Source organism: Pseudomonas tremae, from assembly GCF_023278125.1.
Lineage (GTDB): Bacteria > Pseudomonadota > Gammaproteobacteria > Pseudomonadales > Pseudomonadaceae > Aquipseudomonas > Aquipseudomonas tremae.
In genome coordinates, this window is sequence record NZ_CP066270.1 from 3,942,163 (window position 1) to 4,057,505 (window position 115,343).

A 115,343-nucleotide genomic window follows, 5' to 3' on the forward strand; every position below is an offset into this window, starting at 1 on the left:
CGACCAGCCTGGCCCGGCACTGCTGCGCGCCACCGAGCTGCTGAAGTCGCAACTGGCAACCCTGACGGCTGTCGACAAGGTCACTACAGGCATTATCTGGGGCCAGGGCGAGGAAGCAGCTCAGGAAATAGCCCGCGCCACCGACAAACAGGCTGCGGCAGACCTTTACAAGGCGTCGACCCTCAAGGTGTTCGATTACCTGCACGCGCAAATCGGTGACTTCACGGTGTACATGGCCGAGACCGGTCACTATCAGACCGAGGCCGCCAAGGCGCGGGGTTACACCGGAGAAAAGATCAGTGCCATCGTTGAAGGCGCCGGTTATGTCCGCGCCGTACAGGAGGCAATCGCCAACGAGCGCAACGACGTCAAGCTGGCAGTCGACTACACCGACCTGCCCTTGCGTTACGAGGTCAACCCGCTTGTTTATCCGGACGACGTCTGGCACCTGCACGAGGAGTCAGCAGAAATAGTCGGCCAGCGACTGGCCGACTTCATCGCCAATGACCTGGGTTACTGTGGCGATTCCAGCGACAACAACGACCCGGCAAGAATCTTCGATGCCGGGCAGAACGAAGGCGGTCATATCTTCGGCACCAGTGACGACGACACCCTGGTCGGCAGTGCCGGCAACGACATACTGGACGGCGACCAAGGCGCCGACGACATGACGGGTGGCGACGGCAACGACATCTACGTGGTCGATAACGCGCTTGATACTGTCACCGAGAGCAATGACTCGCCATCGCAGGTCGATACCGTGGTGTCTTCAGTCAGCTGGACACTCGGCGCCAACGTGGAGAATCTGCTGCTTACCGGTGTGTCCGCCATCAACGGCACCGGCAATGCGTTGAGAAACGTCATGACAGGTAATGCGAACAACAACGTTCTGGACGGCGGAGCGGGCGCTGACCTGTTGACCGGCGGCGACGGATCAGACAGCTACTACGTTGACGATGCAGCCGACCGCGTGGTCGAGACCAATGCAGATAAGCAGATCGGCGGCACCGACACTGTGTACAGCGCGCTGAGCAGCTACACGCTGGGTGCGAACCTGGAAAACATCGTGATCACCGCTTCGGGCGCTGCCAATGCAACCGGCAATACGCTGGACAACGTGCTGTATGCAGGCACTGGCGACAATGTCCTCGACGGTCGCGACGGCAATGACACGGTGTCTTATCTGTTCGCCACCGCAGGTGTCACAGTGGCGCTGAATACCAGCGCCGTGCAGACGACCGGCGGCTCCGGACTGGACACGATAAAGGGCACGGAAAACCTGTCGGGCAGCCAGTTTGCCGACTCGCTGACCGGCAACAAGAACGCCAACGTTCTGAACGGCGGCAATGGCAACGACACATTGTCCGGTGGTGCGGGTGACGACGTCCTGATCGGCGGTTCGGGGGCGGACACCCTGATCGGAGGCACCGGCGCTGACCGCTATGTGTTCAACAGCCTCGACGAGGTGGGCCGTGACGACTTGCGTGACATCATCAATGGTTTCAAGGCGGGCGAAGGTGACAAGCTGGATTTCACAGGCTTCGATGCACAAACGCTTACCGATACCCGCGATGCGTTCACGTTCATCGGCAACGCGGCGTTCAGCACCAGCAACACCGGCGAGCTTCGCTTTGCCGATGGCGTGCTGTACGGCAACGTGGATGACAACATCGAGGCAGACTTTGAAATCCAGCTGACTGGCGTACAGAGCCTGCAAGCAGCCGACATCCTCGTCTGATTGAGATGATTATCGTGCCGACGCTCAGCGTCCGATCCTGGGCGTGCGGCGCGGCGCAGATCTTGTGACGCAGAGCGTCACCCAAGGCATTCCCACGCTGGAGCGTGAGGAACGATAGCTATGGAGCTATGACAACCGGGCCGACGCTCTACTCTCCGGCTGGCTGACAGGCGAGTCTGATGCGCAACTTGATAATGCTGCGATTGAATCTGGACGACACGTCAACACTCTTGCCTGCACCGATCTGCACATGTCGGGTGCGCGGTGCTTCCGGCCCATTGGTGAACATCACTGAACATTTGGCGTCTACGTCACCGTAGTTAGTGACGGTGATCGACCCTGTGTCGTGATAAACATCGTGGGTCACGTAGTCGACCCTCACACCCTGATACTGTTTCTCCACGTCGATGGGGTATGCATAGGCCGTTACAGGCAGTATGGCCAGCAGTAAACAGCACAGTCGATTCATTCGGTGTTCTCCGGGACGGGATTGTCAGAGTAGAACAATAGTCAGCAGATCAAAGAGGAAATACAGCATGAAAGCGCCCCGCGTGACGCTCGACCAGTGGCGCACGTTGCAAGCCGTAGTCGATCACGGTGGTTTTGCTCAGGCCGCCGAGGCATTGCACCGCTCGCAATCATCGGTGAGTTACACCGTGGCGCGCATGCAGGAACAACTCGGCGTGCCGTTGTTGCGCATCGACGGTCGCAAGGCTGTACTGACCGAAGCCGGGGGCGTCCTGCTCAGACGCTCGCGACAGCTGGTCAAACAGGCGAGCCAGCTGGAAGACCTCGCTCACCATATGGAACAGGGCTGGGAGGCAGAGGTACGTTTGGTCATCGATGCCGCCTATCCTTCGGCGCGCCTGGTCAGGGCGTTGACTGCATTCATGCCGCAGAGCCGCGGCTGCCGCGTGCGCCTGCGCGAAGAGGTGCTGTCGGGTGTCGAGGAAGTGCTGCTTGAAGGCGTGGCAGACCTGGCCATCAGCGGCTACAGCATCGCAGGCCATCTGGGCACGGAAATGAGTTCCGTCGAATTCGTCGCCGTCGCGCACCCGGGGCACGCCTTGCACCTGGCCAATCGCGAGCTGACCTTTCAGGATCTCGAAAGTCAGTTGCAGGTTGTCATTCGCGATTCCGGTCGGCAGCAACCCCGGGATTTCGGCTGGCTGGGAGCGGAGCAACGCTGGACGGTCGGCAGCCTCGGCACTGCGGCGACCTTTGTCAGCAATGGCCTGGGCTTCGCCTGGCTGCCGCGCCACATGATCGAACGCGAACTTCGCGAAGGACTGCTCAAGCCCCTGCCACTGGACAAGGGCGGTAACCGCAACCCGACGTTCTATCTGTACTCCAGCAAAGACAAGCCGCTTGGCCCGGCCACGCAGATATTGATCGACCTGATTCGTACCTTCGACACCGCCCCCCTGACGGCGCCTGGCGCGCCGCAACAAGCCTGACAGGAGTCGGCACATGGCGTTTTTCGAGCATGACGATTGTTCGCTGCACTATGAAGAGTATGGTCAGGGCGAACCTGTTCTGCTCCTGCACGGGCTGGGGTCCAGTGGCGAGGACTGGGAATTCCAGGTTCCGGCGCTGGCCAGGCACTACCGCGTCATCGTCATGGACATGCGCGGTCACGGGCGCTCGGACAAACCGCACGGGCGCTACAGCATCCAGGCCATGAGCAACGATGTCGAGGCGCTAATCGAGCATCTGCGTCTGCAGCCTGTGCACCTGGTCGGCCTGTCGATGGGCGGGATGATCGGGTTTCAACTGGCGGTAGATAAGCCGCACCTGCTCAAGAGTCTGAGCATCGTCAACAGTGCTCCGCAGGTGAAGATACGCAGCCTTGCCGACCTGTGCCAATGGGCCAGACGCTGGACGCTGTCTCGTCTGGTCAGCATGAAAACGCTCGGCAAGGCGCTGGGCAAGCTGCTGTTCCCCAGGCCCGAGCAGGCTGAACTGCGGCACAAGATGGCCGAGCGCTGGAGCAGAAATGACAAACGCGCCTACCTGGCCAGCTTCGATGCCATCGTCGGCTGGGGTGTGGAGGACCGGCTGCAACGCATTACCTGCCCGACGCTGATCGTCGCTGCCGGCCATGACTACACTCCGGTAGCGCTGAAGGAGGCCTACGCCAAACGGATCGCCTCTGCACGGCTGGTGGTCATCAACGACTCCCGACATGCCACGCCACTGGACCAGCCGGAACAGTTCAATAGCACGCTATTGGAATTCATCGGAAGCACCGGGGTCTGAAAATCGTGCGCAGTTTGTTGCGCAGGCTGCTCGCGTGAAGCATTGCAGACCGTCAAACGCCGCACTGGGCAAAAAAACCCAAACGTGGTTACCTTGCCGGCCACAGTCGATATCTCTTACTGAAGGACTCGTTGCCACATGCTGAAAAAAATCGCCCTCACCGCCTGCTCCGTACTGTTTGCTGCCAACCTGATGGCTGCTCAAGACAAAGCCACGCATGTGTTACTCGACACCAGCTTCGGCCAGATCGAAATCGAGCTTGCAGACACCAAGGCTCCCATCAGCACCAAGAACTTCCTGGGTTATGTGGACAGCGGCTTCTACAGCAACACCATTTTTCACCGTGTGATTCCGGGATTCATGGTTCAGGGCGGCGGGTTCACTCAGCAGCTGGTTCAGAAGCCAACCAAGGATCCGATCAAGAACGAAGCCCAGAACGGTCTGCATAACGTACGTGGCACTATCGCCATGGCCCGCACATCTGATGTGAACTCGGCCACCAGTCAATTCTTCATCAACACCAACGACAATGCGATGCTCGACAACGGCACCCGTGACTTCGGTTATGCGGTGTTCGGCAAGGTCGTCAAAGGTATGGACGTGGTCGACAACATCGTCAACGCCCGGACCGGCAACAAGAAAGGCATGCAAAACGTGCCTTTAGACCCGATCCTGATCAAGTCCGCCAAACGCGTCGACTGAGCAGGAAACCTGCACCGCATGGGGCCTTCGGGTTTCATGCGGTCCGGACGGGAGAGCCTCCACTTATCAAGGAGAGCCCACGTCGCGTGGGTCTGATAGCCAATGCTTTATCGTCGTTTCGAACAACTGATCGATATCTTCAAAGACGCGCCTACCCCTGCTCCGCCCAACACTGTCTTCGCGTTCTACCTCTACTATCTTCGTCAGGTCTGGCCGACGTTCACCGCGCTTCTGGTGGTAGGCCTCATCGGCGCGTTGATCGAGGTGTCGCTGTTCAGCTACCTGAGCCGCATCATCGATCTGGCACAAAACACGCCGCCCAAGGATTTTTTCAGTATTCACGGCTCCGAGCTGATCTGGATGATGGTCGTGGCCCTGCTGCTGCGCCCGATCTTCGTTGGCCTGCACGACCTGCTCGTTCACCAGACCATCAGCCCCGGCATGACCAACCTGATTCGCTGGCAGAACCACAGCTACGTGCTCAAACAGAGCGTCAACTTCTTCCAGAACGATTTCGCCGGACGTATCGCACAGCGCATCATGCAGACCGGCAACTCGCTGCGTGACTCAGCCGTGCAGTCGGTGGACGCGCTCTGGCACGTGCTGATCTACGCCATCAGCGCGATGGTGCTGTTCGCCGAGGCGGACTGGCGCCTGATGATCCCGCTGGGCACCTGGATTGTCGCGTTCATACTCGCACTGATGTATTTCGTGCCGAGGGTCAAGCAACGCTCGGTGGACTCGTCCGATGCGCGCTCCAGGCTCATGGGCCGGATCGTCGACGGCTATACCAACATCACCACCCTGAAACTGTTCGCCCATACCAACCACGAGCAGCAGTACGCCCGCGAAGCGATGCGCGATCACACCGAGAAAAGTCAACTGGCCGGCCGTGTCGTAACTTCGATGGACACGACCATAACCACGATGAACGGTATATTGATTGTCACCACCACCGGCCTGGCGCTGTGGCTGTGGACCCAGTCGCTGATCTCGGTGGGCGCAATTGCGCTGGCCACCGGGCTGGTGATCCGCATCGTCAACATGTCCGGATGGATCATGTGGGTGGTGAACGGCATCTTCGAAAACATCGGCACCGTGCAGGACGGGCTGCAGAGTATTTCGCAGCCAGTCACGGTCAACGATAAGCCTGGCGCCCTGCCGCTGAAGATAGACAAAGGCGGTGTCAGATTCGATGGCGTCGATTTTCATTACGGCAATGGCAACGGGATCATCCACAACCTCAACCTGGACATAAAACCGGGCGAGAAGATCGGCCTGATCGGGCCGTCAGGCGCAGGCAAATCGACGCTGGTGAACCTGCTGTTACGCATGTATGACGTGCAAGGCGGCAGGATTCTGATCGATGGCCAGGACATTGCCGGGATTACTCAGGAAAGCCTGCGTGCGCAGATCGGCATGATCACTCAGGACACCTCGCTGCTGCACCGTTCGATTCGCGAAAACCTGTTGTACGGTAATCCTGATGCGACCGACGAACAGCTCTGGGAAGCAATTCACAAGGCTCGCGCCGATGAGTTCATCCCCCTGCTGTCGGACTCGGAAGGCCGCACCGGCTTCGATGCCCATGTCGGTGAGCGCGGCGTGAAATTGTCCGGTGGTCAGCGCCAGCGCATAGCGATCACCCGCGTGCTGCTCAAGGACGCGCCAATCCTGATCATGGACGAAGCCACCTCGGCGCTCGACTCCGAGGTCGAAGCGGCTATTCAGGAAAGCCTGGAAACGTTGATGCAGGGCAAGACCGTTATCGCCATCGCCCACCGCCTGTCGACCATCGCGCGCATGGATCGTCTGGTGGTTCTGGAAAAAGGCCAGATCGCCGAGACCGGCACCCACGCCGAATTGCTGGCACGTGGCGGGCTGTATGCACGACTGTGGCAGCACCAGACCGGCGGGTTTGTGGGGATGGATTGAGCGGACTGCAACTGATTATCGTGCCAATGCGCGTTGGCATGCAGTTCGTGACGCTCTGCGTCACAAGTCTGTACCGCTCTGCACACTCAACAGCGGACGCAGAGCGTCCAGAAATGCATTCCCACGCAAAGCGTGAGGAACGAGATCTAACTCTGCTTCGCACGCGCGAGGAACGAGAGGCAGTGATTGATCCGCTACTGCTACTCCACCTGCCGATACGGCAATGCGCTACGTGCTTCCTCGGCGTAGGCCATTACGCCGACTCGCTCCTGCTCAAGAAACTCGCTGACGGCGTCTTTCAGTCCTGGGTGCATCAGGTAGTGCCATGATCGGGTGATCTGCGGCTCGAACCCGCGGATCAGCTTGTGCTCACCCTGGGCCCCTGCGTCGAATCGTTGCAGGCCGTGAGCAATCGCGCAATCCATGCCCTGATAGAAACAGGTTTCGAAATGCAAGCGGTCAAACTCGGCCAGGCAGCCCCAGTAGCGTCCGTAGAAACTGTCGTCGCCGATCAGGCTGAAAGCCATCGCTACAGGGCGTGAGCCCTGCAAGGCAATCACCACACGGATCGACTCGGGCATGCGTTCAGCCAGCAGACTGAAAAATTCGCGGGTCAGGTAAGGCGCCTGCCCACGTACTTCGTAAGTGTTGGAATAGCACGCATAGACGAAGTCCCACAGCACCTCGCTCATCTGCGCCCCTTCGAGCCACTCAAACGCGATGCCCTGCCCTGCGACCTGTTCACGCTCCTTGCGCATCTGTTTGCGCTTGCGCGAACTCAATGCATCAAGAAAGTCCTGAAAATCCCGGTAGCCCCGGTTATGCCAGTGGAACTGACAACCGATCCGCTGCAGCCAGCCCGCCTGTGTCTCAAGCAGGGCATCAGCAGCCGGGTCGGTGAAGTTCACGTGAGCACTCGACAGCCCTTCGCTCTGCAGGTAAGCCGGCAGCTCGCCGAGCAACTCCATGCCACCTTGCGGCGTGGCCGACAAAATACGCGAACCACCGACCGGGCTGAACGGCACGGCCACCAACAGCTTGGGGTAATACGCGATTCCGGCGCGTCGGCAAGCATCTGCCCAGGCGTGATCGAATACGTATTCCCCATACGAGTGCCACTTTCGATAGGCCGGCAAGGCAGCAACCAGCTGATCGTTTTCGTAATGCAGCACATGCTCGGGACGCCAGCCTGAACGCGGTCCAAGACTGCCGCTGTCTTCCAGCGAGCTAAGAAACGCATGGCGCAGAAACGGCTGATTGCCTGGCACCAGCGCATCCCATTGGGCAGGTGCAAGGGTGCCAAGGCTGTCGATAACGTGGACGGGCATGCAGGTTCCCCGGTGAGCGGACTTGATAAAGAGTATCGCTTATTGAGGCCTTGTGTTCATCGACGCCGAAATCTGCCTTGAAAGACTGATCGCCAGTTCGTTGATCGCCTGCTCGCGCTCACCGGATATTTGCGCGATATGATCGAGGTATTCCTGATCGGACTGCCCGCTCTGCGCCTGCTCATCCAAGGCCGCCAGGCGCTGCAGGAACGGCATCTTTACCGGTTCGAAATAAGGGCCGTAGCGAACTTCCAGATAACTCATCCAGAATTCCCTGGCAATCATCGACTCGAAAAACGCCGAGGTGCTTTCGCGCTCGATGACTTCCTTGTACGCAGCCTGCAAATCAGCGTCGCTCACCCGCGCGATAGTAGCGAACAGCATGCTTCTGGGCTGACCGGGCAGCTCAAGCCGCGCTTGCAGGCCGATGCGGTAGGCCAGCCGCACTTCAGCCTCATCGACCGCCTCGCCATTCTGCCGGCGAAGAGCAATGTCGCGCAGCGCAATTTTTTCGACCTGATCCAGACGGTCCAGGCGCTGGCTCATTTTGAAGAGTTCCAGTGGCTGCGCGGATTCCGGCGTGGATGACAGAATCGAAAACACTCGGACCCGCACTTCCATGTCGCCAAAGACCAGCGCAAGGCCATCTCCACAGGTCTGAGGGTGAGCGGCAATATCAAATAACTGCTGACGCAGCTCAGTGTTTGCAGAGGCCGCGTCTATCATCGCCCAGACTCGTTCGATGAGCTCTTCACGGTTAGTTGAAAAATCAGCCGAATGGGTCAGATCGCTAAGCGTCTGGAAGAAATCCATAGAACCGGTGCACGCTCGCAGATCCTGCCAAAGCCTGATGCGGACATCTGCCTGTTCGCGGCTCAAACCGGCCAGCCAGGGTCTGCTGTCAGGCCCGACTTCCAAGGGCAGATGGTGCTGGCTGACACCCCATCGCGGTCGCAACCTGCCTTCGCGAAACAGCCTGATGCGTTCCAGGGTCGGCGCGTCCAGCGGGTTCCCGTTCAAATGCAGGTGCAAGCGCGAAGAGCCGAGAGAGCGGACGACATCCTCAAGCTCTGCGGAGGTTATTTCCGAGATACGGTTATCGCGAACATCCAGACGAATCAAGTCAGACCTGAGCCAGTTCCACGCGGGCAACGTTTCGATACCCGTCGCGCGCAAAAACAGCAGACGCAAAGAGTCGAGCGCCGCGAGAGGCGCTGCCGACCCAAGAAAGCAAAAGTTCAGGTCCAGGATCTCCAGACGGTTCAGGTTCTGCAACGTGACGTTGCAGGCCTCCGTCCAGATCAACGGGTTGTGACTGAGTGACAGTTCGGCAAGTTGCGGCATTCTCCCTATCGAAGCCGGCAGGGAATACAACTCATTGAAGTCGAGGCTCAGCGAATTCAGGTTGCTGAAGTTTTTCAGCAAGGCATCTGCTTGTGGGTCGGTAAGCTGCATATTGCGCGCCTTCAACACCACCACATGGGCAAAGTTTGCGGCGATATCAGGCAGCAGTCCCACGCTCAGATTATCCAGATCCAGCGCGTATCCTAAAAAGTCACCCTGATAGTTTCTGCAGTGAGCGCTCAACCTTCTCCAGCAATCGTGAATGCGCATCGCTGCGACTTCTCTAGGCCTGCGCTGCAAAGAAAACTGCGTTTCCGCGACCCAGGCGTCCAGCGTGGCCTGGAGGTTGCGCAACTCATCCGCGAGGCCTCGCAGCCTTTGCCGGACGAAGTTCGGCAATTGTCTGGCTGATCCGGTGTGTTCGGCCCTCAAGCGGTCCAGAAAGGCAGACACCTCAACCTCGGAAAAATCCGGGTACAGACTTCTCACCGCAAGCTCCGGCGAATGGCTGGCAGCACCGATGCCCAAGCGGCGAAAGAAACCTCGCAGACGTCCGCTCATGGGGTAGCCGATACGACCGTCGGGCAGTCTCTGCGGCCATTTGATCCCCGGTTTGACCGGCTGCATTCGCAATATTTCAGCCACACGTTCACGCTGACCAAGGGCGATATTCCCCAGCAGACTGCGCAATGGGTGCTCATCAGCGTTGGCAGGCAGCTCGATGTCGGCGCGCACATCTTCAGGCAGCGCCTTTAACAAAGAAGTGAAAAACTCCTGATCGACTTCCGCCAGAGAGTCACCTGACGAATTGAAAGGCTGAAACCCTTCTTCCGTTTTGACCAAAAGCCGGTGTAGCACAGCCTGATCGCTGTCGAGCCTCGCGATTTCGGCACCTTCCAGCGAGTCTTCCAGCAGATCGATTGACATGTTTCCACGCCAGCCGGGTACATATTGCAGCACGCCAAGCGCAGTTGCATGGGTGTCAGGGTTAAGGGTCGAGGCCCGGTAAAACCCTTCGTTGACCCTGTTTATCCGCAGTTGCTGCTGGTACTCGCGGGCGTGTTCGGCAAGCGCCAGAGGAATGCGCTTTTCCGAAGTCATCCGCGCCTTGTCTGTGTCGCTCGCCATGCCGATGAGTTCGGCAACGACGCTGTCCGGCAAGCCGCTGAAATCGCGCTGTATCAGTTGAACCAGCGGGTCCTCGCTTCGGCTTTTGAGTGCCTGAATGTCATCAAGCAACTGCTCGACACGAGCGTGGGCGCAAGCGGCCAGATGACGCTTCAAGCCGCTGACCCGGACGACCTTGTCTGCGCTGTCACTGCCCGTCAGAGACGCGATCTCATCAGGCGTCAGGCTATCCGGCAGTTGGCCCAGAACCTCGCTGAGGCTGGTTGTCGGCCCCACCACATGGGACGAAAGCGTCATGTCCGCCCCTGCGTTCCACGCCTCCAGCAGGGTGCCTTGCACATCGATCAATAACAGCCCTCGAGCCTTGTTCCAGCCAGGCGACGAGACCAGCAGCTTCATCCATGGCCCGATAGAAGAAACAGAGATTTGCGACGGTCCATCTGTCTTGAGGCTTTTAATACAGGCCAGCAGCTCCCGCTCTGTTTCAACACGCTGAATGGCATCGATCAACAATGCCGGAGGCTGAAAGTGCTCGACGTGTATCTGGCGCAACACCGCTTCATTGATGCCAGTAATGCGCAGCACCTTCCGGATTTCCGTCTCGGTGAGCGCATGGCAGGTCGCGTTCAGACGCCTGAACGCCGTGACCTCATCCCAGCCCATGGGGTTCTCCCACTCATGACGCCAGGCGCCGGCACCGTTGTGCTTCAGCCTGGGCGAGTAGGAGCGATCATTCTCCGGGTGCCTGATCCGCCAGCTGGCGTGTGATGCATCGGGTTCGACACGATACAGCTTGCCGTCCAGTGGCAACCACGTCCTGCCACCGTGCTCGTAAAGCCCCAGCGCATCGAGACTCAGCCCCTCAGGCAAGCGGACCGTTTCAGCGTAAGGTTCAACCGTCGGTTTTCCGAGACGAACAGAACCATCAACGCTTTTCTGCACCAGGCTTTCGATGAACATCGACGGCTCAAAGCCTTTTACCGCCCCTATGACACTTCCCAGCACCAGCATCTGGGCGACGTTTTCGCCAATGTCGTAAACATGCTGCATAGCCTCGTCCACTTCACCGTGCTTCCAGTCTTGGTAAGCAACGAAGGCTTCACTGGCAAGCTGATAGAGCGCGACCACAGACATGACTTCGCCCAATACCGGCACGAACAGCCCGGCCACATTGAGCATGTTCATGCCGCTGTGCTCGAGGCTTTCAAGCAGTGCATCGCGAGCCTGCTGGTCCACCTGCGCCGAGGCCACTGCGATTGCCCGTGAATCGCCGTAAGTCTTGGCCAGCAAGTGGTCATGAAGCAATTCGAACGGCGGTTTCGAAAATGGCTGTGGCTGCAGCACCAGATCAGCGTTGACGTCCAGCGCAGGCTCCTGGCCTGGATAGAGCCGGGATTGCAGTCTGGCGAAAAATTCCGGACTGCGACTCAAACTGACAAAGCGGCTGAAATAGCGCTTGTAACTTTCGCTGTCGAGCGCTTTCACGAGGCTGGTATTGAAGGCCCTGAGTGACACATATTGTTTGATCGGATGCAGAGGCTCCGAGGGCATGTAGACAAGGCAAGGCCCATTGTCGGGATCGGGAATATCTTGCTGGACAAGCAGCGCGCCATGCAAAAGACAGCCCGAAAAAGCGTAGGTATCGAGCATGTGCAACTGACAATAGCGCAGCGCCTTGCCGTCCCATTGCGGCAGGTCATCGGCCCGCACGACACTCAGCAACAACTGATAGGCAGTATCGGTGATATCCCCCTTCATCCTGGCAATGTGCGCGAGCACCTCGAAGGCATCTCGCTCGTTGTCGATGAAGGCAGCGGCAACCGCCGTCGCTGCCGCTGGGGAAGGCTTGAATACGCTGTCCAGGTGGGCTTGGTACTGAGTTCCCACATCCAGCTCATGGCAAAAATCAGCGAACTGTTCAAGGCTGATATCGACGCGGTCCTGATACTCGACCTTGTACCTGCGCTGGGCGCTATCGATCAGCCAGTAACGCAGGCCACCTGTACGCAGAATTGCCGAATGAGGATCGAAGCGGCTGCGGTTGCTGGGAGCGAAGTTCTGCAACGCTGCCTGCAACAGGGTCTGTTCGAGGGGCGCTGGTGCCCAGGCGCTGTCGTAGCGCCAAGTCATCAACTGAAAGGCTTCGACGTCCAGCGCTAGCTTGAAACGCTTGTGAAAGGCTTGCGACAGCACCGGGGCAGCAAACTGCTGTGCCGATAACAGACGATCGCGAATGGGCTCCAGCGCCTGACGGGAATGTCGGGTTTTCTGCTGACTGGCCTGAAGTGCCTGACGCAATGCTGGCGGGGCGTTCAGATACCAGGCCGGCAGCCTGCTGCGGATAAAGGCAGCATTGGGGTGGTCGGCTTCGAAGGGGGCAGCGTCCGACGGGGGAGCTGCTTGCGTTTCGGGTGGTGTGTTGGCAGTGAACATGGTCGATACTCGTGTTGGCTTGTTCAAAAGCCAACACGATAAAGACCCGCAGGGCTGCAGGTGACATAACGGGATATGACAGTAGCGCCTGTCGCACAAACGCTACCTCGTCAATGCACTCAGCGTTTGCGCAGAATCACGCTGCCGATCGAGTAGCCTGCGCCGAATGAGCTGAGCACTGCCAGCGCGCCTTTGGGCAGGTCGTCTTGATAGGTGTGAAAGGCGATGATCGAACCTGCCGAACTGGTGTTGCCGTAGGTGTCGAGAATAACCGGCGCTTCTTCGACAGTGGCGTCGCGGCCAAGCAGTTTTTTGACGATCAGATGGTTCATGCTCAGGTTGGCCTGATGCAGCCAGAAGCGCCTGACGTCACTGATGTTGATGCCGTTGTCATGCAGATGCGCGCTGACCAGTTCGGCCACCATCGGGCAGACCTCACGGAACACCTTGCGCCCTTCCTGCACGAACAGTTTGTCCGGTGCATTCTGGCCTTCGTCCGAGGTGCGGTTGAGGAAGCCGAAGTTGTTGCGGATGTTATTGGAAAACTTGGTCAGCAGACGCGTGCTGACGATGTCGAACTGATAAGGCGAAGTGGCCAGGTCTGCCCGCTCGACCACTACCGCAGTCGCGCCATCACCGAAAATGAAATGGCTGTCGCGATCACGGAAATTCAAATGTGCGGTGCAGATCTCCGGGCTGATCACCAGCAAGGCGCGGGCCTGACCCAACTGCACGCTGTTGCAGGCGGCCTGAATACCAAACGTTGCCGACGAACAGGCGACGTTCATGTCGAAACCGTAGCCCGCAACGCCAAGCGCTTCCTGGATTTCGATGGAGATCGCCGGGTAGGCCCGTTGCAGGTTCGAGCACGCGACGATCACACCATCGATGTCTGCCGCAGTCCTGCCCGCGCGCTGCAAGGCCTGTTCGGCGGCTGCAACGCCCATCTGGCAGAGGATCGACCTTTCGTCGTTGCCGCGCTCCGGCAGGTTGGGCTTCATGCGCTGCGGGTCGAGAATGCCCTGTTTGTCCATCACGAAGCGGCTTTTGATGCCCGAGGCCTTTTCGATGAATGCGGCGCTGGACTCGCTGAGCGCTTCTACTTCGCCACGCTCGATGGCAGCAGCGTTGTCGCTGTTGAACTGTGCAACATAGGCATTGAAAGACTGCACCAGCTCTTCGTTGGAAATGCTGTTGGCCGGGGTAAACAGGCCTGTGCCGCTGATGACGACGTTGTGCACGGTCGTTCCTCTTTTATTGGGTTGCAGGTAATGACCTGCTCAGGCACGGCATCTGAAGCCCGCGCTTTATCGGGACAACGTGCCAGTGCAGATGTAAAAGCTGCCTGCAACAACGAGCAGCATTTCATGACACTGTGAAGACAGGCGCGGAGTGTGCCATAGAGCCCGGTTTTGGCGCTATCGGCCAATGAATATCGGCTCGATAGACACATTTCAATAAGCGCCTGCAGAGCTTGGAATCAGCCCTCCACCTGACTCCACTGCTTGCTCAACCGTTTGTCCGACACCGGCATTTTAGTGCCCAGTTGTTGAGCGAACAGCGAGACGCGATATTCCTCCATCCACCAGCGATACAGCGCCAGCTCCGGATCACGCTTGCCTTCCTGGGCATGTTTGTCGGCACGCGCCTGATACTGCGCCCAGAGCCCCGCCAGTTCGATGCTCCACACACGATCCTTCTGCACCTGACCGGGCAGTTTCTCCAGACGCATCTCGATGGCTTTCAGGTAGCGCGGCAGCTCCTTGAGCCAGACCGCCGGGGTTTCCCGCACGAATCCGGGGTACACCAACTTGCCCAGTTGCGCCTTGATATCGTTGAGCGCAACTGCCTGAGACAGGTCGATCTTGCCCTTGAAGCGTTTTTGCAGACCGTGCCACAGCTTGAGGATTTCCAGGGTCAGCTTTGCCAACCGCTCGGCGTGTTCGGTCCAGTCGGCGCGCTTGCGCTCCGCCAGTGACAGCAAGCCGGCCCCATCACGCGGCAACTCGGCTTCGCCTTCCAGTACGCAGCTGTCGAGACTGGCCAGCAGGATGTCCTCGATCAGCGCATCGATGCGCCCCAGCTCGCGGTGCAGCAACGCCAGCTCGGTCTGCCCCGGCAATTTATTGCGCAGGAACTTGGCAGGCTCGGCCAGCTGTTGCAGCAGCAAACGCTGCAAGGCGCGTCGATGCTGGTATTCGGCTTCGGCCTGAGTTGAGAACCTGCCTTCCTTGACCGCGCCGCCCTCTTCGACCAGCGCCGGATACACCGTCATCGAAAGCCCGGCGATGTTCTGCTGCGTCTTCTGCGCCACCGCCGCGAACGCCTTGGCCTGTACAGGCTGCTGGCTTGCGGCGGTTTGTGGCACGGCCAGCGCTGCCTGGCTCGCCTCGGCGAAGCGTGCCGTCAGTTCTGCAAGATCGCGCCCCTCGCCGAGAAACTTGCCGCTGCCATCGACAATTTCCAGGTTCATCTTCAAGTGACCTTCAAGCTGCTGCGCAGCTTCAGCCCAGGCTTCGTCACTGACCCGCACGCCGGTCATGCGCAACAGCTCACGCCCTAGCGCATGAGGGAGGGAACCCTCACCAAAGGTAATGCGCTGCAGGGCCGCCTTGATGAAGTCCGGGACCGGTACGAAATTCTTGCGCACCGCCTTGGGCAGGTTGCGCACCAGCGCTATGCACTTGGTCTCCAGCAACCCCGGCACCAGCCACTCCAGACGCTCGGCAGGCAGCGACAACAGCAACGGTGCGGGGACACGCAGGGTTACCCCATCGCGCGGGTGATTGGGTTCGAAGTGGTAACTCAACGACAGGCTCAGATCGCCCAGGCGCAGGGTGTCCGGGTACTGCGCCGCAGTGACTTCGCTGGCCTCGCGGGCCAGCACGTCTTCTTCGCGCATGATCAGCAACTGCGGGTTCTTCTGGCTCTCGGTCTTGTACCAGCTGTCGAAGGTCGCCGTCTGGTGAATCTCGGCCGGAATACGCGCCTCGTAAAAGCCGTACAGGGTGTCTTCGTCAGCCAGAATATCGCGACGGCGGGCTTTGGCCTCCAGTTCATCGAGTTGTTCCAGCAAGCGGGTATTGGCACTCAGGCACTTGGCCCGGGACAGAATATCGCCACGCACCAGACCTTCGCGAATAAACAACTCACGCGATACCACCGGGTCGATGGGGCCGTAATGCACCGGACGACGACCGACCACAATCAGACCAAACAGGGTGATTTGCTCGAACGCGACGACTTGCCCGCGTTTCTTCTCCCAGTGCGGCTCGAAATGGTTCTTTTTGATCAGATGCCCGGCCAGCGGCTCGATCCAGTCCGAATCGATCTTGGCGACCATGCGCGCATACAGCTTGGTGGTTTCGACCAGCTCGGCGGTCATCAGCCATTGCGGGCGCTTTTTGCCCAGCCCTGAGGACGGGTGAATCCAGAAGCGTCGCTGGCGGGCGCCGAGGTAGTCGCCCTCGTCGGCCTTTTGCCCGACCTGGCTCAGCAGGCCAGACAGAATGGCCTTGTGGAATTTCGGGTAATCGGCCGGTTCCTTGTTGACCGTCAGTTGCAGGTCACGACAGATCAGGCTCAGTTGCCGATGCGAATCACGCCATTCGCGCAGGCGCAGATAATTGAGAAAGTTACGCCGACACCAATTGCGCAACGGACTGGCCGTCAGGGTCTGGCGCTGTTCTTCGAAACCGCGCCACAGATTCACCAGCCCGGCGAAGTCGGAGTCGGCATCCTTCCACTGAGCATGCGCCTGATCTGCCGCCTGCTGACGCTCGGGTGGGCGCTCGCGCACGTCCTGCACGGACATGGCGCTGGCAACGATCAGCACTTCTTGCAGGCTACCCTGCCTGGCGGCTTCCAGCAGCATGCGGCCCATGCGCGGGTCCACCGGCAAACGTGCCAGCTGGCGACCCAAGGGCGTGAGCTGATTCTCGCGGTTGACCGCAGACAGCTCCTGCAACAGATTGAAACCGTCACTGATCGCCTTGCCATCCGGCGGCTCGATGAACGGGAAGTCGGTAATCTCGCCAAGGCGCAGGTGCAACATCTGCAAAATGACTGCCGCCAGATTGGTGCGCAGGATCTCGGGGTCGGTGAATTCGGGGCGGCCGTTGAAATCCTCTTCGCTGTAAAGACGCACGCACAGACCGGGTTCGACCCGCCCACAACGGCCCTTGCGCTGGTTGGCACTGGCCTGGGAAACGGCCTCGATCGGCAGTCGCTGGACCTTGGCGCGATAGCTGTAACGGCTGATCCGCGCGGTGCCGGTATCGATCACGTAACGAATGCCCGGCACCGTCAAAGAGGTTTCTGCGACGTTGGTGGCCAGCACCACACGACGGCCGGGATGCGACTGGAAGATACGCTGCTGTTCGGCGGGCGACAGGCGTGCGTACAGCGGCAGAATCTCGGTATGCCTGAGCTGAGCCTTGCGCAGCATCTCGGCCGCATCGCGAATCTCCCGCTCGCCGGGCAAAAACACCAGCACGTCGCCAGGGCTCTTGCGCTCGCTGCGTTCGAAGGCAGCAAGCTCATCCAGCGTGGCCAGGATGGCCTGATCGACGGTGAGGTCTTCTTCGACGCTGTTGCCCTCCTCGTCCTGCTCGCTGGTCAGCGGGCGGTACCAGACATCCACCGGGAACGTGCGACCGGACACTTCGATCACGGGCGCATCGTTGAAGTGCTCGGAAAAACGCTGCAGGTCGATGGTTGCTGAGGTAATGATGACCTTGAGGTCCGGGCGACGTGGCAACAGGGTTTTCAGGTAACCGAGCAGAAAGTCGATGTTCAGGCTGCGCTCGTGGGCCTCGTCGACGATGATCGTGTCGTAGCGCTCGAGGAAGCGGTCATGCTGGGTTTCGGCCAGCAGAATGCCGTCGGTCATCAGTTTGATCAGTGTGTTGCTGTCGCTCTGATCCTCGAAACGCACCTGGTAACCGACCAGCGCCCCCAGTGGCGTGCCGATTTCTTCGGCAACCCGGCTGGCCACGCTGCGCGCTGCAATCCGGCGCGGCTGTGTATGCCCGATCAGGCCATGCTGACCACGACCGATTTCCAGGCAGATCTTCGGCAACTGAGTGGTCTTGCCCGAGCCGGTTTCACCCGCAATGATCAGCACCTGATGCTTGAGCAACGCCTCTTTGATTTCGTCACGCTTGGCGGCAATCGGCAGGTTGTCGTCATAACGAATCGCCGGCACGCTCTCCCGCCGCGCCGTGGCCTGCGCGCACGACGCCTGAACCCGGGCAACCCATTGCGCGAGCTTCGCCTCGTCAGGCTTCTTGCGCAGCTCGTGCAACTGACGACGCAGGCGATGGCGTTCGCTGATCATCGCTTGGTCGAGGTTTTTCAGGAGTTGGTCGATAGAGGGCGATTCGTCGGTCATCAGGCGCGCAGGGTCTTTTTTCAAATGGCAGATGCGGATTGTCGCAGATTGCGGTGGGTCGTGACGAGACGCGGAGCATCGGCACAAGAATCGGCGGGGCTTGTGCATTGACGATCGCTCCCACGCTCAGCGTGGTAACGCCTTGGGTGACGCTCCGCGTCGAGGCACACTCAAGATCGGACGCGGAGCGTCCGGAAATGCATGCCCACGCTGGAGCATGGGCACGATAATCAGTTGGATGACGTGATGAATAAAGCGCGTGACGGCGAAGGCGGTTTCAGACCCACGACCTTACTTCTTCACACCCAGCTTTTTCAGTTCTTCATCACGCAACTCGCGACGCAGGATCTTGCCGACATTGGTGGTGGGCAGGATGTCGCGGAATTCGACACTGCGTGGCACTTTATAGCCGGTCAGGTTGGCGCGCATGTGCTCCATGACCTTGTCCTTGGTCAGCGTGACGCCCGGTTTGGCGACGACAAAGACCTTGATGCTTTCACCCGACTTCTCGTCCGGCACGCCAATGGCCGCGCACTGCAGCACGCCGGGAAGTGTGGCGAGTACGTCTTCCAGTTCGTTGGGGTACACGTTGAAGCCGGAGATCAGGATCATGTCCTTCTTGCGGTCGACAATCCGGATATAGCCATCAGGCTGAATGATCGCGATGTCGCCGGTCTTGAGCCAGCCATCGCTGCCGATCATTTCATCGGTAGCATCCTGACGCTGCCAGTAGCCTTTCATGACCTGCGGGCCTTTGATGCACAGTTCGCCCGTCTCGCCAAACGCCAGCTCGTTGCCGGCATCATCGATGACCTTGCACAGCGTCGACGGCACAGGAATGCCGATAGTGCCCATCTGGATGTATTGAGAAGGATTGACCGTCGCCACCGGGCTGGTCTCGGTCATGCCATAGCCTTCACAGATGGGACAGTCGGTAACCTGCTTCCAGCGCTCGGCGGCAGCCTGCTGCAAGGCCATGCCACCCGACAGAGTGACTTTCAGCGCCGAGAAGTCGAGGTTGCGAAAGTTCTCGTTATTGCACAACGCCACAAACAAGGTGTTGAGGCCGACAAAACCGCTGAACTTCCATTTCGACAACTCCTTGACCATCGCCGGCAGATCGCGCGGGTTGCTGATCAGGATGTTGTGATTGCCCAGCAGCATCATCGCCATGCAGTGAAAGGTGAACGCGTAGATGTGATACAGCGGCAGCGGCGTGATGAGGATTTCACAGCCCTCATCCAGGTTGGAAGCCATCAATGCCCGACATTGCAGCATGTTGGCGATGAGGTTGCGGTGGGTCAGCATGGCGCCCTTTGCTATACCGGTGGTGCCGCCGGTGTATTGCAGCACGGCAACATCGCTGCTGCCTGGCGCTACTTCGGTAACCGGCTGACCTCGGCCCTTGCCAAGCACTTCGTTGAACCTGATGGCGTGCGGCAGGTGATAGGCCGGGACCATTTTCTTCACGTACTTGATAACGCTGTTGATCACCAGCCTTTTGAGCGGCGACAACATATCGGCCACTTCAGTGACGATGACCTGCTGTATATGGGTCTTGGGCACGACCTTTTCGGCCAGATGCGCCATGTTTGCCAGGCACACCAGCGCCTTGGCCCCGGAATCATTGAACTGGTGTTCCATTTCCCGCGCGGTGTACAGCGGGTTGGTATTGACCACGATCAGGCCGGCGCGAATGGCACCGAAGACGGCGATCGGGTATTGCAGCACGTTGGGCAACTGCACGGCGATACGGTCGCCCGGCTGCAGATCGGTGTGCTGCTGGATCCAGGCGGCAAACGCACCGGACAGCTCGTACAGCTCGCCGTACGTGATCGTCTTGCCCAGATTGCTGAATGCCGGTTTGTCAGCGAAACGCTGGCAGGACTGTTTCAGAACCGCCTGGACGTTGGGGTACTCGTCGGGGTTGATATCGGCAGGAATGCCGGACGGGTACTTATCCTTCCAGAAGTTTTCAATCATTCAGCCAGCTCCGTAGCGATCGCGAATTCTACACACCGCTTCGAGCGATGATTTTCTTGTGTCTGGGCTAATCCAGTAGACGCTTTTGCGCTTTATGACTGATCAAAAAGCGCGCCGAGAGTAGCAGCTTTGTAAAAGGCCGCCTAGATGCAATAAAGGGCCTGACAGTCACTAAAAAGACCAGAAAATAAAATCCAGTCATTTTAGAGGCGTTAAGCCTGCGATGACTGATTGAGTGGAAACCCCCGGAGCAGAGGGTTTAGCGCCTTGCTCATGCCATTTGCGAGGCGCTGCCCCGTGCCTGTCGACACTCTGACGTCGCGTCGGAGGGTATAAACACCTTCAGAATAAGGACGATTCCTACGATCAAGCGAGATCTCTGAGCGCCCTTCGCAGTATCTTGCCTACCGGCGTCATGGGCAAAGAGTCACGCAGGACGATTTGCCTGGGGACCTTGTACGCCGTGAAGTTCTCTTTGCAGAAGGTCTTGAGTTCTTCGACACTCACTCCCCCGTCCAGCGGCACTACAAACAGCTTCACCGCCTCTCCGGAGCGCTCGTCCGGCACACCGATGCACGCACAACTGGCGACTTTCGGGTGAGTCATGACCACGTCTTCGATTTCGTTGGGATAGACGTTGAAACCTGACACGATGATCATGTCCTTCTTGCGATCGACGATGCTGACAAACCCGTCGGCTGCGATAACTGCAATGTCACCGGTCTTGAACCAGCCATCGGCGTCCAGGCATTCGGCAGTGGCGTCCGGTCGGTTCCAGTAGCCTTTCATCACCTGCGGCCCCTTGATGCACAACTCGCCGCGTTCGCCGAATGGCAGCTCGGCGCCCTCATCGTCAATGATCTTCATGGCGGTGCCCGGCACCGGAATACCGACCGTGCCCAGGCGCGCGAGTGAGCCATACGGGTTAGCGCTGGCGACCGGAGACGTCTCGGTCAGGCCGTAACCCTCGACAATCGTGCAGCCGGTAATCTGTGCCCAGCGCTCGGCAGTCGTTTTGACCAGTGCCGTGCCACCGGAATTGGTGCTTTTCAGCGTCGAGAAATCCAGCTTGCTGAATGCCGGGTGGTTCATGAGCGCCACGAACAGGGTATTGAGGCCCACCATCGCGGTGAATTTCCACTTCCCCAGTTCTTTGATGAAGGCGCTGATATCACGAGGGTTGGTGATCAGGATGTTGTGGTTGCCGCTGAGCGTCATGCACATGCAGTGCGCTGTAAATGCGTAGATGTGATAAAGCGGCAACGGCGCGATCATCACTTCGCAGCCCTCTTCAAACGCCGGACCGCCCTCGGGAAGTTGCTGGCGCATGCAGGCATACACCTGCTGCATGTTGGCGACCAGATTGCCGTGGGTGAGCATCGCGCCCTTGGCCAGCCCCGTAGTGCCACCGGTGTATTGCAGCACGGCAACATCGTCCAGCCCCTGCGGGACGACATTGATCGCGCTATTGCGTCCGAGGCGCAAGGCGCGTTTGAAGCCGACCGCCTGGGACAACTGATAGTCGGGCACGAGCTTCTTGACCTTGTCGACGATGGTGTTGACCAACCACCCTTTGGCCGCCGACTGCATGTCACCCATTTTGACTTCGATCAGGTATTCGATAGCCGTGTCAGGAAGCACTTCCTGCACCAGCTTGCCGAACAGGTTGAGGTACACCAGCGCCCTGGCGCCCGAATCCTGGAACTGATGGCGCATCTCGCGCGCGGTGTACAGGGGGTTGGTGTTGACCACTATCAGGCCGGCACGCATGGCCCCGAAGACTGCGATCGGGTATTGCAGAAGGTTGGGCATCTGCACCGCAATGCGGTCGCCAGGCAGCAACTGCGTATGCTGTTGAAGATACCCGGCAAATGCTGCGGAATGCCGATCCAGCTCAGCGTACGTCAGGGTTACGCCCATGTTGCTGAACGCGGGGCGATCCGCAAACTTGCGGCAGCTGCGCTCAAAAACATCGATGACCGATTGATAGGCTCGAAGATCCACATCGGCATCGACGCCAGCGGGCCGTTTGTCGGTCCAGAAATCAGCATTCATTATTTTTATCCTCTTCCCTGCATAGGCCTGGCCCGACGTTAGCAGTTAAAACGCATCAGGCAAATCGCCATCCGCGTGGTATCAGCAGCATGAATCTCGTCGCTGTTCAGGCTGCAATCAGCCGCTCGCTATACACTGGCGGGCGGACGCCCGGCAGTCACCATCGCCCCGTAACACTTCAACGCTTCGAGCGCCCTGTTTATCAGCCCGTGGCTTATTATTCACGGCGGATGTGATCCGATGAGTGTCGGCAAACGTCTGACTGATCTTGCCGGTGTATTGGCAGTAGTGAGTCATCAAGTGTTACAAAACACGGTCTATCAAAGACGCGACCCAAGGGCGCGGCTACGCAGGTCGAATCAACCGGCCAGTTTCAATTCTTTTTCATTGTCAGGACAGCCACATGACTCAAGTCACCAACACGCCATACGAAGCCCTTGAAGTCGGTCAGACCGCCAGCTACAGCAAGAAGGTGGAAGAGCGTGACATCCAGTTGTTCGCCGCCATGTCCGGTGACCACAACCCGGTTCATCTGGACGCCGAATACGCATCCAAGACCATGTTCAAGGAGCGTATCGCCCACGGCATGTTCAGTGGTGCGCTGATCAGCGCAGCGGTTGCGTGCGAGCTGCCTGGCCCCGGCACTATTTATATCGGTCAGCAGATGACCTTCCAGAAACCAGTGAAGCTGGGCGACACCCTGACTGTGCGCCTGGAAATTCTGGAAAAACTGCCTAAATTCCGCGTTCGTATCGCCACCCGTGTTTTCAATCAGAACGACGAGTTGGTAGTAGACGGCGAAGCTGAAATCCTCGCCCCTCGCAAACAGCAGACTGTCGACCTGACCGTGCTGCCAGAGATCACGTTCGGCTGATACTGAACGCGTGCGCGTGTCCGGATGACACGCGCCCAAGGCTAGCTTTTCGCCTGAATACCAAAACTCATGATCCAGCCGGAACTCTTTTCCTGTGTCTTCCACTCAGGCAACGAGTACTACTTTGTTAGCCGGGATCACGAATTTTTTATTCCCACAGGCGGGAAACCAGTCATGAATATGATCAACAGAAACTATTATCCCGTCTCCGGACTGTCGAACCAAAGCATCACTCCAGAGACCGGCGCTCACCCGCCAGCCGATCTGAAGCCCGGCCATACTGGCAATCAAGTCGATTTCAGCCCGCCGCAACGTGCAACGGCGTTGCAGTCACCACTTGATACAGCCAGCTCTCGCGCTAGACCGGCCTCTTCAAACACGCCAGAAAGCGCCACTGGCCTGTTACTGAACAAGCTCGTCGAAGCCATTCGCAACATTCTCAAAGACCTGTTTCCAAAATCGTCGGCACATCCACAAGACGGCTCGACGCATTCGCCTGCGCAGTCACGAGGCGAACAGGCACCAAACGCTTCCCAACCATCATCGTCGCCTTCGACAACGGCCCCCGCATCCCCCTCAGCTGCCCAGGGCAAAACAGAAAAGCCTTTCGTGGTGCAGAACGACCCAACAGCGGACAAAACTGCGACGCTGCCTGAAAAAACCGCAGGGGCGCCTTCTGATACGTCGAATAGGCAACTCAAGGCTGCTGATAAAACGCAGGACACGCCTGACGCGTCGGAGACGTCAGCCACGGCACCCGCACAGCTGAAAACGTCAATGTCTGCCGTCGACAGACCTGACGCGGCAGAAAAGGTGGCAAGGCCCGCAACCTCTGCCGCTCATGGCCCTGGAGCGGATATGTCGGGCATGCTCGGTTTCGCCAAGGAAGCAAACACCACCGGCGGCAACAATGGCGAGGTCGTCACCGTCAATACCGTGGCGGACCTCAAGAAGAATATGGAAGACGACACCGCTCGCACTATTCGCCTCGGCGCCAACCTGACCGCCGACAGCAAAGTAACCATCAACTTCGGTGCCAATAAAACCCTGCTGGGCACCGACAAGGGCAACGGCCTGCATAACATCTATCTGGCCAGTGACAAGAACGCGGGCAATGACATTTTTCAGAACCTGAACTTCACCCATGACAGCCGTTACCGTGAAAACGGCGACATGCAGATGTTCATCAGCAGTGGCCAGAAATACTGGATCGACCACAACACCTACACCGGCACCAAGGATCAGAACCCCAAAGGGTTGGACAAACTTCTGTACGTTGGCGGCAAGGCAGATAACGTCACCCTGACCAATTCGAAATTCCAGAACAACGAGTATGGCGCGATTTTCGGCCAGCCAGACGACTCGGCAGCTGCCAAGGCCGAGTACAAGGGTTACCCGCGAATGACCATCGCCGACAACGTTTTCAGCAACCTTGATGTTCGCGGACCCGGTCTGTTTCGTCAGGGGGAATTTGACGTATTCAACAACTCGATCGACAAATTCCACCTCGGTTTCACTGCAACCGGGAACGCGACCATCCTGTCGCAGGCCAACTATTTCAGCAACGGCGTCGATGTTTCTCACAAGGCAAGTAATCGCGGCGTGCTGGATGACTATGGCGATGCGCACTTTAAGGACATCGGCAGCAATGTCAGCTTCACTCAGAAATCATCTACGACCGAATGGACGCCGAGCTACAACCGCGACATCAAGACGGCGCAAGAAGCGAGAGCCTATGACCAGGCCAATGCAGGCGCCAAAGTTCTGAGCTGACGGTATCCGGAAATCAACGAGGCTTCCGGCACACAGACGAAAAAAAGGGCGACCGAAGTCGCCCCAAGTGCCTTGCGTGCCCATTGATTGCCGACGCCTGCGTGGTCGCCGACGTTGTTTTCGATGGACTGATAATGAACCGGAATGTGCAGAGGCGAGTTGACCCAGATCAGTTGTTCGCCTGTCAGGCGAGACCAGAGCACGGATCAGATAAAAAAGGACACAGACGGGGTCAGCGCTTTTTGGGCTTTTTCTTGGGTTTCTTGCTGCTCAACGGCATCGCCTGCTCGAAGGCGTTGCGCACTTCGTTGAGGCGCTTGTCGTTGAGATCGTGAACGCGCTTGGCGCGCTCGGCACCCAGGTCGATCAGTTTTTCATCGTCGTTCATGGTTTGCCGCTCTCGAACACGGGAATCAGCACCAATAATGCTTAATCGCATCGGGCATGACCAGCGCAGATCCGGCGATTATCGCGATCAGACCTGAATATCGACCCATATGCCCTGGCGTGGCTCGTCATCGATGAGCGGTACGACAGGCACGGTGTTGTCGGCATTCAGCGAATCGCCAGGAACCACAAGCCCTTCATAAGCCTCAGGTTCTTCATGACTGCGACCGTGCTGCTGTTGCTGACGCTGCTGCTCTTCACGCAACAGCAATGCACTGCGTTCAGTATCTTCATTGTGCAGGTCGATGGAGGTCTCGTTGGAACTCTCCTGTACCGGCGCGACAGGCGGGATGTCCGGCATGCGCTTGGCCGGGTCCAGCTGTGATGTCACGGGCACCACACTTAACGGAAGCATAGGTTGCAGCATGGTTTATATCCTCTTATCGGGGTTTCGGCCGTGCGCAGGGCAACTTGAACCGACATGAAACAGGTTGCATTAATTTATGGCCTTTTTGGACTGCCATAAGTGAAATAAGTGTCATGGAACTTAAAATCAGGTAGCGGCCGGCCGACAACCCGAGGTTTTTTCACGCCACCTTTGGTCTTCGGGGCGCGTTCCGTTAACATAGTCAGCTTTTTCAAGCGGGAGACAGGCAGCATGGCGCAGCAGTATCAACCGGGGCAACGCTGGATTAGCGACAGCGAAGCCGAGCTGGGTTTGGGCACCGTTCTGGCACAGGACGGCCGCTTGTTGACCGTGCTCTATCCGGCCACTGGCGAGACTCGCCAGTACGCACTGCGTAATGCACCGTTGACCCGTGTGCGTTTCTCACCGGGCGATGTGATCACGCACTTCGAAAACTGGAAAATGACCGTTCGCGAAGTCGACGACGTCGATGGCCTGTTGGTCTATCACGGCCTGAACGCGCAAAACGAAGTGGTCACGCTGCCAGAAACCCAGTTGTCGAACTTCATCCAGTTCCGCCTGGCGACCGACCGTCTGTTCGCGGGCCAGATCGACCAGCTGTCCTGGTTTTCGCTGCGTTACAACACACTCGAGCACACCAGCCGCCAGTTGCAGTCCTCGCTTTGGGGCCTGGGTGGCGTGCGTGCGCAACCTATCGCGCACCAGTTGCACATCGCCCGGGAAGTCGCCGACCGCATTGCGCCACGCGTATTGCTGGCCGACGAAGTGGGCCTTGGCAAGACCATCGAAGCCGGTCTGGTCATTCATCGCCAATTGCTGTCGGGGCGCGCCAACCGTGTGCTGATTCTGGTTCCGGAAAACCTTCAGCATCAATGGCTGGTGGAGATGCGCCGCCGCTTCAACCTGCAAGTTGCATTGTTCGACGCCGAGCGCTTTATGGAAAGCGATGCCGGCAATCCGTTCGAAGACACCCAACTGGCGCTGGTTGCGCTGGAGTGGCTTGTCGAGGACGAAAAGGCTCAGGACGCGCTGTTCGCGGCTGGCTGGGACCTGATGGTGGTCGACGAAGCGCATCACCTGGTCTGGCACGAAGACAAGGCCAGTCGCGAATATTCGCTGGTCGAGCAACTGGCCGAAGTCATTGCCGGCGTGCTGCTGCTGACCGCAACCCCTGAACAACTGGGTCAGGACAGCCACTTCGCACGCCTGCGCCTGCTCGACCCCAACCGTTTCCACGACCTGAAAGCCTTCCGTGCCGAGAGCGAAAACTATCGCCCGGTGGCCCAGGCCGTCCAGGAACTGCTCGACAAGGGCAAATTGTCTCCGCAAGCCCAGACCACCATTCATGGCTTCCTCGGTGCTGAAGGCGATGCCTTGCTGGCCGCAGTCAATGCCGGCGACGACGAAGCCAAGTCGCGCCTGATTCGCGAGCTGCTTGATCGTCACGGCACCGGCCGCGTGCTGTTCCGCAACACGCGTGCCGCCGTGCAGGGCTTTCCGGAGCGCAAGCTGCACGAATACCCACTGCCCTGCCCGGTCGAATACCTGGAGTTGCCGGTGGGCGAACACGCCGACCTTTACCCTGAGGTAAGCTTCCAGGCGCATTCGGAGGTCAGCGAAGAAGAACGCTGGTGGCGTTTTGACCCGCGCGTCGACTGGCTGATCGATACCCTGAAGATGCTCAAGCGCGTCAAGGTACTGGTCATCTGCGCCCACGCCGAAACCGCGATGGATCTGGAAGACGCGCTGCGTGTGCGCTCCGGTATTCCGGCCACGGTGTTCCACGAAGGCATGAACATCCTCGAACGCGACCGTGCCGCTGCCTACTTCGCAGACGAAGAATTCGGCGCTCAGGTACTGATCTGCTCGGAAATAGGCAGTGAAGGCCGCAACTTCCAGTTCTCCCATCACCTGGTTCTGTTCGACCTGCCGTCCCACCCGGATTTGCTGGAGCAGCGCATCGGTCGTCTGGACCGGATCGGCCAGAAGCACACCATTGAACTGCACGTGCCGTTCCTCGAAACCAGCCCACAAGCGCGCCTGTTCCAGTGGTATCACGAAGCGCTCAACGCTTTCCTCAACACATGCCCGACCGGCAACGCCTTGCAGCACCAGTTCGGCTCGCGCCTGCTGCCTCTGCTGGAAAGCGGTGACGATGACGAATGGCAAAAGCTGATCAATGAAGCACGTGCCGAGCGCGAGCGTCTCGAGAGCGAGCTGCACACCGGCCGCGACCGCCTGCTGGAACTCAACTCGGGCGGCGCCGGTGAGGGCGAAGCGCTGGTCGAAGCGATTCTCGACCAGGACGATCAGTTCAGCCTGCCTATCTACATGGAAACCCTGTTCGACGCGTTCGGCATCGACAGCGAGGACCATTCGGAAAACGCCCTGATCCTCAAGCCGAGCGAAAAAATGCTCGACGCCAGCTTCCCGCTGGGCGACGACGAAGGCGTGACCATCACCTACGATCGCAACCAGGCGCTGTCCCGCGAGGACATGCAGTTCATCACCTGGGAGCACCCGATGGTTCAGGGTGGCATGGACCTCGTGCTGTCCGGTTCGATGGGCAACACGGCCGTCGCACTGATCAAGAACAAGGCGCTCAAGCCGGGCACCGTACTGCTGGAGCTCATCTACGTCAGCGAAGTGGTCGCGCCGCGCTCATTGCAGTTGGGCCGTTACCTGCCTCCTGCTGCCCTTCGCTGCCTGCTTGATCCAAACGGCAATGATCTGTCGAGCCGCGTGTCGTTCAACACCCTGAACGACCAGCTCGAAAGCGTGCCTCGCGCCAGCGCGAACAAGTTCATTCAGGCACAACGCGACCTGCTGACCCCGAGAATCAACGCGGGCGAAGAGAAAATCACACCGAAACACGCTGAGCGTGTGGCCGAAGCGCAGCGCCGTCTGGCAGCCGATACTGAAGAGGAACTGGCCCGTCTGACAGCCTTGCAAGCGGTCAACCCGACCGTGCGCGACAGCGAACTGGTTGCCTTGCGCGCCCAACGTGAACAGGGCCTGGCCATGCTTGAAAAAGCTGCACTGCGTTTGGAGGCGATTCGGGTACTGGTCGCAGGTTGAGGCCTAATAACCCATCGCCAGGCCGACACAAAGGCCGAGCTTTCAGGACAGGGCTCGTTCACGAGCCCGTTTGTCCCTTTCTCGTTACTTACGTAAGCAGGACGCCGAAATGCTATCTGCCTGTAAACGTTGGTAAAAACAGCGAACAAGTGATGGCCTTTTATAACTATTCGTTATTGAAGACATATCAAAATGACAGCTCATTTGGCTGGCAGGTTGCAAACAGGCTCTATACTCACCCGGAATCGCCAGGCCTTCAGCCTTGGCGCCCTGGTAGTGAACAATAGGGCACGCTATGGAGTGGCTGGGTTTGAACATGTTCGCCGGCCTGCCGGCTGACGGACAAGTACTGATTGATTGCAGTCATAATATGTTCCTCGTGGCACTGGCCTATGGCGTGGCCTGTGCTGCCTGTTTTGCGACGCTCGACATCGCCGACCGCGTTATCCAGGTCGAGGCCGTAAGAAGCCGTCGCCTCTGGAAGGCGCTCGGTGCGCTGTGCCTTGCGGGCGGTGTGTGGGCCATGCACTTCATCAGCATGCTTGCATTTCAGGCGCCGCTGACCATTGCCTATGACCTGACCGTCACCCTGATGTCACTGCTGGTAGTGCTGGTCACTGCCCTGGTCGCGATCAAAGCCCTGACGGTCCCTACGCTCACCACCCAACGCTGCCTGCTCAGCGCGGTGGTCATGGGCATCGGCATTGCCATCATGCATTACCTGGGCATGTCAGCCATGCGGTCCGCCGCTACCCAGCACTACGAACCGAAGATGTTCGCGCTGTCCATTCTGGTAGCCATTCTGTCCAGCGTGGCGTTGCTGACCTTGTCCCGTCACCTGCGCCAGCACAGCGGCATGTTCCACCAGATGTTCCGTTACGGGGTCAGCCTTCTGCTGGGCGCGGGCCTGCTGACCATGCACCTGATGGGCATGCGGGCGTTGCGGCTGGTCATGCCTGAAGGGGCGCCGCTGCACATTCCAAGCACTGAAAACAGCCAGCAACTGGGGCTTACCATCGCGGTCATCACGCTGTTGATCATCGCAGGGAGCATCAGCGCGGCGATGGCCGACAAGAAGCTGCAAGGCAAGGACCACGACCTGAAGCGGGTCAATGCGCTGCTCAGCCAACTGGATCAGGCGCGCGTCTCGCTGCAGCAGGTGGCGCACTACGATCCTTTGACCAACCTGATCAACCGACGCGGTTTCAACCAGATATTTGCCGAAAAACTGCTGGAGCATGCCCATACCAGCGGCCTGCTGGCGGTGATGTTTCTGGACATCGACCACTTCAAGCGCATCAACGACAGCCTGGGCCACGACGCCGGGGACGAACTGCTCAAGGTGATTGCGGAGCGCATCCGCAGCGCAACCCGGGTTCAAGACGTGGTCGCGCGTTTCGGTGGTGACGAGTTCTGCATCCTGTTGAGCGTTCCGGACTACGAAGAGGCTCGGCATCTGGCTCATCGGGTCATGCACCGGATGAAAGACCCTATCGGCCTGGCGGGACGGCGCATGGTGATGACCACCAGCATCGGCATCGCCGTGTTCCCGCGTGACGGGTCATCCTGTGACGAATTGCTCAAGCATGCCGACCTGGCGCTCTATCAATCCAAGGGCAACGGGCGCAACAGGGTCAATTTCTTCAGTCCGGCACTCAAGACCAAAGCCAGCCTGGAGCTGCACCTTGAGGAAGAGCTGCGCAACGCCTTGCGCGAAGAGGCGGGTCTGCAGGTCTACTACCAACCGATCATCGACCTGCAAACCGGCCACGTCGCCAAGCTGGAAGCCCTGGTGCGCTGGAATCACCCGCAACACGGTCTGCTGACGCCTGATCGCTTCATCAGCATTGCCGAGGCCAACGGCCTGATTGCCGAACTCGACAACTGGGTGCTTCGCCGTGCCTGCCATGACCTCGGCACATTGCGTAGCGAGGGGCTGGACCCGGTGATCATTACCGTCAACTGCTCGGCGCTCAACCTGAGTCGTGACGAACTGGTAGACGAAGTCCGGAAGGCGCTGGCCGACGCGAATGCAGCACCGGGACGGCTCGAACTGGAGGTCACCGAAAACGCCCTGATGGGCAACATCAGCAACACCATCCTGTTGCTCAAGCAGATTCGCAGCCTGGGGGTATCGTTGTCGATTGACGATTTTGGCACGGGCTATTCATCACTGGCTTACCTCAAGCGTCTGCCGCTGGACACGCTGAAGATCGACCGGTCCTTCATTGTCGATATCCCCGAGTCTCCTCAGGACATGGAGATTGTGCAGGCCATTATCGTCATGGCGCATACACTGCGCCTCAAAGTCGTCACAGAAGGCGTTGAATCCCAGGCGCAATTGGATTTTCTCAGCCAGTTCGGCAGCGATTACGTGCAGGGCTATCTGTTCAGCAGGCCGCAGCCACTGGAACGAATCATCCCTTTCGTCAAACAGATGAATGAGCGCGAACCCGCCAGCCGATGGCCGACGCTGCCCATGCCGCAACAGGATGGCGAGCATCCGAAAGGCCTGGGCGCAGTTACCGACCTTTCCGATTCAGATGACTTTTCAAACCGCGGACAGATTCGTCACTGAATGTTCGCAACAGGTGGCCTGAGCACCCTGATCGAGATCACCGCACCTGCGTCAGATGATGTGGCTTTATGCTACGCAGGTATACCTGCAGTTACCTTCCCACCCACTCAGCAAGAGGCATGCGCACTTTATTGGTGCAACGGTCAATCCGTCGCCCTGTCCTGGATCAAAATCCAAGGGGCCACTACTACCGCCCAGAGCAACGGATCGGTCTCTACCAGCTCAAGCGCCTTGGTTTCAGACACCTTGCCAACCCGCCCGTCAGTCAGCCACGCAGACACCCTGGCTGCATCATTTTCGGCCACGGCTTCTGCGACTTCGATCAGATCCAGAGGCCGCTCGACCCACAACAAAGTGCCCTTGGCAAAGAATGGTTGCAATTCAGTCCAGGTGATTGAGGCGGTTTCGCCAAGCAGTTTGGCATAGAGGGTGCTAGGTTCTTGCGTCATGGGTTTCACCAGAAAGAAAATCGGTGCAATGATACCGCCGACTTTCCCACCGGCAAGCCCAGATGAAGGTGACGGGTTGCAACGAAATGCAGCTAACCCGATGGTTCTGAAATGATTTCAGGCACTCGATGGGTTGGATTGTGTAACTTTCTTTCGATTACGCGACACGCATCGGTTTGTCCCCAAATGCCTGACTATCCAAGCCAACGAGCGGCGCTCTAAACTGTTCCGGTACAGTTGGCGGCGTGGGAAAACCGGTGATCGAATCCGGTCCTGGAGCCTTGGCCATCAGGATTATAAAAACTACAACGCAAGAGTGGAGCATCATGACTAAGGGTACCAATAAGCTTTCCAGGCTGTTTGCCGCACTGGTTATGGCGGGGGTTGCCAGCCATTCGTTCGCAGCTGACACCATCAAGATCGGCATCGCCGGCCCCAAGACCGGCCCTGTTGCCGAATACGGCAAAATGCAGTTCAATGGCGCCAAGATGGCCATCGAACAGATCAACGCCAAGGGTGGCGTGGATGGCAAGCAGCTTGAGGCAGTCGAGTACGACGACGCCTGCGACCCGAAACAGGCCGTTGCAGTTGCCAACAAAGTCGTCAACGACGGCGTGAAGTTCGTTGTCGGCCACCTCTGCTCCAGCTCCGCCCAGCCAGCGTCCGATGTTTACGAAGACGAAGGCATCATCATGGTCACCCCGGCCGCTACCAGCCCGGACCTCACCGCCCGTGGCTACACGCTGGTGTTCCGCACCATCGGCCTGGACAGCGCCCAGGGCCCTGCCGCCGGCAACTACATTGCCAAGGTCGCCAAGCCGAAAATCGTTGCCGTCATTCACGACAAGCAGCAATACGGTGAGGGCATTGCCACCGCCGTCAAACAGACGCTCGAAAAAGACGGCGTAAAAGTCGCACTCTTCGAAGGCATCAATGCTGGCGACAAAGACTTCTCGTCGCTGATCGCCAAGCTCAAGCAGGCCAACGTCGACTTCGTCTACTACGGCGGCTACCACCCTGAGCTGGGCCAGATCCTGCGCCAGGCCAAGGAAAAAGGTCTGAACGCCAAGTTCATGGGCCCTGAAGGCGTGGGCAACGATTCCATCTCGCAGATCGCTGGCGATGCATCCGAAGGCCTGCTGGTCACCCTGCCGAAATCCTTTGATCAGGACCCGGTCAACCAGGCGCTGACCGAAGCATTCAAGGCCAAGACACAGGACCCGAGCGGCCCGTTCGTGTACCCGTCCTACTCCGCAGTCCAGGTGATTGCCGACGGTATCACCGCTGCCAAGTCCGAAGACACCACCAAAGTGGCAGCGGCCATTCATGCCGGCACGTTCAAGACGCCGATGGGCGAACTGAGCTACGACGAGAAAGGCGATCTGAAGAACTTCCAGTTCGTGGTCTACGAGTGGCACTTCGGCAAGCCGAAGACCGAAGCCGCTCAGTAAGCTGCCTGTATCAACCCTCAAAGCCCACTGCCAGCGCAGTGGGCTTTGTTTTACGAATCCAGGCCAGTTCGCACCTTCTGTGAAGAGAGTTGCGCACGAAGCCACCTGAACATCTTAAAACCGTCACCAGCGGTTCTCTGCCAGCGTCATGAACAACGCATCGACAGAATGCGACACAGTTCACCCCAGAGAAATGCAGATCAGGTTTTTAGGAGCGCGGTAAATGCCCGAGTTATTCCACTACATGCAGCAACTGCTCAATGGCCTGACCATTGGCAGTACGTATGCATTGATCGCCATCGGCTACACGATGGTGTACGGCATCATCGGAATGATCAACTTCGCCCACGGCGAGGTGTACATGATCGGTTCCTATGTTGCTTTCATGGCGCTTGCCGGCCTGGCGATGCTGGGTATCCACAGCCTGCCGTTGCTGATGATTGCCGGCTTTGCCGCGTCCATCATCGTGACCAGTGCCTACGGCTACACCATCGAGCGTGTGGCTTACCGCCCGTTGCGCAACAGCAACCGTCTGATTCCACTGATTTCTGCGATCGGCATGTCGATCTTCCTGCAGAACTCGGTTCAGCTTTCCCAGGGCTCTGGCAACTTCGCCATACCCAACCTGCTCCCCGGCAGCCTTTCGTTCGGTCCGGGTGGCGCGCAGGAAGTGTTGATTTCCTACATGCAGATCGTGGTATTCGTCGTCATCCTGCTAGCCATGACCGGCATGACCCTGTTCATTTCCCGCTCGCGAATGGGCCGCGCCTGCCGCGCCTGCGCCGAGGACATGAAAATGGCCAACCTGTTGGGCATCAACACCAACAACATAATCGCCCTGACCTTCGTCGTCGGCGCAGCACTGGCTGCCGTAGCGGCCATGTTGCTGAGCATGCAGTACGGCGTGATCAACCCCAGCGCCGGCTTCCTGGTCGGCCTGAAAGCATTCACTGCCGCAGTGCTGGGCGGGATCGGCTCCATTCCCGGCGCAGTGCTGGGTGGCTTGGTGCTGGGTGTCGCCGAGGCCTTCGGTGCCGACATTTTTGGTGATCAGTACAAGGACGTTGTGGCTTTCGGCCTGCTGGTCCTGGTGCTGCTGTTCCGACCGACCGGCATTCTGGGTCGTCCGGAGGTTGAGAAAGTATGAGCAAGTCTTTCAAACAGGCGCTGTTCAGTGCCGCTCTGGTCTGGGCCGTGGCATACCCGGTATTCGGTCTGAAACTGGCCTTCTCCGGCGTTACTCTGCAAGTGCAGAATGCCAGCCCGCTGACCCTGACCATCATTGCCGTGTGTTCGGTCCTGCTGTTTTTGCGGGTGCTGTTTGCCGAGCAGATCAGCGGCATGCGTCGCGGCTCCGACAAACCGCTGATCCCACAGAAGACCAGCGACTTTCTTACACAGCCAGGCACCCAGCGCTGGGGCCTGGCTGCATTGATCGTGCTGGCGTTCATCTGGCCTTTCTTCGGTTCGCGTGGCGCGGTAGACATCGCCACGCTGATCCTGATCTACGTCATGCTCGGCCTTGGCCTGAACATCGTGGTCGGGCTGGCGGGTCTGCTTGACCTGGGCTATGTCGGTTTCTATGCAGTCGGCGCCTACAGCTATGCCCTGCTCTCGCACTACTACGGGCTTGGCTTCTGGATCTGCCTGCCGATTGCGGGCTTGATGGCGGCGCTATTCGGGTTCCTGCTCGGGTTCCCGGTATTGCGCCTGCGCGGTGACTATCTGGCCATCGTGACGCTGGGGTTCGGTGAGATCATCCGCATATTCCTGCGCAACCTCACCGACATCACTGGCGGTCCGAACGGCATCAGCAACATCGAAAAACCGACCCTCTTCGGCCTGACCTTCGAGCGCAAGGCGGCTGAGGGCATGCAGACGTTCCACGAGTTCTTCGGCCTGCCGTACAACTCGATCAACAAGGTCATTTTTCTCTACCTGATAGCCCTGCTGCTTGCACTGGCGGCCCTGTTCGTCATCAACCGTCTGCTACGCATGCCGATTGGCCGCGCCTGGGAAGCGCTGCGCGAAGACGAAATCGCCTGTCGCGCACTGGGGTTGAACCCGACCGTGATCAAGCTCTCGGCGTTTACGCTCGGCGCAGCGTTTGCCGGTTTCGCTGGCAGCTTCTTCGCCGCGCGGCAGGGTCTGATTACCCCGGAATCCTTCACCTTCATCGAGTCGGCAATCATTCTGGCCATCGTCGTGCTGGGCGGCATGGGCTCGCAACTGGGCGTGATTCTTGCGGCCATCGTGATGATTCTGCTGCCTGAACTGATGCGAGAGTTCAGTGACTACCGCATGCTGATGTTCGGCGCACTGATGGTGCTGATGATGATCTGGCGTCCTCAAGGCTTCCTGCCGATGCAACGCCCTGAAATGAAATTGAAAGCGGAGCTGCCGAAATGAGCCGCCCATTGCTGCAAGCCACAGATCTGAGCATGCGTTTCGGCGGCCTGCTGGCGGTCAACGGCGTGGCCCTGACCGTCAACAAAGGTCAGGTCGTGTCGATGATTGGCCCTAACGGCGCCGGCAAGACCACGGTGTTCAACTGCCTGACCGGCTTCTACAAACCCAGCGCTGGCACCATCCTGCTGGATGGTGAGCCGATTCAAGGCCTTGCCGGTCACCAGATTGCCCGCAAAGGCGTGGTGCGGACCTTCCAGAACGTTCGTCTGTTCAAGGAAATGACCGCTGTGGAAAACCTGCTGGTTGCCCAGCATCGGCATTTGAATACCAATTTCCTGGCAGGTCTGTTCAAGACCCCGGCCTTCCGCCGCAGCGAGCGCGAAGCGATGGAGTACGCCGAGCACTGGCTCGAGGCAGTCAACCTCAGGGAGTTCGCAAACCGACCTGCCGGCACGCTGGCCTACGGTCAGCAACGTCGTCTGGAAATCGCCCGCTGCATGATGACCCGTCCGCGCATCCTGATGCTCGACGAGCCGGCAGCCGGGCTGAACCCTCGTGAAACCGACGACCTCAAAGCGCTGATCGGCGTGCTGCGTAGCGAGCATGACGCGACCGTCCTGCTGATCGAACACGACATGAAACTGGTTATGAGCATTTCCGACCACATCGTGGTGATCAATCAGGGCACGCCTCTGGCAGACGGCACACCGGAACAGATTCGCGACAATCCTGACGTGATCAAAGCCTACCTGGGGGAAGCGTAAATGTTGCAGTTTGAAAACGTCTCCACCTTCTACGGCAAGATCCAGGCACTGCACAGCGTCAACGTGGAGGTACGTCAGGGCGAGATCGTCACCCTGATCGGCGCCAACGGCGCTGGCAAATCCACCCTGCTGATGACCCTGTGCGGATCGCCTCGCGCTCACAGCGGCAGCATTCGTTATATGGGCGAAGAGCTGGTCGGTCAGGAATCGTCAGTCATCATGCGCAAGAGCATCGCCGTGGTGCCGGAAGGCCGCCGTGTGTTTGCGCGCCTGACAGTCGAAGAAAACCTGGCAATGGGTGGCTTTTTCACGGAAAAGGCTGACTATCAGGAACAGATGGACAAGGTCCTGCAGCTCTTCCCGCGCCTCAAGGAGCGCTTCAATCAACGTGGCGGCACCATGTCCGGTGGCGAACAGCAGATGCTCGCCATCGGCCGTGCGTTGATGAGCAAACCCAAGTTGCTGTTGCTCGACGAGCCATCGCTGGGTCTGGCACCGATCATCATCCAGCAGATTTTCGAGATCGTCGAACAACTGCGTCGCGATGGCGTGACTGTGTTTCTGGTCGAGCAGAACGCCAACCAGGCCCTGAAAGTCGCCGATCGCGCCTATGTACTGGAAAACGGCCGAGTGGTCATGCAAGGCACCGGTGAAGAACTGCTGGTCGATCCTAAAGTGCGGGATGCGTATCTGGGCGGGTAAGCGCATTAACGCTCAGAAACAGGATGGGCCACGATAATTATCGTTACCACGCTGCGCGTGGTAACGCCTTTCCTGACGCTGCGCGTCGTACTGCGGCCCTGCGATGTCATTGATGTCTGCTTCCGCTCAGGTCAGCGCTTCGTAGTGACCCGAGCAGGTATGCCCCCCTTGTGATGCACCTCCAGTCTGAGTAACGTGGCGGCACTTGTCTGGAGATCACACCATGTTTGCTGCCCGTTCCGTCCTCGTATTTGCCCTTCTACCGCTATTCGCCGGGTGCCAGTTGCTCGGCAGACAGGCCGATGAGCCGAAGGTCTCCACGGCAGGCATGCTCCGTATGCAGGGCGATCTGACGGGCGATGGTGGCCAGTTACTGTTCAAACCATGCAACGAGCAGCGCCGTTACGTGGTCAAGGATCGAGGCAATACCGGCGTGTTGCAGGAAGCCGCTTCACTGGCCGACACTCAGGGCAAGGCGTTTGCCGACCTGCGCGGCAACTTTACCGCGAGCAAGGCAGGCAACAGCGACGGGCTGCTGGACCTGCACCAACTGTATCGTGTCGAGCGCCCCGGCCAAGGCTGTGAAGACCCTAATTTCAAACGCCTGACACTGCACGCCAGTGGCAATAAACCAGCGTGGAACGTCAACGTCAGCGGCAAGGGCATGGTGCTGGAACGTGAAGGTGCAGAGGCACTGGCGGTGCCGTATGTCGAAGAGAAGCTACCCGATGGCAGCTTCAGCATCAGCAGCGAAGCCAACCATCAGCGTATCGAGCTCTGGGTTGCGCCGCAGCGTTGCGTAGACAGCGTGAACGGCTCGGTGCAACACCTGACCGCCGAGCTGCGCATCAACGGCCAGGCCCAGCGTGGCTGCGGTTATTACGGCGGTTCGCGCGACGACTGACCAGCAGACTCGCCGCCAAAGGGGTTCAGCGCTTATAATCGTCGGTCTTGTAGTGCTGTCGGGCTGAACCTGCGGCCCGAAAACTGGACCCCTTAATGTTACGAATCACCGAACTCAAGCTGCCGATCGATCACCCGGAAGAAGACCTGCGCGTTGCGCTCCTTCAGCACCTGGGCATCGACAGCAGCGAACTGCTGGACTTCACCCTCTTCAAGCGCAGTTACGATGCGCGCAAAAAGTCCTCCGAGCTGTGCTTTATCTACACCATCGACTTTCAGGTCAGGGATGAAGAGGCACTGCTGCGCAAGCTGTCCAATGACCGCCACGTGGGCCCTGCGCCCGACGTCAGCTACAAGGTGGTCGGTCATGCTCCCGAAGGCCTGACCGAACGTCCGATCGTGGTCGGTTTTGGCCCGTGCGGTATCTTCGCCGGGCTTTTGCTGGCGCAGATGGGCTTCAAGCCGATCATCCTCGAGCGCGGCACCGAAGTACGTCAGCGCACCAAGGACACTTGGGGCCTGTGGCGCAAAAACGTCCTCAAACCCGAGTCCAATGTGCAGTTTGGCGAAGGTGGTGCCGGGACATTTTCGGACGGCAAGCTCTACAGCCAGATCAAGGACCCGAAATTCATCGGTCGCAAAGTGCTGCACGAGTTCGTGAAAGCCGGTGCGCCGGAAGAAATCCTTTACGTCAGCAAACCGCACATCGGCACGTTTCGCCTTACAGGCGTTGTCGAAAACATGCGTCACCAGATCGTGGCAATGGGCGGTGAAGTGCGCTTTCAGCAGCGCGTGACCGACCTGATGATTGAAGATGGCCAACTATTGGGCGTTCAGCTGGACAGCGGTGAGCAGATTGAGTCCCGGCACGTAATTTTGGCGCTGGGCCACAGCGCTCGCGACACATTCCGCATGCTGCACAGTCGTGGCGTGTACATGGAAGCCAAGCCCTTCTCGGTGGGCTTTCGTATCGAGCACCCGCAATCATTGATCGACCGGGCTCGCCTGGGCAAGTACGCCGGCCACCCGAAACTGGGCGCAGCCGACTACAAGCTGGTACACCACGCCAGCAACGGCCGCTCGGTCTACAGCTTCTGCATGTGCCCTGGCGGGACCGTGGTTGCCGCAACTTCGGAGCCAGGCCGAGTGGTGACCAACGGCATGAGTCAGTACTCGCGCAACGAGCGCAATGCCAATTCGGGCATCGTGGTCGGTATCTCTCCAGAGCAGGACTACCCTGGCAGCCCGCTGGCCGGTATCGAGTTGCAGGAACGCCTGGAATCCCACGCTTACCTGCTCGGCGGCAGCAGTTATGAAGCCCCGGCGCAACTGGTCGGCGACTTTATCGCAGGCCGCGCGTCGACCGCATTGGGCAGCGTCGAGCCTTCATACAAGCCAGGCGTGAAGCTGGTGGACCTGGCTGACGCCCTGCCCGCCTTCGCCATCGAAGCCATTCGTGAGGCACTGCCCGCGTTCGACAAGCAGATCAAAGGCTTCTCGCTGCATGACGCAGTGCTGACCGGAATCGAAACCCGTACCTCGGCGCCGTTGCGCATCACCCGAGGCCCGACCCTGCAAAGCCTGAACACCAAAGGCCTGTACCCAGCCGGTGAAGGCGCAGGCTATGCGGGCGGCATCCTGTCGGCAGGCGTGGACGGCATACGGATTGCGGAAGCACTGGTGCGAGACATGCTGGGAATCGAAGGCTGACTCAAGCCTGTTATCGCACTGCAGCTCACAGGCGCGACAGTCGAGATTATCGTTCCTCACGCTCCAGCGTGGGGAATGCCTTGCGTTATACAAAAAGCCACAAAGCGGACGCAGAGCGTCCAGAGCTGCATGCCGACGCTGAGCATCGGCACGATAGTCATAGTTGAGATCATCGTGCCCCACGCTCCAGAGTAGGAACGCTTTGCATGGCAACCCATCCCAGACATAAAACAAAAAACCCCGAGCATTTCGGCTCGGGGTTCTGATGTACATCGCTACAGATCAGTGAGTGACGCGGCTCGTGCCGTTGACGCTCATGATGCGAACGCGTTCGCCGACCCGGAAAATCTCGTTTTCCTGAACCTGCTGCACATAGGCACGCATGCTGCCGTCGTCCTCGCGCACGGTGATTTCAACACCCTGTGTGCGGGTCAGACCTTCTTCGGTCGCTGAACCCAGCAGACCACCGGCCACAGCGCCTATGACTGCTGCCACAATGCTGCCGCGACCGCCGCCGATCGCACTGCCGCCTACGCCGCCGACAACAGCGCCCGCAGCGCCGCCGATAGGCGTCTTGGTGCCTTCGATCTTGACCGGGCGCAAGGACTCGATGGTCCCCATGCGAACAGTCTGTACGGTCCTGGCCTCGTCACGGGAATAGGAATCACCGGTCAGGTTCGAAGTACAGCCGCCCAGCATCAGCGCCATCGCAGTGAATGAAGCAACCAGAAAAGCAGACTTGCGCATAAAGGGTATCTCCAGGGGAACCAGTGGCCATTAGACTACCCGACAAAGGCGCTGTCACGATCACCGATCCGCAAATTAAGTTCATTCAGGCGTCATACAGCGAGCGACTGTACAAAGCTCAGACGATTCGGCAAGCGAATAATTCAATCACGGAGCCAGACGTTCACGTGACCACTTGCCGTTGATCAAACGATAGTTCAAACGGTCGTGAAGGCGACTGGATCTTCCCTGCCAGAACTCGATCCGCTCGGGCAGCAGACGGTAGCCGCCCCAGTGCTCCGGGCAGTGTGGCTGGGCGTCTGCGAAACGTTGTTCGGTTTGTCTGATCAAGCCTTCCAGTTCGTCACGATCGGCAATTACCTGACTTTGCGGAGACGCCCAAGCGCCCAGACGGCTGCCCAACGGCCGAACCTGGTAATACGCATCGGATTCCTGCGCGCTGACTTTTTCGACCCGACCTTCGATGCGCACCTGACGCTCCAGCGTCGGCCAGAAAAAGGTCATGGCCGCGAATGGACGTGCAGCCAGTTGCTGGCCCTTGGCGCTGTCATAGTTGGTAAAGAAGGTAAAGCCCTGGGCATCAAGGCCCTTGAGCAGTAATACACGGCAATGCGGACGCCCGTCTTCATCGACGGTAGCCAGGGTCATGGCATTGGCCTCGACCGGTGGCTGTTCGGTTTTTACGGCTTCCTCGAACCACTGGTGGTACAGCGCAAAGGGCTCGTCCGGCGCCTGCGCTTCGGTCAATCCGTCACGCGTGTAGTCACGGCGCATGTCAGCCAGCGTCTGGGTCATGGTTTCATTCCTGCGCAGATATCATGAACGTTAGCTAACCCTCGTTACCAGGCCCGGCGCTCGCCGTTATCACATATTCTTTTTTGATTCTGGCCGAAGCCAGTGGGAGCGAACCGGACGACGCTTCGCTCCCACGGCCTTCAGGCAGGAGCCTGAACAGCCTCAATTCTCAGGCTGTTCAGGATTTGTGTATAACGCAACGCGCGGAGCGTGGAGACGAGAGTCGTTGAGGTAACCGGGCCTCAGTTGTTGGCCTGGCCGTCATCTTTCTTGGCTGGCGTTGCTGTCTTGGCCGGGGCTTTTGCAGCAGCTTTGGCCGCTGCCGGCTTCTTCGCCGCTGCGGTTTTGGCTGGCGCGGCTTTTTTGGCAGTACTGGCCTTGGCCGGAGCAGCTTTCTTGGCAGTGTCTTTCTTCGCAACGACGGCTTTTTTTGCTGGCGCGGCGGTTGGTGCAGGAGCGGCCGGCTTGACGTCCTGCGCTGCAATCATGGTCGGTGCAACAGGCGGCAGTGCGTAGCGGGCCATCAACACGCGCATGGTGTCCTGCGGCGTCATGAGGATCTCGACACGGCGGTTGAGCGCGCGGCCTTGCAGGCTGTCGTTGGCAGCACGCGGCATTACCGCGCCCATGCCACGCAGGCTCAGTCGGTTACGTTCCAGACCGCTCAGGCGGAAGATCGCTGCAACAGACTGCGCGCGCTCCTGGCTGATTTTCTGGTTGGCTTCGGTCGGGCCGGAGGTGTCACCGTGGCCGAGAACCAGCACGGCAGTTTTCTGGTCGCCTTCGACCACTTTAGCCAGACGGGTGATCGGGCCAAGTGTATTGGGCAGCAGCATGGCCGGGCGATCAGGGTTGAACGAGCTGTCTACCGGCGCGGTGATCGCCAGCAGGTCTTCGCGACGCTCCAGCTGGAACGGGCTGTCCTTGATAGCAGCGCGCAGACGCGGCTCGTACTCGTCCAGCCAGGCCTGGGTCACTTTCGGATCAGGCGTCGGTAGCGCTTTGGGTTGGTCCGTCTTGTCTGCACTGCCGAACGGCCACCACCACTTACTGTCGGTTTCCGACTTGGCAATCAGCGGCGCGGCCGGTTTGTCGGCAGGCTTGGCAACCGCGTCAGGCTTTGCCTGGGCGTTGTCGTTCGAGCCAAACGGCCAGTACCAAGGCGCGCTGCTTTCAGCAGCCGCCGCAGGTGCCGGTGCCGCAGCAGCCTTGGCCACAGGTGCCGGAGCCGGGCTCGGCGCAGGAGCGTTTGCAGCAGCGCCTGTATCGGAAGACTCGCTGCCAGAACCGAACTGCCACCAATGGCCTCCGGATGCAGCAGAGTCGGACTGAGGGGTTTGAGCACAGCCGGTAACGGCGATACACAGGGCAAGAACGAGGCTTTTATTGGACGACATGGTTGACCCGCAACGGTTTTGATCAGACAGAAGGACGTGACTACGCCGGTATAACATGCATAAAGATGCAGTTGGAAAAAGAAACCGTCGTACGGTTCCTGTTACAGCGATTTAACTGACAGTCGGTATGAAACAAGCACTTATGACCGATACTTACTGCAAACACTCACGCAATACTCCAACCAGTTTCTGAGCGCGCGGGTCCATCAGGATGTAGGGCCCCAGCGTGTTGGTGACAAAGCCGAATGCCACTTCGTAGTCCGGGTCGGCAAAACCGACGGAACCGCCAGCACCCGGATGACCGAAAGCCTTGGGGCCCAGGCCGAACGTGGCGTTGGGCACTGTCGGCTGATCGAGCATGCAGCCCAGCCCGAGGCGGGTCGGTGTCAGCAGGGTCTTGTCCTGGCCGATACTGTGTTCACGGGTCAGCTCGTTGAGCAGGTCGGCCTCGAGCAGGCTACCGTCGAGCAAGCCGTTATAGAAGCCTGCCAGGCTGCGTGCATTGCCGTGACCATTGGCTGCCGGTTGCTGCATGCGACGCCACTCAGGCTTGTTGGTGCTGGTCATGATCGAGGGTGGGTTGGTGAAGGCTTTGGCGGTGATGGACGCAGGCTCGCGCATGGTCGCTTGCAGCACGCGCTGAGCGGCAGCATCGCCCGCATTGCCTTTACCGCGAGCGATATGTGCTACCCGGTAAAACTGGTCATCGGCCAGCCCTACATGGAAATCCAGCCCCAGCGGACGTGAGATTCGCGCAGCAATGGACTCGCCCGGGCCACGACCGTCGGCGCGACGCAGCATCTCGCCCACCAGCCAGCCATAGGTGATCGCGGCATAACCGTGGCCCTGCCCTGGCGTCCACCAGGGTTGTTCGGCGGCCAGCGCCGCCGTCATGGTGGTCCACTCATACAGCGCTTCGGCAGGCAGTTGCTCGCGCAACGCAGGTAGCCCCGCCTGATGGCAGAGCAATTGACGCAAAGTGATCGACGCCTTGCCGGCCGCGGCAAATTCAGGCCAGAGCCTGGCGACGGGTTCGTCCAGCTTCAGCTTGCCTTCTTCGACCAGTTGCAGCACTGCCACGCTGGTGAACGTCTTGGTGCAGGAAAACAGGTTAGCGAGGGTATCCGTGTGCCAGGCTTCGGCACCGTCCTTGTCGGCCGTACCGGCCCACAGGTCAACGACCGTCTGGCCGCCGATCTGCACGCACAGGGCGGCGCCGCGCTCTTGAGGATCCTCAAAAAGCGCCGCAAAGGCTTCACGCACTGCTTCGAATTGAAGTTCGTAATGACCCTGAATCTGCAACGGCTGACTCCTGCTGGCGTTACCGAGCCTTATGACAGGCGTAATGGGCGCGTATTGTTCCAGCGATCAAGCGCTTTGGGAACAGACGTGAAACCCTCTTCATCTTTGACTCAGGAAATCTCGCGGCGAAACGGCGGTAGTGCATTGAGAATCGCCTTGCCGTAACGCTGAGTGACGACGCGGCGGTCCAGCAGGGTAATGGTGCCGCGATCCTCTTCGGTACGCAGCAACCGGCCACAGGCCTGAACCAGACGCAACGATGCATCGGGCACGGCGATCTCCATGAACGGATTGCCACCGCGCGCCTCGATCCACTCGGCCAGCGCGGCCTCGACCGGATCGTCCGGCACGGCGAAGGGAATCTTGGCAATCACCACGTGCTCGCAGTACGCACCGGGCAAGTCGACGCCCTCGGCAAAGCTGGCCAGCCCGAACAACACGCTGGACTCGCCGCTGTCGACGCGTGCTTTGTGCTTGTTGAGGGTTTCCTGTTTGGACAGGTTGCCCTGAATGAACACCTGCTTGCGCCAGTCACGGTCCAGGCCATCGAACACGTCCTGCATCTGCTTGCGCGACGAGTACAGCACCAGCGTGCCCCGCGAGCCTTCCACCAGACCGGGCAGGTCACGAATGATCGCCGCTGTGTGGGCCACCGAGTCACGCGGATCGGCCTTGAGGTCCGGTACGCGCAATACGCCCGCATCGGCGTGATGGAACGGGCTGGGCACCACCGCAGTAACAGCACATTTCGGCAGACCGGCGCGCATGCGATAGCGATCGAACTTGCCCAGCGCGGTCAGGGTGGCAGAGGTCACCAGCGCGCCATAGGCGATGTTCCACAAATTGCGGCGCAACATTTCAGCCGCCAGAATCGGGCTGGCATTGACCTCGATATCGAACAGCGCACCGCTGTCGGCCAGGGTCAGCCAGCGGGCCATTGGCGGACTGTCTTCCGGGTCTTCGGCGGTAAACGCCGTCCACAATTCCCAGTTGCCGTGAGCGCGGGCCAGCAGACTGCCGAACAGCGGATACCACTCTTCGGCCTGATGGCTGGCGATGCCGATGTTGACCTCGCCGTCCATGCCTTCTTTAAGTAGTTCAGTCAGGCGCGTGAACAGATCGTCCAGACGCGCAAAACCTTTTTTCAGTTCGATGCCCATCTCGCGGATGTGCTCGGGGATAACACCGCCGACAAACCGGTGACGTGGACGCTCGCGGCCCTGCATGTCCTCACCGGGACGGAAATCTGCCAGTTGCTCGCAGGCGCCGAACATGAACTGCTGATGGCCCTTGATCTCGCGGGCCAGCTCAGGAACCTGTTCTATCAGCTTGCCCAGATCGCCGGGCAACGGATGCTGGGCCAGTAGCTTGGCGAGGTTCTTGGCGGTCTGCTCCAGCCAGTCAGCGGTAGATTTCAATCGGGTGTAGTGGGCAAAGTGGCCGATGGCTTTGTCTGGCAGGTGATGGCCTTCGTCAAACACGTACAGCGTGTCACGCGGATCGGGCAACACCGCCCCGCCACCCAGCGCCAGATCGGCCAGTACCATGTCATGGTTGGTGACGATTACGTCGACCTTGCCCATCCCTTCGCGCGCTTTATAGAAGGCGCACTGCTGGAAATTGGGACAGTGACGATTGGTGCACTGGCTGTGATCGGTGGTCAGCCGCGCCCAGTCCTGATCGGCCAGTTCTTGCGGCCAGCTGTCTCGGTCGCCGTCCCACTTATTGCCGGCCAGCTTTTGCAGCATGCTGGTGAACAGCTTCTGACTGGCCTCATCGACCTCGATCTTGAAGCCTTCTTCCTCGAACAACTGCGCAGTAGCGTTAGTTGCGTCACTTTCCTGGAGCAGCATGTCGAGTTTGGACAGACACATGTAACGACCGCGTCCCTTGGCCAGAGCGAAGGTGAAGTTAAGACCGCTGTTGCGCATCAGGTCCGGGAGGTCCTTGTAGACGATCTGTTCCTGCAGCGCGACGGTTGCCGTGGCAATTACCAGGCGCTTGCCCGCCGCCTTGGCGGTCGGAATCGCGGCGATGGCGTAGGCCACGGTCTTGCCGGTGCCAGTACCCGCCTCGACCGCCACCACCGCAGGATCGCCCGAACGACGGCCCTCTTCATCGGTGTCGATGTCCCCCAGCACTTTGGCGACTTCAGCGATCATCAATCGCTGGCCATAGCGCGGCTTGAGGCTCTTGGCTTCGAGGAAACGCGAGTAGGCGCCCTGAATCTGGGTTTTGAGTTCGGTACTGATCATTGGCTTCGGTTCGGGGGCACGACTATAAAGGCTGGATAAATTCTCAGTGGTTCTGAGTCGGCGCTATGATAGCGCGCTAAATCCATCCGCGCAGAACGGAGTGTCCGATGACCGCTTTTTCTACTATTTATACGCTGCATGTGCTGGCTGCCCTGATCTGGGTTGGCGGCATGTTTTTCGCCTGGATGGTATTGCGCCCAGCAGTCATTGCAGCACTTGAAGGCCCGGCCCGCTTGAAACTGTGGGTCCAGGTGTTTCCGCGCTTCTTCATGTGGGTCTGGGCAACCATCGTAGTATTGCCGATCACCGGTATCGGCATGATCCAGCTCAACTTCACCGGCTTTGAAACCGCGCCGCGCTATGTGCAACTCATGATGGGGTTGTACGTCGTGATGGTCGCGCTGTTTCTTCGGATCCACTCATTGCAGTTGCCGGAACTGCGTCGGGCCGTGGAAGCGGAGCAATGGCCAGAAGGTGCAGCGGCACTGGGCAATATCCGCAGGCTGGTCGCTATCAACCTGACCATAGGCCTGGCGGTTGTCGCGCTTGCTGCTGCTCGTCCGGGCTTCTGAGACGAAACGGAACATCACGGGGCACTGGAGGTGACATCGCGCACAGCTTGCGAGCAGTTTCCTGGCCGTTCGGTCATCTTCTCGGGCTGATAATCAGCACATTCAACATCTTGAAACACTTTGGCATGAGCTGTGCAAACGTTTGCGATCAGCAGTACGCGGCCAGCAGTACGTGATCATAAAAAGGAGCTTCAATGCCAAAGCAGTTTTTCATCCAGCCCGCAGCACCCTGCAACATCCTGACGCCCCTGCTGCTCGCGGCAGCCGCCACATTGCTGTGTTCCGCTGCACAGGCTCAGCCTGCGGCGCCGGAAGACTCCGCTCAGGGCGAGGCGCTCAGCCCGCCAGCCTCGCCCAAGGAAGGCAAAGGCGCGTACTTTTCAGACTGGTTCAATCAGGACTTGACGCTGATCGGCAGCAAGGACATCAGCTTCGGCCCCAAGCCCAACGATGACATCTATCTGGAATACGAGTACTTCGGCCGCAAGGGGCCGTTTGAACTGTACGGCTATGTGGACGTGCCGAAGATCCTCGGCATTGGCAATGATAATGACAAAGGCGTCTGGGATCATGGCTCGCCGCTGTTCATGGAACACGAACCGCGCATCTCCATCGACTACCTGGCAGGACGCAGCCTGGCCGTAGGGCCGTTCAAGGAATGGTACGTTGCGTTCGACTGGATCTACGACCACGGCAGCAACTCGGCCAACCGTGCGAACACGCTGTACAGCGGTTTCGGCACTGACATCGACACGCACTCGCGGGTCAATCTGTCGGCCAACCTGTACGGTCGCTACCAGTGGGAAAACTATGGCGCCAGCAATGAATATTCGTGGGACGGCTATCGTGCCCAGCTCAAATACATCGTGCCGATCAGCAAGTTCGACAACGGCGCTTCGCTGACCTACATAGGCTTTACCAATTTCGACTTCGGCTCGGACCTCAAGAACGATCCGGCTCGTACAGGCAATTCAACGGTGGCCACCAACGTGCTGCTCTACGCTTTCACTCACCTTCGCTTCACGCTGGTAGGGCGTTATTTCCATAACGGCGGCAATTGGGAAGACGGTAGCGAACTTAACTTCGGCGAAGGCAACTTCCGCGCCCGCTCGGACGGCTGGGGTTACTACGCTGGCGTGGGCTATCAGTTCTGATCATGACTTTGACGACAGGAGTTTTCATGAAACACATCACCCGTAATGCACTCTGCGCCACGCTGGCCCTGCTCAGCCCTGGCATCTGGGCGGCCGCCGCCCCCGTTAAGCCCAAGGTCATGCTGGTAGCCATGTTCGCCCCCGAGGCGCAGAACTGGATTGATCGCCTGCACCTGACCAAGGAAATCCAGGTGCCGGGCCTTGCCGCCGAATACCCGGCCATCCGCTGCAACGATCAGGATGTCTGCCTGCTGGTCACCGGCATGGGCCAGACCAACGCCGCCGCGTCGACTCTGGCGCTGGCGCTGTCACCGCAGTTCGACCTGCGCAAAACCTACTTCATCGTCGCCGGTATCGCCGGGATCAACCCGCATCACGGCTCTCTGGGCACCACCGCCTGGGCGCATTACCTGGTGGAGTTCGGCACCCAATGGGAAATCGATTCGCGCGACGTGCCCAAGGACTGGCCGACCGGCTACCTGGGCATCAACACCAAAGGCCCGAACGAGAAACCACCGCTGGATTACAAGACCGAAGTCTTCGAACTGAACCCAAAGCTTCAGGCCAAGGCGTTCGCGCTGTCGCAAAAGGTTGCACTCAGCGAGAGCAAGGAATCGGCGGCGTGGCGCGTCAAATACCCCTACGCACCGGCCAATCAGCCGCCACAGGTTACCCAATGTGACACCGTGGCCGGCAATACCTGGTTTTCAGGGACGCGCTTGAGCGAGCGGGCAGAGGTCTGGACCAAACTGCTGACAGACGGCAAAGGTGAGTACTGCACCACCCAGCAGGAGGACAACTCCACGTACGAAGCGCTATTGCGAGCCAGCAAGGCTGGCAAGGTCGACGTCAGCCGCCTGGCGGTGGTGCGCGCCGGCTCCGACTTCGATCGTCCGTATCCGGGTTACAGCGAAGTGGACAACCTGCTCAAGTACGCCGATCAGGGTGCATTCGTGCCAGCACTGGAAAACCTGTACCGCACCGGCAACCCGCTGGTGCAGGCAATTGTCGGCGACTGGAAGAATTGGGAAAAAGGCGTACCGCAGTAAAACCGTTATGCAATGACGACTGTCCGGAGCACAGCCTTGCGCCAGCTCCGGACGGTGTATAGAGGTTTACAGGCGCTGCAGAAGCAACGAGCCCGCAGGACCGGCAACGCCCGGCTGGCCAGGCTCGCCTTCTTTACCCGCCTTGCCGCCATCTGCGCGGTAAACGAAGCAGCCCTTGGACGCACCGCCTTTGCCGGCCTTGCCACCCTCGCCGCCTTTGCCCGGCGCGCCGCCCGCCACATTCACCTTGATGCGATCAGCCGGAAAGCTCTGCGGCAACTCCAGTCGGACCTGAGCGCCAGCGGCCCCGTCACGGCCAGTGCTACCGTTTTGACCGTCATGACCACGCCCGGCCTGACCCCAGGTGCAACCCGGTGCTTCGCCGGTGCCGCCATCAAGACCGACATACCCCGGGCTGCCCGCTCCGCCGCGCGCGTCGATCGATAATTCTTCCGCATCCAGGTTTTGCAGCCGCAGCGTCAGGTTGCGTCCAGGCAGCGCCGGTTTTTCAAACGTGCCCGGTGCGCCGCGCGCCGTGATCTGGCTGCCGGTGCCGAAGTTGCCGCGTGCCACCACCAGATTAAAGGCCTGCACACCTGGAACGATGGCAATGCGCGCTTCGTGCCCCAATACCAGCTCGCCGATCTTCACATCGTCGATATTGGCCGGGATCAGCAAGGTGCCGTAATCGGACACCTCAAGACGATCCAGCTGCAGAACACTGCTGTTGCCGGGCAAACGCATGAGCGAGTGCGGCGCAACAATGATTGCCTGGGCCATCGCCAGAGGGCTGAACAGTGCCGCGAGCAGAACGAGATTACGCATGAGAGTGCCCCGAAGCCGAACGGCTGATGGATTGCAGATGGAAGATGCCGAACAGAATGATTTTGCCTCGGTCCCGCCACGGGTGCCTGCGACCGCGCAGGCTGCCGTTGAACAGAATCAGTTCCAGCAGATGAGTCAGCAGCAGGACCGCGCCCGCCATGTCGATCATCACGCCGAACGGGCTGGGCGCTTCAAACAGCGCATTGGCCAGTACCACCAGCCAGAAGCCCAGCATCAACAGCTTTCCCAGCCCCCAAAACACCTTCATCGCCTGCCCCTTGTCATGATCCGTTCCGAAAGCAAAGTCTGCGCACGCTTTTCGTCGCCGCACAGTAGACGTGCTGTTCAGCGAATATGCCAGCAGTGTATTGAAAAAGATCGAGCATGGAGCATTCTCATTGTTCAGGGAGCGTCAGGCCTTATGCCGGCGGCTGTTCAGAGGCGGTCCGGCAGGCTAGTCTTGTCAACCAACCAGAGGACTTTCGATGACCGTCGGCTATTCCACTCGCACCCCACAGCAAGCGCTGGCCGCCCTGCTCGACCGGTACGCGCCAGAGCGTCTGCTGCTGATCGGAACGCAGGCATTTCCTGCACTGCAGGCCTTTCAGGAGGCGCATCCGCAGACCGAAGTGTCGCTGGCCGAACCTGGCACGCTGCCTGCTCACCTTGCCGCGCAGCGTTTTGACCTGGCACTGGTGGTCGATTGTCTTGAGCATATTCCCAAGCAGACCGGGCTGGAACTGCTGGGCGGCATCCGCAACCTGAACGCCAGCCGCATCGCGGTCCTGGCCGACCTGAAGGCCTGCGGCTGGCGGGAGACCGACTTCTATGCGCTGGCCCTGCAGTCAAGCGAGCGCTTCGCCCGCGATGATCAGGTGCTGAACCTGTTCACCTACGACCTGCGCGAATACAAACAGGTGCCCGACTGGCTGAACGCAAAATTCTGGGCCAACCCGGAAAATTTTGGAAAATACTGGTGGTGAATCATGAGTAGTGCTATTTGCCCATGCGGCAGCGGCGATCTGTTGCTGGCCTGTTGTGGCCACCATCACGCGGGTCAGCCTGCGCCAAGCGCGGAAAAACTGATGCGCTCACGCTACAGTGCCTATGTGCTGGGGCTTACCGATTATCTGGTGCAGACCACCCTGCCAGTACAACAAGCCGCGCTGGACCGCGAAGCCATCGCTCAATGGAGTGCACAAAGCACCTGGCTGGGGCTTGAGGTGGAAAGTGCAGAGGTATTTGGCGGCAAGCCGGAACACGCATTCGTGACCTTCACAGCCCGCTGGCACGATGGCAATGGCGAGCACAGCCATAAGGAGCGCTCGTCATTTGTACAGAATCAGGGCCGTTGGTACTTCATCGACTCAACAGTCCCGCTCAACGCCAGCCGCAACGACGCCTGCCCGTGCGGCAGTGAACAGAAATTCAAGAAATGCTGCTCGGCCTACGTGGCGTGAGCTGCACAGCGGGCCGGGTTCATTGGTTGGTGCAAGGGACAGAGGTCATTCCGGGATAATGCGCAGGTGCGAGGTGTCAGGGGCGGCGTCAGGCTCGGGCGTGTCGGCCTGCCCCATGTCGCTGCCCACCGGGGCCAGACTCAACCGGGAAAGGTCCAGCGAGGGTCCAGCCGGCTGCAGCTTTGCAGGCAGCAAATCGACACCTGCCTCAGCCACCGAATAGTCAGGGGCATCGACGTCTGCAAACGCCGCCATGTAAACATCCCGCGGCTTGATCTGCAGGCGCGCCTGAGTGACCGTAGACTTGCGCAGCCAGGTAGGCGCATCAGGCGGCGGCGCCAGCTCGACCTCTTCCATCGGCGGCAGAGCATTCATTTCCAGAACGTAAACCCGCGCACCGGCACGTTCCAGGGTGGCGCGGTATTTTTCGGCGGTCGCCGCATCGAGGTTGTTTTTCAACACCAGTCGACGTCCCGAAAACAGCAATTCCAGGCGTTCAGCGTCCGCCTGGAACAGCTTGGCGAGGTTGGCCCTGACCTTCTCGGGCTGGGCTCCAGCGACCAGTTCAGCGCTGAAGACTATTTCGTAGGCATTCATGGAGACACCGATAAGCACGTCAATAAAAGTATGGCGTAGCGTCAGAGCACGCAACAAGCGCGTTACCCGTGAGCGTCGAGTTGTTAGACTCGGGCTTCAAACGGAGCACATCCATGTTTTTTCAGGCGCACATTACAAGAATCCTGAGCCTTGCGCTGGTCATGTTCAGCTTGAGCGGATGCTCGTTACTGAGCTTTGACAGTCTCAAGGACCCGGAAGTGCATCTGGTGAAAGTCGAGGTCATAAAGGCCAGGCTGACGCATCAGGATTTCAGGCTGTACTTTGAGGTCGACAACCCGAATGACTCGCGTCTGCTGGTGCGAGGGCTCAATTATAAGATCATGCTGAACGAGGCGATGCTGGCCGAGGGCAAATCCAGCGACTGGTTTTTCGTGGGAGGTGACAGCCGCAAAACTCTGTTGATCTCGGTGCGGACCAACCTGTGGCAGCACGCCAGGTACATCGCAAAGTTGCTGAAAAAGCCTGATCAGCCCATCCATTATCAGCTTGAGGGCAAACTCAAGACCGGTATTCTGTTTCACAACAATGTGCGTATCTTGCGCTCGGGCGACGTCATTCCCGGCGACCTGATCAAGGATCGCCGCTGACTGGCTCATCACCCGCCCAGTCGGCCCTTGATCAGCTCCATCAGGAACTTCCAGAAATCCGCCGCCCACAACGCCCGGTTGATTGCGCTGATCAATGCCCCACCGAACGAGCCCAGCAGAAAACCCACGCCGGTGATATTGCGCGGCTCTGCGACGCCGAGGTAGTCGCTGGCAATGCCGGTCAGGAACACCGCACAGGCAACGCCCGTTAGCAGGAAAACCATCCAGGCACGCCAGTCGAGCAAGCCTGCCTTGTGCCACCAGCCAGAGATGATCGCGCCCACCAGGCCGGCCACCAGCCATTCGCCACGGTCTACAAAACCATTCAAGAGATCCATCAGCCTGCCTCCGCAAGAGATAACAGCCGTTCAAGAACACAGAAACCCGGGTATATGGGCCTGACGAGCAGCCGACAGGACCGTGGGGAATGGAGATCGTCCGGTCTGAAACGTGGGCCGCCCTGACCCGGGTCGCTTCCTTGCGAGAGGTGTGATCGATAATGGGCAGGGTAACGCAGGAATGAGCATATTTAAGCATACTTAAACTATTGATCAATTGCAGCCCGCTGAACGGTCACTGCGCCCTCGGACTCAATGACGCAAGCAAGGGTCACGTCAGGGCGCCTGCCTCAATTGTCGAGGTAGCGATGCCAGCCAATCCTCACGGAACCGTCCGCCTGACGGTCTACCTGAATACCGGCGGTTTCGTCGATTTCCTGAAGTACGCGTTCCCAGCTCTCCTGTGGTTCGTCATCGCGACGAGTCACGATGACCCACTGGATCTTCTGTACATCAGGCGCCGAAACCAGCCGCTGTATCCGCCTGCCGATCATTTCATAGGCGCGCGACGTGCCTGGCACTGGATTATTGCTGTCCACCATGACATGAAACTCCCGCATAACTGTATATAAATACAGTATTCCGACTACGGGCTATGGGCAAGCGCAATACAGGACGAGTTTAGGGAGCGGCTTCTTCAGAGACACGCTGAAGGCCTTGTTCCGCAAAGCTCACAGCCTGCCGGTCATCCTGACAGCGACACCGATAATGCGACAGTCGGCACCGCACTCGATCATTTTGTACGCCGGGTTGAGCGGTTTCAGGTAGCGAGTGCCACCGTCTTCCACCAGCTTCTTGAACGTCGCCTCGTTGCTGGCGGGCAGCTTGGCGATCACCAGCTTGCCGGGCTGAACATCGGCTTCCGTGTCCACCAGGATCATCATTCCTTCTGGCACGCTGACACCGGTGGGCGCAGTCATGGAATCGCCTTTGACCTCAAGCCAGAATGCTGGCCCCTTGGAGTCGTAGTCGGAAATTTCATAGCGGTCGGAGAACCCGTCAGGGTAAGGCTGCACCGCCTCTTCCCAGGACCCGGCGGACACCCAGCTGATGACCGGATAACGAAACGACATTTTCGGCTGATCGATCATCGCCACGTTGGCGTCGAACTCCTCTTTTTCAGGGCCTTCACCGATTGCCAGCCATTCGGCCCTGAAGCCGGTCGCCCTGGACAGTGCATAGAGGTTTTCGGGACGCAGGCTTTTGCTCTCGCCGCTGATCCACTGCGTGACGGCAGAATTGGCAACCCCGCAGTACGCGGCAATCTCCCCCTTTCTCATGCCACTGGCGGCAATGGCCTTGCCGATGCGTTCCTGTCTGGTCATGCGATGGGGCTCCAGCGCTGGAAAAATACATGGACGCTGAAATCGTCCGCCTGAAACTAAGCATACTTAAAAAAAACCGTTCAGCGCGAAAAAGATCGCCCCCTTACTGCTTCGCTTCGATTTGCGGGATAATGCGCGCCAGATTGACTGCAGATTTAACAGTGGAGTACCCCGATGAACCAGCAAGCCCATGTTCATGGCCCAGATTGCAACCACGATCACGACCATGATCATCACGACCATGATCATCATGACCACCAGCACGGCCACGTTCATGGTCCGAACTGCGGTCACGCTCACCAGGACCCAGTGCGCAACGCCCTGAAGGATGTGGGTCGCAACGATCCATGCCCATGCGGCAGCGACAAGAAATTCAAGAAATGCCACGGCGCATGATGCGCTGAGCGCTTCGACAACGGCCTGCCCATGCAGGCCGTTTTCATTTGTGACGCGCGCCAGCCCGACCGACTTTCGAAGCTGTGGCCCATGGCGGCGTGAGAAACGCAAGGTGACGGGATATGCACACTGCGTCTACTCCTGCAAAATCCTGAAATAAACTAAGCCTTGCCGCTTGCGTGCTGCCTGACTGCTCTCTAACGTAGCGGCTTTTGTACGTGACCCCTTCAGGAGTTTGCTCATGGCCTCGCCAGCCCTTCGTCATTTTCTACCCCGATTCGGCGCTGCCGCCGCTGCGGCGAGTTTCCTGAGCCTTGCCGGCTGCCAGTTGGGCAGCGGTGATCCTGATACCGTACTGCCTGTTTCCGGCACGTTTCCCGTCAAAGGGCTCGCGCAGAACGTTTCAGTGCGCCGCAACAACATGGGCATGCCGCTGATTGAAAGCAGCACTTACCATGACGCACTGTTTACTCTGGGTTACGTACATGCGGGTGATCGCATCAGCCAGATGCTCGGCATGCGCCTGCTGGCGCAGGGCCGTCTGTCGGAAATGGCCGGCCCGGATGCGCTGGACGTCGACCGCCTGATGCGCTCGGTCAACCTCAAGCAGAATGCCAGCGATCTGTACAACGCGGCCTCGCCTCGCCTCAAACGCTTCTTCGATGTCTACGCGCGCGGCGTCAACGCGTACCTGTTCCGTTATCGCGACAAACTACCAGCCGACATCGCCAGCTCGGGCTACAAGCCCGAGTACTGGAAACCCGAGGACTCGGCGCTGATCTTCAGCCTGCTCAACTTCAGCCTATCGGTAAACCTTCAGGAAGAGCTGTCATCGCTGGTGTTGGCGCAGAAAGTCGGGGCCGACAAACTCGCCTGGCTGCTGCCGACCTACCCTGACGAAGAGCTGCCGTTTGCCGAGGCCGACAAGCTCAAGGGCCTCAACCTGAATAATCAGATCTCCGGCCTGAACGATCTGAACCGGATTGCCTTGCAGCTTTCCGACCTGAACATGCTTGGCGTCGCGGCTTCGAGCAACTGGGCCATCGCGCCGCAGCGCAGCCGTAACGGCAAGAGCCTGCTGGCCAGCGACATGCAATTGCCTGCAGGGCTCAACTCTGCGTGGAGCTTCGTGCAGATCCGTGCGCCTAAATATCAGGTGTCCGGCGTCTCCATTGCGGGCCTGCCTTTGGTCCTCAGTGGCTTCAACGGCAAGCTGGCGTGGAGCATGAGCAACGTCAAAGGCGACAATCAGGACCTGTTTCTGGAGAAGATCAAGCGCGAAGGCAATCGTGTCTCCTACATGGCTGATGGCAAATGGGTGCCTGCCACCGCGCATCAAGAGACCTTTATGGTCAAAGGCGGCAGCCCGCTTCGCGAAACCGTGTACGAAACCCGTCACGGCGCACTGCTCAATGCCAGCGCAACGCAACCCGGCAATGGCCTGAGCCTGGCGCTGCAGGTGCCGAGTTTCAAGGACGACAAGAGCCTGGATGCCTTCTTTGATCTGTCACGCGCACCCAATGTGGAAAAAGCGTTCGACACCAGTCGCGAAATTCGCGCCATCACCCTGAACATGATCTTCGCCGATGCCTCGAACATTGGCTGGCAAGTGACGGGCCGCTTCCCGAATCGTCGTGAAGGCCAGGGCCTGCTGCCTTCGCCAGGCTGGGATGGCAAATACGACTGGGACGGTTTCGCCGATTCAATGCTGCATCCGTATGATCAGGACCCGCGTCAGGGCTGGCTCGCGGCGGCCAACCAGCGCACGATTCCCAAAGGCTATGGCATGCAGCTGTCCAACTCGTGGGGCTACCCGGAACGCGCCGAGCGGATTGCCGAGCTAGCCAACGGCGGCAAACAGGACCTGCGTAGCACCATCGCCATGCAATACGACCAGACCACGACCTTTGCGGCAAAACTCAAGACCATGTTCCAGGCGCCTGGCATGAGCAAGCCACTCAAGCAGGCCATCGACGCCCTGCCGGAAGCCGACCGCAACAAGGCTCGCGAAGCATTCACGCGCCTGATGGCGTTCGACGGCAAGCTCAGCGCCACCTCCGCCGACGCAGCGCTTTACGAGCTGTTTCTGCAGGAAAGCACCAAACAGATCTTTCTTGATGAACTGGGTCCGGAAACCAGCCCTGCCTGGCAGGCATTGGTGGCCAACGCCAGCTCATCGTACTCGCCGCAGGCCGACCACTTGTTGGGACGCGACGACAGCCCATACTGGGACGACGTCAAAACTCCGCAGAAAGAAGACAAGCCAGCCATCCTGGCACGCAGTCTGGCGGCCGCCATCACCACCGGCGACAGCTTGTTGGGCAGCGATCACAAAGCCTGGCAGTGGGGCAAACTGCATCGCGACAACTGGGCGTCCAGTAACCCGCTGGCCAGGCAACTGGGTGGCGGCGAGTTCAACCGTGGCGCCACGCCAGCGGGCGGTGATCACACCACCTTGAACGTTTCCGGCTTCGAGTGGGGCAAAGGCTTCGACACACGCGTAGCACCCGGCCTGCGCATGATCGTCGACTTCAGTCTGGTCGAACCCATGACCGGCATGATCAACACCGGCCAGTCCGGCAACCCGGCCAGCCCGTATTACGCCAACAGCATCGAGCCATGGCAGAAAGCGCAATACATGTCGATCCCGGTGCAGCAACAGAACTACGAAAAAGGCTATGGCAAACAACGCCTGACACTGACGCCGGGCAAGTAAAGCTCTGCGCCAACGAGCGGACGCAGAGCGCCCAGAAATGCGTCCCCACGCTGGAGCGTGGGGACGATAGCGTTTACTCGAGCGCCTATAGCGTTCATTCGGACACCTATCGTTGCGCACGCTCCAGCGTGGGAATGCCTTGCGTGATGCTTGGCGTCACAGATCTGTGGCTCGCTGCGTACTCGGGCCTGAGCGCGCAAACTCCCCGAACTTTCCCGCCCCGCACCGGCTCATAGCTAACAAGCCCATCCATACGGTTGCCCCATGGATCTTGTCGTTGCTCGTCCTGAAGGTTTGTATTGCCCACCCGGCGATTTCTATATCGATCCGTGGCGTGCGGTGGAGCGAGCAGTCATTACCCATGCTCATGGTGATCACGCCCGCACCGGCAATCAGCATTACCTGTCAGCCGCCAGCGGCGAAGGGATTCTGCGTTCGCGCCTGGGTCAGGATATCAACCTGCAAACCCTTGAGTACGGCGAAACCATCACCCACCACGGCGTAAAACTGAGCCTGCATCCGGCAGGTCATGTACTGGGTTCAGCGCAAGTGCGTCTGGAATACCAAGGTGAAGTCTGGGTTGCTTCAGGGGATTACAAAGTCGAACCGGATGGCACCTGCGCGGCGTTCGAACCGGTGCGCTGCCACACCTTTATCACTGAATCGACCTTCGGCCTGCCGATCTATCGCTGGGCACCACAGGCGCAGATTTTCGACGGCATCAACGAGTGGTGGCGAGGCAATGCGGCTCAAGGCAAAGCCAGCGTGCTGTTTGCCTACTCCTTCGGCAAGGCTCAGCGCATCCTGCACGGCATCGACTCACAGATCGGGCCGATTCTGGTCCATGGTGCCGTCGAGCCCCTGAACCGTGTGTATCGCGAAGGCGGTATCCGTATCCCGGAAACACAATACGCCGGCGACTTCAAGAAGACCGACCCGGCTCTGCGCCAGGCACTGATCCTCGCTCCGCCCTCCGCCGGAGGCAGCAGCTGGATGAAGCGCTTCGGCGAGTACAGCGATGCGTTTGCCAGCGGCTGGATGATGCTGCGCGGCACTCGACGTCGGCGCGGCGTGGACCGTGGTTTTGTGCTGTCCGATCACGCTGACTGGCCAGGCCTGTTGTGGGCCATCGAGCAGACCGGGGCCGAACGGGTCATGGTCACGCATGGTTCGGTCGGAATACTGGTGCGCTATCTGCGTGAACTGGGGCTGGATGCTCAGGGCTTCAGCACTGAATACGGCGATGAGGAAGACAGCAATCCGGCCACCGCCGAGCCTGAAGTGCCAGGCACTGGCGAGGCGCAGTCATGAGAGCCTTTGCCGAACTGTATTCCCGGCTGGACGCCACTACCTCAAGCAACGCCAAGCTGGCGGCGATGCATGACTATTTTGCAAGCGCCGCCCCTGAGGATGCTGCGTGGGCGGTGTACTTTCTGTCAGGCGGACGTCCGCGCCAGCTGGTGCCGACCCGCGTGCTGCGTGAACAGGCAATGACGCTGGCGAGCCTGCCGGAATGGCTGTTCGAAGAAAGCTATCAGGCCGTTGGCGACTTGGCGGAAACCCTGTCATTGCTGCTGCCGCAGGCCGACCACAGCAACGACGAAGGCCTGGCCACGTGGATGGAGGACAAGCTGTTGCCATTGCGCGGCCTGCCGCCCGAAGAGCTGGCCGCGCGCCTGCCCATGTTCTGGTCGCAACTGGACCGCATCAGTCTGATGGTCTGCATCAAGTTGATCACCGGCAGCTTCCGGGTCGGCGTGTCCAAACTGCTGGTCACCCGTGCGCTGGCTGCGTTGGCCAATATCGACAGCAAGCGTGTGGCACAGCGACTGGTCGGCTATACCGACCTGTCGCATAGACCCAGCGCCGAACGCTATTTGAAACTGATTGCGCCCGAATCGGAGGATGAGCACGCTCAGCGCGGCGGCCAGCCTTATCCGTTTTTTCTCGCACACTCACTGCAACAGCCTGCCGATCAGTTCGAAACGCTGTTGGGTGCTGCCGAAAACTGGCAGGTGGAATGGAAGTGGGACGGGATCAGAGCCCAATTGGTCAAACGTGACGGCAGACTGTGGATATGGTCGCGCGGTGAGGAACTGGTCACTGATCGCTTTCCCGAACTGCACACGCTGGTGCAGTGTCTGCCGGACGGCACAGTGATCGACGGCGAAATCGTAGTCTGGAAGGCACCTGATACCAACCCTGAATCCACTCCTGACAGTGGCACCGCGTTCGCTCTGGACAGTGGAGCCCTGCAGGCGGCGCCCTCGGTTCAACCTTTTGCTTTGCTGCAGCAGCGCATTGGCCGCAAGACCCTGGGCAAGAAGATTCTCGCGGATGTGCCGGTCGTTGTGCTCGCTTATGACCTGCTGGAATGGCAAGGCGACGACTGGCGCAGCAGGCCCCAGCACGAACGTCGCACCCAACTGGAAACCCTGATCGAAAGCTGCCAAAGCGAGGTACTGATGCCCTCCCCGGTGCTCACCGGCAAAGACTGGCTCGATCTGGCCACCCAGCGCGAGGCCTCTCGCAGCCTGGGCGTCGAAGGCATGATGCTCAAGGCCCGCGACTCGTTGTATGGCGTCGGCCGTACCAAGGACATGGGCGTCTGGTGGAAGTGGAAGATCGACCCGTTCAGTGTCGATGCTGTATTGATTTATGCGCAACGGGGTCATGGGAGGCGCGCCAGCCTTTACAGCGATTACACCTTCGCGGTCTGGGACGGCCCGCCTGATGCCAGCGAGCGTACGCTGGTTCCGTTCGCCAAGGCTTACTCGGGGCTGACTGATGAAGAAATGCGCAAAGTGGACGCCATTGTCCGCAAGACCACCGTCGAGAAATTCGGGCCGGTCAGCAGCGTGACACCCACGCTGGTGTTCGAACTCGGTTTCGAGGGTATAGCGTTGTCAAAACGGCACAAGAGCGGTATCGCAGTGCGCTTCCCGCGCATGTTGCGTTGGCGACAGGACAAACCGGTTGCCGAAGCTGACAGCCTGGCGACGCTTCAGGACCTGCTGAACTGACGCACTAGAAAAGTGCGCGCCATATTGCGCGCACCTTTTTGAAACACTCATTACCGCTCTTGTTTGCCCACCCGCTGAAAACCTTCTCCATTCGTTACTAATCTGCCTCCCCGCCTCAGCGGCTGCAGCACTTACCTCCACAGCAGGCGCCTGTTAACTGCTCTGGAAACGTGCAAAGGCGGCAGATTGCCAGCCGTTTATATGAAATAGCGACAACGCCTTACATTTCAAACGCATGTTCGTCTCTGTGGTTCGGAAATTGCTATCTTCTGTGTGTCTGGCACTTGCCGGTAGCAAGCTTCGCGTGTTCCCAACGCCCCATTTAAGGTTTTAAGGACTGAACAATGAAAAAAGCATGGCTCACTCTTTCTGCACTGGCTCTGTGCCTCGCCGCCGGTAACTCGATGGCCAAGGAGTACAAGGAACTGCGCTTCGGCGTCGACCCTTCCTACGCGCCGTTCGAATCCAAAGCCGCTGACGGCAGCCTGGTCGGCTTCGATATCGACCTGGGCAACGCCATCTGTAAAGAGCTGAAAGTCACCTGCAAATGGGTTGAAAGCGACTTCGACGGCATGATCCCAGGCCTCAAGGCCCGTAAATTCGATGGCGTTATTTCTTCGATGACCGTGACCCCGGCCCGCGAGAAAGTCATCGACTTCTCCAATGAACTGTTCTCCGGCCCGACCTCGCTGGTGTTCAAGAAAGGTGCAGGCCTGACCGCTGACCCGGCCAGCCTCAAAGGCAAGACCGTGGGCTATGAGCAGGGCACCATTCAGGAAGCCTATGCCAAGGCCGTACTGGACAAGGCAGGCGTATCCACAAAGGCCTACGCCAACCAGGATCAGGTCTACGCCGACCTGACTTCGGGTCGTCTGGACGCCTCGATCCAAGACATGCTGCAAGCCGAACTGGGCTTCCTGAAGTCGCCAGCCGGCGCTGACTACGAAGTCAGCAAGCCTGTCGACAACGAACTGCTGCCAGCCAAGACCGCCATCGGCATCGCCAAGGGCAACAAAGAGCTGAAAGCGCTGCTGGATAAAGGCATCAAGGCCATGCACGATGACGGCACCTACGCCGAAATCCAGAAAAAACACTTCGGCGACCTGAACCTGTACAGCGGAAAATAACACACCGACGCCCATCGATTTCGGCGATGATTCGCCGCCCTGTCGGTGGGCGTTTTTGTCAGCAATGCAAGGCCTATCCATGTTCGATGCACTCATGCAAAACCTGGGACTCTCGGCGCTCAGCCTGAAGGGCTTTGGCCCGCTGTTGCTGGAAGGCACCTGGATGACCATCAAACTGGCTGTTCTGTCGCTCGCGCTGAGTATCGTGCTTGGGCTGATTGGAGCCACGGCCAAACTGTCGAGTTCTGCGCTGTTGCGCATACCGGCGCAAATTTACACAACACTGATCCGCGGTGTACCGGACCTGGTGTTGATGCTGCTGATTTTCTACAGCCTGCAAACCTGGCTGACCATGCTGACCGACGCCATGGAATGGGAATACATCGAGATCAACCCGTTCGGCGCAGGCGTCATCACCTTGGGTTTCATTTATGGGGCTTATTTTACCGAGACGTTTCGCGGCGCGATTCTGTCCGTGCCGCGCGGCCAGGTTGAAGCGGCAACTGCTTACGGGTTGAAACGTGGCCAGCGGTTTCGCTATGTCGTGTTCCCGCAAATGATGCGTTACGCGTTGCCGGGCATCGGCAATAACTGGCAAGTGCTGCTCAAGGCCACTGCGCTGGTGTCGATCATCGGCCTGGCCGATCTGGTCAAAGCTTCGCAGGATGCCGGTAAAAGTACCTATCAGCTGTTTTACTTTCTGATACTCGCAGCGTTGATTTACCTGATGATCACCAGCGCCTCGAACCTTGCCCTGCGTTGGGCTGAACGGCATTACGCCGCAGGCAGTCGGGAGGCACAGCGATGATCGAATTGCTTCAGGAATACTGGAAACCCTTCCTTTATACAGACGGCGTGAATGTCACCGGTCTGGCCATGACAATGTGGTTGCTCAGTGCGTCCATCGCTATCGGTTTCTGTGTGTCCATTCCACTGTCCATCGCCCGCGTGTCGACAAAGCGCTGGGTGCGTTGGCCGGTGCAGTTCTACACCTACCTGTTTCGCGGCACTCCGCTCTATATACAGCTGCTGATCTGCTACACCGGTATTTACAGCCTTGCCGCGGTACGCGAGCAACCGGTTCTGGATGCTTTTTTTCGTGATGCAATGAACTGCACCATTCTGGCGTTTGCGCTGAACACGTGCGCGTACACCACGGAAATCTTCGCCGGTGCGATCCGCAGCATGGCCCATGGCGAAGTAGAGGCTGCCAAGGCCTACGGTCTGACCGGGTGGAAACTCTACACCTACGTGATCATGCCTTCGGCACTGCGGCGCTCGCTGCCGTATTACAGCAACGAAGTGATCTTGATGCTGCACTCGACTACTGTGGCCTTCACCGCCACGGTGCCGGACATATTGAAGGTCGCGCGGGATGCCAACTCCGCAACATTCATGACCTTCCAGTCGTTCGGCATCGCCGCGGCCATGTACCTGACCGTGACGTTCATTCTGGTCGGGCTGTTCCGCCTTGCCGAGCGCCGCTGGCTGGCCTTTCTCGGCCCGGCCCATTAATCAGGACTGAACATGCGTCATCACACTCATGAGCTGCTGTCGCCGGTACCTGGTACGGGTCGGCAGATCCACAGCTTTCATTACGGGCCGCGCCAGGGTTCGGGCAAGGTCTATATCCAGGCCTCGCTGCACGCCGACGAGCTGCCGGGAATGCTGGTTGCCTGGTACCTGAAACAGCGTCTGGCCGAGCTGGAAAATGCCGGGCGCCTGCTGGGGGAGATCGTCGTGGTGCCCGTCGCCAACCCGATCGGCCTGGAACAGGTGCTGATGGACGCGCCGCTGGGCCGTTACGAGCTGGAGAGCGGGCAGAATTTCAATCGCGGCTTCAGCGACCTTGGCGCGCAGGTCGGTGATGATATCGAAGCCCGACTGACCGCCGACGCAGGGCAGAACCTTACTCTTGTACGTGAAAGCCTGCTGACGGCCTTGAATGCTCTGACCCCGGCAACTCAGCTGGAATCGCTACGCCTGACACTGCAAAGGCTGGCTTGCGACGCTGACGTGGTGCTCGACCTGCACTGTGATTTCGAATCGGTGGAGCACCTGTACACCACGCCGGAGGCCTGGCCGAAAGTCGAGGCGCTGTCGCGTTATCTGGGCGCGCAGGCCAGTCTGCTGGCCACCGACTCGGGTGGTCAGTCGTTCGACGAATGCTTCACACTGGTCTGGTGGCAACTGCAGCAACGTTTTGGCGAACGGTTTCCAATACCAATGGGCAGTTTTTCGGTGACGCTGGAGCTACGCGGCCAGGGCGATGTCAGCCATGCCCTCGCCAGCCGCGACTGTCAGGCGATCATTCATTACCTGATCGACGCGGGTGTCATCGACGGCGAACCCTCGCCACTTCCTGAATTGCTTTACCCTGCGACGCCCCTGGCAGCGGTCGAACCGGTCGCCACGCCGGTGGGCGGCCTGCTGGTGTTCTGCGCGTTACCCGGCGAATACGTCGAGGCCGACCAGTTGATTGCCGAGGTCATCGACCCGATCAGCGACGCCGTGACCAGCATTCGGGCCCTGAACGCTGGCCTGCTGTATGCACGCTCGCTACGTCGCATGGCGACGGCGGGCATGGTCATTGCCCATATCGCTGGCACCCGGGCCTATCGCAGCGGCTACCTACTTTCTCCTTGAGGACCTGTCATGTACAAACTGACCATCGATGGCCTGCACAAAAGCTATGGCGACAACAAAGTGCTCAAAGGCGTATCGCTCAAGGCCAGCAGCGGTGACGTAATCTGTCTGATCGGGGCCAGCGGCTCGGGCAAGAGCACGTTTTTGCGCTGTATCAACTTTCTTGAACAGCCCAACGACGGGGCCATGAGCCTGGATGGCAAGCAAGTGCGCATGGTCAGCGACAAGGACGGCATGCGCGTGGCCGACGCGGATGAATTGCAACGTATCCGTACGCGTCTGGCGATGGTGTTTCAGCACTTCAACCTGTGGGCGCACATGACCGTGCTGGAAAACATCACCATGGCGCCGCGCCGGGTGCTGGGCGTACCCAAGGCCGAAGCCGAAGCCCGCGCGCGTAAATACCTGGAAAAAGTCGGCCTGCCAGAGCGTGTTGCCGATCAATACCCGGCGTTCCTTTCCGGCGGTCAGCAACAGCGCGTGGCCATTGCCCGTGCACTGGCGATGGAACCGGAAATAATGCTGTTCGACGAGCCGACTTCGGCGCTTGATCCGGAATTGGTCGGTGAAGTGCTGAAAGTCATTCAAGGCCTGGCCGAAGAAGGCCGGACCATGATTCTGGTCACCCACGAGATGGGCTTTGCGCGCAAGGTCGCCAGTCAGGTGGTGTTCCTGCATCAGGGTCAGATCGAAGAATCCGGCCACCCGGACGAGGTGCTCAACAGCCCGAAAAGCGAGCGTCTGCAGCAGTTTTTGAGTGGCAATCTGAAATAACGCGGGTTGTTGTGTAAAGCACCAAGAGCAAGAAACACGAGCTTCTGCCCGCAGGGCGTAGGAGCGGACTTGTCCGCGATGGGCTGCGAAACCGCCCTGAAACCTGCTACCTCGGCCGTGTCTGGTACACCAAGGCGGCTGGTTTTACTGCCGGTTCCCGGCAGTTCGCGGACAAGTCCGCTCCCACATTAAAATATCGCGGACAGGCGAAGCGTCGCCTGGTCCGCGCCTGCATCCTGGGAGAGCCCCATAACCATTTAAAACTATTACCCTTTCTTAGCTGTCTCTGACTTAACGCCACTCAGAGCACACGCAAACGGATGAGCAGACCCACCGATTTCGCCAAACGATGGTTTCTCGGCCGAGGCTGGAAGCCGTTCGCGTTTCAGAAGGAAGTCTGGGCGGCGGTGAAGAAGGGAGAGTCCGGCCTGTTGCATGCCAGCACAGGCTCGGGCAAGACCTACGCTGTGTGGTTTGCTGCCCTCAATCGATTTGCCAAAGCCAATACCCTTACCGCCGATAAAACACCCCGCAAACGCAAACCGCCCGCCGCCCCTCTGAGCGTCATGTGGATAACACCCATGCGTGCGCTGGCAGCCGATACCGCCCGCGCCCTTGAGGCGCCCTTGGCCGAGCTGGATATTCCGTGGTCGGTGGGGCTGCGAACCGGCGACACCAGTGGCAGCGAGCGTGCTCGTCAAAGCCGACGACTGCCCTCGGCACTGATCACCACACCGGAAAGCCTGACCCTGCTGCTCACCCGCGCCGATGCGCAGGCCGCCCTGTCGACGCTGAAAATGGTGGTGGTGGACGAATGGCACGAACTGATCGGTAACAAGCGCGGCGTCCAGTTACAACTGGCGCTGGCGCGCTTGCGCCACTGGAACCCGCAACTGATTGTCTGGGGTATTTCCGCCACGCTGGGCAACCAGGAGCATGCGCAACAGGTGCTGATCGGCGAAGGCGGCATGACCGTGCAAGGCAAGATCGTCAAGGACTTGCAGGTCGATACGCTGTTGCCGCCCTCCATCGAACGCTTCCCGTGGGCCGGGCACATGGGCCTGCGCATGTTGCCGCAAGTCGTCGCGGAGGTGGACAGCAGCGCCAGTTGCCTGGTCTTCACCAATACCCGCGCGCAATCGGAAATCTGGTATCAGGCGCTGCTCGAAGCACGTCCCGACTGGGCTGGGCTGATAGCTCTGCATCATGGGTCGCTGGCCCGGGAAGTGCGTGACTGGGTCGAGCGCGCATTGAAAGAAGGTGCGCTCAAGGCCGTGGTGTGTACCTCCAGCCTGGACCTTGGCGTGGATTTTCTGCCGGTCGAGCGTGTGCTGCAGATCGGCTCACCCAAAGGTGTCGCGCGCCTGATGCAGCGTGCCGGACGCTCGGGCCATGCGCCAGGTCGCCCTTCTCGCGTGACGCTGGTGCCGACGCACAGCCTGGAACTGGTCGAAGCCGCTGCCGCCCATGATGCGGTCGCCGCCAGAATGATCGAGCCGCGCGAGTCGCCACACCAACCGCTGGACGTGTTGGTCCAGCACCTGGTCAGCATCGCGCTGGGCGGTGGCTTCCTTCCCGATGATTTACTGGCCGAGGTGCGCAGCGCCTGGGCTTACCGCGACCTGAGCGACGAGCAATGGCAGTGGGCGCTGGCATTCGTGCGCAACGGCGGTCACTCCCTCACCGCCTACCCCGACTACCGCCGCGCCGAACCGGACGAGCTCGGTATCTGGCGAGTGCCGGATGCACGCCTGGCGCGCCGCCATCGCATGAGCGTCGGGACAATTGTCAGCGAAGCCACTGTAAACCTGAAGTACTGGAAAAAAGGCGGCGGTGGCGGCTCGCTGGGCAGCGTGGAGGAAGGCTTTATCGCCAGGCTCAAACCCGGTGACGGATTTCTGTTTGGCGGCCGCCTGCTGGAGTTGGTCCGCGTGGAAAACATGACCGCGTACGTCAAAAAGGCCACTGGCAAGAAAGCCGCCGTACCTCGCTGGAATGGCGGACGAATGCCCCTGTCCAGCGAGCTGGCGGATGCGGTGGTGGAAAAATTCGATGCCGCCGCCCATGGCGATTTCAACAGCCCGGAAATGCAGGCCATCAAACCGCTGCTGGAGGTGCAGCAGCAGTGGTCCGGCCTGCCGCGACGCGACACATTGCTGGCCGAAACGCTGAAGTCTCGCGAAGGCTGGCACCTTTTTCTGTACCCGTTCGCTGGCCGACATGTTCATCTGGGGTTGGGCAGCCTGCTGGCATGGCGCTTGAGTCGCCATCGACCACTGACCTTTTCCATCGCGGTCAACGACTACGGCCTGGAACTGCTCAGTGCCAGCGAGATTGACTGGGCCCAAGCATTACAGGCCGACCTGTTTAGCGAAAAGGACCTGCTGGCCGACATCATTGCCAGCCTGAATGCGGGCGAACTGGCGTTGCGGCGGTTTCGCGAAATCGCCCGGATCTCGGGCCTGGTGTTTTCCGGTTATCCCGGTGCAGCCAAAAGCAATCGTCAGCTTCAGGCATCCAGCGGGCTGTTTTTTGAGGTCTTCAAGCAATACGACGCTGACAATATGCTGTTGACTCAGGCCGAGCAGGAAGTGCTGCGCCAGGAACTGGATCTGCAACGCCTTGAACTGACGCTGCGCCAGATCAATAGCCGCAGGCTGGACCTGCATGCGATCAAGCGCGCCACGCCTCTGGCCTTTCCGCTGCTGGTCGAACGTTTTCGCGAAAGTCTCAGCTCGGAAAAACTTGCCGACCGCATCGCACGTATGGTCCGCGACCTTGAAAAAGCCGCAGGCCCGGAGCATGAGCAATGAAGCCTTATCTGCCTGTCACGTTGGCAGGAGAAGAACTATGGCTGCTGGCTGACAAGGCCATTTACTACCCCGCCGAGCGAACGCTGCTGATCGCCGACGCGCACTTCGGTAAAGCGGCGGCCTACCGCAAGCTGGGTCAGCCAGTGCCGCATGGCACCACACAGACTAACCTGCGGCGGCTGGACACCCTGCTGAACACCTACGCCTGTCATCAGCTGATTTTTCTCGGAGACTTCCTGCACGCCCCGGAATCACACGCTGCCGGCACACTCGCCGCACTGGAGCAATGGCGCGCAGAGCGCTCGACTTTGAAGATCACCCTGATTCGCGGCAACCATGACAAACGGGCAGGAGATCCACCGGCTTACTTGGGGATAGACGTGGTCGCCGAACCCTTGGTACTCGGTCCTTTTGCGCTGCAGCATGAACCTGACCCGCATCCCAAGCTTCACGTGCTGGCCGGCCACGTTCATCCCGTCTACCGATTACATGGTCGAGGCCGACAAAGCCTGCGCCTGGCGTGCTTCTACCTCGGTCAACGCGTCAGCCTGTTGCCCGCCTTTGGCGAGTTCACCGGCGGGTTTCGTATTCAGCCGATGGACAACACCCAAGTCTATGTCACCGGTGGCGATGCGGTGTGGCGCGTGGTCTGACTGCCGTTGGGCCAAAGCACAGAAAGCAGACGTGAAAACGCCCGCTCCCCGAAACAGGAAGCGGGCGATCATGAATCAGGCAACAGGCGCAGGCGGTGGATCGTCCGGCAAGGTAGGACCACCCGGCTCAGTGGGCTCCGGGGGAGGGGTATCAGGATCCGGATTACCCGGAATGCCGCCGCCGACCATATTCAGCTCCGGAAGCAAGTCCGAATGAGCCATGAGTGACCAGGCCAGCAGCCCGATCTCATTAAGCGGAGGAGATTGAGCCTGTTCAGAGATTTTGAAAGTAGTCTTCATAGGGCACTCCAGATCAAAAGCCTTCGCGCATAACGATTATGCGAAAGCATGTGATCAGATAGAGTGCGAAATAGAGTATTAATTCAATTCCACTAGTCGCCTGACCTGCAACTCAGGTGCGCGGCAGGGTGACGCCACGCTGGCCTTGGTACTTGCCGCCTCTATCCTTGTAAGACACTTCGCACTCCTCATCGGACTCCAGAAACAGCATCTGGGCCACGCCTTCATTGGCGTAGATCTTGGCCGGCAATGTAGTGGTGTTGGAAAACTCCAGCGTTACGTGGCCTTCCCACTCAGGTTCGAGCGGCGTCACGTTGACGATGATGCCGCAGCGCGCGTAAGTGCTTTTGCCCAGGCAGATGGTCAGGACATTACGCGGAATGCGGAAGTACTCCACGGTGCGCGCCAGCGCGAAGGAGTTCGGCGGGATGATGCACACGTCGCTTTTGATATCGACAAAACTTTTTTCATCGAAATTTTTCGGATCGACCGTGGCCGAATTGATGTTGGTGAACACCTTGAATTCGTCTGCGCAGCGAACGTCGTAACCATAGCTGGACACGCCATACGAGATCACACGGTCGGCACCTTCACCTCGCACCTGACGCTCCACGAAGGGCTCGATCATCCCGTGTTCCTGCGCCATGCGGCGAATCCACTTGTCCGATTTGATGCTCATGGCGATGTCCTGAATAGCGAGGTAAAAAAGTTATCCGGCATCTTACCGGGGTGGGGCCGACGGTTCAAAGACAACAGAGAGAGAGTTTGGACGGAGCGCGGCGTCGATCGGCTGCGAATGGAAATAATCATCAACAGACCATTGGCACGTTCGGAAAAAAGGGTTAAGGTGGCGTCACTGTGTTGCTTGTGTCACTGAGAATCTCTACACGATGTTGAATTTCGATCCAACCATCTCCATGAATTTTCCAGCTCTTTGCACTCAGTCTCGGCCAGGGCTCTTCCTACGCCGCAGTTAACTTTGTCCAAGGAGATATACTATGTCCAATCGCCAAACTGGTACCGTTAAGTGGTTCAACGATGAAAAAGGCTTCGGCTTCATCACTCCACAATCCGGTGACGACCTGTTCGTGCACTTCAAAGCTATCCAATCCGACGGCTTCAAAAGCCTGAAAGAAGGCCAACAGGTTTCTTTCATCGCTACCCGCGGTCAGAAAGGCATGCAAGCTGAAGAAGTTCAAGTTATCTAACTTGTACTGATTCGCTTAAAAACCCCGCCCTCAAAAGCGGGGTTTTTTATTGCCCGCCATTTGAGTAATCGCGCATGATCCCAAACGGATCAAGGGAGACAGAACTGCTACCGCCTCCCCCGCCGAAAAATCGTTACACCATCAGTCGTCGCTGACAGAAATGGTCGGCATCGCCGGGCTCGCCGCTTCCTGCAGCACGATTCGCGCGCCGACGTGACGCGCCAGTTCCTGATAGACCATCGCAATCTGGCTTTCCGGTTCGGCAATAGCCGTCGGCTTGCCACCATCTGCCTGCTCGCGAATCAGCATCGACAACGGCAATGATGCCAACAGCTCGACATCGTATTGCGACGCCAGCTTCTCACCGCCGCCTTCACCAAACAGATGCTCGGCGTGACCGCAGTTCGAACAGATGTGTACCGCCATGTTTTCCACAACGCCCAGCACCGGAATACTGACCTTGCGGAACATCTCGACACCTTTCCTGGCATCCAGCAACGCCAGATCCTGAGGCGTGGTAACGATCACAGCACCCGCGACCGGGACCTTCTGCGCCAGCGTGAGCTGGATATCTCCCGTACCAGGCGGCATATCGATGACCAGATAATCCAGATCATCCCATGCAGTCTGCGTGACCAGTTGCAGCAATGCGCCTGAAACCATCGGCCCGCGCCACACCATCGGCGTATTGTCGTCGATCAGAAAGGCCATCGACATCACTTCGATACCGTGCGCCTCAATCGGCACGAACCATTTCTGATCCTTGATCTTTGGCCGCGTGCCTTCAGGGATGCCAAACATCACCCCCTGACTTGGCCCATAAATATCCGCGTCGAGAATCCCGACCCGTGCACCTTCGCGAGATAACGCCAATGCCAGATTGGCAGCTGTCGTGGATTTGCCGACACCGCCTTTGCCGGATGCGACAGCGACGATATTCTTCACATTGGCCAGGCCCGGGATCTGGCTCTGTGCCTTATGCGCGCCGATCACGCTTTTTATGTCGACGCTGGCTGACAGCACGCCATCGAGGTTTTCGATAGCGGTCTTGAGAACTTGCGCCCAGCCATTTCTGAACAGGTCAGCGGCATAACCCAGCTCGAGCTGCACGCTGACGCGAGCGTCCTGAATTTCAATGGCCCTGACACAACCGGCACTGACCGGGTCCAGGTTCAGGTAGGGGTCGGTGTACTGGCGAAGAATCGTCTCCACCGCTGCGCGATTGACTGCGCTCATGGGCTTACTCCGAAAAAGACTGACTGAAACAGGCGGCTATCGTACCTGTTCTGCCAGGCAGCCACATGATTTCAACCCAGTGACAGGAGCATTCCCACAGCCACGCGGGGTGAAAAAAATTGCTCAGACCTTTATAGTGGCCGACCTCCGTTTCACTTCAAGTAGCCGAGCCCCATGTCCGAGCCACGCAAGATTCTCGTTACCAGCGCCCTGCCCTATGCCAATGGTCCCGTTCACCTTGGCCACATGCTTGAGTACATCCAGACCGACATGTGGGTGCGCTTCCAGAAGCACCGCGGCAACCAGTGCATTTATGTTTGTGCGGACGACGCTCACGGTTCGGCAATCATGCTGCGCGCTGAAAAGGAAGGCATCACCCCTGAACAGTTGATCGACAACGTCAAGGCTGAACACAGCGCCGACTTCGACGACTTCCTGGTGGACTTCGATAATTTCCACTCGACACACTCGGATGAAAACCGCGAACTGTCGAGCATGATCTACAAGCGGTTGCGCGATGCCGGTCATATCGCCACGCGTTCGGTGACGCAGTATTTCGACCCTGAAAAGAACATGTTTCTGGCCGACCGCTTCATCAAGGGCACTTGCCCGAAATGTGCGGCCGAAGACCAGTACGGCGACAACTGCGAGAAGTGCGGTGCGACCTACGCGCCGACTGATCTGAAGAACCCCAAGTCAGCGATTTCCGGGGCGACGCCTGTCCTGAAGGATTCGAAACACTTCTTCTTCGATCTGCCAGCCTTCGACACCCTGCTCAAAAGCTGGACGCGCAGCGGCACCCTGCAAGACGCGGTTGCCAACAAGATCGCCGAATGGCTGGACAGTGGCCTGCAGCAATGGGACATCTCCCGCGATGCGCCGTATTTCGGTTTCGAGATTCCGGATGAGCCCGGCAAATATTTCTACGTATGGCTCGATGCCCCCATCGGGTACATGGCCAGCTTCAAGAACCTGTGTGCGCGTCGTCCGGACCTGGACTTCGATGCGTACTGGGGCAAGGACGCGACCACCGAGCTTTACCACTTCATCGGCAAGGACATCGTCAACTTCCACGCCCTGTTCTGGCCTGCCATGCTCGAAGGCGCGAACCTGCGCAAACCGACCGCCATCAACGTTCACGGTTACCTGACCGTCAATGGCCAGAAAATGTCGAAGTCGCGCGGCACTTTTATCAAGGCGCGCACTTACCTCGATCATCTGTCGCCCGAGTACCTGCGCTATTACTATGCGTCGAAGCTGGGCCGTGGCGTCGATGACCTGGACCTGAACCTCGAAGACTTCGTGCAGAAGGTCAACTCCGACCTGATCGGCAAGGTCGTGAACATTGCCAGCCGTTGCGCCGGGTTCATCCACAAAGGCAATGCCGGTGTGATGGTCCAGGCCAATGCCGCGCCTGAACTCACCGATGCATTTCTGGCAGCTGCGCCAGGCATTGCCGACGCTTACGAAGCCCGCGACTTTGCCCGCGCCATGCGCGAAACCATGGCACTGGCCGATCGCGCCAATGCCTACATCGCAGAAAAAGCACCTTGGGCGCTGGCCAAACAGGAAGGCAAACAGGACGAGGTCCAGGCTGTCTGCGCACTGGGCATCAACCTGTTCCGCCAACTGGTCATTTTCCTCAAGCCGGTACTGCCGAACCTGGCCGCCGACGCAGAGCAGTTCCTCAACGTCGCGCCATTGACTTGGGAAGATCACAAGACCTTGCTGGTCAACCATCAGCTCAATCCGTTCTCGGCACTGATGACCCGGATCGACCCGGCCAAGGTAGAAGCAATGGCCACTGCATCCAGAGAAGACCTGACCGCTACGCAGACCGATACTGGTGCAGCGCCGGTCGGCAATGGCGAACTGACCAAGGAACCGCTGTCTGCGGAAATCGATTTCGACACCTTTGCAGCCGTCGACCTGCGCGTGGCGCTGATTCTCAAGGCCGAGCATGTCGAGGGCGCCGACAAGCTGTTACGCCTGACGCTGGATATCGGCGACGAGCAGCGCAATGTTTTCTCCGGAATCAAGAGCGCCTATCCGAACCCGTCCGAGCTCGAAGGTCGCCTGACCATGATGATCGCCAACCTCAAACCTCGCAAAATGCGTTTTGGCATTTCCGAAGGCATGGTGATGGCGGCAGGCCCTGGCGGTGAAGAAATCTACCTGCTCAGCCCGGACAGCGGTGCCAAACCAGGTCAACGCATCAAGTAACCCGGACAAGGCCCGGTATCCGCTCAACAGCGGGTATCGGGCCTTCGTACATTCGCAAGCACCTTGATATGGCCGATAATGCGCCTTTCGAAAGACATACCTGCTGTCGCTACCTGGCGCGATCATGACTGAATCGATTCGCATACTTCCCGACGTGGAACTGATACGGAGTATCGACGCGCTGCTGCCCCAGACTCAGTGTGGCAAGTGCGGACATTCCGGCTGCCAGCCCTATGCGGAAGGGATTGCGGGCGGTGAAGCCATCAACAAATGCCCGCCAGGTGGTGACGAAACCATCATTCAACTGGCAGAGCTGCTGGCTGTTCCGGTATTGCCCCTGGATACGGCGCGCGGAGCGGCACCTGCCCAAGTCGCCTTTATTCGCGAGGCCGAGTGTATCGGCTGTACCAAATGCATCCAGGCCTGCCCGGTAGACGCCATTGTCGGGGCAGCGAAATTGATGCACACCGTGATCATTGAGGAATGCACAGGTTGCGACCTGTGCGTCGCACCGTGCCCGGTGGACTGCATTGAAATGCATCCGCTACCCTCTGCAACGGTCATACCGATCGTGGGCGGACTGGCACCGACCTGTGACTTGCAAATCGCCCGGCAGCACAAGCGCACTCATGCACGGCGGCGTTTCGACTCCAGAAACGCCAGGCTGCGCAGCGAACAGCAGGCTCGACTGGCAGAACGTATTGCCCGCTCACAGCGAATGGAATCACTTCGTGAAGCAGCACCTCGAACTGCCGCAAACACTGAACAGAACCAGAGGCCTGGCGCCGCGGACGAAGCCTTGAAAAAAGCCAGGATTGCGCTGGCGATGAGTCGTGCCCAGCTCAACAAGTCGCTCAAGGCCTTTGGTCATCCGCCCATTGCGGAGCAAGCCGCGCAGCTGGTGACGCTGCAACGCCACTACGAGGCTGCCGAACAGGCACTGCAGGCGCTGCTATCAGCGTCTGCACCGATCAATTCCGAGGAAACGCTTCGTCCATGAATGCTGCAAAACGTCAGGAAATATTCCGCAGGCTGCATGAGGACAATCCGGACCCTAAAACCGAGCTGGCCTACACCACGCCTTTTGAATTGCTCATCGCGGTGATCCTCTCCGCGCAGGCCACCGACGTGAGCGTCAACAAGGCGACCGCCAGGCTCTATCCAGTGGCCAATACGCCACAAGCAATCTACGACCTCGGCGTTGAAGGGCTTTCCGGGTATATCAAGACAATCGGTCTTTACAACAGCAAAGCCAAAAACGTGATTGAAACGTGCCGGATGCTGATCGAGCTGCACAATGGCGAAGTGCCGCAGACCCGTGAAGCCCTTGAGGCGTTACCAGGGGTGGGACGCAAGACCGCCAACGTTGTACTCAACACCGCGTTTCGCCAGATAGCGATGGCCGTAGACACGCATATCTTTCGCGTAAGCAACCGAACAGGCATCGCCCCCGGGAAAAACGTGGTGGAGGTAGAGAAGCAGTTGATGAAATTTGTGCCGAAAAATTATCTGCTCGATGCGCATCACTGGCTGATCCTGCATGGACGCTACGTTTGCCAGGCCCGCAAGCCACGCTGTGGCAGTTGTCGCATAGAGGATCTGTGCGATTACAAGCACAAGACATCAGACGATTGAGGCAGACGGGCGGTTGCCACTTTATCGATTGAAAAAATCTTTTTTACCCGCCTGCGGATTGTCGATATAAGAAGCGCCAGAGAAAGCCCAAGCCCTGGAGTCAACTTCATGAGTACTGGCAATGAGCAGCTGGATGTAGACGATGAGATCGTCGTCGTTGAAACTGACGAAATCGAACCTGTGGTTGTGGAGCCGGCGAAGACCAACCTGAGCAAGCGCCGGACCATCGATAACCTGCTTGAAGAGCGGCGCTTGCAAAGACAACTGGCCGATTACGACTTCGACTTTTAGGCGCAGCGCCGGGCGAGACGCCAGACATATTGCGTGCCAGAGCCGAGCCCTGGAAGCAGCTCTAAAGAGAGACGCTCCCAGGCACTGGACACGGCTTACTGATTGCCGAATATGACCTGCCCGCCTCAGACAAGCCCGTTACGCTGGGCAAGCTCAATCAGATCAACCAGCGAATGTGCATTGAGCTTGAGTAATAACCGGGTTTTATAAGTGCTGACGGTCTTGTTGCTCAAAAACATGCCGTCTGCGATCTCCTTGTTGGTCTTGCCTCTGGCCAACTGCTGCAGAACCATCATTTCCCTGCCGGAAAGACGGTCTACCATGTCCGATTCACTCGCGTTTCCCATGCTGGAGCGAACAGTGTGCAGCGCCTGGTTGGGGAAATAGCTGTAGCCTGAAAGCACCGCCTTGATTGCACTCAGCAGCTCGGTCAGATCCTGTTGCTTGCAAACATACCCCGCAGCGCCTGCCTGCATGCAACGCATGGAGAAGTGACCTGGCGCCTGAGAAGTCAGAATCAGAACTTTGAATGGCAATGTCATGGCTGACAGACGAGCGATTACTTCCAGACCGTCGAGCTTGGGGATACCGATGTCGAGGATCACGATATCAGGGAGATGCTCGCGCGCCATCTGCAATGCGTCCACACCGTTATCAGTCTCCGCGACGACCTCATAGCCATGACGCTCCATCAGCATGCGTACAGCAAGGCGAATGACAGAATCTACTATTCGTAACGAAACGCTATTTTTAGGATTATCCTACTGATTGTTAAATATTTTTTATTAAATAGAACTATGTAAAGGTAACGCACGCTGTCGCCTTCCCGGCAGGCCTTGTGGGCCAGCGAGCAAGCGAGCCAGGTTTTACCCAAGCCGGTCTGGCCGCCGATAATCAGGCTCAGCCCTTCGCGCAGCCACCGGCCGCTGCCCAGTTGCAAGCTCAGGGATTTGTCCAAGCCACGCGGGCTGCTAGTTGGAGCTTCACCAGTTGGTACTGACCGTCGACTTCGACGTGGTTGTCAATGTGCATCCGTACCTTGTCCGGCATAGACGTACGGATGTTCTGGCAGCGGTGGAAGCGCTGATTGGTCGATGGTTTCGAAGGCTGAGCGGCGTGAGCTGGGCAGTTTTTTGAAGGGCCTGTGGTTAAGTCGTCCGAGCAGCACGCCGATGGCCGTATTGAGTTCGCCCAGCGAGAACAAGTGGCGGTTGCGCAGGGCCGCGAGGATCCAGCGCTCGGTCACCTGCACACCAACATCGACCTTGGCTTTGTCCTTGGGTCTACGCGATCGCGCGGGTAACACGGCAAAGCCGTAGTGCTCGGTCAGGTCACCGCAGCCGAAAACACTCTCCAAGTTTGCGACTTGCCGCGCCAATCGGCGCTGGAGGCTTAGGTGAAATTCAATATTTAAAGCCGCCGTCTTCAAGCGGACTAACCTTGTTGACCAGTGTCTTCACGTAGGCGTATCTGCCGCGACCACAGCATCTCATCTGATCCACTAATCAAGCAGGTACGTTTGCAAGGATGAACACGTGGCATTTTCTCTCATTAAATGCTAACTCAAACTATCGAGTTCGTTATTTACTCTGGCTAAAAGCTGCTTTGAATCCTCCTGCTCCATGTTGGTGTAGACCGCAGCAAGAAGCGTCAGGGGATGAATCCCTAAACTCCTAGCAATAGCAGCCATTTTGGGCAGAGTCGGGGTTTTCTGTCCGCTTTCGAGTTCACTGATGTATCCCTGATTTATGCCAACTGCATTTTGAGGGAGCCCTTTGGCACGACGAATAGATTTGACGGTGAATCCGAAAGCCTCTTTGAGATCCATTTGCTGTCCCGCAAAAGGCACGATAAAGCCTTGCTGCGGACTAAAGAGCTATACGCTATAGAGATATATGAATTTTTTCTTCTATGTGATTTTTTTTTCGCTCGGATCGTTCTCAACGTGTCCATAGAGGCGCGAACATCTGAGGGTACCGTTCGTCACGCGGAGCATCGGAAGCTACCGGAGAGCGTTGTTTGAGATGGCGAGCGGAAAACAGAACTCGGGAATACTTCTTCCTTCGAAGATCTAGCTCCCCGAGCTTGTAGCTGGCTATCGATGTCCGATATAGAACGGCACTCTGGTCGTTGTCCACTCCAGTGAAAGCAACAATGCTTTCAAGCTCTTCTAAAGCCCAGGCGCTGCGCCCGCTTATGGAGGGTGGGCACATCATGTGTACGTGCCTGACCACTACGTCTTTGGCTGTTAAAAGGTAGTGCCGTAGCTCATACGCACACTCAACCATTGCTGCGCGGTTCTGTTGACCGGTTTGAATTGACGTAATCGTAGCAATGAAACATAGCCCCTCTATTTCGCAATGGGTCCACGTTCTTACCTCTTTATGCTTTGGGTCGAAAAGGAATATCACTCAGCGCTCCGATGTCGTGCCCAGAGAGGGCCCATTGTGTAAAACGATAGATTATATATGCTATAGCAATATTTTTAGGGTCGCATCCACACCGGTCGTCGACACCTGCTCTTTGAAGGGCTACCCACTTTTCCATTGAATGTCGCGTTGAGAGCGGTAGCAGCGTGCCAGGGGCTCCTGTCAGAGGTCATGATGAAAGGAAAACGTAAGGTGAAAAGCTATAGGTGGTCATTGCAGGCTCAGTTCGGTCTCGAAGTCAGTCGCACACTGGCTAAGAGATCAGATAAAAGAGCCCAAAGATTTCTTGATGCGGCTTTAGTATTTGGCAGCGATTTTGAGCCGACCGGACGTTTGGCTGGCGGCTCGCACAGCTCTAATTCAGAGAAACCGTACCAGTGTGCCTAGCGGGGATGCGGATAAAAACTTGGACTGGTTATGCCGCGAAGCCCAGGCTCTCACGATACTCAACGGGACTGAGAGCGCCGAGGGAAATCTTGATGCGTTTCTCGTTGTACCAGCGAATGTATAAGTCCAGGGCCTGAATGAACTGCTCGATGCTCGTTGACTGCCAGTTGCGAGGATAAAACAGCTCCGTTTTCAGCCGGCCGAAGAAGCCTTCACAAGCCGCGTTATCTGGTGAGCAGCCCTTGCGTGACATCGAACGAATCAGCTTCGCATCAGCGATGCGCGATAGCCAGCCGAGCCAGCGGTAGTGCGCGCCACGATCGGAGTGAACCACAGGCCGTTTATCGTTGCCGGCCACCGTTTCGACAGCGGCATCCAGCATCGTGTTCACGAGCTCGGCGTCGGGACGCGTGCCGATCGACCAACTGATAACCTTTCCATCGAAGCAGTCGATGATTGGAGACAGGTACACCTTGCCGGCCGGGATCTGGAACTCCGAGATGTCAGTCAGCCATTTCTCATTCGGAGCAACAGCTGTGAAGTCCCGGTTGACGAGATTTTCCGGCGCGGGACTGATCTCCCCGAGGTAGGAACCGTATCGACGCCGTTTTGGCTTAGCGACGACCAGGCACTCCTGCTTCATCAAGCGCTGCACCACCTTCTCTGACAAATGCACGCGCTGCCGGCTCAGCGAAGCCTTCATCCGTCGGTAGCCATAGCAGCGATGATTGCGCTCGAAGATGTCTGCCATCGCACGACGCACGTCGGTGTATTTTTCCGCCACCTGCATTCGGGCTCGATGGTAGAAATAGGAACTTCGGTCCAAGCCCAGCGCCTCAAGCAGCTCTGACAAGGAGTACGTCTGTCTCAGGGCATCAGCCAGCAATGTCTTCTCCCGATTGGTCAGGATCTGCCGGTCGATGCCCGTATCTTTTTTTATGAGTTCATTCGCCTTCATCAACAGGTCGTGCTCAAGCTGCAGACGGCGCACGGCGAGCCTGAGAGATTCGAGTTGTCGTTCCAACTCTTCTTGCTCCAATGACGATGGGGATTCTAGTCGGCGTTTCATGGATGCAGATACCTCTGGGCCGAGTAGCTGGTTTTTCCAGTGGTACAAGGTCGGCCTACATACGCCTAGGTTTTCAGCCAGGGCTTTCGCACTTTCTTTTCGCGTGCACAGCGCGATGACCGCTGCATGCTTCATCGCTGCCGGGCGGGCCAACCCGTCAGATCGGCCAACGACACGCGTATGCAACTCGGGGTGCAATTCGTAAGTCCAGGCACGCAACGAATCCCGTGCAGGGTAGCCCAACGCCGTGACGGTAGCGGCGATGCTGCGACCGTGTTCGAGATAGTACTCGACAGCCCTTTCCCTTTGGGTACGTGAGTACTTCGACTTCGAGGTTTCGTAGCCACGCGGCAGGTCGAGGCATCGCTCATACTCTGCATGCCAGCTCTTCAAAGAGTTCTTCGTCGGGTAGCCCAGCTGACGAATCGTTACCCCAATGCGTTTCCCCACTTTTATGTAGAGCTCGACCGCTCGGATGCGGTCTTCGTATGAATACATGAACTACCTCCAGGTAGTCCAAGATTTCCGCCGCATCCCCTTTTGCTCTCTGCGCAAAATCTAGAGCCCCCGTTCAAACCAACCATCACGGACCATTGGTGCGTTAGCTCCGGCCAGATCAAGGTCATTATCGGAAGAGCGATGCGAGGCACCACTACTCTCGCGTACCAACAGGTGCTGGGCGGTTGCCAGTAGGAGCTCTGAAGGCTCGCTATCGATCAGCTTACTGGTGGGCTGGATGCTGGCGTGGGGAGCTTTCCATCCACTCGCCTCTTGCCTGGATTTCAGTGCGGGGAAAGCCTTCGAATGAATTTGGCAATCTACGATTTTCATGCATTACTAAATGAGGCTTAAAAGATTGGTATCAAGGGTTCGCAGCTGCGGCTGCCCCACCGGAAGCGACGTATAAAGTTTTGGACATTTTTATGGCAAAGGGACTTAAAGAGAAAACCATATACGCCTGCATGGATGAGGATCGCTGGGAGTCAGGTCCTCATTCACCAATAATTCTTGATGGCGTTGATGTGCAGTCATTCAAGGGAGCGGCCAAGACGCTTTTCTCGAATAGAGCTGAATGGATACCGAAAACATGGATTGTCGCACTTGATCCAGGGTCACCTTTGTTTAAAAAGATCAGCAGTTTGCATTCAGATGGCAATACAGAGACGGGTTGGTACGAGGTAAAGTTTGTACTCGACAATGGCGCAGGTAGCAATGGGCTCCTGCAACCGTTGCGAGCACTAGCTAATGAGGTACCTGAGAGGGTTCGTGTAACAGGCGTAGAGATGCTCACCAACCGTCGTACACAGAATAAATTGAATCGTTTTTCCCGATTACAAGGCGCTCCGCGGGCGACAAAGGCGCAGATTAAACAGCTGCTGGATCTCGCGGTCGCTGACATCAGGAGCCCGATGATAACGGTCTATGACGTTGGGCAAGCTAATTGGAATGCCTTGGTCGATACACATGAGTGTCCCACTTCAGCGCCAAAGGTTCGCATGTTCTTCGACTTCGGTGTGCCGACGGGGTGGAACTATAACACCTTACCCACGCCTCCCCTCGACCCTTTGGCCTCCTCAACAATTGAACCCGGCGCTCCTGTGGTCCTTTCGCATTGGGATATGGACCACTGGGCTGGCGCAGCACTAGGCCAACCCTTATATGGATCACGAGGTTTGAGGATCCGCTGGGATTCACGTGCAGTAAATGACCGAAAATGGCTGGTGCCTAATCAAGGGCGGTTCAGTTCCGGTCAACGAATTTCCCCGACCTCGTGGCGCTTAGCGATAATTTTGTATCGTCAGGGCAATCTGATGGTCTGGCCCACATTGCTCAATACCGTTCAATCGTCACGGGGTGATTGGCTGGTAAAGTGCGTACCGGCTCCCGGCGTCAAATCGAATAACAACAACACGGGGATAGCTTTCTCAGCGCTGCTGCACGAAGAGTGGCGCGGCTACACATTGTGTCCCGCCGACGCGGAGTTTTCGTCCGTTTTTTTCAACCTTCCGCAATCACTAAAGTTCTTCAACCTCATCGCCAGCCATCACGGTGGAAACCTGAAACACCCGGGGCTTATTCCACCTGCGCTCTATGGCAAGCACTCGAGACTCGCCATATCTCATGGCGCTAGATATGGACATCCAACCGCGGCGGCGAAAGCAGCTTACACCGCGAAACAATGGATAACTCAGCACGAGACACAGGCCAGGCTCCCTCAGCCGGGACTACAAGATAGTGGGACGGTCGCACTCCCGGGCTGGCCTCGCAGCTTTGAAAAGCACTGTGCAACCTGCTCCTCCAGAATCGAGACGTGCCCTGTACGGTAATCTGCAACTGGACCGACCAGGTTCGCGCAACGATTCGTTAACAGCGCACTGAGTGTGGCCCCATTCGCTTCAACGGGCGTAGCTCGACGCTCGCTGATCGGTAACACGATCAACCCAAGGTGCCCGCCGAGGCTCGCAGAAGCGGGTCAACGGCCCGCAAAAAACCGGCGTCATCGAACGCCCGTCCCCTTGCGCGCTGCGGGGCGGCGACGACGACTCTTAGGCTAGGTGGCAGCTTCTGGCCGATAGCGACGGTCTAGTATCAACCGTCGCAGTGGCGGTCAAACCTCCGTCTGTTATGCCATTTTCCAAAGCATCATCGACTTCTATTCCCAGGTATCTAACGGTGCTTTCGAGCTTCGTAAGACCAAGCAAGAGCTGGATAGCTCTCAGATTCTTCGTCCTACGATAGGTCAGCGTTGCCTTGGTTCGCCTCAGCGTGTGAGTACCGTACATGGTTGGGTCAAGGCCAATAGTCGTTACCCATGCTTTGACTATCCCATCATATTGCCTGGTGGATAAATGGTCTGAACCGTGCAGTCGGCTCGGAAACAGGAAGTCCTCGCTGCGAAGGCACGCCTGATGCATCCAAGCCTCCAGAACCGTTCGAGTTGGTTCGGTAATTTCAAATTGCACGGGATGACGGGTTTTCTGCTGCATCACGATAGCCCGTGACGACACGTGCTCCCCATGAGCTATGTCTCGTACTCGCAGCTTGGTTAAGTCACAGGCACGCAGCTTGCTGTCGATAGCCAAATTGAACAGCGCCAAATCCCTCGTCTTCTCAGCAAGCTGAAGCCTCACTCGGATCGCCCAGATATCCCTGACTCGGATCGGTGCTTTCTGTCCGACAAGCTTTCCCTTATTCCATGGTTGATGCCGATACTTAGCAATGGTATTCATGGTGGTGTCCTCCACGTTGGTGGAGGATTAGGGTGGATCAGCCGTGCAGTACCGTTGTCGTTATTAGGCCGACAGCTGACTGCCTCCCATGTACGGGCGTAGGATATGGACCTAGTTCATCTGCCGAGAGTGGAGTGAGTTTCCAATAAGTGATTCTGTGCGAAGGACTGTGATATGTCAGGATCCAGGCGATGGCAGCGGGGATGTGATCATTGATCTGCCTCCGGATGTCCTTGTAGAAATGAACGTCGGTCTCGGTGATTTATTGACCATCGCGCGGGTCGACGGAGAGATAGTGCTAAAGCCAATTCGTGACGCTGATACGAAACCCTAGGCCTAGAATTGGCCGGCAACAGACTAGCTTGGCGCCTGCTGATAAACATGATTCACATAGATTTGACCGATACCACTTCTACATACCGGAATTTCTTTCTGGCTGCTTTGGTAGCTTCCTGCTCTGCCAGCAGCGTGCTTAGAGTATCGGCTTCATGGACGATCTCCAGCGTCCTGCCTTCGAACTCATTGCTCACACGGAGAGTAACCAGAAGTCTGGGGGTAAAGGCTTTGGAGACCTCCTTTTTCGCCACTTTTGATAGGGGCGCGGCAGTAACGTTCGGCTGGATCGCTTCCACCGGAGCGGTGGTCACCGGCGCAGATATTTCAGCGTCGCCGAACAACGCTTCGCGCATCTCTTCTAGGGTCAATTCTTTGTTCATGCTGGTGCTCACGAGCCTGATCACTAAACCAGCGCAATTCTAACAGCTAGTTTTGGCGAAGCAGTATCCAGCACCGGGAATGTGTAATGCGCACTACCCTCCCGAGAGGAATAAAGCTCCTCATTCGGGTCGCTACTCCCCACATCTCAAATGATCATATCCAGCGAAACGAGCGACAGATGACAGGTGGATTCAGCAGAATCATTCGATACCTGCAAGGGTGCAGCGAGCGTTGAATGATGCCTATAAATGACGTAGGCGCATAATCGCATCGGTGAGGGTTCGTGCATTCTTGTCCAACGTTTCCATTGCCCCCATAGCGTTCGCGGAGACACTTTCTACTCCATTCTCTGAGATCCATTTGGTCACTTCTTCAAGGGCCGCAGCTAGGGCGTGCTGGTTGTGCAGGAGCAGTGTGAGAGCGTCCGCTGTGGCTATATTGGCTTCAGAGTTATCTGGCATGGGAATCGTCCTTGAGCAACTGGTGTGGGAAAACTAACTGCACACGCCGCTGATTGGAGCCATTTCTCCCTAGCCTCGTTCTTGTTGTCGAGCTTAAGCATTGGCGCGGCGAGATCACAAACCACGGCGGCAAATGGCACCAAGACGGGAAGGAAACAGAAGTCTCGCCGGTAGACAAAACCCGTCGGAAAACCTTTGAGCTGAGGAAACGAATCAAGGGCCTAAAATCTCGGCTGCCTAACGGGAAAGAGCCTTGGATCGACTTCTGCATTGTGCTCACCGGCAAATGCACCCTGAGTCTTCCTGAGGTCGAGATGCAGCACGTCATGCTGCTGGACGATTTTCTGGAAATGGCCGACCCTAAGCGGTTTAAAGATCGATTCAACGCGCGCTCGAATATCGGCTTGAACGAACATTTCGGCTTCTTCGATGGCATCATCAATGAAGGCACGGTCAAGCCCAAAGAGCTTGTTGTCGATGACTACCGTGCGCAGTCTCAAGCGGTGTTCACACACCCAACAGAAGTCTACCGAGAGTACGACGCGGTCAATATCCATAACAAGGATGACCGTGCGATGGTCCGGCTCTGGGACTTTTCGAAGCTTGATGACATCCGTGCTCGAACGACTGAAGGACGGTACCGAATCCTGTCGCGAGAGAGGGATGTCATGGTCTACCTCCGTCTGCGCGATCAGGAATTGATGAATCGCTGTGCTCGCCCTAAGCGTAATGCCAGCCCCGACAGTATCACCGAGCAATATGCCGAATTGCTTGAAATGCCAGACGGGCATTACCGCCTGAACGAGTTCATCAACCGCTTTGTGGAGAGGATGACTGCGCTTGAGCGCATCCAGCTTTTCAAAATTCTTCTGGCCCAATTTGCCGGGCTGCATGGATTCAACATTGCTCACCGTGATCTGGGTGACCACAGCGTGTGGTTCTCTGCATCGTCATCGATCGCTCTTTCCAATTTCATCAGTGCCTATTACAAGCCTGTCGGTACTCTCGGCGATTTGCGTACCCTGCTGAGCATCGGTGCTATCGCGCTCCCTGAAGATCTGGACACTGCGATGGAAGGCAGTACGCCATTTTGTCGTGATGTCTTCGCGCTCGGGCTGATCGGGTGGCATCTGCTTCAGGCTCGGCCAATGCCTCTGAAGCTCGATGTCGCCTACGTTGCAAGTATTCAAGCTCAGGTAGAGTCATCAGAAGAGTGGCCTGCAAACGTCCTCGTGCAAGCATTGCAGAATGATCCAAAGGAGCGGTTCGATCATGCAGGTGCATTTCAACAGGCATTGAGTGAGTCTACACCGGACAACTCTGCCAGCTTTGAATTTGATAACCGGCAGCTGGACGTTTTCTCTACCGATCTACGGCTGAGTTCCGCTTACCGGGAGGACGATGACCCTATCGCCGACACGTCAGAGAAATTGATTTATCGATCCGGCGCCCTGGTCGTGAAATCTTGGCCGTCGATCAATGCCCGGGATCCGAAGGACGGCCAAGGGCCGATGTTGATGGCTTTTTTTGAAGTCCTGGAACAGCTGAAAGGAAGCGGTTTCGCCTTTCTGCCAAAAATTGAACACTTTGGTTACGACCGCAGCGGTAACCCATTCCTGGCTCAGGAGCATATCGAGGGTGAGCACTGGGATGAGCTGAAGGGGTTGTCGGTTGAGACCCGTATCGTCGTCGCCCAGAGGCTAATCGAGGCAGTTGACGGGTTGCATGGCCAGCAATTGAGCCACGGCGATCTGCATCCACACAACGTCAAAGTCAATGTAGTTTCCGCTCCCGAAAATACCCAAGTCTACCTGCTCGACTGTCCGGATTTCTCGGCTTCAGGCGCGTCACCGGTCAACACCCGCTACAGCCCCATATTGGAAAACTGCACCCCAGCAGAGCGAGACAACTTTGCTGTGATGAGAATGGTGTTTGAGCTCCTGGACATGGACTGGGACGTGCCGTCGCAAAAGGACATTCCCGCCCTGAGGGCTGCCGTCGCACACGAGATAGATACTGAATCCGGCTTTCTTTCCCTGGAGCGTTTCAAGGATGCTCTGGTAGCTGCTTTCACGCCTGCAAAAACCATTGAAACTGTCTCTGTCGTCCTTAGAAACAGAATTGGCGATGCATTTGAGATCTTACCTGACAACGGGAAAGTATTCGTTGTCGTGAAACCCGACCAAAGAGCCCCCACCAAAGCTTTGGAGGTGACGTTCGCAGGTGTCGGCGGGCAGTTACTGACCGAGTTCAATCCTGCCTCCAAGCAGTTTGTAAATGCGTTCAGGGCCAATCAGGAGATGCGGGTTCCGGCCTATCTGGCGCGTCAGGCAAACCACCACATAGAGGCACGGCTCAGCATTTCGGGCGGTACCAAAATCACTAGCGCCTCAGCAATACGCCCACGAGTCATGTTGATCCCAACCGCAAGGTGGCCAACCCCATCGCCACTGATAGACGCTCCTTCTTGCATTTCCAAAAACTCTGAACTCAAACCAACATGCCGAAGAACCTGGTCGATATCAGCAATCACATGAGCACATGCGTTCAAAGCATCTGATGCAGCGCGGTTCTGCCGCCAGCATTCAAGATGATTGGAAAGCTCATTGATGACAGCTCCCGCCAAAGCGGCCCCATCGACAGAGACGAAAGTAGACCAGGAGTCTTCAGCCTTTAAATTCCCATGAAGATGAGCAAGGCAGTTGGCAGCCCCGCTCATAATAGCGTCGCGAAAAACCGACGAAATGTCGGACCAGTTTTTCGACATAATGCCTAAAAATCGATCAGGGTCACGAGAGGCTGGCCCTTGAGAGGTAAATTTGGCCAACCGACGCAGGTTCTGCACCGCAGCGGCCAGCGTGAATTCATCGGTTGCGCCGCTCATGCCGCGTAGTCGCAAGCGATCCAGTTTCAGGATGCGCTTGAGGTGGGCAAACAACATTTCGACCTTCTTGCGTTCGTGGCGAGAGCGAATGTACGCAGGTGTCGCTGCGATTCGCCGAGCCACATCACGAGCGGCTTCATGGACGCTGCGGACGATCTTGCGAATCGAAGTGTTCGGGCAGGGCCGGATCGCTCCAGTTGACCTGTTCATCACCCGGTACACCGCGCTGCCGGCTGGCATCCGCTTTGATGATGCTGGCGTCCACGGCAAAGCCTTCACCTTTGACCAAGCCTGCGTCCATGCAACGACGCAGCACTTCATTGAACAGCCAGCGAAAGAGCTCGCTGTCCCGAAAACGGCCGTGTCTATTTTTGGAAAAGGTCGAGTGATTGGGGACTTCATCTTCAAGGCTTAACCGGCAGAACCAGCGATACGCCAGGTTCAAATGGGTCTCTTCGCACAGCCGCCGCTCGGAGCGAATACCGTAGCAATAGCCCACGATCAGCATGCGGATCATCAACTCTGGGTCAATCGAAGGACGCCCAATTGGGCTGTAAAAATCGGCGAGGTGATGGCGCAGGTCGCTCAGATCGAGACACTGATCAATGCTGCGCAGAAGGTGATTGGAGGGGATGTGATCTTCAAGGTTGAACGAGTAAAACAGTCGCTCCTGCCCACTCGATAACTGTCCCATCATGCTGCGTGCTTCCCTGCTGGCCGATGCGGAGATTTTGCCGCAGGCCAGACAGGGGAGCTACTTTTTCAACAGAATCGGCCAGAAGCGGTCACTCGCAGGCGCTTTGGGTAATGTGCCAATTGAACCATCGAAGCTTCCCCCCTTCACTTGAGGATCTCTAATGACAAACCAATCCGCTATTGTCGAGGTGGTTCGGCATCTCGATTGCACCACATGGTTTTTCCCGCTGGAAGCTTGTGTCTGACGGCGACTACTTTGTCCGGGGCAGGTATTGATGATGTGTCAGCGAACGCAAGATTGTTATCGGCATGTATACAAGAGCGGGATTGATAGATGCCAATACAAAATGCAAAGCTTATTTAAGGATTTCGGAAGCTGAGGCAGATTCGGCGCTCTGCACCAGATCGATCAGCCAGGTGCGGAATGCCATGACTTTTTTCGAGTTGGCAATTTCCAGCGGCGTCACCAGGTAGAAACCCAGATCGGACTTCAACTTGAGGTTGAACGGCGCTACCAGTTTCCCGGCCTTCAAATCGTCATCGACGTAGGTGGAGCGACCGATGCACACCCCCAATCCGTCAATGGCAGCCTGCACCGCCATCATTGCCAGATCGAAGGTCAGCCGCGTGCCTTCGGCGAGTTTCTTCGGTTGCCCTGCCGCGCTCAACCACATGTTCCAGTCGTTGCTGGTCATGCCGCTGACCTGCAATAGCGTGTGATTGGCCAGATCGACCGGGCTTTTCAGGGCTTTGGGGCCAGTCAGCAGTTTGGGGCTGCACACAGGAAAGATCTCGTCGGACATCAGCCAGTCCGCCCGCAAGCCCTTCCAGTCGCCGAAACCGTAGCGGATCGCGGCGTCGATGCCGCCCTTGCGGAAGTCGACCAGTTCGGTTGATGCGGTGACCCGCACGTCAATGTTGGGAAATGCATCCTGAAAGGATGCCAGGCGCGGCAACAGCCATTTGGACGCTAGGGAAACCAGGGTGCTGATCGTCAATGCGCTGTTGTTGGTCGACTCGAGCAACATTTCCGTGGAATAGCGCAACTCGTGAAACGCCGAGCGAATGCCAGGTAAATATGCATGGCCTTCAATGGTAAGCGCCAGGCCGTCCTTGAGCCGCAGAAACAGGCGAATGCCCAGTTCATCTTCAAGTCGACGAATCTGATGACTGATGGCCGTCTGCGTGACATTGAGCTCTTCAGCGGCCTTCGTAAAACTCATATGGCGGGCAGCAGATTCAAACGCTTTCAATCCATTGAGAGAGGGAATTCTGGCAACCATAAGACTTCGTAATGCTCATGATATTTTGTCATAAGGTAGCACTCAAGAAGTCCTTTGCAAAATGTTTCAGTGGTCGTGGATCCTAGCGTCGTTCTCAAGCCACTACGGCTTGAAAACGACCACTCAAAGGATGAGATCGCCATGAATAAAACAGTTGAAATCAACAACAGCCCGGACGAAAAAGCGCCACAACTGAAGGCTCGCAATGCCTCGAGAATGGCTGAAATCAGTCGTCCGCATTTCGACGCCGCGTATGAAAAAGGTCTGATGGGGGTTTCCTGCCGTGTGCTCGACAACCGCCGCATCGAAATTGCCACCAGCGGCAAGGAAGTGATCGACTACACCCGCTGCGGTTACCTCAACCTGGACGCCCACCCCAAAGTGCTCGCCGCCGCCAAGGCCTCGATGGATGAAATCCCCTCGGCGCACTTTTCGGTAGCCCGCACACGCCTCTCCGCCGAGCCGCTAGTACGCCTGGAACACACCCTGGCCAAGCTGTTTGATGTAAACGGTGTGGTGGTGTTCCCGACCGTGGCTGCCGCCAACATGGGCGCCCTGCCGCTGTTGGCTGCCGGCCTGTTCACCGGAGGTGAGAAACCGCTGATCGCTTTCGACCGTTTCGCCCACGTGACTCTGCAGTACCACATCCCGGTTCTGCGCGAAGAAACTGACGTGATCGTGATCGAGCACAACGACCTCGAACACCTGGAGCGTCTGTGCCAGGGCGGTCGCAAGGTCGCCTACGTGGGCGATGGTGCCTACTCGATGGGCGGCGCGGCGCCGGTTCGCGAGCTGCGTGCCCTGCAGGACAAGTACGGTCTGTTCGTGTACCTGGACGACGCCCACGGCATTTCGGTGGTCGGCCAGCACGGTGAAGGCTTCGTCCGTTCGCAACTGGACGGACTGGATGAGAACACCATCGTGGCCGCGTCCCTGGGTAAAGGCTATGGTGCAGCAGGCGGTCTGTTGATGCTTGGAACCAAGCACATCGAGAACTCGATCCGTCGCTATGCACCAACCTACGGCTTCTCCTGCGCACCGAACATGGCGGCCGTGGGCGCAGCACTGGCGTCGGCGGAAATCCATGCCACGCCGGAACTGCACAAACTGCAACGCTCGCTGCGCAACAACATGAAGCTGTTCGACAACCTGATCCCGACCGAAACCAGCGGCAGCGAATTGCCGATCCGGATCGTACGCATCGGTAACGAAGAGGAAGCCATCGCCAAGGGTGAGTACCTGCTGCAACAGGGTCACTACACCTCCGTCGTGTTCTTCCCGACCGTACCACGTGGTCAGGCAGCACTGCGCATGTCGGTCACCTCGGCACACAACCCGGCCGATATCCTCGATCTGAGCCTGATGCTCAAAAGCAGCGATTCGAATCGGGATAGCGCCCCTGTCGCTGCCCAACTCCAGCCTGCGCTGACGGTTTGACTGACGTTGTACAGGAGACTCTCAACATGAAGCGAACGGATCTGGCGCAAAGCTTCGTCACGTCGGTGGCGGATTTCGATATCAACACGGCTTCCCTGGAGGAGATTCGTGCCATTCAGGAGTTGGTATACGAACGCAAAGTGGTGGCACTGAAAAACCAGACGTTGACCCGTGAGGGTTATCAACAGTTCGCAGCGTGCTTCGGGGAACTCGAACAGTTCAAGCTCAAGAGTTACCACGACCCGGCGTATCCGAACATTTTGGTAATCAACAACCGCAACGGAGCAGGCGCGGTCGGTGCGCGCAAGCTCGGCAATATGTGGCACAGCGACTCCAGCTACTTGGCCGAGCCACTGCCACTGACCATGCTGCATGCGCAACAGATTCCCGAAGCGGGTGGCGATACGCTGTTCGTGGATATGCAGTCGGTGTATGACGATCTGCCGAAGGATCTGTACGAGCGGGTCAACAATCGTCAGGCGGTACATGACGTGCGCTGGACTTACAAAGTCAAGGAAGACGATATCGGGGAGTCGATCCAGGAAATCTTCATTCGCCTGGAGCAGACCTTCCCGGCCAGCACCCACCCAACGGTTGCCGTGCATCCGCGCACACAGCGCGAAAGCCTCTACGTTAACCCGGGCTACACCACGCGCATCAACGGTTACTCGCAAGAGCAAAGTCGGGCGTTGCTTGATGAGCTGTTTGCGTTTGCCCTGACGCCGGAGCGGATTTTCAACTACCAGTGGGAGCCCAACGACCTGCTGATCTGGGATAACCGTTCGGTGCTGCACTGCGCTACCGAGCTGTCGCGGGATGCCCAGCGGGTGATGTTCCGCATCGGCGTCAATGACGGCGAGTTCTTTGCCCGGAACGCGGTACAGGAGCACGTCGCATGAACAAGAAGCGCGTACTGATCGCCCATATCCTGGGTGCCGAAGGCAAGCAAATGCTGCGCGAGCGTGACGACATTGAAGTGGTGGAGTTTCCTAACACCATCGAGCAGGGCCAGTTCCAGGCCTTGCTCGAGAGCTTCGATGCAGTGCACGGCGTGGTTCTCGGCCTGACCCGATTCGGCACCTGCGAGTTGCAACGCGCTCCGGGTTTGCAGGTGGTGTCGCGAATCGGCGTCGGCTTCGACGCGGTCGATATCCCGGCGATGACCGAGGCCACGATTCCAGTGATGGTCTGCGCCAATGCCAATCACCGGGCAGTGGCGGAGCACACCTTGGGCTTCATGCTGTCCCTGGCGAAACGTACCGAGGCGCTTACCCATCTGGTGCGCAACGGCAATTGGCATCAGCGCTACGACTACCTGCCCAGTGAACTGGAAGGCCGCGAAGTGCTGCTCGTCGGTTGCGGGCGGATTGGCGCCCGTGTTGCCACGCTCCTCGTGGCGCTGGGGATGCGGGTCAAGGTGTACGACCCGTACCTCGCCCCACGGCAGTTGCCCCACGGCGTGGAGCCGGTTGCCGTGCTGGAAAACGGATTGGCGAGCGCCGATTACGTCAGCCTGCACTGCCCGAAGACCGCCGAAACGGTCGGTTTGCTGTCCACCGAGCGTTTGGCCCTGATGAAACCCCAGGCGTATGTGATCAATACCGCACGTGGCGGCATCGTCGACGAGCAGGCGCTTTATCAGGCACTGGTCGAAAAACGCATCGCCGGCGCCGCGCTGGACGTGTTCCTGCCAGAGCCGCCGTCCCACGGCAGCGGTCTGCCCAGCCTCGACAACGTTGTCTGCTCGCCGCACCTGGCCGGGGTTTCCCGCGAGGCAGTGAGCCGCATGGCGAAACTGGCCGCCGGCAACGTACTCGACGTTTTCGACGCTCAACCAAACCACGAAAACGCGGTGAACCCACAGGTGTTCGATCGATCGTTTTTTCTGGCTGACACAGACTCCACCGCCATCCCTTACCCAATCTGACTTGTGAGCAATGGAATGTACTTACGCTATCAGCTGTTCGATGACCAACGCGACGCACTGATCCTCGTGGCACGGATCATGATTCTGATCCTGTACGGCTACTTCGGCTTTACCTATGTCACCGACCACGGCAGCTTCGTGACCTACCTCAAATCGGTGGACGCGCCGATCCCGGAGTTCACCGCGATCGTCGCCACCCTCGTCGAATTCTTCGGCGGACTGGCCCTGCTGTTCGGCTTCTGGACCCGGCCCATCGCAGCGATTTTCGTGCTGTACACCATCGGCACCGGGATCATCGGTCATGCGTTCTGGAACACCACCAATCCGGCCGATCATCACACGCTGTTCGTGCACTTCTTCAAGAACGTGAGCATCGCCGGCGGTTTCCTTTTCCTCTGCCTGTTGGGGCCTGGAAAGTACTCGATCGACAAACGTTGATCTGCTGACGGCGGGTACAGAAATGCGTCCGCCGTTTTTTCTATTCAGTCCCCACGGATACCCAAGATGAACGAATTGATTGAACCGGTTGCCGACCTTCGAGACTGGCTGGCGCGGGCCGAGAAGATCGGCGAACTGCAGACCGTCTCGCAAGCCGTCGACCCGATTGAAGAAATGAGCGCCATCACTTATCTGGTGGCCCGCCAAACCGCCTCGCCTGCGGTGCTCTTCGACCAAGCGGACTCGCCGCTGGGCTTGCGTCATTTGTGGAACATCTTCGGCCCGAGCGTGGCGCGCACCGCGATCACGCTTGAAGAGGCACCGGATACGCCGACCATGGAACTGATCCGGCGCACCAAAGACAAGCTCAAACAGAGCATCGCCCCGCTTGAAATCTCGGCTGAAGCCGCGCCGATCTACCAGAACACCCTCACCGGCAACGACATCGACCTTACCCGCCTGCCAATCCCCAAACACTGGCCAAGGGATGGCGGCGCCTACGCCGGTACGGCGGATGCGGTGTTTACCCGGGATCTGGAATCCGGCTACTTGAACGTCGGCACTTATCGAATGATGATCCAGGGTCCCCGTGAGGTCGGCCTGTCGCTGGCACCGGGCAAGGATGCCCTGCGCCATATCCACCAGGCGTGGGCCAGGGGAGAGGCTCTGCCCGTCGCGGCAGCCTGGGGCGTCGATCCATTGATGATGGTGGTGGGATCGCAGTCGTTGCCACCGGGCGTCAGCGAGTATGATTTTGCCGGTGGCATCAAGGGCAAACCCGTTGAAGTGGTGCGCGCGAAAAACTCCGACCTGCTGATTCCTGCCGCAGCGGAGATTGTCATTGAGGGCGTCATTCGCCCGGGCTCGACCCGTGAAGAAGGGCCTTTCGGCGAATTCACCGGCTACTACGGCTACAAGGACATCGATTGCCCGCTGATCGAAGTCACCGCCCTGCACTACCGCACCCGGCCGATTCTGACCAACGCGCTGATGGCCGATTTTCCCTCGAACGAGCAAAGCGCGTTTTTTTCCACCATCCGCTCGGCTAAGATCTGGAGCGACCTCGACAAGCTAGGAATCCAGGGCATTAAAGGGGTGTATTGCCCACCCGCCGCTGCCGGGGCCTTCGGCATGATTGTCATCAGTCTTGAACAGAAATACGCCGGGCATGCCGCACAAGCCCTGGCGCTCGCCAGTCAGGTGCCCGGCGGCGCCTACATCAGCAAATGGATCGTCGCGGTGGATGAGGACGTCGATCCCACCGACATGAATCAGGTGCTGTGGGCCATGGCCACGCGCGCCACGCCCAGCGATGACATCGACATTCTGCGTAACACCCGCGGCTCGCCGCTGGATCCGGCACAGAATCCGCCGGAGAAGCGTTTCTTCGGCTCCAAGGCCTTGATCAACGCCTGCAAGGATTACCGCAACATTCGCAACTTCCCGACTCGCACCCTGTTGCGCCCATCAGTCTATGAACGCGTGCGCGAGCGCTGGAACGATTTGGGTCTGCCGGGCGAAGCGCCGGTGATCAACGCATTCGACAACGCGGTGGATTCCCATGAGCAGCCCTGAACGCCGCATCGTGGTCGGCATCAGCGGTGCCAGTGGCGTGATTTACGGCGTGCGCGCCCTGGTGCTGCTGCGCGAGCTGGGGCTCGCCACTCACTTGATCATGACCAAATCGGCTCAAGTCACGCTGGCCCATGAACTCGACATGAAAGTGGCAGATGTCAAAGCTCTTGCCAGCGTTGTGCACGATCCGGCTGACATCGGCGCATCGATTTCCAGTGGCTCGTTCAAGACCCTGGGCATGGTGGTGACCCCTTGTTCGATCAAGAGTCTTTCGGAAATTTCCAGCGGCATCACCGGCAGCCTACTCAGTCGCGCCGCCGACGTGACGCTCAAGGAGCGCCGACCATTGGTTCTGATGGTCCGGGAAACGCCGTTGCATCTTGGACACCTGCGCAGCATGACCCAGATCTGTGAGATGGGCGGCATCGTGATGCCGCCGGTACCGGCGTTTTACGCCCGGCCGCAATCCATCGAGGACATGGTCGATCACACGGTTGGCCGCATGCTCGATCTATTGGGACTGGACACCGGCAAGGTACGCCGCTGGGGTTGAACATTGCTGTTGGCTGCATCTTCGGCAAGCGTGCTTCGGCGCCTTGCCGAATCGCTCTTTCACAACCTGAAGCCACGCAACAACGTTGTGTCTGCCTGCCTGCTCCACATGGGGCAGGCAACGCAACATCTATTCATTGAAACACTCACCGGTTAGCTTCGGCGCGCCAGTCAGCATTCCCTCACGACATCGACTTCGTCGGTGTACAGCCGCAGCACGGTCAACAGGCTGGCGGCAAAGAACGACAGGGCAATGATCGATAAGGCGCCGGTGGCGCGCCCCGACTCTCCGAGCGAAGCGCCGAGCAAGGCAATACCGGTCACTCCTCCACATTGGCGCGCGGCATTGAGTACCCCGGAACCGACGCCGACCTTGCCGCTTGGCACACTCGCCAGACAAGCGCCGACGATGACCGGCAAGGTCGCACCGCCCAGCCCGATCAACAGCCCGCCGAGTACCAGACTGACGCGATCCATACCGTACAGCGCCAACAATGCCGCCCCGAGTGCTCCACAAAGCATACCGGCGGCACCGACTGAACGGGCACCGAAGGCATTCGACAACCGCCCCGAGAGCGTTGCCATGCCGCCGGTCGCAATCGTCATTGGGATCATTGCCAGACCGATCTCCACCGGCGTCCGGCCCTGCCCCTGCAATGCGAACGGCAGCACGAACAGGCTGCCGTAATACGCCAGGGTTTGCAGAAACCCGGCGCCAATGGCGGCGGAAAAGGTTCTGGACTCGAACAGATTCAGCGGCAGCATCGGTTCACGCTGCGTCTGCTGCGAATAGATAAACGCCGCGCCCGAAACCAGCGCCACCAGCAACGTAACGATGACCCAGGCGTTGTCCCAGCCCCACCCCGGGCCTTCAATCAGGGCAAAGATCAACGACACCAGCGCCAGCGCCGAAAGCATCTGTCCCGCCCAGTCAATCGAACGCGGCTGGATGGCAAGGCGACTGCTGCGTACCACGCAACAGCCCAGGGCAATCAGGCAGAACGGTACGTTCAGATAAAAAATCGAACGCCAGTCGACCAGTTCCACCAGCATGCCGCCCAACAACGGACCGCTCACCAGCGCGAGTGCCGAGATCCCGCCCCAAAGGGCCACAGCCTTGGCTCGCGCCTTGGGGTCGGGATACGCCTCGACCAGCAGTGCCATGGAACTGGGCAGCATCAGTGCCGCACCGATGCCTTGAATGGCCCGCGCGGCAATTAGTTCAACAACGCCTTGGGCCAATCCGCAGGCCAGCGATGAACTCGTAAAAACCAACAGGGCAAACAGGAACACTTTCTTGGCCCCCAGACGATCACTCAACGCACCGGCCGACAACAGCAGGCTCGCAAACACCAGGGTGTAGGCGCCGGCGATCCATTGCAGCCGATCCATACCCGTTGCCAAGTCACGCCCGATGCTCGGCAGCGCCACGTTCAGCGCTGTGACATCCAGCGCAACCATGAACGAACTCAACGCCACGCTCACCAGAACAGGCGCCGCCGAGGCGGGTCTCGCCGCCAGATCCATTGACAGGATTTTGCCCATTTTCCAACACCTCACTGTGTACTCAGGGGCGATCCTGAGGCTGTGCAGGTGCTTCGTAAAATTAAATCTCGATTAGCCAAACATAAGAGGAACTACTGAGATGATGAACCTGATGCATTGGCGCCTGCTCGTCGCCGTGGCTGACGCCGAAAATGTTTCCCGCGCCGCCGAGCGTTATGGCATTACCCAGTCGGGCGCAAGCCAGGCCCTAACGCAGATGGAGGAAGCGTTGGGCGTAAAAGTATTCGTGCGCGACCGCCGTCAGACTACCGCGACGGCGATCGGGCAGCAGATCATCGACCGCGCACGACGCATGCTCAGCGAGTTCGAATCAATCCAGAACCTGGTAGATGCATCGCGCGGATGCCATCTGGGGCGGATCAAACTCGCAAGTTTTCCATCCGTGTTCGCCAACCTGCTGCCGCCGCTACTGCAAAGCTTCAGCCGGCTGCACCCCGGCATCGAAATCGTCTCGCTCGAAGGCACCGATGAAGAAGTCGAACAATGGCTGACCAACAGCAGCATCGACCTGGGCGTCGTGATGAATCCCTGCCCTTCCCGTGGTGCGCTGTTGCTGGGCCGCGACTCCTGGGTGGCGGCAGTCCCCGCGAACCATGACCTAGCCCGCAAATCCTCGGCCAGCACTGTCGCGCTCAAGGATCTGGTGGAAGAGCCTTTCATCCTCGCGACCGGCGGCTGCTACCTCAATGGTCAGTCACTGGTCGAGCGCGAAGGACTCAAGCTCAACGACATCAAGATCACCGTGCGCGACTGGACCACGGCATTTGCGTTGATCAGTGAAGGCATGGGCATTTCGATCGTACCGGCCTCGACACTACCGGTTGATCGCCGGGGAATGCGGATCTTCGAATTGAGCAAACCGATCTATCGTGAGTTCGGCCTGGTTTGCTCACCCGCCGGCGAACACACGCCTTCTGCCCAGGCGTTTCTCAATGAAATCCGCAAGTCGACCCTCGGCAGCGACATCCCGATGACGGTTCGCAGTACTGAAGCGAAAGTCGCCTGAATGGACATAAGAGTACCTAATGATGGGCACATAAGATCGTAATTTTACCGTTCGATGACATGACACCAATATGTCTGGAACGAGGTTCACAGCCGTTTCAGGCCAGGAACGGCAACACATTCGGGTAAGCGTTGCCCGCTTATAAGGAGATCCCCATGAAACTGTACTTTGCCCCCATGACCTGCTCCCTGTCGCCGCACATCGTGTTGCGTGAGCTAGGCCTGCCTTTCGAACTGATCCGAGTCAACAACAAGACCAAAGCCACGGCAGACGGCCGTGATTTCCGAGACCTCAACCCAAAGGGATACGTTGCCGCACTGGTGCTGGATAACGGCCAGGTACTGACCGAAGGGCCAGCCATCGTCCAGTACCTGGCCGATCAAGTTCCGGGCAATTCCCTGGCACCGGCCAACGGCACCTGGGAGCGCACTCGTCTGCAGGAACTGCTGAACTTCATCACCTCGGAAATCCATGGTGGCAGCGCGCCCTTGTTCAATGCTGATATTCCTGAGTCCACCAAAGAAATTTTCCGGCAGAAACTGTTCAAGCGCCTGGACTACCTGAACAAGGGCCTAGTGAACAAAGACTACCTGCTGGGCGCCTTCGGCCTGGCCGATGCCTACCTGTTCACCGTGCTGAAGTGGCTGCCGTTCTTCAATATCGATGTCAAGGACTGGCCGGAACTGGCGTCGTTCATGCAGCGCATCGAAGCACGTCCCAGCGTGCAAGCCGCCATTGCCGCGGAAGAGGCAACGCAGCCGGTTTAATCACGGATGACAGAAGCCGGTCGATGCTGGCTTCTGCCTCACTTCAACCTGGATGAAGTCCTCCCCTATGCACACAATTGAACGCGTCCCGAGCGGCCACGCAGGACGTAGCCGTTCCTGCGCCTACGCCAACATCATTTATACCGTGGCAACTTCTGCGGACACCTCACTGGACATCGCCGGCCAGACTCACCTCGCCCTGGCCGCGTTGAGCACCAGCCTCGAAGGCCTTGGCTCTCACGCCTCGCGCATGCTCTCGGCCCAGGTGCTGCTGGCAGACATGGGCAGCAAACCCGTGGTCGATGAAATCTGGGCCAAGTGGATCGGCGACAACCCGCAGCACTGGCCCCAGCGCGCCTGTTACGGCGTCGATCTGGGCGGCAAACTGCTGATCGAAATCATCGTTACGGCGGCGCAAGGAACGGCTGATGACGCATAACGATCAAATCGACCTGGTGATCCGCACCTGCGAAGCACAACGCAGTGCCGCGATGCTCGGCGGTCATCTGGATATCTTCAGCTACCTGTTCCACCCGGACCTGACCTACATCCACGCCAGCGGTGTGGTCGACGATCTCAAGAGCTACCTTGAGAAATGCCGCTCCCGGGAGTTCATCTATCACACCCTCAACCATCAAATCGACAAAGTGACCCGGGTGGGTGAAATGGCGATCGCGTTTGGCGAGATGTTCACCACCGTCACCTCCGGGGGCGTGCGAAAACTTCTGCACAACCGAACGCTCACAGCGTGGCAGAAAACCGATGAACAATGGCAACTGCTGGTCTATCAAGCGACGCCGCTCAAGCCGGCCGTGGTGCTTGAGGCAACGTAAGCGATTCGGCGCGCGCCAGCGCTCAATCGCGTAAAACAAAAAAGCCCTGCACGCATCTGGCGTGCAGGGCTGATTTCTTTTGAGGATCAGATTCGCACTGTGCCGCCATTGAGCCTCGTGCTGAAGGAACCAAAGCTTCTCGTTCCAGGGTCGATCTCCCTGTGCAGTTAGGTGCTGGCCGGCCAAGGTCAATTATTTCCAACTCAGCGCAGACATTGCACAGGGTGGTATTGTAGTGGTCAACTGATCCCGGACACGACGTTAAGTTTTTTCTCGTACTGAGCGGGTGCCAGTCCATTATTGAACTGGTGTGGCCGAACCCAGTTGTAGCGATGCATCAGATAATGACTGATATCCCGCTGTGCCTCTTGGGCCGTCATGTAGCCCACGGCGGGTATCCACTCGGTTTTCAAGCTGCGGAATACACGCTCCATCGGCGAGTTGTCGTAGCAATTACCTCGGCGACTCATGCTCTGGCGCATGCGGTATCGCCAAAGCCGCTGGCGAAACTGTCGGCTCCCATATTGGGAGCCCTGATCTGAGTGAAACAGCAGGCCCTGAGGCTTGCCGCGTTGCTCATAAGCCATGTCCAGCGCCTTGATGACCAAGTCCGTGTCCGGTTTGTTTGAAAACGCCCAGCCCACCACCCGACGCGCATAAAGATCCATAACCACCGCCAGGTAATGCCATTTTCCTTGCGCCCAGATGTAGGTGATGTCGCCACACCAAACCTGATTGGGCGCGGGTACATCGAACTGCCGATTCAAAATGTTCGGAATGTCAGGCCTCTCCACTGTTGCTTTTTTATAAGCATGAGAGCCAGGTTGCTTGCTGATTAATCCCAGTTCCCGCATCAGGCCACGTACCTTGAACCGGCCAATTTGCTCGCCATCTTCCTGCAATACCGAAACGATACTGCGGCTGCCAGCAGCGCTTCGACTTTGCCCGAACAGCTCATTGACTCGACTGAGTAAACGAACCCGCTCGGTGTCTGGAGCCCGACGCCGCTGGCAATGGTCGTAGTAGCACGAGCGAGGTGTCTCGAACATCTCGCACAGCAATTCGATCGGCTCATGGGCACCTAGCTGATCGATCAGCGCAAGCGCTCGTGTTCTTCCGACATCAAGAGCGCGGTAGCCTTTTTTAAAATGGATTTCTCCCGCTCAAGACGAGCGATGCGCGCTTCCAGCTCCTGAATTTTCTGCTGCTCGGGCGTCAGGGCTTTGCTCTGAGGCGTCACGCCATTGCGCTCCTGCTGGAGCTGGCTAACCCAGCGACGCAGCGCAGACTCGACCACTCCAAGCGAGCGAGAAGCTTCGACATGGCTATAACCTTGATCGAGCACGAGGCCTGCGGCCTCACGTTTGAATTCAGCGGAGAAGGTACGGCGTTGCTTGGTCATCAGACACCTCTATATCTGGCGATATTCTCGCCTAAATGAGTGTCCGGAATCATTAGACCACTACAGTCGCGGCAAACGCGACATTGCCTAGAGGGAATCACGACAATTTCGACGGCAAGTTCTGCTGCCCTCTAGTGTGCTGTTCGCGAAATAGCTTTTCGTTATTTTCGGCTACACTTCAGATGCCATCCCAGCCTTGGAGAGCTTATCGTGAGCGCTCTGGACATCACGCTTAGCCCTGAAGAAACGATCGAACTCAAACGGCGCGTTCGCTCTGCCACCATCCCTCAGCGAGAAGGTCGGCGAGCCCGCATAATCTTGCTGGCTGCCGAAGGCGAAACCCGAGACAACATTGCACGGTTGACGGGCTTTTCCTGCCCAACAATCACGCTCTGGTGTCAGCGTTTCCAAGCACACCGACTGGATGGACTGGTCGATGAGCCTGGGCGTGGACGCAAGTCATCGTTGCCTGAGGAAACGGTTCGCCGGGTCTTGGAACAGGTCACCCGACCCCGCATCGGAGAACCGCGCTGGAGCTGTCGGAGCATGGCAAGGGCAGCGGGTATTTCCTCGACCACCGTCCATAAGTTGTGGGCTGCCAATGATTTAAAGCCTCACCTGACGCGCACATTCAAGTTGTCCAACGATCCGCAGTTTGAGGAGAAATTCTGGGATGTGATCGGGCTCTATCTGGCTCCGCCGGACAAGGCTTTGGTGTTGTGCTGCGATGAGAAAAGTCAGGTTCAGGCATTGGAGCGAACACAGCCGGGTTTACCTTTGGGCATCGGCCATATCCAGACTAAATCCCATGATTACACCCGCCATGGCACGGTTACGTTATTCGCCGCACTGGATTACCTCCAAGGGAAATTGATCAGCAGCATCGAGCGTCAGCACCGGCATCAAGAGTGGCTGGCCTTTCTCAAGAAGATGTCCCGTCCTGAATAAGGTTTACACCTTCTGAACTTTCCTCAGGAGGACTCAATGGATTCGGGTAAAAGGCGCAGCCAGCGCGATTACACGCTAGCCTTTAAATTATCGGTCGTAGATCAAGTTGAAAAAGGCGAGTTGAGTTATAAAGAAGCCCAACGACGCTATGGCATCCAAGGCCGGTCGACGGTGCTGGTCTGGTTACGAAAGCACGGTCGACAGGATTGGAGCCAAGGCGCATCAATTCGAGAGCAGAGGAGCAGGTCCATGACCGAGCCAACCCTCCCGCCGACACCCGAGCAGCGGATTAAAGAGCTTGAAGAACAGCTGGCGCTGAGCAACCAGAAGGCTCAGTTCTTTGAAGCCGTCGTCAACGTTCTGAAAAATGACTACGGCGTTTCTGTCGTAAAAAAGCGACCCGGCAAGTCCTCTCGCAAGGGCAAATCCAAGACCTGAGCATTACCAGGGCTTGCCTGTTCATGGGGATTTCGCGCCAAGCGTATTACAAGCGTAATCGCGCTTTTGACGCGAGGGTCTGCCGAGACCAAGAGGTGGTGGACTTCGTTTTGGAAAAGCGGCGTCGCCAGCCCAGGCTGGGAACGCGCAAGCTGCACTACTTGATGAGCGTCGAAGCTCCTGCGTCGTTGTGCGTGGGTAGAGATCGTATGTTTACCATCCTTCGTGATGCGCGCGAGCTGGTTCCGCGCAAACGGGCTTATCACAAGACCACTCATAGCCATCATCGCTTCCGTCGCCACCCCAACCTGCTCAAAGCAGGTCCGCAACAAGTCGTGGCCCATGGACCCGAACAGGTCTGGGTTGCAGACATAACTTACCTGCCTACGCAGGAAAGCGTGGCCTACATGAGCCTTGTAACAGATGCGTACTCACGCAAGATCGTTGGCCATCACGTGCATGAAAGCCTGCATGCCCAATCGGTGATAAAGGCACTGGAAAAAGCGGTAGGAGAGCGAAAAACCGATCAGATGCTGATTCATCATTCAGATCGCGGCGTCCAGTACTGTTCCGATCTCTATCAGCAGCTGCATACCAGGCATGGAATCCGGTGCTCGATGACGGATGGCTATGACTGCTATCAGAACGCTATGGCCGAGCGAGTAAACGGGATTTTGAAGACCGAGTTTCTACTCCGTCGCCCTAAAGACTTGGCAGATGCAGTGAAAATGGTTGATGAATCAGTGCAGATCTACAATGGGGAGCGGCCACACTTAGCTCTGAAATACAAAACGCCCGATGCGGTGCATCGGGCATTTTGAGCGTGAAACAGGTGTAAACCTATTTCAGGACTAGACAAGATCAATAAAGAAACGCCCAAGCACCTCCAGCTTCATCTGATCGTCGATAACTACGCTACCCACAAGCATGCCGCAGTGAAAGCCTGGCTGGCGAAGCATCCGCGTTTTCATATTCATTTCACACCAACCTCCAGCTCTTGGATGAACATGGTTGAGCGCTTCTTTCGAGACATTACCGTGTACTTGCGTGACGGCAGCTTTGCCTCCGTGCGTGAGTTAGAAAGCTCCATCACAACGTTCATGGCGTTACGCAATGCTCAGCCGACCCGATACGTTTGGAACGCAAAGGGAGAAGATATTTTGAACAAAATTCAACGTGCGCGTGAGGTGCTTGAAGCCGCGCAAGGAAAGTAAGCTATTTCGAAAACAGCACACTAGATTCGAAAGCTGCGTCGAGGACGCTACCCATTTGTCATCACTGTGTCCACCGTACGCCCCTAGACATTTTCTGCCCGTAAGGACAGGTTGCCTTAGGTCGAAAGCTGTGCGTCGTGGAGTCAGCGCTGCGACTCTTCGACAAATAGTGGTACAAAACTGAGGCTATGACGACATGGATAGAGGCGAATGAATAAGCTGAGTCCCGATGTGCGTGAAGACTGATGCGAAGCTGATTCGTTCGATGTCGCGCAAAGGCTGCTCACCTGACAACGCGGCTTGTGAAGGTTTCTTCGGCCGACTGAAAACGGAGCTGTTCAATCCTCGCAACTGGCAGTCAACGAGCATCGAGCAGTTCATTCAGAACTTGAATTCATACATTCGCTGGTACAACGAAAAACGTATAAAGATTTCCCTCAGCGCGCTCAGTCCCATTGAGTATCGTGAAAGCCTAGTCTTAACGGCATAACCAGTCCAAGTTTTTTCGCATCCCCCATGCCCATGGCATAAGAATGAGTCTGCACACACTGTTCTAATATTCGAAATTCTGCTTAGGTGGAGCTAATGCCGATGTGCACTGATAACAAAATCACAGCCACTATCTCAATTTTATCGGAACTATAACTTTGGCCTCAAATTTTTCTAATGCTGCGCGCAGAGACGCATTTTCTAGTCTTAGGTCGTCATAGATATTGGAGAGATGATCATACTTAGCTTTCATGGAAATTAAATCCAGCTCTGTTTTATGATGAGAATTCGAAAGTGCCAAATACCTGCTCTTCCATGCAGACGCTAACTCAGATGCATTACGACGACTGGAGCTCCGCTTTGAAATATTATTTAATTTTTCCAACCATTCATCTATCGAATCGCTCAGTATAGAATGCTGTACAGCAAAAATTGTAGTTTTACCCAACCCTGCACGGCGGCACAACTCGCTTTTACTAAGCCGTCCATTATTAGCTAAATAAAAACCGCCAGAAGCCTGTATTTCTTGCTCAATTTCTACCATGGCGGCCAGAATTCTTGTCCTGACACCCAGAGTACGTAGAGCCCCATTCTTCACGGCCGCATCCTTATAGTTACTCACATGCCAACTCCAGAGAAGTGATCAACCGCCTATACTCAACAAGATCAGATTCAGAAATCTCAATACCTTCAAATCTCGAAAGCTCGTTGGAACATTGGTCAAGAATATTGGACAGCAAAAGTAAATTTCCCGACGCATGGGCGTCTGAGCCCTGCGCCAAAAGAGCAGAAAAAACTAACTCAACATCTCGCCGTGCCAACCTATCTTCAATTCGACTCACACAATCACTACCACAATTACAAGGTGTAAATGACTTCCCAGGTTTGATGCAGATAACTCCGGGACGTATTATCCGATACCCCTCACCATTGAGGCTAAGAAGCGTGGCCAACTCTAAAGTGGTCTTATCATTCCATTGTTCACCGGCCGACGAAACTTCCCTATTTTTAGCTCTAATCGCCGCCATAACTGATGGCATCGCTCCACCGCCATAGCCGGCGTAGGTTCCGTCTCTGCATTCGTTAGCATCACGAACGACCTCTAAAATGTTACTGCACCTTAAAATCCTCAATTCTCGCGCAACTAAGGCAATATCGGCCTGCAACGACTTATCACTGAGCATATAGCTCAACGTTTGCTCTATGTTCTGATGTCCGAATATATTTTTGAGAACCATAGGGCTCTCTGTAATAGCAAGTGCGGCTAGCCTCGCAACAGTTTTTCTAAATCGATGAGTATGAATCCGATGCCCGCCTGGATTCGGACTAAATCCAAGTCGTTTTGCCAAGCTGATAAGCGCATGATTTGCATCAACGAGCGGATAAAACCATTCTCCTTGCCCTTTATCAGTAAGTTTCACAAATAGATAATCTAAACTAGCCGGCACAATACTTTGGCGAGCGACGTAAGCTTTCGAAATTGCTGCAACCAAATCTGACTGTTGCACAAGAAATACCGCGATGCTAGGTGGAATATTCCAAATTCGCTCTTCACCGAAATGCGACAAAACGAATTTAAAAGTTCGGCCTTTCACTCGATAAGTACCACCGCTCGTTTCTACAATTGCATCCCGACGTACAGACAACACTTCCTGACACCGGCCCCCCATTGCTATAAATAAAAGCCAGAGATGTGCCGACTGGAGGGCACCACAAAGAACTTTTAGCTCGCTAAAATCTCTTGGAGGCCATATAGTCTCGTTGTTTTTTGAGTTCTTATAAACAGACCCAAGGTTAATAATAGGTTCTAAATCTGTAGTACACTCACCCCAATCATAGCCATCTAAGACCTTCCGCACGGACTCAGCGAAAGAGTCTTGTGGGCATTTAGATACTTCCAACAATATAGCGATCACCTTGGGACCGACGAGCTCAGCCAGTGAAATAACTTTTTGCCCCATGGACGAAAGATAGCTATCGGGCAAAGGTTGCCAGGGATTTTTTCTGTCCTCGGGGCAGATCTCCGTACGCCCCCCCGCCGGATCCAACGTTCCGGAATAAAACTGTGCACTAGGACCGTCATTCCATAACCCAAGCTCTACGAGCTTATGCATTCTTCTGACTTCTAGCCGATGTAGTTGCGCCCCCTTCATATATCCATCTATCTGGGAGGTGGTGAGGCATGACACCAACCCCAACAAATCTGCGTTTTCATATCTATTTACAATACCAGCCGCTAGTATTTTCGGAATAGATGCATATAGTATATTAGCTATAGTTGTAGGATCTAAAAAATAGCCATTAGTACGCCTAGACGAACTAGGCCCAAGCCTGATCAAAAGAGCATAACGCGCCAGCCACATTTCCGCCTCATCCAGCAACGATATAAGAGCCGGCGTGGGTTGATAGCTTTCTGGAAGATGCTGTATCACTCTATCCCTAAGTATTATCGTAGCTTTCGCAGGGGTGAGAGTACGCCCAATCATTTCTTTAGGCGTCTCCCAACGACCGTAGCTATGACCATGGCCAATCATGGCTTGGAATTCGGCTATTTCTTCAGTGTGCATATGTTGTATTCGCTCCAGCACTATGCCAGAGCCGGTCCAAGCACCGTGATTAATGACATTAAGCGGCCAATCTCTCTTAGCGGTTAATCTCACTTTTGTCTCTCCGCCGATTGATAGTCAACCCAGGAACATGATGCGAGCCAGAGGATATTTTAGATCGCCATAGATTGCGAGATTGATCCACTTGCTTACGATCAAAATTACCAAGCGCATATATTCCATTTTGAAGTTCTATTTGAAAATCTGAAGACATCCACGCCTCAATTGGAATTTGAAATTTTATCTCTATCAACTCCTCGACACGCATCGATATGCCATCAAGCGACTCTCTAAGAATTACGGCATTTTCAGGACATACTAAGCACCGATGAGCGCTACAAAACCCCCTTTTTTGGATTGTAGGCGCTCTGGCGGATTTAGAGGGTTGCTGCACCCTACTCCGATCCTGCTCTGCAGGATCTGTCGATGTAAATCCAATTGATCCTTTTGCTGTGCCGAGACATCGCCGATTTTCTGCATGTAAGCAAGTAAAGAAGGCTGCACATTACCTTCTTTTATAAGCAAAAAAAGGTTTCCAACAAAGCTTACAAATTGCCCATCCCTCTCAGCATTAAAAAGGTTGTTATCAAGATATTTCTGAGTGGTAGATACTCTCGAATGCGTTAGTGCGCGCATTACGGCTACCACATTTCCTCCACTATGACGCCAGACATACTCAGCAAACGCATCTCTAAAGTCTGAAGGGGTGAAGTTTTCTATGACTTCTTGGCCAGCGTGCCGTAGTCTCTGGTTGGTTTCATGTAGCACTGTAGTCAGGTATGTGATATGCCCAACCTTCGCCCCCTTAGACTCATTGATCCAGCTGATACCGCCTTTTCTAGCAACGTATAACCACACGCTTTTTGTTCCCTCTTGAAGCTGCACTACCTTCTCGTATTGCTTCAATATATCCAGATGTGGTGCTTGCAATGAAATCAATTTATCTAATTTAGCATTTTCTTCCGCCAAATCGTGAATCAACTGTCTACGAAGGTAATTAGTACGCTCTAAGACAAGCCTAATTATAGAGCCTGCGCCAAACTTGGTTTTCCACAGTCCGACAATAGGTTGTGCGTTTCCTCCAGCCCTCGCTTTTGTTCCTATTAGAACAAAACAAGTCTGATCGCTCGGATGGTCGTGCAGCCACTCTTCAGAGCACGAAGCATCAAGTGATAACAGCACTGCCGGGTTCCATGCAGTCACAGCAAGACACATATGAAACGCTGAGTTGATATCCGTTCCGTTTTCAAACTGATTTACCCACATTTCATAGAGACGAAAGCCGGTCCGAGCAGTAAAATCTTTTGGGTTCGATCCATCTCTTAATTGATCGCCGCTTGGAAAAACTTGAGAACATCGTATCTGAGCGGCTTTTAAAAACTCCCACTCACGACATAATTTTGATTCAAAAACTGTCGACGGTTCAAAGCCATCCGTTCTCATGATGTCTAATTTCATCCAACGTTTACGAGTCAGCTCCCAGTTTTCTTTCAATATACCTCTTAACAAAAGCACTGGCCGTGCGTGAGGTAGGTAACGCGCCACAGGTTTTTTTTCACCTACCGCCCAATAGAGCTTTGGGAGTCCACGATCCTGCCGTATCGTATTGACGATAATTAAAAAAAAACGAAACCTGTCGCCTTTAATATTTTTTTTGCACGCCTCTTGATAGTGAATAAAACTAAGATCACACACATCTTCAATTTTTGCGAAATCCACACCTAGAAGAGCGGCTTCCTTTTCGACATCATCCATTAAGGAAAACCAGCTACGCATTGAATACCTAACTGTATTCAAAGTAGATTTAGAATAATAACGGGATATTAATTTAAAAAATGGGGCGATTTGACGTATCAACGTTGGCCGGCCCGAAAATTTATGCTTGCAGCGGGTATCGGAATCGAGATTGCCCGTATCAAAAATTTGTAGATCAACCAGCGTGGGTTTAACGGGGTGATGGGTCCAGAAAACCAGCAAACTTTCAGGAGTTATTTTTTCGGGAACCAGTAAAGCCGGAATAAGGGAACCATCCGCCGCGGCGTGATTCTTATTATAGAACCTAATCACAGTTCTTGTCCGAGTCACTACAAAGCTCTTCAGTCCATTTTAAATGAAAATTTAATGCGAACGACGAGTTGTCAGTAAACCACTTTAGATAGATAAGGGTTGTCTCTTTTGATTTATGCCGCAGCTGTGGAAGTATTTCTAACAAAATACAAGTTTCGGCATTAGTTCTAAGTGAAATCAGCAGTTCGCTTTCAAACTCGGTTCCTGCAAATTTAACCAGCATCCTCCTTTGCTCATCCATTCGCTCCCACAATAGAGAGCATGCCCAATAATCTCTCGCTTTGTGAGGGCTCCATCCTTTGGGAGGAGTCGCTAACCTCCAGACTTCATAAATCTGATCCGCGGTGTATCTAAGCCCTGATACTGGATTCAAAAACAATTGTACAGATTCGTCACGTATCCTCCGCTGAGCTTTCAAGGTAACCGCGGATTTTATAGCAATCCCTAAAGCATGAGGGCGATCGTTTTTTCGATAGTAATGGATCCTAAGTGCAAGTTCGTAAGAGATACGTATACGGCCTTCTGGCCCTATCTTGTCACCATGAGAATATCCGTAATCGGGCCCTTTGGTACCGTAGCATATCTTCAGCGAAACCAACTTTAATCTATCAGGCATTGCAGGATTAATAATATCCCAATCATCCATGGCCAACGGCAATGTATCAACACGCCAACAAGATGCTTCGGTGATCCTGATAGCGGACTCCATAATTAGGTCAACTATTAAAACTTCAGTATTGCCTCTAACGGGCCTTGAGCCGACCCTTGCACGCCAACTTATCAACGCTTGTGTATCAGGCAGTACAATAAAGCTGTTGCTTTCTCTCAACCGTGTACCCGAAGAGGTTTTTGCGCGTGCACGACGATTATCAGCAACTAAAGATTTATCATCATATATAATGTATTGCGCATCCTGTTTCCGGATTCTGTACCCTCGAAACTCTGCCCACGCCAGGAAATCCAATGCCGAATCAACTCTTACATTGATCGTCTTCTCACTCAGACTTCGATTATCTCGCGACCAGACACCCTCAATCATCTCGCGTTGATACTTACCTATTAGATCTTCTACAACATCAATATTTAGCGGATCAATCAATCTGCAGCCGCACCATTCCAGGAAATTGCACAGCCAACTGCCATAATTTTTTATGCTTTTGGAAGAAGGTGGTCTGACAAAGCTCCGTGTTTCAACCCTCGTTGGCGACCACCTACCCAAAGCCCGGTCGATGAGATACTCACTTCCCAAACGATGAAATCCAGGCCTTGCATCAAAGATACATGGAACGTGAGCAACCTTACCGTAATTGTTTTCTACGAGAAAGTTTGGATCCGTGTAAACCAACTGATAAGAAGACATTTTCTTCATCGCTTAGGTAGAAAATAACAGCGTAGCTCGCTTGCCGTTCCCTACAACCTAAAAATAGCACTTCTCAGACGAACGGATAAGATGATCATCCACGATCAGCACTTTATTCATGGGCAGTCCATTTTTCGCTATTCGAATTTTCAGAGCCAGCACAATAACTTAGTCGTTTAGTGCTTTGCATTGCGCTCACCCTTAAGGACTGACAGCCAAAGACCATTCCTACAAGTACAGCAGAAACTTCCTACAAAACTCGGCACTAACGTACATTTTTTATTAATTTTCACAGAGCCTTCCTTTTCGGAACCTGTTGAATTATTGCTGGAGCGGCGGCGTAAGCATCGCGACTCCAGTCGATAGATGAACATGACCAGACGTTTCATCGTCAAAAATGATCTTGTCGGGCCTGTTAAAAACTTTGTAAAACCGTCTTTTTATCAGCATCAAAACAAATTGACGCATGGCGCATAGCCAGCAAAGTGAAAAAAACCTCCTGTCCGCCTGAATACTCCTGAAGCAAAACGCCCGGGCGTCATGGCCGAATTTCAAGATGCTGATGACACGACAGTTCTTGATACTCAGGCATCTACATGACAGAGACGCGCAGAACGTGGCGATTAAAATAGTGCGGTCCTGTCAAGATAAGCGCCTCTTTCCTGGCACCGACGCCTGCACGCCACACGGGGCGACTGATAGCGATCACTCACACCGTACATACGTAAACCACGAGTAAAAATTACACATTGAATACAGAATATTGTACAAATATTTATTTAAAGAAACATCCTATATAATTTAAGGAAATCTCCTACAACAGAACGCCAGGCTGAGCACTCGACACATCGTTAGCGCTCAGGCCTCACGGCATTATGATTTAACCGCACGAGCCTGTGCTGAAGCAATATCTTACAGACACCTTAGCATGAGCCTACGTCATTCAAGACTAAAAGCAGCTCATTCGACAAGTAGCAAATACCAAATCTCATTTCAGATCCAGCCATGGTCAGCCGAATAGGAAACGTACTACAAAAATCAGGGACGCAAAAATAAAACATGTAAGACCTTTTAAATACTTTCAAATCAATTCCATCCAGGCACCATTTTCTCCTTGCAAATTCTATTACCAGTCGTTACTTTTTTGGCATTAACACCGTTATTTATTGCCATTGAATATGCTTCTCAAGAGGCTATATCAATGCGTATTTCACTCACGTACTTCATGAGCAACAGTAGTTAGACGAGCTCGGTCTATCACACCGGCCGGATGGATTCGGGTACTGCATACATGGCCGGTCGGGCACCTCTGCCTGATGACAAGACCTCAAAGTGTCTGCCAACTCTTTTGAATGGGCCATGTGTATAACCATGTTCAAAAAGGGACCTATCATGGACAATAAATACGTTCGTTCGCCTTCACCGCCACGTACCGCTCTGGAACTGGCCACTGCCATAGAGCGGTTCGTCGCCACCGGCGGGGTTATTGCCGTCATACCGGAGGGAGAAACAGCGGGTTCATCGAATCCGACACCCACCGATAATACCTCTGCCCTGGAACTCACAGGCAAAGTGGAATTACTGAAGTGCCTTGTTGCAAAGGGCGCGGGGGTCAACGCCCTGCAGTACTCATTGCGTATGACCAAGAAGGATGTTCGCCAACTGGCAACGGAACATAAAGTGAGGATACATTACAGCCAGCCTGTGCGTAGCCTCAGGAGAGAGGGACGCAATGATACTGCTGATGTCGATGATGTCGTAGCGGGCCACGCCATGCACTATTCGGCCCTCGGCTACGCTGCTTCTGAAATCGCTCAGTTGCTCGACCTCAGCGTTCGCCAGATCTGGAACATCGGCAAGGCCTATCGATATGAGTTCAGGCAACAGCGAGAAAGCGATACGCCTAAGCAGCCTGACTCGGCGCCAGGTACTGCTGACCCGCACACTCAATAAAGCCGTTGCGTTGAAATAGCCGCCGTGTGCGAAGAGTGCCGAATACGCGACTGAAAAACTCGGTTATAGCGTCCTTAACAACGACAGTCTGTGTAGGAAAACATGGCAAAGCCTATGCCTGTTTCTTTTCCTGTCGAAAGCAGGCCTTCATCAATACACACTGCAGACCGTATTTGATTCATCAAAACAATACCGCGACGTTAAAACGCGTAGAACGCCCAGCGGTATCCGCGTTGATAAACTCAACAGCAATGATCAAAGTGTCAGGAAACTTGAGTCAAAGACGTGACCTGCGCTGGTCCAGGAAAGGAGCCGCGCCCTGCAGGTCATACGAAGCGTTAAAACTTGAAGCGCTTTACGCGCCAGCCAGATCATCAAGTGCAGCCCTGCGAGGGGCTGCACTTGCCAAACCACCTGCTGTCTTCAGAACAGCTTGCGGCCCTTGTTTGCGGCAATCCGCATGCGCAGTGCGTTCAGCTTGATGAAGCCTGCAGCGTCGGCCTGGTCGTAAGCGCCAGCATCGTCTTCGAAGGTCGCGATATTGGCATCGAACAGCGAGTCATCGGACTTGCGGCCAGTCACGATCACGTTGCCCTTGTACAGCTTCAGACGTACCACGCCGTTCACGTGAGCCTGAGACGCGTCGATCATCTGTTGCAGCATCAGACGCTCAGGGCTCCACCAGTAACCGGTGTAGATCAGGCTGGCGTATTTGGCCATCAACTCATCCTTCAGGTGAGCAACTTCACGGTCCAGGGTGATCGATTCGATTGCGCGGTGGGCACGCAGCATGATGGTGCCGCCCGGGGTTTCGTAGCAGCCACGGGACTTCATGCCCACGTAACGGTTTTCCACGATATCCAGACGCCCGATACCATTCTCGCCGCCGATGCGGTTCAGGGTTGCCAGAACAGTGGCAGGGGTCATCTCGACACCATCCAGCGCAACGATATCGCCATTGCGATAGGTCAGCTCAAGATAGGTCGCCACGTTTGGCGCGTCCTCGGGGGACTTGGTCCAGCGCCACATGTCTTCTTCGTGCTCGGTCCAGGTGTCTTCCAGGACGCCGCCTTCATAGGAAATGTGTAGCAGGTTGGCGTCCATCGAGTACGGGGATTTCTTCTTGCCGTGACGCTCGATCGGGATGTTGTGCTTTTCGGCATAATCCATCAGCTTTTCACGCGACAGCAAATCCCACTCACGCCACGGAGCAATCACCTTGACGCCAGGCTTGAGCGCGTAGGCACCCAGTTCGAAACGCACCTGGTCGTTGCCTTTGCCGGTTGCGCCGTGGGAGATGGCGTCAGCGCCGGTTTCATTGGCGATTTCGATCAGACGCTTGGCGATCAATGGACGAGCGATGGAAGTACCCAGCAGGTACTCGCCTTCGTAGACAGTGTTGGCACGGAACATCGGGAACACGAAATCGCGCACGAACTCTTCGCGCAGGTCATCGATGTAGATTTCTTTCACGCCCATGGCCTGAGCCTTGGCGCGTGCCGGTTCGACCTCTTCACCCTGACCCAGGTCAGCGGTAAAGGTCACCACTTCGCAGTTGTACGTATCTTGCAGCCACTTGAGGATCACCGAAGTGTCCAGGCCACCGGAATACGCGAGAACTACCTTGTTTACGTCCGCCATGCCATCACTCCACCGGGTTGTACGGAAAACCGTGGATTCTACCGTTCAAGCCAGCAGATTTACAGGGGCGCGACAGCTTGTGACGACAAGGCGACGTATCCAGCAGCCTGACGAGGGCTCAGGACGTGTGTGCGGCGCTTGCCGAGGAGGCAACAGGCACCGGGCGCTCATCGGGCGCTACGCGCTCAAGGTGTACGTTCACCCGACGGTTGCGCGCGCGGTTGGCTTCGTTGGTGTTGGGCGCCAGCGGGTAGCGCTCACCGTGGAAGCGCAAGGTGATCTGCTGCTCCGGGATACCCTGAGCCTTGAGATAGTCCATGACTGCCAGTGCCCGGCGGCGAGACAAGTCACGGTTGGTAAGGCGATTGCCGCTGTTGTCCGAATGGCCATCAAGCTCGACGCGGTTGACGGTCGGATCAGCCTTCAAGTAGGCAACCATGTTGTCCAGACGCGCTTTTGCACGGCCATCCAGCTCGATACCACCGCCAGGAAAACCCACTTCAGCCTGTTTGATCTGATCGAAATTCATCGGCAACAGCTTGGCGGTACAAGCCTGATATTCACTGAACGCCTTGCTGAATTTGACAGGTAGCAAGCGTATTTCCATCAGACCGCCGTCGCGGTTGTAGTGACGAATCAGCGGGCTGCGCCCGTCCATCAGGCCGCTGATCAGCCGCCCTGCCTGCGCTTGGGAAGTGTTGAACGGAATGTCGCCATTCATGACGCGCACTGAACCCAAGTTGATATCACCACGCCCAGGCTGCCAGGGCGCGGCGGCGGCCAGCAATGTCGCAGAGCCATTGCCCAGCATGTTATAGGACGCCTTGAGGCGAAATGTCGCCTGCTCTCCCGCACGGCGCACGAACTCGCCCGCACCGAAATCGGTGATCGGCTGAGTCAGGCGGCATTCGAACTGATCGCCTTCGACCTTCCACTCGATGCTCTCCAGACGCGTCTGGAAACTGATAGCCATCGCCGGAAGGCTGGCAAACATGCTGAGCAGGGCTAAATATCGCTGGCGCACGGGAGGCTCCACTGGAAATGAACGCGAAACAGAAAAATGCTGACTGACAAGGGAGCTATCGGTAACTTCATGCAAAACTTGATAGCGGATGCCTGAGAGAGGCTTTTCCGGTAGCATTCCCAACGAGTTTGACCCGCCTGGAATCCCCAATGTCTGACCGCCTGACCCTTCTGCGTCCCGACGACTGGCATATTCACCTCCGTGACGGAGCTGTCTTGCCTCATACCGTTGCCGACGTAGCGCGAACTTTTGGCCGCGCAATCATCATGCCCAACCTCGTACCTCCGGTTCGCAACGCGCAACAAGCCGACGCTTATCGCCAGCGCATTCTGGCCGCACGTCCGGCAGCCAGCCGCTTCGAACCGTTGATGGTGCTTTACCTCACCGACCAGACCACACCCGAAGACATCCGCACAGCCAAGGCCAGCGGCTTTGTCTACGCTGCCAAACTGTATCCGGCCGGGGCGACCACCAACTCGGATTCCGGTGTCACCAGCATCGACAAGATCTTCCCGGCCCTGGAGGCAATGGCCGAAGTCGGCATGCTGCTGTTGGTACACGGGGAAGTGACACGCGGCGAGATTGATGTCTTCGATCGCGAAAAAGTGTTCATCGACGAACATCTGCGTCGTGTGGTCGAACGCTTTCCGACCCTCAAAGTGGTGTTCGAACACATCACCACCGGCGAGGCCGTGCAGTTCGTCAACGAAGCCTCGGCCAATGTGGCGGCGACCATCACTGCGCACCACCTGCTGTACAACCGCAACCACATGCTGGTCGGCGGGATTCGTCCGCACTTCTATTGCCTGCCGATCCTCAAGCGCAATACGCATCAGGCTTCGTTGCTCGACGCGGCCACCAGCGGCAGCAACAAGTTTTTCCTGGGCACCGACTCGGCACCGCATGCTCAGCATGCCAAGGAAAACGCGTGCGGTTGTGCCGGTTGCTACACGGCCTACGCAGCGATCGAGCTGTACGCGGAAGCGTTCGAACAGCGTAACGCGCTGGACAGGCTGGAGGGCTTCGCCAGCCTTCACGGTCCGGCGTTCTATGGCCTGCCTGCCAATCAGGACACCATCACGCTGGTGCGTGACGAGTGGACCGCCCCTGCCAGCCTGCCGTTTGGCGAGTTGACCGTTATCCCGCTGCGCGCTGGTGAAACACTGCGCTGGCGTCTGGAGGAACACGCGTGAGTGAAGATCATTTTGACGAAGAACACGAAGGCCACGGCGGTGGCGGCGGTTCCCGTCACCCGATGGCAGCGCGATTTCGCGGCTACCTGCCGGTAGTCGTCGACGTCGAGACCGGTGGTTTCAACTCCGCCACCGATGCCCTGCTGGAAATTGCCGCTGTCACCATCGGCATGGATGAAAAAGGCTTTGTGTTCCCCGAGCACACCTATTTTTTCCGCGTCGAGCCCTTCGAGGGCGCCAACATCGAGGCGGCTGCGCTGGAGTTCACCGGCATCAAGCTCGATCACCCGTTGCGCATGGCGGTCAGCGAAGAGACCGCAATTAACGATATCTTCCGCGGCGTGCGCAAGGCGCTTAAAGCCAATGGCTGCAAACGCGCGGTACTGGTCGGTCACAACGCCAGCTTCGACCTCGGCTTCGTCAACGCGGCTGTCGCCCGGATGGACATGAAGCGCAACCCGTTTCACCCGTTCTCCAGCTTCGA

The 115,343-nt window shown here is 57.3% G+C and carries 93 protein-coding genes and 7 pseudogenes (2 of these 100 only partly in view); 58 read left to right on the top strand and 42 right to left on the bottom strand.

What is annotated here, in order from left to right:
• A protein-coding gene (locus tag I9H09_RS17825) for a M10 family metallopeptidase C-terminal domain-containing protein (RefSeq protein WP_122323997.1) crosses the window boundary here: on the top strand, window positions 1-1,738 show its 3' end. 3,095 nt of this gene lie to the left of the window's left edge; 1,738 of the gene's 4,833 nt are visible here — the last part of the coding sequence; the start codon falls outside the window, past its left edge; its stop codon occupies window positions 1,736-1,738.
• A gap of 148 nt (window positions 1,739-1,886) precedes the next feature.
• Here the strand turns inward: I9H09_RS17825 and I9H09_RS17830 are convergent, their stop codons facing one another.
• Complete coding sequence (locus I9H09_RS17830) at window positions 1,887-2,207, bottom strand: hypothetical protein (RefSeq protein WP_024669279.1); 321 nt, start codon at window positions 2,205-2,207, stop codon at window positions 1,887-1,889.
• Between the two features lie 67 nt (window positions 2,208-2,274).
• Between I9H09_RS17830 and I9H09_RS17835 the strand changes: the two genes are divergently transcribed.
• The 4 genes from I9H09_RS17835 (at window position 2,275) to I9H09_RS17850 (ending at window position 6,634) form a co-directional block, all read left to right on the top strand.
• Window positions 2,275-3,195, top strand: coding sequence for a LysR family transcriptional regulator (locus I9H09_RS17835; RefSeq protein ID WP_005889477.1), 921 nt, complete (start codon window positions 2,275-2,277; stop codon window positions 3,193-3,195).
• A gap of 13 nt (window positions 3,196-3,208) precedes the next feature.
• A complete protein-coding gene (locus I9H09_RS17840; protein WP_005889476.1) occupies window positions 3,209-3,997 on the top strand; it encodes an alpha/beta fold hydrolase in 789 nt (262 codons plus the stop codon).
• A gap of 138 nt (window positions 3,998-4,135) precedes the next feature.
• Window positions 4,136-4,699 (top strand): peptidylprolyl isomerase, encoded by a 564-nt coding sequence (locus I9H09_RS17845; RefSeq protein ID WP_122311537.1) that lies wholly within the window; start codon window positions 4,136-4,138, stop codon window positions 4,697-4,699.
• 102 nt (window positions 4,700-4,801) lie between these two features.
• Window positions 4,802-6,634 (top strand): ABC transporter ATP-binding protein, encoded by a 1,833-nt coding sequence (locus tag I9H09_RS17850; protein WP_122347024.1) that lies wholly within the window; start codon window positions 4,802-4,804, stop codon window positions 6,632-6,634.
• A 200-nt stretch (window positions 6,635-6,834) separates the two neighbouring features.
• Here I9H09_RS17850 and I9H09_RS17855 read toward each other — a convergent pair whose 3' ends face one another.
• The 6 genes from I9H09_RS17855 to fadD2 form a co-directional block, all read right to left on the bottom strand.
• Window positions 6,835-7,962, bottom strand: coding sequence for a GNAT family N-acetyltransferase (locus tag I9H09_RS17855; protein ID WP_122347022.1), 1,128 nt, complete (start codon window positions 7,960-7,962; stop codon window positions 6,835-6,837).
• Window positions 7,963-8,001: 39 nt separating this feature from the next.
• The gene (locus I9H09_RS17860) at window positions 8,002-12,867 is read right to left on the bottom strand and encodes an NEL-type E3 ubiquitin ligase domain-containing protein (protein WP_122347021.1); all 4,866 of its coding nucleotides are present in this window, start codon (window positions 12,865-12,867) and stop codon (window positions 8,002-8,004) included.
• 119 nt (window positions 12,868-12,986) lie between these two features.
• A complete protein-coding gene (locus I9H09_RS17865; RefSeq protein WP_005889469.1) occupies window positions 12,987-14,108 on the bottom strand; it encodes a beta-ketoacyl-ACP synthase III in 1,122 nt (373 codons plus the stop codon).
• A 239-nt stretch (window positions 14,109-14,347) separates the two neighbouring features.
• Window positions 14,348-18,259, bottom strand: a complete 3,912-nt coding sequence (hrpA, locus tag I9H09_RS17870) for an ATP-dependent RNA helicase HrpA (protein WP_024690229.1) — start codon at window positions 18,257-18,259, stop codon at window positions 14,348-14,350.
• 291 nt (window positions 18,260-18,550) lie between these two features.
• Window positions 18,551-20,242 (bottom strand): long-chain-fatty-acid--CoA ligase FadD1, encoded by a 1,692-nt coding sequence (gene fadD1 / locus I9H09_RS17875; protein ID WP_024669274.1) that lies wholly within the window; start codon window positions 20,240-20,242, stop codon window positions 18,551-18,553.
• A 366-nt stretch (window positions 20,243-20,608) separates the two neighbouring features.
• Window positions 20,609-22,297, bottom strand: a complete 1,689-nt coding sequence (gene fadD2 / locus I9H09_RS17880; protein WP_122347019.1) for a long-chain-fatty-acid--CoA ligase FadD2 — start codon at window positions 22,295-22,297, stop codon at window positions 20,609-20,611.
• Between the two features lie 403 nt (window positions 22,298-22,700).
• On the opposite strand from fadD2, the gene I9H09_RS17885 reads away from it, so the two are divergent.
• On the top strand, window positions 22,701-23,171 hold the full coding sequence (locus tag I9H09_RS17885) for a MaoC family dehydratase (protein WP_005889461.1): 471 nt from the start codon (window positions 22,701-22,703) through the stop codon (window positions 23,169-23,171).
• A gap of 174 nt (window positions 23,172-23,345) precedes the next feature.
• Window positions 23,346-24,944, top strand: coding sequence for a pectate lyase family protein (locus I9H09_RS17890; RefSeq protein WP_122346920.1), 1,599 nt, complete (start codon window positions 23,346-23,348; stop codon window positions 24,942-24,944).
• Window positions 24,945-25,176: 232 nt separating this feature from the next.
• Here the strand turns inward: I9H09_RS17890 and I9H09_RS17895 are convergent, their stop codons facing one another.
• Both I9H09_RS17895 and I9H09_RS17900 read right to left on the bottom strand, forming a co-directional pair.
• A complete protein-coding gene (locus I9H09_RS17895; protein WP_032618393.1) occupies window positions 25,177-25,332 on the bottom strand; it encodes a hypothetical protein in 156 nt (51 codons plus the stop codon).
• Window positions 25,333-25,419: 87 nt separating this feature from the next.
• Window positions 25,420-25,758, bottom strand: a complete 339-nt coding sequence (locus tag I9H09_RS17900; protein WP_005889456.1) for a hypothetical protein — start codon at window positions 25,756-25,758, stop codon at window positions 25,420-25,422.
• 231 nt (window positions 25,759-25,989) lie between these two features.
• Here I9H09_RS17900 and rapA point away from each other — a divergent pair, with 231 nt between their 5' ends.
• Together rapA and I9H09_RS17910 are read left to right on the top strand one after the other, a co-directional pair.
• On the top strand, window positions 25,990-28,836 hold the full coding sequence (rapA, locus tag I9H09_RS17905) for an RNA polymerase-associated protein RapA (RefSeq protein ID WP_024669270.1): 2,847 nt from the start codon (window positions 25,990-25,992) through the stop codon (window positions 28,834-28,836).
• A 295-nt stretch (window positions 28,837-29,131) separates the two neighbouring features.
• Window positions 29,132-31,414: a putative bifunctional diguanylate cyclase/phosphodiesterase gene (locus tag I9H09_RS17910; RefSeq protein WP_024690232.1), complete on the top strand. Its 2,283-nt coding sequence runs from the start codon at window positions 29,132-29,134 to the stop codon at window positions 31,412-31,414.
• 143 nt (window positions 31,415-31,557) lie between these two features.
• On the opposite strand, the gene I9H09_RS17915 is transcribed toward I9H09_RS17910, so the two are convergent.
• Complete coding sequence (locus I9H09_RS17915; protein WP_053479419.1) at window positions 31,558-31,863, bottom strand: DUF2288 domain-containing protein; 306 nt, start codon at window positions 31,861-31,863, stop codon at window positions 31,558-31,560.
• Window positions 31,864-32,189: 326 nt separating this feature from the next.
• Between I9H09_RS17915 and I9H09_RS17920 the strand changes: the two genes are divergently transcribed.
• The 7 genes from I9H09_RS17920 (at window position 32,190) to I9H09_RS17950 (ending at window position 39,802) form a co-directional block, all read left to right on the top strand.
• Window positions 32,190-33,314: a branched-chain amino acid ABC transporter substrate-binding protein gene (locus I9H09_RS17920; protein ID WP_122346918.1), complete on the top strand. Its 1,125-nt coding sequence runs from the start codon at window positions 32,190-32,192 to the stop codon at window positions 33,312-33,314.
• A 223-nt stretch (window positions 33,315-33,537) separates the two neighbouring features.
• Window positions 33,538-34,461 (top strand): high-affinity branched-chain amino acid ABC transporter permease LivH, encoded by a 924-nt coding sequence (livH, locus tag I9H09_RS17925; RefSeq protein WP_122346917.1) that lies wholly within the window; start codon window positions 33,538-33,540, stop codon window positions 34,459-34,461.
• On the top strand, window positions 34,458-35,723 hold the full coding sequence (locus I9H09_RS17930) for a high-affinity branched-chain amino acid ABC transporter permease LivM (RefSeq protein WP_005889444.1): 1,266 nt from the start codon (window positions 34,458-34,460) through the stop codon (window positions 35,721-35,723). Before livH ends, I9H09_RS17930 begins: the two co-directional genes overlap by 4 nt.
• Window positions 35,720-36,487: a high-affinity branched-chain amino acid ABC transporter ATP-binding protein LivG gene (gene livG / locus I9H09_RS17935; protein WP_005889442.1), complete on the top strand. Its 768-nt coding sequence runs from the start codon at window positions 35,720-35,722 to the stop codon at window positions 36,485-36,487. Before I9H09_RS17930 ends, livG begins: the two co-directional genes overlap by 4 nt.
• Window positions 36,488-37,189, top strand: coding sequence for an ABC transporter ATP-binding protein (locus I9H09_RS17940; RefSeq protein ID WP_024669265.1), 702 nt, complete (start codon window positions 36,488-36,490; stop codon window positions 37,187-37,189).
• 223 nt (window positions 37,190-37,412) lie between these two features.
• On the top strand, window positions 37,413-38,093 hold the full coding sequence (locus I9H09_RS17945) for a COG3650 family protein (RefSeq protein ID WP_005889438.1): 681 nt from the start codon (window positions 37,413-37,415) through the stop codon (window positions 38,091-38,093).
• Between the two features lie 95 nt (window positions 38,094-38,188).
• Window positions 38,189-39,802 (top strand): NAD(P)/FAD-dependent oxidoreductase, encoded by a 1,614-nt coding sequence (locus tag I9H09_RS17950; protein ID WP_053931450.1) that lies wholly within the window; start codon window positions 38,189-38,191, stop codon window positions 39,800-39,802.
• A 282-nt stretch (window positions 39,803-40,084) separates the two neighbouring features.
• Here I9H09_RS17950 and I9H09_RS17955 read toward each other — a convergent pair whose 3' ends face one another.
• The 5 genes from I9H09_RS17955 to dinG form a co-directional block, all read right to left on the bottom strand.
• Window positions 40,085-40,549 (bottom strand): outer membrane lipoprotein, encoded by a 465-nt coding sequence (locus I9H09_RS17955; protein ID WP_024669263.1) that lies wholly within the window; start codon window positions 40,547-40,549, stop codon window positions 40,085-40,087.
• A gap of 147 nt (window positions 40,550-40,696) precedes the next feature.
• Window positions 40,697-41,344, bottom strand: coding sequence for a pyridoxamine 5'-phosphate oxidase (gene pdxH / locus I9H09_RS17960; RefSeq protein WP_122311528.1), 648 nt, complete (start codon window positions 41,342-41,344; stop codon window positions 40,697-40,699).
• Between the two features lie 242 nt (window positions 41,345-41,586).
• Window positions 41,587-42,741 carry an OmpA family protein gene (locus tag I9H09_RS17965; RefSeq protein WP_122346916.1) on the bottom strand — a complete coding sequence of 385 codons (1,155 nt, stop codon included), beginning with the start codon at window positions 42,739-42,741 and terminating at the stop codon, window positions 41,587-41,589.
• A 153-nt stretch (window positions 42,742-42,894) separates the two neighbouring features.
• A complete protein-coding gene (locus I9H09_RS17970; RefSeq protein ID WP_122346915.1) occupies window positions 42,895-44,043 on the bottom strand; it encodes a serine hydrolase domain-containing protein in 1,149 nt (382 codons plus the stop codon).
• A 110-nt stretch (window positions 44,044-44,153) separates the two neighbouring features.
• Window positions 44,154-46,298: an ATP-dependent DNA helicase DinG gene (gene dinG, locus I9H09_RS17975; protein ID WP_024669259.1), complete on the bottom strand. Its 2,145-nt coding sequence runs from the start codon at window positions 46,296-46,298 to the stop codon at window positions 44,154-44,156.
• 107 nt (window positions 46,299-46,405) lie between these two features.
• Here dinG and I9H09_RS17980 point away from each other — a divergent pair, with 107 nt between their 5' ends.
• The 3 genes from I9H09_RS17980 (at window position 46,406) to I9H09_RS17990 (ending at window position 49,073) form a co-directional block, all read left to right on the top strand.
• Window positions 46,406-46,870 carry a CopD family protein gene (locus I9H09_RS17980; RefSeq protein WP_055003879.1) on the top strand — a complete coding sequence of 155 codons (465 nt, stop codon included), beginning with the start codon at window positions 46,406-46,408 and terminating at the stop codon, window positions 46,868-46,870.
• A gap of 194 nt (window positions 46,871-47,064) precedes the next feature.
• Entirely contained in the window at window positions 47,065-48,024 is a 960-nt protein-coding gene (locus I9H09_RS17985) for a nucleoside-specific channel-forming protein Tsx (RefSeq protein WP_005889423.1), read from the top strand.
• A 26-nt stretch (window positions 48,025-48,050) separates the two neighbouring features.
• Complete coding sequence (locus I9H09_RS17990; RefSeq protein WP_122346914.1) at window positions 48,051-49,073, top strand: purine-nucleoside phosphorylase; 1,023 nt, start codon at window positions 48,051-48,053, stop codon at window positions 49,071-49,073.
• A gap of 66 nt (window positions 49,074-49,139) precedes the next feature.
• Here the strand turns inward: I9H09_RS17990 and I9H09_RS17995 are convergent, their stop codons facing one another.
• Both I9H09_RS17995 and I9H09_RS18000 read right to left on the bottom strand, forming a co-directional pair.
• Window positions 49,140-49,898, bottom strand: coding sequence for a hypothetical protein (locus I9H09_RS17995; RefSeq protein WP_053479414.1), 759 nt, complete (start codon window positions 49,896-49,898; stop codon window positions 49,140-49,142).
• Entirely contained in the window at window positions 49,891-50,166 is a 276-nt protein-coding gene (locus I9H09_RS18000; RefSeq protein ID WP_005889417.1) for a DUF1145 domain-containing protein, read from the bottom strand. Before I9H09_RS18000 ends, I9H09_RS17995 begins: the two co-directional genes overlap by 8 nt.
• Before the next feature lie 217 nt (window positions 50,167-50,383).
• Here I9H09_RS18000 and I9H09_RS18005 point away from each other — a divergent pair, with 217 nt between their 5' ends.
• Together I9H09_RS18005 and I9H09_RS18010 are read left to right on the top strand one after the other, a co-directional pair.
• A complete protein-coding gene (locus tag I9H09_RS18005) occupies window positions 50,384-50,881 on the top strand; it encodes a DUF6231 family protein (protein WP_117144044.1) in 498 nt (165 codons plus the stop codon).
• Window positions 50,882-50,884: 3 nt separating this feature from the next.
• The gene (locus I9H09_RS18010; protein WP_005889394.1) at window positions 50,885-51,358 is read left to right on the top strand and encodes a YchJ family protein; all 474 of its coding nucleotides are present in this window, start codon (window positions 50,885-50,887) and stop codon (window positions 51,356-51,358) included.
• Between the two features lie 45 nt (window positions 51,359-51,403).
• Here I9H09_RS18010 and I9H09_RS18015 read toward each other — a convergent pair whose 3' ends face one another.
• The gene (locus I9H09_RS18015; RefSeq protein WP_005889393.1) at window positions 51,404-51,955 is read right to left on the bottom strand and encodes a hypothetical protein; all 552 of its coding nucleotides are present in this window, start codon (window positions 51,953-51,955) and stop codon (window positions 51,404-51,406) included.
• A 113-nt stretch (window positions 51,956-52,068) separates the two neighbouring features.
• Between I9H09_RS18015 and I9H09_RS18020 the strand changes: the two genes are divergently transcribed.
• Window positions 52,069-52,563, top strand: a complete 495-nt coding sequence (locus I9H09_RS18020; protein WP_122311520.1) for an LEA/WHy family protein — start codon at window positions 52,069-52,071, stop codon at window positions 52,561-52,563.
• Between the two features lie 8 nt (window positions 52,564-52,571).
• On the opposite strand, the gene I9H09_RS18025 is transcribed toward I9H09_RS18020, so the two are convergent.
• The 3 genes from I9H09_RS18025 to I9H09_RS18035 all read right to left on the bottom strand — a co-directional run bounded on the left by I9H09_RS18025 (window position 52,572) and on the right by I9H09_RS18035 (window position 54,226).
• The gene (locus I9H09_RS18025; protein WP_005889391.1) at window positions 52,572-52,901 is read right to left on the bottom strand and encodes a hypothetical protein; all 330 of its coding nucleotides are present in this window, start codon (window positions 52,899-52,901) and stop codon (window positions 52,572-52,574) included.
• A 290-nt stretch (window positions 52,902-53,191) separates the two neighbouring features.
• On the bottom strand, window positions 53,192-53,443 hold the full coding sequence (locus tag I9H09_RS18030) for a DUF1654 domain-containing protein (RefSeq protein ID WP_122346913.1): 252 nt from the start codon (window positions 53,441-53,443) through the stop codon (window positions 53,192-53,194).
• A 129-nt stretch (window positions 53,444-53,572) separates the two neighbouring features.
• Complete coding sequence (locus I9H09_RS18035; protein WP_122324031.1) at window positions 53,573-54,226, bottom strand: LexA family protein; 654 nt, start codon at window positions 54,224-54,226, stop codon at window positions 53,573-53,575.
• 174 nt (window positions 54,227-54,400) lie between these two features.
• Here I9H09_RS18035 and I9H09_RS18040 point away from each other — a divergent pair, with 174 nt between their 5' ends.
• From I9H09_RS18040 to pdeM, 11 genes are all read left to right on the top strand, one after another.
• Window positions 54,401-54,622, top strand: coding sequence for an SEC-C metal-binding domain-containing protein (locus tag I9H09_RS18040; RefSeq protein WP_122324033.1), 222 nt, complete (start codon window positions 54,401-54,403; stop codon window positions 54,620-54,622).
• A gap of 241 nt (window positions 54,623-54,863) precedes the next feature.
• The gene (locus I9H09_RS18045) at window positions 54,864-57,338 is read left to right on the top strand and encodes a penicillin acylase family protein (RefSeq protein WP_122324035.1); all 2,475 of its coding nucleotides are present in this window, start codon (window positions 54,864-54,866) and stop codon (window positions 57,336-57,338) included.
• Between the two features lie 264 nt (window positions 57,339-57,602).
• Entirely contained in the window at window positions 57,603-58,649 is a 1,047-nt protein-coding gene (locus tag I9H09_RS18050; RefSeq protein ID WP_005889381.1) for a ligase-associated DNA damage response exonuclease, read from the top strand.
• Complete coding sequence (locus tag I9H09_RS18055; RefSeq protein ID WP_122324037.1) at window positions 58,646-60,361, top strand: ATP-dependent DNA ligase; 1,716 nt, start codon at window positions 58,646-58,648, stop codon at window positions 60,359-60,361. The genes I9H09_RS18050 and I9H09_RS18055 overlap by 4 nt, the downstream gene beginning before the upstream one ends.
• A 344-nt stretch (window positions 60,362-60,705) precedes the next feature.
• Window positions 60,706-61,488, top strand: a complete 783-nt coding sequence (locus I9H09_RS18060; protein WP_005889377.1) for a transporter substrate-binding domain-containing protein — start codon at window positions 60,706-60,708, stop codon at window positions 61,486-61,488.
• A 79-nt stretch (window positions 61,489-61,567) separates the two neighbouring features.
• The gene (locus tag I9H09_RS18065; RefSeq protein WP_005889375.1) at window positions 61,568-62,296 is read left to right on the top strand and encodes an ABC transporter permease; all 729 of its coding nucleotides are present in this window, start codon (window positions 61,568-61,570) and stop codon (window positions 62,294-62,296) included.
• Window positions 62,293-63,003 (top strand): ABC transporter permease, encoded by a 711-nt coding sequence (locus tag I9H09_RS18070; protein ID WP_005889373.1) that lies wholly within the window; start codon window positions 62,293-62,295, stop codon window positions 63,001-63,003. The genes I9H09_RS18065 and I9H09_RS18070 overlap by 4 nt, the downstream gene beginning before the upstream one ends.
• Before the next feature lie 12 nt (window positions 63,004-63,015).
• Window positions 63,016-64,134, top strand: a complete 1,119-nt coding sequence (locus I9H09_RS18075; RefSeq protein ID WP_122324041.1) for a succinylglutamate desuccinylase/aspartoacylase family protein — start codon at window positions 63,016-63,018, stop codon at window positions 64,132-64,134.
• A gap of 9 nt (window positions 64,135-64,143) precedes the next feature.
• Window positions 64,144-64,908, top strand: a complete 765-nt coding sequence (locus I9H09_RS18080; RefSeq protein WP_053479409.1) for an ABC transporter ATP-binding protein — start codon at window positions 64,144-64,146, stop codon at window positions 64,906-64,908.
• A 320-nt stretch (window positions 64,909-65,228) separates the two neighbouring features.
• On the top strand, window positions 65,229-67,721 hold the full coding sequence (locus I9H09_RS18085; RefSeq protein WP_236502358.1) for a ligase-associated DNA damage response DEXH box helicase: 2,493 nt from the start codon (window positions 65,229-65,231) through the stop codon (window positions 67,719-67,721).
• On the top strand, window positions 67,718-68,374 hold the full coding sequence (gene pdeM / locus I9H09_RS18090) for a ligase-associated DNA damage response endonuclease PdeM (protein WP_053479407.1): 657 nt from the start codon (window positions 67,718-67,720) through the stop codon (window positions 68,372-68,374). Before I9H09_RS18085 ends, pdeM begins: the two co-directional genes overlap by 4 nt.
• A 75-nt stretch (window positions 68,375-68,449) precedes the next feature.
• Here pdeM and I9H09_RS18095 read toward each other — a convergent pair whose 3' ends face one another.
• Together I9H09_RS18095 and dcd are read right to left on the bottom strand one after the other, a co-directional pair.
• Entirely contained in the window at window positions 68,450-68,674 is a 225-nt protein-coding gene (locus tag I9H09_RS18095; RefSeq protein ID WP_005889366.1) for a hypothetical protein, read from the bottom strand.
• Window positions 68,675-68,786: 112 nt separating this feature from the next.
• The gene (gene dcd / locus I9H09_RS18100; RefSeq protein ID WP_024671406.1) at window positions 68,787-69,353 is read right to left on the bottom strand and encodes a dCTP deaminase; all 567 of its coding nucleotides are present in this window, start codon (window positions 69,351-69,353) and stop codon (window positions 68,787-68,789) included.
• Window positions 69,354-69,672: 319 nt separating this feature from the next.
• Between dcd and I9H09_RS18105 the strand changes: the two genes are divergently transcribed.
• Entirely contained in the window at window positions 69,673-69,882 is a 210-nt protein-coding gene (locus I9H09_RS18105) for a cold-shock protein (RefSeq protein WP_002554837.1), read from the top strand.
• A 141-nt stretch (window positions 69,883-70,023) separates the two neighbouring features.
• Here the strand turns inward: I9H09_RS18105 and apbC are convergent, their stop codons facing one another.
• Complete coding sequence (gene apbC, locus I9H09_RS18110) at window positions 70,024-71,118, bottom strand: iron-sulfur cluster carrier protein ApbC (protein ID WP_122346510.1); 1,095 nt, start codon at window positions 71,116-71,118, stop codon at window positions 70,024-70,026.
• Between the two features lie 174 nt (window positions 71,119-71,292).
• On the opposite strand from apbC, the gene metG reads away from it, so the two are divergent.
• The 4 genes from metG to I9H09_RS18130 all read left to right on the top strand — a co-directional run bounded on the left by metG (window position 71,293) and on the right by I9H09_RS18130 (window position 75,267).
• Window positions 71,293-73,341, top strand: a complete 2,049-nt coding sequence (gene metG / locus I9H09_RS18115) for a methionine--tRNA ligase (protein WP_053479404.1) — start codon at window positions 71,293-71,295, stop codon at window positions 73,339-73,341.
• A 124-nt stretch (window positions 73,342-73,465) separates the two neighbouring features.
• Window positions 73,466-74,341 carry an electron transport complex subunit RsxB gene (gene rsxB / locus I9H09_RS18120; protein WP_122324047.1) on the top strand — a complete coding sequence of 292 codons (876 nt, stop codon included), beginning with the start codon at window positions 73,466-73,468 and terminating at the stop codon, window positions 74,339-74,341.
• Window positions 74,338-74,976, top strand: coding sequence for an endonuclease III (nth, locus tag I9H09_RS18125; protein ID WP_005889358.1), 639 nt, complete (start codon window positions 74,338-74,340; stop codon window positions 74,974-74,976). The genes rsxB and nth overlap by 4 nt, the downstream gene beginning before the upstream one ends.
• A gap of 108 nt (window positions 74,977-75,084) precedes the next feature.
• Window positions 75,085-75,267: a PA3496 family putative envelope integrity protein gene (locus I9H09_RS18130; RefSeq protein WP_005889356.1), complete on the top strand. Its 183-nt coding sequence runs from the start codon at window positions 75,085-75,087 to the stop codon at window positions 75,265-75,267.
• Window positions 75,268-75,392: 125 nt separating this feature from the next.
• On the opposite strand, the gene I9H09_RS18135 is transcribed toward I9H09_RS18130, so the two are convergent.
• The 5 genes and pseudogenes from I9H09_RS18135 to I9H09_RS18155 form a co-directional block, all read right to left on the bottom strand.
• A complete protein-coding gene (locus I9H09_RS18135) occupies window positions 75,393-75,998 on the bottom strand; it encodes a response regulator transcription factor (RefSeq protein ID WP_413469776.1) in 606 nt (201 codons plus the stop codon).
• Window positions 75,999-76,069: 71 nt separating this feature from the next.
• Window positions 76,070-76,237 (bottom strand): annotated as a pseudogene (locus tag I9H09_RS18140) (ATP-binding protein); the annotation flags it as partial.
• A pseudogene (locus I9H09_RS18145) lies at window positions 76,228-76,600 on the bottom strand (IS21 family transposase); the annotation flags it as partial. The pseudogenes I9H09_RS18145 and I9H09_RS18140, both read right to left, overlap by 10 nt.
• Before the next feature lie 225 nt (window positions 76,601-76,825).
• Window positions 76,826-77,095 (bottom strand): helix-turn-helix domain-containing protein, encoded by a 270-nt coding sequence (locus I9H09_RS18150; RefSeq protein WP_065890145.1) that lies wholly within the window; start codon window positions 77,093-77,095, stop codon window positions 76,826-76,828.
• A gap of 1,016 nt (window positions 77,096-78,111) precedes the next feature.
• Window positions 78,112-79,650, bottom strand: a complete 1,539-nt coding sequence (locus I9H09_RS18155) for an IS3 family transposase (protein ID WP_122346507.1) — start codon at window positions 79,648-79,650, stop codon at window positions 78,112-78,114.
• Between the two features lie 425 nt (window positions 79,651-80,075).
• Here I9H09_RS18155 and I9H09_RS18160 point away from each other — a divergent pair, with 425 nt between their 5' ends.
• Window positions 80,076-81,479, top strand: coding sequence for a hypothetical protein (locus tag I9H09_RS18160; RefSeq protein WP_122346505.1), 1,404 nt, complete (start codon window positions 80,076-80,078; stop codon window positions 81,477-81,479).
• A gap of 306 nt (window positions 81,480-81,785) precedes the next feature.
• Here I9H09_RS18160 and I9H09_RS18165 read toward each other — a convergent pair.
• Window positions 81,786-82,382, bottom strand: a pseudogene (locus I9H09_RS18165) (tyrosine-type recombinase/integrase); the annotation flags it as partial.
• A 145-nt stretch (window positions 82,383-82,527) separates the two neighbouring features.
• On the opposite strand from I9H09_RS18165, the gene I9H09_RS18170 reads away from it, so the two are divergent.
• Window positions 82,528-82,716, top strand: a complete 189-nt coding sequence (locus tag I9H09_RS18170) for an AbrB/MazE/SpoVT family DNA-binding domain-containing protein (protein WP_122346504.1) — start codon at window positions 82,528-82,530, stop codon at window positions 82,714-82,716.
• 52 nt (window positions 82,717-82,768) lie between these two features.
• Here I9H09_RS18170 and I9H09_RS18175 read toward each other — a convergent pair whose 3' ends face one another.
• Together I9H09_RS18175 and I9H09_RS18180 are read right to left on the bottom strand one after the other, a co-directional pair.
• Complete coding sequence (locus I9H09_RS18175; protein WP_122346503.1) at window positions 82,769-83,098, bottom strand: hypothetical protein; 330 nt, start codon at window positions 83,096-83,098, stop codon at window positions 82,769-82,771.
• Between the two features lie 243 nt (window positions 83,099-83,341).
• The gene (locus I9H09_RS18180; RefSeq protein WP_122346502.1) at window positions 83,342-83,560 is read right to left on the bottom strand and encodes a hypothetical protein; all 219 of its coding nucleotides are present in this window, start codon (window positions 83,558-83,560) and stop codon (window positions 83,342-83,344) included.
• Window positions 83,561-83,613: 53 nt separating this feature from the next.
• Between I9H09_RS18180 and I9H09_RS18185 the strand changes: the two genes are divergently transcribed.
• Entirely contained in the window at window positions 83,614-86,097 is a 2,484-nt protein-coding gene (locus I9H09_RS18185; RefSeq protein ID WP_236502357.1) for an NERD domain-containing protein kinase family protein, read from the top strand.
• Window positions 86,098-86,360: 263 nt separating this feature from the next.
• Here the strand turns inward: I9H09_RS18185 and I9H09_RS18190 are convergent.
• Window positions 86,361-87,141: pseudogene (locus tag I9H09_RS18190) on the bottom strand (transposase); the annotation flags it as partial.
• Between the two features lie 355 nt (window positions 87,142-87,496).
• Window positions 87,497-88,423 carry a transcriptional regulator GcvA gene (locus I9H09_RS18195; protein ID WP_045157105.1) on the bottom strand — a complete coding sequence of 309 codons (927 nt, stop codon included), beginning with the start codon at window positions 88,421-88,423 and terminating at the stop codon, window positions 87,497-87,499.
• A 141-nt stretch (window positions 88,424-88,564) separates the two neighbouring features.
• Here I9H09_RS18195 and I9H09_RS18200 point away from each other — a divergent pair, with 141 nt between their 5' ends.
• The 6 genes from I9H09_RS18200 to I9H09_RS18225 all read left to right on the top strand — a co-directional run bounded on the left by I9H09_RS18200 (window position 88,565) and on the right by I9H09_RS18225 (window position 94,353).
• Complete coding sequence (locus I9H09_RS18200) at window positions 88,565-89,860, top strand: aminotransferase class I/II-fold pyridoxal phosphate-dependent enzyme (protein WP_045157106.1); 1,296 nt, start codon at window positions 88,565-88,567, stop codon at window positions 89,858-89,860.
• A 26-nt stretch (window positions 89,861-89,886) separates the two neighbouring features.
• A complete protein-coding gene (locus I9H09_RS18205; protein ID WP_122347315.1) occupies window positions 89,887-90,759 on the top strand; it encodes a TauD/TfdA dioxygenase family protein in 873 nt (290 codons plus the stop codon).
• A complete protein-coding gene (locus I9H09_RS18210; protein ID WP_122347314.1) occupies window positions 90,756-91,787 on the top strand; it encodes a hydroxyacid dehydrogenase in 1,032 nt (343 codons plus the stop codon). The genes I9H09_RS18205 and I9H09_RS18210 overlap by 4 nt, the downstream gene beginning before the upstream one ends.
• A gap of 15 nt (window positions 91,788-91,802) precedes the next feature.
• Complete coding sequence (locus tag I9H09_RS18215) at window positions 91,803-92,225, top strand: DoxX family protein (RefSeq protein ID WP_122347313.1); 423 nt, start codon at window positions 91,803-91,805, stop codon at window positions 92,223-92,225.
• Window positions 92,226-92,291: 66 nt separating this feature from the next.
• On the top strand, window positions 92,292-93,800 hold the full coding sequence (locus tag I9H09_RS18220) for a UbiD family decarboxylase (RefSeq protein WP_122347312.1): 1,509 nt from the start codon (window positions 92,292-92,294) through the stop codon (window positions 93,798-93,800).
• The gene (locus tag I9H09_RS18225; RefSeq protein ID WP_122347311.1) at window positions 93,787-94,353 is read left to right on the top strand and encodes a UbiX family flavin prenyltransferase; all 567 of its coding nucleotides are present in this window, start codon (window positions 93,787-93,789) and stop codon (window positions 94,351-94,353) included. Before I9H09_RS18220 ends, I9H09_RS18225 begins: the two co-directional genes overlap by 14 nt.
• A 170-nt stretch (window positions 94,354-94,523) precedes the next feature.
• Here the strand turns inward: I9H09_RS18225 and I9H09_RS18230 are convergent, their stop codons facing one another.
• On the bottom strand, window positions 94,524-95,897 hold the full coding sequence (locus tag I9H09_RS18230) for a DHA2 family efflux MFS transporter permease subunit (RefSeq protein ID WP_122347310.1): 1,374 nt from the start codon (window positions 95,895-95,897) through the stop codon (window positions 94,524-94,526).
• Window positions 95,898-95,997: 100 nt separating this feature from the next.
• On the opposite strand from I9H09_RS18230, the gene I9H09_RS18235 reads away from it, so the two are divergent.
• The 4 genes from I9H09_RS18235 (at window position 95,998) to I9H09_RS18250 (ending at window position 98,524) form a co-directional block, all read left to right on the top strand.
• Window positions 95,998-96,924: a LysR family transcriptional regulator gene (locus I9H09_RS18235; RefSeq protein ID WP_183142464.1), complete on the top strand. Its 927-nt coding sequence runs from the start codon at window positions 95,998-96,000 to the stop codon at window positions 96,922-96,924.
• 155 nt (window positions 96,925-97,079) lie between these two features.
• Complete coding sequence (gene gstA / locus I9H09_RS18240) at window positions 97,080-97,691, top strand: glutathione transferase GstA (RefSeq protein WP_122347309.1); 612 nt, start codon at window positions 97,080-97,082, stop codon at window positions 97,689-97,691.
• A 67-nt stretch (window positions 97,692-97,758) separates the two neighbouring features.
• Window positions 97,759-98,130: a Rid family hydrolase gene (locus tag I9H09_RS18245; protein WP_122347308.1), complete on the top strand. Its 372-nt coding sequence runs from the start codon at window positions 97,759-97,761 to the stop codon at window positions 98,128-98,130.
• Window positions 98,120-98,524, top strand: coding sequence for a nuclear transport factor 2 family protein (locus I9H09_RS18250; RefSeq protein WP_122347307.1), 405 nt, complete (start codon window positions 98,120-98,122; stop codon window positions 98,522-98,524). Before I9H09_RS18245 ends, I9H09_RS18250 begins: the two co-directional genes overlap by 11 nt.
• A gap of 239 nt (window positions 98,525-98,763) precedes the next feature.
• Here the strand turns inward: I9H09_RS18250 and I9H09_RS18255 are convergent.
• Window positions 98,764-99,926, bottom strand: a protein-coding gene (locus tag I9H09_RS18255) for an IS3 family transposase (protein WP_122346372.1) whose coding sequence is annotated in 2 segments (ribosomal slippage) — window positions 98,764-99,671 and window positions 99,671-99,926 — 1,164 coding nt in all. Because the reading frame shifts where the segments join, the coding sequence is not laid out codon by codon here.
• A gap of 210 nt (window positions 99,927-100,136) precedes the next feature.
• Between I9H09_RS18255 and I9H09_RS18260 the strand changes: the two are divergent.
• The 4 genes and pseudogenes from I9H09_RS18260 to I9H09_RS18275 all read left to right on the top strand — a co-directional run.
• A pseudogene (locus I9H09_RS18260) lies at window positions 100,137-100,865 on the top strand (IS630 family transposase); the annotation flags it as partial.
• Window positions 100,866-100,910: 45 nt separating this feature from the next.
• Window positions 100,911-102,133, top strand: a protein-coding gene (locus I9H09_RS18265) for an IS3 family transposase (RefSeq protein ID WP_183136713.1) whose coding sequence is annotated in 2 segments (ribosomal slippage) — window positions 100,911-101,262 and window positions 101,262-102,133 — 1,224 coding nt in all. Because the reading frame shifts where the segments join, the coding sequence is not laid out codon by codon here.
• A 30-nt stretch (window positions 102,134-102,163) separates the two neighbouring features.
• Window positions 102,164-102,526: pseudogene (locus I9H09_RS18270) on the top strand (transposase); the annotation flags it as partial.
• 244 nt (window positions 102,527-102,770) lie between these two features.
• Window positions 102,771-103,016 (top strand): annotated as a pseudogene (locus I9H09_RS18275) (IS3 family transposase); the annotation flags it as partial.
• Window positions 103,017-103,145: 129 nt separating this feature from the next.
• On the opposite strand, the gene I9H09_RS18280 reads toward I9H09_RS18275, so the two are convergent.
• The 4 genes from I9H09_RS18280 to I9H09_RS18295 form a co-directional block, all read right to left on the bottom strand.
• Window positions 103,146-103,637 carry a hypothetical protein gene (locus I9H09_RS18280; protein ID WP_122347579.1) on the bottom strand — a complete coding sequence of 164 codons (492 nt, stop codon included), beginning with the start codon at window positions 103,635-103,637 and terminating at the stop codon, window positions 103,146-103,148.
• Window positions 103,630-105,675: a site-specific integrase gene (locus I9H09_RS18285; RefSeq protein WP_236502658.1), complete on the bottom strand. Its 2,046-nt coding sequence runs from the start codon at window positions 105,673-105,675 to the stop codon at window positions 103,630-103,632. Before I9H09_RS18285 ends, I9H09_RS18280 begins: the two co-directional genes overlap by 8 nt.
• 264 nt (window positions 105,676-105,939) lie before the next feature.
• Entirely contained in the window at window positions 105,940-107,706 is a 1,767-nt protein-coding gene (locus I9H09_RS18290) for a site-specific integrase (protein ID WP_248972579.1), read from the bottom strand.
• Window positions 107,681-109,048: a hypothetical protein gene (locus I9H09_RS18295; RefSeq protein WP_147468075.1), complete on the bottom strand. Its 1,368-nt coding sequence runs from the start codon at window positions 109,046-109,048 to the stop codon at window positions 107,681-107,683. The genes I9H09_RS18290 and I9H09_RS18295 overlap by 26 nt, the downstream gene beginning before the upstream one ends.
• Before the next feature lie 1,392 nt (window positions 109,049-110,440).
• On the opposite strand from I9H09_RS18295, the gene I9H09_RS18300 reads away from it, so the two are divergent.
• Entirely contained in the window at window positions 110,441-111,001 is a 561-nt protein-coding gene (locus I9H09_RS18300) for a hypothetical protein (protein WP_235662975.1), read from the top strand.
• A gap of 423 nt (window positions 111,002-111,424) precedes the next feature.
• Here I9H09_RS18300 and I9H09_RS18305 read toward each other — a convergent pair whose 3' ends face one another.
• Both I9H09_RS18305 and I9H09_RS18310 read right to left on the bottom strand, forming a co-directional pair.
• A complete protein-coding gene (locus tag I9H09_RS18305; RefSeq protein ID WP_003412906.1) occupies window positions 111,425-112,642 on the bottom strand; it encodes an argininosuccinate synthase in 1,218 nt (405 codons plus the stop codon).
• Window positions 112,643-112,760: 118 nt separating this feature from the next.
• A complete protein-coding gene (locus I9H09_RS18310; RefSeq protein WP_122324049.1) occupies window positions 112,761-113,666 on the bottom strand; it encodes a flagellar protein MotY in 906 nt (301 codons plus the stop codon).
• A gap of 149 nt (window positions 113,667-113,815) precedes the next feature.
• Here I9H09_RS18310 and pyrC point away from each other — a divergent pair, with 149 nt between their 5' ends.
• Window positions 113,816-114,859: a dihydroorotase gene (pyrC, locus tag I9H09_RS18315; protein ID WP_005889346.1), complete on the top strand. Its 1,044-nt coding sequence runs from the start codon at window positions 113,816-113,818 to the stop codon at window positions 114,857-114,859.
• A protein-coding gene (gene rnt / locus I9H09_RS18320) for a ribonuclease T (RefSeq protein ID WP_055003530.1) crosses the window boundary here: on the top strand, window positions 114,856-115,343 show its 5' portion. 190 nt of this gene lie beyond the right edge of the window; the window shows 488 of its 678 coding nt (coding positions 1-488); it begins with the start codon at window positions 114,856-114,858; the stop codon falls past the right edge of the window. Before pyrC ends, rnt begins: the two co-directional genes overlap by 4 nt.

Excerpts from the sequence above, each read along its gene's own strand:
- I9H09_RS17830 (WP_024669279.1), bottom strand. The coding sequence starts at position 2,207 with ATGAATCGACTGTGCTGTTTACTGCTGGCCATACTGCCTGTAACGGCC.
- I9H09_RS17835 (WP_005889477.1), top strand. The coding sequence starts at position 2,275 with ATGAAAGCGCCCCGCGTGACGCTCGACCAGTGGCGCACGTTGCAAGCC.
- I9H09_RS17840 (WP_005889476.1), top strand. The coding sequence starts at position 3,209 with ATGGCGTTTTTCGAGCATGACGATTGTTCGCTGCACTATGAAGAGTAT.
- I9H09_RS17845 (WP_122311537.1), top strand. The coding sequence starts at position 4,136 with ATGCTGAAAAAAATCGCCCTCACCGCCTGCTCCGTACTGTTTGCTGCC.
- I9H09_RS17850 (WP_122347024.1), top strand. The coding sequence starts at position 4,802 with ATGCTTTATCGTCGTTTCGAACAACTGATCGATATCTTCAAAGACGCG.
- I9H09_RS17855 (WP_122347022.1), bottom strand. The coding sequence starts at position 7,962 with ATGCCCGTCCACGTTATCGACAGCCTTGGCACCCTTGCACCTGCCCAA.
- I9H09_RS17860 (WP_122347021.1), bottom strand. The coding sequence starts at position 12,867 with ATGTTCACTGCCAACACACCACCCGAAACGCAAGCAGCTCCCCCGTCG.
- hrpA (WP_024690229.1), bottom strand. The coding sequence starts at position 18,259 with ATGACCGACGAATCGCCCTCTATCGACCAACTCCTGAAAAACCTCGAC.
- fadD1 (WP_024669274.1), bottom strand. The coding sequence starts at position 20,242 with ATGATTGAAAACTTCTGGAAGGATAAGTACCCGTCCGGCATTCCTGCC.
- fadD2 (WP_122347019.1), bottom strand. The coding sequence starts at position 22,297 with ATGAATGCTGATTTCTGGACCGACAAACGGCCCGCTGGCGTCGATGCC.
- I9H09_RS17885 (WP_005889461.1), top strand. The coding sequence starts at position 22,701 with ATGACTCAAGTCACCAACACGCCATACGAAGCCCTTGAAGTCGGTCAG.
- I9H09_RS17890 (WP_122346920.1), top strand. The coding sequence starts at position 23,346 with ATGAATATGATCAACAGAAACTATTATCCCGTCTCCGGACTGTCGAAC.
- I9H09_RS17895 (WP_032618393.1), bottom strand. The coding sequence starts at position 25,332 with ATGAACGACGATGAAAAACTGATCGACCTGGGTGCCGAGCGCGCCAAG.
- I9H09_RS17900 (WP_005889456.1), bottom strand. The coding sequence starts at position 25,758 with ATGCTGCAACCTATGCTTCCGTTAAGTGTGGTGCCCGTGACATCACAG.
- rapA (WP_024669270.1), top strand. The coding sequence starts at position 25,990 with ATGGCGCAGCAGTATCAACCGGGGCAACGCTGGATTAGCGACAGCGAA.
- I9H09_RS17910 (WP_024690232.1), top strand. The coding sequence starts at position 29,132 with ATGGAGTGGCTGGGTTTGAACATGTTCGCCGGCCTGCCGGCTGACGGA.
- I9H09_RS17915 (WP_053479419.1), bottom strand. The coding sequence starts at position 31,863 with ATGACGCAAGAACCTAGCACCCTCTATGCCAAACTGCTTGGCGAAACC.
- I9H09_RS17920 (WP_122346918.1), top strand. The coding sequence starts at position 32,190 with ATGACTAAGGGTACCAATAAGCTTTCCAGGCTGTTTGCCGCACTGGTT.
- livH (WP_122346917.1), top strand. The coding sequence starts at position 33,538 with ATGCCCGAGTTATTCCACTACATGCAGCAACTGCTCAATGGCCTGACC.
- I9H09_RS17930 (WP_005889444.1), top strand. The coding sequence starts at position 34,458 with ATGAGCAAGTCTTTCAAACAGGCGCTGTTCAGTGCCGCTCTGGTCTGG.
- livG (WP_005889442.1), top strand. The coding sequence starts at position 35,720 with ATGAGCCGCCCATTGCTGCAAGCCACAGATCTGAGCATGCGTTTCGGC.
- I9H09_RS17940 (WP_024669265.1), top strand. The coding sequence starts at position 36,488 with ATGTTGCAGTTTGAAAACGTCTCCACCTTCTACGGCAAGATCCAGGCA.
- I9H09_RS17945 (WP_005889438.1), top strand. The coding sequence starts at position 37,413 with ATGTTTGCTGCCCGTTCCGTCCTCGTATTTGCCCTTCTACCGCTATTC.
- I9H09_RS17950 (WP_053931450.1), top strand. The coding sequence starts at position 38,189 with ATGTTACGAATCACCGAACTCAAGCTGCCGATCGATCACCCGGAAGAA.
- I9H09_RS17955 (WP_024669263.1), bottom strand. The coding sequence starts at position 40,549 with ATGCGCAAGTCTGCTTTTCTGGTTGCTTCATTCACTGCGATGGCGCTG.
- pdxH (WP_122311528.1), bottom strand. The coding sequence starts at position 41,344 with ATGACCCAGACGCTGGCTGACATGCGCCGTGACTACACGCGTGACGGA.
- I9H09_RS17965 (WP_122346916.1), bottom strand. The coding sequence starts at position 42,741 with ATGTCGTCCAATAAAAGCCTCGTTCTTGCCCTGTGTATCGCCGTTACC.
- dinG (WP_024669259.1), bottom strand. The coding sequence starts at position 46,298 with ATGATCAGTACCGAACTCAAAACCCAGATTCAGGGCGCCTACTCGCGT.
- I9H09_RS17980 (WP_055003879.1), top strand. The coding sequence starts at position 46,406 with ATGACCGCTTTTTCTACTATTTATACGCTGCATGTGCTGGCTGCCCTG.
- I9H09_RS17985 (WP_005889423.1), top strand. The coding sequence starts at position 47,065 with ATGCCAAAGCAGTTTTTCATCCAGCCCGCAGCACCCTGCAACATCCTG.
- I9H09_RS17990 (WP_122346914.1), top strand. The coding sequence starts at position 48,051 with ATGAAACACATCACCCGTAATGCACTCTGCGCCACGCTGGCCCTGCTC.
- I9H09_RS17995 (WP_053479414.1), bottom strand. The coding sequence starts at position 49,898 with ATGCGTAATCTCGTTCTGCTCGCGGCACTGTTCAGCCCTCTGGCGATG.
- I9H09_RS18000 (WP_005889417.1), bottom strand. The coding sequence starts at position 50,166 with ATGAAGGTGTTTTGGGGGCTGGGAAAGCTGTTGATGCTGGGCTTCTGG.
- I9H09_RS18005 (WP_117144044.1), top strand. The coding sequence starts at position 50,384 with ATGACCGTCGGCTATTCCACTCGCACCCCACAGCAAGCGCTGGCCGCC.
- I9H09_RS18010 (WP_005889394.1), top strand. The coding sequence starts at position 50,885 with ATGAGTAGTGCTATTTGCCCATGCGGCAGCGGCGATCTGTTGCTGGCC.
- I9H09_RS18015 (WP_005889393.1), bottom strand. The coding sequence starts at position 51,955 with ATGAATGCCTACGAAATAGTCTTCAGCGCTGAACTGGTCGCTGGAGCC.
- I9H09_RS18020 (WP_122311520.1), top strand. The coding sequence starts at position 52,069 with ATGTTTTTTCAGGCGCACATTACAAGAATCCTGAGCCTTGCGCTGGTC.
- I9H09_RS18025 (WP_005889391.1), bottom strand. The coding sequence starts at position 52,901 with ATGGATCTCTTGAATGGTTTTGTAGACCGTGGCGAATGGCTGGTGGCC.
- I9H09_RS18030 (WP_122346913.1), bottom strand. The coding sequence starts at position 53,443 with ATGGTGGACAGCAATAATCCAGTGCCAGGCACGTCGCGCGCCTATGAA.
- I9H09_RS18035 (WP_122324031.1), bottom strand. The coding sequence starts at position 54,226 with ATGACCAGACAGGAACGCATCGGCAAGGCCATTGCCGCCAGTGGCATG.
- I9H09_RS18040 (WP_122324033.1), top strand. The coding sequence starts at position 54,401 with ATGAACCAGCAAGCCCATGTTCATGGCCCAGATTGCAACCACGATCAC.
- I9H09_RS18045 (WP_122324035.1), top strand. The coding sequence starts at position 54,864 with ATGGCCTCGCCAGCCCTTCGTCATTTTCTACCCCGATTCGGCGCTGCC.
- I9H09_RS18050 (WP_005889381.1), top strand. The coding sequence starts at position 57,603 with ATGGATCTTGTCGTTGCTCGTCCTGAAGGTTTGTATTGCCCACCCGGC.
- I9H09_RS18055 (WP_122324037.1), top strand. The coding sequence starts at position 58,646 with ATGAGAGCCTTTGCCGAACTGTATTCCCGGCTGGACGCCACTACCTCA.
- I9H09_RS18060 (WP_005889377.1), top strand. The coding sequence starts at position 60,706 with ATGAAAAAAGCATGGCTCACTCTTTCTGCACTGGCTCTGTGCCTCGCC.
- I9H09_RS18065 (WP_005889375.1), top strand. The coding sequence starts at position 61,568 with ATGTTCGATGCACTCATGCAAAACCTGGGACTCTCGGCGCTCAGCCTG.
- I9H09_RS18070 (WP_005889373.1), top strand. The coding sequence starts at position 62,293 with ATGATCGAATTGCTTCAGGAATACTGGAAACCCTTCCTTTATACAGAC.
- I9H09_RS18075 (WP_122324041.1), top strand. The coding sequence starts at position 63,016 with ATGCGTCATCACACTCATGAGCTGCTGTCGCCGGTACCTGGTACGGGT.
- I9H09_RS18080 (WP_053479409.1), top strand. The coding sequence starts at position 64,144 with ATGTACAAACTGACCATCGATGGCCTGCACAAAAGCTATGGCGACAAC.
- I9H09_RS18085 (WP_236502358.1), top strand. The coding sequence starts at position 65,229 with ATGAGCAGACCCACCGATTTCGCCAAACGATGGTTTCTCGGCCGAGGC.
- pdeM (WP_053479407.1), top strand. The coding sequence starts at position 67,718 with ATGAAGCCTTATCTGCCTGTCACGTTGGCAGGAGAAGAACTATGGCTG.
- I9H09_RS18095 (WP_005889366.1), bottom strand. The coding sequence starts at position 68,674 with ATGAAGACTACTTTCAAAATCTCTGAACAGGCTCAATCTCCTCCGCTT.
- dcd (WP_024671406.1), bottom strand. The coding sequence starts at position 69,353 with ATGAGCATCAAATCGGACAAGTGGATTCGCCGCATGGCGCAGGAACAC.
- I9H09_RS18105 (WP_002554837.1), top strand. The coding sequence starts at position 69,673 with ATGTCCAATCGCCAAACTGGTACCGTTAAGTGGTTCAACGATGAAAAA.
- apbC (WP_122346510.1), bottom strand. The coding sequence starts at position 71,118 with ATGAGCGCAGTCAATCGCGCAGCGGTGGAGACGATTCTTCGCCAGTAC.
- metG (WP_053479404.1), top strand. The coding sequence starts at position 71,293 with ATGTCCGAGCCACGCAAGATTCTCGTTACCAGCGCCCTGCCCTATGCC.
- rsxB (WP_122324047.1), top strand. The coding sequence starts at position 73,466 with ATGACTGAATCGATTCGCATACTTCCCGACGTGGAACTGATACGGAGT.
- nth (WP_005889358.1), top strand. The coding sequence starts at position 74,338 with ATGAATGCTGCAAAACGTCAGGAAATATTCCGCAGGCTGCATGAGGAC.
- I9H09_RS18130 (WP_005889356.1), top strand. The coding sequence starts at position 75,085 with ATGAGTACTGGCAATGAGCAGCTGGATGTAGACGATGAGATCGTCGTC.
- I9H09_RS18150 (WP_065890145.1), bottom strand. The coding sequence starts at position 77,095 with ATGGATCTCAAAGAGGCTTTCGGATTCACCGTCAAATCTATTCGTCGT.
- I9H09_RS18155 (WP_122346507.1), bottom strand. The coding sequence starts at position 79,650 with ATGTATTCATACGAAGACCGCATCCGAGCGGTCGAGCTCTACATAAAA.
- I9H09_RS18160 (WP_122346505.1), top strand. The coding sequence starts at position 80,076 with ATGGCAAAGGGACTTAAAGAGAAAACCATATACGCCTGCATGGATGAG.
- I9H09_RS18175 (WP_122346503.1), bottom strand. The coding sequence starts at position 83,098 with ATGAACAAAGAATTGACCCTAGAAGAGATGCGCGAAGCGTTGTTCGGC.
- I9H09_RS18180 (WP_122346502.1), bottom strand. The coding sequence starts at position 83,560 with ATGCCAGATAACTCTGAAGCCAATATAGCCACAGCGGACGCTCTCACA.
- I9H09_RS18195 (WP_045157105.1), bottom strand. The coding sequence starts at position 88,423 with ATGGTTGCCAGAATTCCCTCTCTCAATGGATTGAAAGCGTTTGAATCT.
- I9H09_RS18200 (WP_045157106.1), top strand. The coding sequence starts at position 88,565 with ATGAATAAAACAGTTGAAATCAACAACAGCCCGGACGAAAAAGCGCCA.
- I9H09_RS18205 (WP_122347315.1), top strand. The coding sequence starts at position 89,887 with ATGAAGCGAACGGATCTGGCGCAAAGCTTCGTCACGTCGGTGGCGGAT.
- I9H09_RS18210 (WP_122347314.1), top strand. The coding sequence starts at position 90,756 with ATGAACAAGAAGCGCGTACTGATCGCCCATATCCTGGGTGCCGAAGGC.
- I9H09_RS18215 (WP_122347313.1), top strand. The coding sequence starts at position 91,803 with ATGTACTTACGCTATCAGCTGTTCGATGACCAACGCGACGCACTGATC.
- I9H09_RS18220 (WP_122347312.1), top strand. The coding sequence starts at position 92,292 with ATGAACGAATTGATTGAACCGGTTGCCGACCTTCGAGACTGGCTGGCG.
- I9H09_RS18225 (WP_122347311.1), top strand. The coding sequence starts at position 93,787 with ATGAGCAGCCCTGAACGCCGCATCGTGGTCGGCATCAGCGGTGCCAGT.
- I9H09_RS18230 (WP_122347310.1), bottom strand. The coding sequence starts at position 95,897 with ATGGGCAAAATCCTGTCAATGGATCTGGCGGCGAGACCCGCCTCGGCG.
- I9H09_RS18235 (WP_183142464.1), top strand. The coding sequence starts at position 95,998 with ATGATGAACCTGATGCATTGGCGCCTGCTCGTCGCCGTGGCTGACGCC.
- gstA (WP_122347309.1), top strand. The coding sequence starts at position 97,080 with ATGAAACTGTACTTTGCCCCCATGACCTGCTCCCTGTCGCCGCACATC.
- I9H09_RS18245 (WP_122347308.1), top strand. The coding sequence starts at position 97,759 with ATGCACACAATTGAACGCGTCCCGAGCGGCCACGCAGGACGTAGCCGT.
- I9H09_RS18250 (WP_122347307.1), top strand. The coding sequence starts at position 98,120 with ATGACGCATAACGATCAAATCGACCTGGTGATCCGCACCTGCGAAGCA.
- I9H09_RS18295 (WP_147468075.1), bottom strand. The coding sequence starts at position 109,048 with ATGTCTTCTTATCAGTTGGTTTACACGGATCCAAACTTTCTCGTAGAA.
- I9H09_RS18300 (WP_235662975.1), top strand. The coding sequence starts at position 110,441 with ATGGACAATAAATACGTTCGTTCGCCTTCACCGCCACGTACCGCTCTG.
- I9H09_RS18305 (WP_003412906.1), bottom strand. The coding sequence starts at position 112,642 with ATGGCGGACGTAAACAAGGTAGTTCTCGCGTATTCCGGTGGCCTGGAC.
- pyrC (WP_005889346.1), top strand. The coding sequence starts at position 113,816 with ATGTCTGACCGCCTGACCCTTCTGCGTCCCGACGACTGGCATATTCAC.